General features: G+C 71.2%; 87 protein-coding genes (1 of these 87 running past the window's edge). 41 read left to right on the forward strand and 46 right to left on the reverse strand.

Annotation, left to right across the window (positions count from 1 at the left end):
* The 5 genes from AB0367_RS15940 to AB0367_RS15960 form a co-directional block, all read right to left on the reverse strand.
* Positions 1-851 carry the 5' portion of a sugar efflux transporter gene (locus AB0367_RS15940; RefSeq protein WP_366227030.1) on the reverse strand. Its footprint begins 385 nt before the window's first position, so 851 of the gene's 1,236 nt are visible here — the first part of the coding sequence; it begins with the start codon at positions 849-851; the stop codon falls past the left edge of the window.
* A gap of 78 nt (positions 852-929) precedes the next feature.
* Positions 930-1,478, reverse strand: coding sequence for a GrpB family protein (locus AB0367_RS15945; RefSeq protein ID WP_366227031.1), 549 nt, complete (start codon positions 1,476-1,478; stop codon positions 930-932).
* A gap of 33 nt (positions 1,479-1,511) precedes the next feature.
* A complete protein-coding gene (locus AB0367_RS15950) occupies positions 1,512-2,471 on the reverse strand; it encodes an ATP-dependent DNA ligase (protein WP_366227032.1) in 960 nt (319 codons plus the stop codon).
* A gap of 23 nt (positions 2,472-2,494) precedes the next feature.
* On the reverse strand, positions 2,495-3,373 hold the full coding sequence (locus AB0367_RS15955; protein ID WP_366227033.1) for an NAD(P)/FAD-dependent oxidoreductase: 879 nt from the start codon (positions 3,371-3,373) through the stop codon (positions 2,495-2,497).
* 171 nt (positions 3,374-3,544) lie between these two features.
* The gene (locus tag AB0367_RS15960) at positions 3,545-5,143 is read right to left on the reverse strand and encodes a hypothetical protein (protein WP_366227034.1); all 1,599 of its coding nucleotides are present in this window, start codon (positions 5,141-5,143) and stop codon (positions 3,545-3,547) included.
* Between the two features lie 463 nt (positions 5,144-5,606).
* Between AB0367_RS15960 and AB0367_RS15965 the strand changes: the two genes are divergently transcribed.
* Genes AB0367_RS15965 through AB0367_RS15975 form a run of 3 tightly spaced genes read left to right on the forward strand, consistent with a single transcriptional unit; the run spans position 5,607 to position 9,937 of the window.
* Positions 5,607-6,239, forward strand: coding sequence for a helix-turn-helix domain-containing protein (locus AB0367_RS15965; RefSeq protein ID WP_366227035.1), 633 nt, complete (start codon positions 5,607-5,609; stop codon positions 6,237-6,239).
* A 3-nt stretch (positions 6,240-6,242) separates the two neighbouring features.
* A complete protein-coding gene (locus tag AB0367_RS15970; protein ID WP_366227036.1) occupies positions 6,243-7,979 on the forward strand; it encodes an ABC transporter ATP-binding protein in 1,737 nt (578 codons plus the stop codon).
* Positions 7,976-9,937 (forward strand): ABC transporter ATP-binding protein, encoded by a 1,962-nt coding sequence (locus AB0367_RS15975; RefSeq protein ID WP_366227037.1) that lies wholly within the window; start codon positions 7,976-7,978, stop codon positions 9,935-9,937. Before AB0367_RS15970 ends, AB0367_RS15975 begins: the two co-directional genes overlap by 4 nt.
* Positions 9,938-10,105: 168 nt before the next feature.
* Here AB0367_RS15975 and AB0367_RS15980 read toward each other — a convergent pair whose 3' ends face one another.
* The 3 genes from AB0367_RS15980 to AB0367_RS15990 all read right to left on the reverse strand — a co-directional run bounded on the left by AB0367_RS15980 (position 10,106) and on the right by AB0367_RS15990 (position 13,443).
* Entirely contained in the window at positions 10,106-10,762 is a 657-nt protein-coding gene (locus tag AB0367_RS15980) for a hypothetical protein (RefSeq protein ID WP_366227038.1), read from the reverse strand.
* Positions 10,763-10,863: 101 nt separating this feature from the next.
* The gene (pgi, locus tag AB0367_RS15985; protein ID WP_366227039.1) at positions 10,864-12,498 is read right to left on the reverse strand and encodes a glucose-6-phosphate isomerase; all 1,635 of its coding nucleotides are present in this window, start codon (positions 12,496-12,498) and stop codon (positions 10,864-10,866) included.
* Between the two features lie 18 nt (positions 12,499-12,516).
* Complete coding sequence (locus AB0367_RS15990; RefSeq protein WP_366227040.1) at positions 12,517-13,443, reverse strand: sulfite exporter TauE/SafE family protein; 927 nt, start codon at positions 13,441-13,443, stop codon at positions 12,517-12,519.
* A gap of 139 nt (positions 13,444-13,582) precedes the next feature.
* Here AB0367_RS15990 and AB0367_RS15995 point away from each other — a divergent pair, with 139 nt between their 5' ends.
* Genes AB0367_RS15995 through AB0367_RS16005 form a run of 3 tightly spaced genes read left to right on the forward strand, consistent with a single transcriptional unit; the run spans position 13,583 to position 16,340 of the window.
* Positions 13,583-14,125 carry a PadR family transcriptional regulator gene (locus AB0367_RS15995; protein WP_366227041.1) on the forward strand — a complete coding sequence of 181 codons (543 nt, stop codon included), beginning with the start codon at positions 13,583-13,585 and terminating at the stop codon, positions 14,123-14,125.
* A complete protein-coding gene (locus tag AB0367_RS16000; RefSeq protein WP_366227042.1) occupies positions 14,122-14,820 on the forward strand; it encodes an ABC transporter ATP-binding protein in 699 nt (232 codons plus the stop codon). Before AB0367_RS15995 ends, AB0367_RS16000 begins: the two co-directional genes overlap by 4 nt.
* Positions 14,817-16,340 (forward strand): FtsX-like permease family protein, encoded by a 1,524-nt coding sequence (locus AB0367_RS16005; protein ID WP_366227043.1) that lies wholly within the window; start codon positions 14,817-14,819, stop codon positions 16,338-16,340. Before AB0367_RS16000 ends, AB0367_RS16005 begins: the two co-directional genes overlap by 4 nt.
* A 237-nt stretch (positions 16,341-16,577) precedes the next feature.
* Here AB0367_RS16005 and AB0367_RS16010 read toward each other — a convergent pair whose 3' ends face one another.
* From AB0367_RS16010 to AB0367_RS16050, 9 genes are all read right to left on the reverse strand, one after another.
* Positions 16,578-17,462, reverse strand: a complete 885-nt coding sequence (locus tag AB0367_RS16010) for a methyltransferase domain-containing protein (RefSeq protein ID WP_366227044.1) — start codon at positions 17,460-17,462, stop codon at positions 16,578-16,580.
* 191 nt (positions 17,463-17,653) lie between these two features.
* Positions 17,654-20,140 carry a DNA topoisomerase IV subunit A gene (locus AB0367_RS16015; RefSeq protein WP_366227045.1) on the reverse strand — a complete coding sequence of 829 codons (2,487 nt, stop codon included), beginning with the start codon at positions 20,138-20,140 and terminating at the stop codon, positions 17,654-17,656.
* A gap of 40 nt (positions 20,141-20,180) precedes the next feature.
* A complete protein-coding gene (locus tag AB0367_RS16020) occupies positions 20,181-22,238 on the reverse strand; it encodes a DNA topoisomerase IV subunit B (RefSeq protein WP_366227046.1) in 2,058 nt (685 codons plus the stop codon).
* A 281-nt stretch (positions 22,239-22,519) separates the two neighbouring features.
* Positions 22,520-23,113, reverse strand: a complete 594-nt coding sequence (locus tag AB0367_RS16025) for a hypothetical protein (RefSeq protein ID WP_366227047.1) — start codon at positions 23,111-23,113, stop codon at positions 22,520-22,522.
* Positions 23,114-23,279: 166 nt separating this feature from the next.
* Positions 23,280-23,834: a hypothetical protein gene (locus AB0367_RS16030; RefSeq protein WP_366227048.1), complete on the reverse strand. Its 555-nt coding sequence runs from the start codon at positions 23,832-23,834 to the stop codon at positions 23,280-23,282.
* 84 nt (positions 23,835-23,918) lie between these two features.
* Positions 23,919-25,040, reverse strand: coding sequence for a magnesium and cobalt transport protein CorA (locus AB0367_RS16035; RefSeq protein ID WP_366227049.1), 1,122 nt, complete (start codon positions 25,038-25,040; stop codon positions 23,919-23,921).
* Positions 25,041-25,230: 190 nt separating this feature from the next.
* Positions 25,231-26,217 (reverse strand): hypothetical protein, encoded by a 987-nt coding sequence (locus AB0367_RS16040; RefSeq protein WP_366227051.1) that lies wholly within the window; start codon positions 26,215-26,217, stop codon positions 25,231-25,233.
* Entirely contained in the window at positions 26,210-27,745 is a 1,536-nt protein-coding gene (locus AB0367_RS16045) for an MFS transporter (protein ID WP_366227052.1), read from the reverse strand. The genes AB0367_RS16040 and AB0367_RS16045 overlap by 8 nt, the downstream gene beginning before the upstream one ends.
* A 98-nt stretch (positions 27,746-27,843) precedes the next feature.
* Positions 27,844-28,695, reverse strand: a complete 852-nt coding sequence (locus tag AB0367_RS16050; RefSeq protein ID WP_366227053.1) for an alkaline phosphatase family protein — start codon at positions 28,693-28,695, stop codon at positions 27,844-27,846.
* A 216-nt stretch (positions 28,696-28,911) separates the two neighbouring features.
* Between AB0367_RS16050 and AB0367_RS16055 the strand changes: the two genes are divergently transcribed.
* A complete protein-coding gene (locus AB0367_RS16055) occupies positions 28,912-29,379 on the forward strand; it encodes a GNAT family N-acetyltransferase (protein ID WP_366227054.1) in 468 nt (155 codons plus the stop codon).
* A gap of 292 nt (positions 29,380-29,671) precedes the next feature.
* A complete protein-coding gene (locus AB0367_RS16060) occupies positions 29,672-30,331 on the forward strand; it encodes a GntR family transcriptional regulator (RefSeq protein ID WP_366227055.1) in 660 nt (219 codons plus the stop codon).
* Positions 30,332-30,445: 114 nt separating this feature from the next.
* Here AB0367_RS16060 and AB0367_RS16065 read toward each other — a convergent pair whose 3' ends face one another.
* Entirely contained in the window at positions 30,446-31,249 is an 804-nt protein-coding gene (locus AB0367_RS16065) for a DUF2127 domain-containing protein (protein WP_366227056.1), read from the reverse strand.
* A 48-nt stretch (positions 31,250-31,297) separates the two neighbouring features.
* Positions 31,298-32,074 carry a phosphatase PAP2 family protein gene (locus tag AB0367_RS16070; RefSeq protein ID WP_366227057.1) on the reverse strand — a complete coding sequence of 259 codons (777 nt, stop codon included), beginning with the start codon at positions 32,072-32,074 and terminating at the stop codon, positions 31,298-31,300.
* Positions 32,075-32,261: 187 nt separating this feature from the next.
* Between AB0367_RS16070 and AB0367_RS16075 the strand changes: the two genes are divergently transcribed.
* A complete protein-coding gene (locus AB0367_RS16075) occupies positions 32,262-33,056 on the forward strand; it encodes a maleylpyruvate isomerase family mycothiol-dependent enzyme (protein ID WP_366227058.1) in 795 nt (264 codons plus the stop codon).
* Positions 33,057-33,123: 67 nt separating this feature from the next.
* On the opposite strand, the gene AB0367_RS16080 is transcribed toward AB0367_RS16075, so the two are convergent.
* Positions 33,124-33,399 carry a hypothetical protein gene (locus AB0367_RS16080; RefSeq protein ID WP_366227059.1) on the reverse strand — a complete coding sequence of 92 codons (276 nt, stop codon included), beginning with the start codon at positions 33,397-33,399 and terminating at the stop codon, positions 33,124-33,126.
* Between the two features lie 66 nt (positions 33,400-33,465).
* Between AB0367_RS16080 and AB0367_RS16085 the strand changes: the two genes are divergently transcribed.
* A complete protein-coding gene (locus AB0367_RS16085) occupies positions 33,466-33,906 on the forward strand; it encodes a DUF309 domain-containing protein (RefSeq protein WP_366227060.1) in 441 nt (146 codons plus the stop codon).
* On the opposite strand, the gene AB0367_RS16090 is transcribed toward AB0367_RS16085, so the two are convergent.
* The 3 genes from AB0367_RS16090 to AB0367_RS16100 all read right to left on the reverse strand — a co-directional run bounded on the left by AB0367_RS16090 (position 33,896) and on the right by AB0367_RS16100 (position 34,615).
* Complete coding sequence (locus AB0367_RS16090) at positions 33,896-34,018, reverse strand: zinc-binding dehydrogenase (RefSeq protein WP_366227061.1); 123 nt, start codon at positions 34,016-34,018, stop codon at positions 33,896-33,898. The genes AB0367_RS16085 and AB0367_RS16090 overlap by 11 nt on opposite strands.
* Positions 34,019-34,058: 40 nt before the next feature.
* A complete protein-coding gene (locus AB0367_RS16095) occupies positions 34,059-34,280 on the reverse strand; it encodes a hypothetical protein (protein WP_366227062.1) in 222 nt (73 codons plus the stop codon).
* Positions 34,281-34,396: 116 nt separating this feature from the next.
* Entirely contained in the window at positions 34,397-34,615 is a 219-nt protein-coding gene (locus tag AB0367_RS16100) for a hypothetical protein (protein ID WP_366227063.1), read from the reverse strand.
* Positions 34,616-34,738: 123 nt separating this feature from the next.
* On the opposite strand from AB0367_RS16100, the gene AB0367_RS16105 reads away from it, so the two are divergent.
* Positions 34,739-35,005 carry a hypothetical protein gene (locus AB0367_RS16105; protein ID WP_366227064.1) on the forward strand — a complete coding sequence of 89 codons (267 nt, stop codon included), beginning with the start codon at positions 34,739-34,741 and terminating at the stop codon, positions 35,003-35,005.
* Here AB0367_RS16105 and AB0367_RS16110 read toward each other — a convergent pair.
* Positions 34,915-36,324 (reverse strand): GH1 family beta-glucosidase, encoded by a 1,410-nt coding sequence (locus tag AB0367_RS16110; protein WP_366227065.1) that lies wholly within the window; start codon positions 36,322-36,324, stop codon positions 34,915-34,917. The genes AB0367_RS16105 and AB0367_RS16110 overlap by 91 nt on opposite strands.
* A gap of 327 nt (positions 36,325-36,651) precedes the next feature.
* On the opposite strand from AB0367_RS16110, the gene AB0367_RS16115 reads away from it, so the two are divergent.
* The 4 genes from AB0367_RS16115 to AB0367_RS16130 all read left to right on the forward strand — a co-directional run bounded on the left by AB0367_RS16115 (position 36,652) and on the right by AB0367_RS16130 (position 43,307).
* Positions 36,652-40,128, forward strand: a complete 3,477-nt coding sequence (locus tag AB0367_RS16115) for a discoidin domain-containing protein (protein WP_366227066.1) — start codon at positions 36,652-36,654, stop codon at positions 40,126-40,128.
* A 76-nt stretch (positions 40,129-40,204) separates the two neighbouring features.
* Entirely contained in the window at positions 40,205-41,239 is a 1,035-nt protein-coding gene (locus AB0367_RS16120) for a LacI family DNA-binding transcriptional regulator (protein ID WP_366227067.1), read from the forward strand.
* A 74-nt stretch (positions 41,240-41,313) separates the two neighbouring features.
* Positions 41,314-42,180, forward strand: coding sequence for an aminoglycoside phosphotransferase family protein (locus AB0367_RS16125; protein ID WP_366227068.1), 867 nt, complete (start codon positions 41,314-41,316; stop codon positions 42,178-42,180).
* Positions 42,181-42,704: 524 nt separating this feature from the next.
* The gene (locus AB0367_RS16130; protein WP_366227069.1) at positions 42,705-43,307 is read left to right on the forward strand and encodes a DUF305 domain-containing protein; all 603 of its coding nucleotides are present in this window, start codon (positions 42,705-42,707) and stop codon (positions 43,305-43,307) included.
* Positions 43,308-43,337: 30 nt separating this feature from the next.
* On the opposite strand, the gene AB0367_RS16135 is transcribed toward AB0367_RS16130, so the two are convergent.
* Positions 43,338-43,787, reverse strand: coding sequence for an SCP2 sterol-binding domain-containing protein (locus AB0367_RS16135; protein ID WP_366227070.1), 450 nt, complete (start codon positions 43,785-43,787; stop codon positions 43,338-43,340).
* 169 nt (positions 43,788-43,956) lie between these two features.
* Between AB0367_RS16135 and AB0367_RS16140 the strand changes: the two genes are divergently transcribed.
* Complete coding sequence (locus AB0367_RS16140; RefSeq protein WP_366227072.1) at positions 43,957-45,288, forward strand: FAD-binding protein; 1,332 nt, start codon at positions 43,957-43,959, stop codon at positions 45,286-45,288.
* Between the two features lie 61 nt (positions 45,289-45,349).
* Here the strand turns inward: AB0367_RS16140 and AB0367_RS16145 are convergent, their stop codons facing one another.
* The 4 genes from AB0367_RS16145 to AB0367_RS16160 all read right to left on the reverse strand — a co-directional run bounded on the left by AB0367_RS16145 (position 45,350) and on the right by AB0367_RS16160 (position 50,651).
* Complete coding sequence (locus AB0367_RS16145; RefSeq protein ID WP_366227073.1) at positions 45,350-46,339, reverse strand: DUF1702 family protein; 990 nt, start codon at positions 46,337-46,339, stop codon at positions 45,350-45,352.
* 236 nt (positions 46,340-46,575) lie between these two features.
* On the reverse strand, positions 46,576-47,373 hold the full coding sequence (locus AB0367_RS16150) for a TIGR03084 family metal-binding protein (RefSeq protein ID WP_366227074.1): 798 nt from the start codon (positions 47,371-47,373) through the stop codon (positions 46,576-46,578).
* 375 nt (positions 47,374-47,748) lie between these two features.
* A complete protein-coding gene (locus tag AB0367_RS16155) occupies positions 47,749-49,218 on the reverse strand; it encodes an MFS transporter (RefSeq protein ID WP_366227075.1) in 1,470 nt (489 codons plus the stop codon).
* Between the two features lie 113 nt (positions 49,219-49,331).
* A complete protein-coding gene (locus AB0367_RS16160; protein WP_366227076.1) occupies positions 49,332-50,651 on the reverse strand; it encodes an FAD-dependent oxidoreductase in 1,320 nt (439 codons plus the stop codon).
* A gap of 258 nt (positions 50,652-50,909) precedes the next feature.
* On the opposite strand from AB0367_RS16160, the gene AB0367_RS16165 reads away from it, so the two are divergent.
* Positions 50,910-52,070 carry an epoxide hydrolase family protein gene (locus AB0367_RS16165; RefSeq protein WP_366227077.1) on the forward strand — a complete coding sequence of 387 codons (1,161 nt, stop codon included), beginning with the start codon at positions 50,910-50,912 and terminating at the stop codon, positions 52,068-52,070.
* A 103-nt stretch (positions 52,071-52,173) separates the two neighbouring features.
* On the opposite strand, the gene AB0367_RS16170 is transcribed toward AB0367_RS16165, so the two are convergent.
* From AB0367_RS16170 to AB0367_RS16185, 4 genes are read right to left on the reverse strand one after another with little or no spacing between them, the layout of a single operon-like run.
* Positions 52,174-53,181, reverse strand: a complete 1,008-nt coding sequence (locus AB0367_RS16170; protein ID WP_366227078.1) for a methyltransferase — start codon at positions 53,179-53,181, stop codon at positions 52,174-52,176.
* 49 nt (positions 53,182-53,230) lie between these two features.
* Positions 53,231-54,886 (reverse strand): AMP-binding protein, encoded by a 1,656-nt coding sequence (locus AB0367_RS16175; protein WP_366227079.1) that lies wholly within the window; start codon positions 54,884-54,886, stop codon positions 53,231-53,233.
* A gap of 49 nt (positions 54,887-54,935) precedes the next feature.
* Entirely contained in the window at positions 54,936-55,967 is a 1,032-nt protein-coding gene (locus AB0367_RS16180; RefSeq protein WP_366227080.1) for a methyltransferase, read from the reverse strand.
* Between the two features lie 5 nt (positions 55,968-55,972).
* Positions 55,973-57,178, reverse strand: a complete 1,206-nt coding sequence (locus AB0367_RS16185; protein WP_366227081.1) for a cytochrome P450 — start codon at positions 57,176-57,178, stop codon at positions 55,973-55,975.
* A gap of 292 nt (positions 57,179-57,470) precedes the next feature.
* On the opposite strand from AB0367_RS16185, the gene AB0367_RS16190 reads away from it, so the two are divergent.
* The 4 genes from AB0367_RS16190 (at position 57,471) to AB0367_RS16205 (ending at position 65,268) form a co-directional block, all read left to right on the forward strand.
* Complete coding sequence (locus AB0367_RS16190) at positions 57,471-62,741, forward strand: beta-ketoacyl synthase N-terminal-like domain-containing protein (protein WP_366227082.1); 5,271 nt, start codon at positions 57,471-57,473, stop codon at positions 62,739-62,741.
* Between the two features lie 61 nt (positions 62,742-62,802).
* A complete protein-coding gene (locus AB0367_RS16195; protein ID WP_366227083.1) occupies positions 62,803-63,219 on the forward strand; it encodes an SgcJ/EcaC family oxidoreductase in 417 nt (138 codons plus the stop codon).
* 211 nt (positions 63,220-63,430) lie between these two features.
* Complete coding sequence (locus tag AB0367_RS16200) at positions 63,431-64,933, forward strand: MFS transporter (protein WP_366227084.1); 1,503 nt, start codon at positions 63,431-63,433, stop codon at positions 64,931-64,933.
* A 32-nt stretch (positions 64,934-64,965) separates the two neighbouring features.
* On the forward strand, positions 64,966-65,268 hold the full coding sequence (locus AB0367_RS16205) for a hypothetical protein (protein ID WP_366227085.1): 303 nt from the start codon (positions 64,966-64,968) through the stop codon (positions 65,266-65,268).
* 158 nt (positions 65,269-65,426) lie between these two features.
* Here the strand turns inward: AB0367_RS16205 and AB0367_RS16210 are convergent, their stop codons facing one another.
* Positions 65,427-66,302 carry an alpha/beta hydrolase gene (locus AB0367_RS16210; RefSeq protein ID WP_366227086.1) on the reverse strand — a complete coding sequence of 292 codons (876 nt, stop codon included), beginning with the start codon at positions 66,300-66,302 and terminating at the stop codon, positions 65,427-65,429.
* Positions 66,303-66,486: 184 nt separating this feature from the next.
* Between AB0367_RS16210 and AB0367_RS16215 the strand changes: the two genes are divergently transcribed.
* Positions 66,487-66,687, forward strand: coding sequence for a DUF4287 domain-containing protein (locus AB0367_RS16215; protein ID WP_366227087.1), 201 nt, complete (start codon positions 66,487-66,489; stop codon positions 66,685-66,687).
* Positions 66,688-66,713: 26 nt separating this feature from the next.
* Here the strand turns inward: AB0367_RS16215 and AB0367_RS16220 are convergent, their stop codons facing one another.
* The 6 genes from AB0367_RS16220 to AB0367_RS16245 all read right to left on the reverse strand — a co-directional run bounded on the left by AB0367_RS16220 (position 66,714) and on the right by AB0367_RS16245 (position 73,501).
* Entirely contained in the window at positions 66,714-67,451 is a 738-nt protein-coding gene (locus AB0367_RS16220; RefSeq protein ID WP_366227088.1) for a DUF899 domain-containing protein, read from the reverse strand.
* A 156-nt stretch (positions 67,452-67,607) separates the two neighbouring features.
* A complete protein-coding gene (locus AB0367_RS16225; RefSeq protein WP_366227089.1) occupies positions 67,608-68,789 on the reverse strand; it encodes an acyl-CoA dehydrogenase family protein in 1,182 nt (393 codons plus the stop codon).
* A gap of 83 nt (positions 68,790-68,872) precedes the next feature.
* Positions 68,873-70,105, reverse strand: a complete 1,233-nt coding sequence (locus tag AB0367_RS16230; RefSeq protein WP_366227090.1) for a sigma-70 family RNA polymerase sigma factor — start codon at positions 70,103-70,105, stop codon at positions 68,873-68,875.
* 3 nt (positions 70,106-70,108) lie between these two features.
* The gene (locus tag AB0367_RS16235) at positions 70,109-70,504 is read right to left on the reverse strand and encodes a YciI family protein (RefSeq protein ID WP_366227091.1); all 396 of its coding nucleotides are present in this window, start codon (positions 70,502-70,504) and stop codon (positions 70,109-70,111) included.
* A 118-nt stretch (positions 70,505-70,622) separates the two neighbouring features.
* Entirely contained in the window at positions 70,623-72,899 is a 2,277-nt protein-coding gene (locus AB0367_RS16240) for a glycoside hydrolase family 3 C-terminal domain-containing protein (RefSeq protein ID WP_366227092.1), read from the reverse strand.
* A 212-nt stretch (positions 72,900-73,111) separates the two neighbouring features.
* Positions 73,112-73,501, reverse strand: coding sequence for a YciI family protein (locus AB0367_RS16245; protein WP_366227093.1), 390 nt, complete (start codon positions 73,499-73,501; stop codon positions 73,112-73,114).
* 181 nt (positions 73,502-73,682) lie between these two features.
* On the opposite strand from AB0367_RS16245, the gene AB0367_RS16250 reads away from it, so the two are divergent.
* From AB0367_RS16250 to AB0367_RS16260, 3 genes are all read left to right on the forward strand, one after another.
* Positions 73,683-74,933 carry a glycosyltransferase gene (locus tag AB0367_RS16250; protein WP_366227094.1) on the forward strand — a complete coding sequence of 417 codons (1,251 nt, stop codon included), beginning with the start codon at positions 73,683-73,685 and terminating at the stop codon, positions 74,931-74,933.
* A gap of 41 nt (positions 74,934-74,974) precedes the next feature.
* Complete coding sequence (locus tag AB0367_RS16255) at positions 74,975-75,859, forward strand: NAD-dependent epimerase/dehydratase family protein (protein WP_366227095.1); 885 nt, start codon at positions 74,975-74,977, stop codon at positions 75,857-75,859.
* Between the two features lie 124 nt (positions 75,860-75,983).
* Positions 75,984-77,159 (forward strand): cytochrome P450, encoded by a 1,176-nt coding sequence (locus tag AB0367_RS16260; protein ID WP_366227126.1) that lies wholly within the window; start codon positions 75,984-75,986, stop codon positions 77,157-77,159.
* A 73-nt stretch (positions 77,160-77,232) separates the two neighbouring features.
* Here the strand turns inward: AB0367_RS16260 and AB0367_RS16265 are convergent, their stop codons facing one another.
* Positions 77,233-78,324, reverse strand: coding sequence for a carboxymuconolactone decarboxylase (locus AB0367_RS16265; RefSeq protein WP_366227096.1), 1,092 nt, complete (start codon positions 78,322-78,324; stop codon positions 77,233-77,235).
* A gap of 364 nt (positions 78,325-78,688) precedes the next feature.
* On the opposite strand from AB0367_RS16265, the gene AB0367_RS16270 reads away from it, so the two are divergent.
* The 5 genes from AB0367_RS16270 (at position 78,689) to AB0367_RS16290 (ending at position 84,048) form a co-directional block, all read left to right on the forward strand.
* Positions 78,689-80,701: a CRTAC1 family protein gene (locus tag AB0367_RS16270; RefSeq protein ID WP_366227097.1), complete on the forward strand. Its 2,013-nt coding sequence runs from the start codon at positions 78,689-78,691 to the stop codon at positions 80,699-80,701.
* Positions 80,698-81,729, forward strand: a complete 1,032-nt coding sequence (locus AB0367_RS16275; protein ID WP_366227098.1) for an enediyne biosynthesis protein — start codon at positions 80,698-80,700, stop codon at positions 81,727-81,729. The genes AB0367_RS16270 and AB0367_RS16275 overlap by 4 nt, the downstream gene beginning before the upstream one ends.
* 105 nt (positions 81,730-81,834) lie before the next feature.
* Positions 81,835-82,782, forward strand: a complete 948-nt coding sequence (locus tag AB0367_RS16280) for a hypothetical protein (RefSeq protein WP_366227099.1) — start codon at positions 81,835-81,837, stop codon at positions 82,780-82,782.
* Between the two features lie 175 nt (positions 82,783-82,957).
* Positions 82,958-83,455 (forward strand): hypothetical protein, encoded by a 498-nt coding sequence (locus AB0367_RS16285; protein WP_366227127.1) that lies wholly within the window; start codon positions 82,958-82,960, stop codon positions 83,453-83,455.
* 8 nt (positions 83,456-83,463) lie between these two features.
* On the forward strand, positions 83,464-84,048 hold the full coding sequence (locus tag AB0367_RS16290) for a copper resistance CopC family protein (protein WP_366227100.1): 585 nt from the start codon (positions 83,464-83,466) through the stop codon (positions 84,046-84,048).
* A gap of 109 nt (positions 84,049-84,157) precedes the next feature.
* Here AB0367_RS16290 and AB0367_RS16295 read toward each other — a convergent pair whose 3' ends face one another.
* Positions 84,158-84,598 (reverse strand): acyl-CoA thioesterase, encoded by a 441-nt coding sequence (locus AB0367_RS16295; protein WP_366227101.1) that lies wholly within the window; start codon positions 84,596-84,598, stop codon positions 84,158-84,160.
* Between the two features lie 807 nt (positions 84,599-85,405).
* Here AB0367_RS16295 and AB0367_RS16300 point away from each other — a divergent pair.
* The 3 genes from AB0367_RS16300 to AB0367_RS16310 all read left to right on the forward strand — a co-directional run bounded on the left by AB0367_RS16300 (position 85,406) and on the right by AB0367_RS16310 (position 88,326).
* A complete protein-coding gene (locus AB0367_RS16300) occupies positions 85,406-86,239 on the forward strand; it encodes an AraC family transcriptional regulator (RefSeq protein ID WP_366227102.1) in 834 nt (277 codons plus the stop codon).
* Positions 86,240-86,248: 9 nt separating this feature from the next.
* Positions 86,249-87,325 carry a carboxymuconolactone decarboxylase family protein gene (locus AB0367_RS16305; RefSeq protein ID WP_366227103.1) on the forward strand — a complete coding sequence of 359 codons (1,077 nt, stop codon included), beginning with the start codon at positions 86,249-86,251 and terminating at the stop codon, positions 87,323-87,325.
* A gap of 353 nt (positions 87,326-87,678) precedes the next feature.
* Positions 87,679-88,326, forward strand: coding sequence for a MerR family transcriptional regulator (locus tag AB0367_RS16310; protein WP_366227104.1), 648 nt, complete (start codon positions 87,679-87,681; stop codon positions 88,324-88,326).
* 671 nt (positions 88,327-88,997) lie between these two features.
* On the opposite strand, the gene AB0367_RS16315 is transcribed toward AB0367_RS16310, so the two are convergent.
* Together AB0367_RS16315 and AB0367_RS16320 are read right to left on the reverse strand one after the other, a co-directional pair.
* Positions 88,998-90,635: a GMC family oxidoreductase gene (locus AB0367_RS16315; protein WP_366227105.1), complete on the reverse strand. Its 1,638-nt coding sequence runs from the start codon at positions 90,633-90,635 to the stop codon at positions 88,998-89,000.
* Positions 90,632-91,162, reverse strand: a complete 531-nt coding sequence (locus tag AB0367_RS16320; protein WP_366227128.1) for a DUF5987 family protein — start codon at positions 91,160-91,162, stop codon at positions 90,632-90,634. The genes AB0367_RS16315 and AB0367_RS16320 overlap by 4 nt, the downstream gene beginning before the upstream one ends.
* Before the next feature lie 291 nt (positions 91,163-91,453).
* Here AB0367_RS16320 and AB0367_RS16325 point away from each other — a divergent pair, with 291 nt between their 5' ends.
* The 4 genes from AB0367_RS16325 (at position 91,454) to AB0367_RS16340 (ending at position 100,237) form a co-directional block, all read left to right on the forward strand.
* On the forward strand, positions 91,454-92,440 hold the full coding sequence (locus AB0367_RS16325) for a DUF1702 family protein (protein ID WP_366227106.1): 987 nt from the start codon (positions 91,454-91,456) through the stop codon (positions 92,438-92,440).
* On the forward strand, positions 92,437-98,241 hold the full coding sequence (locus AB0367_RS16330; protein WP_366227107.1) for a type I polyketide synthase: 5,805 nt from the start codon (positions 92,437-92,439) through the stop codon (positions 98,239-98,241). The genes AB0367_RS16325 and AB0367_RS16330 overlap by 4 nt, the downstream gene beginning before the upstream one ends.
* A gap of 98 nt (positions 98,242-98,339) precedes the next feature.
* Complete coding sequence (locus AB0367_RS16335; protein ID WP_366227108.1) at positions 98,340-98,870, forward strand: flavin reductase family protein; 531 nt, start codon at positions 98,340-98,342, stop codon at positions 98,868-98,870.
* A 2-nt stretch (positions 98,871-98,872) separates the two neighbouring features.
* Positions 98,873-100,237, forward strand: coding sequence for a cytochrome P450 (locus AB0367_RS16340; protein WP_366227130.1), 1,365 nt, complete (start codon positions 98,873-98,875; stop codon positions 100,235-100,237).
* 116 nt (positions 100,238-100,353) lie between these two features.
* Here AB0367_RS16340 and AB0367_RS16345 read toward each other — a convergent pair whose 3' ends face one another.
* Entirely contained in the window at positions 100,354-100,659 is a 306-nt protein-coding gene (locus AB0367_RS16345; RefSeq protein ID WP_366227109.1) for a hypothetical protein, read from the reverse strand.
* Positions 100,660-100,936: 277 nt separating this feature from the next.
* On the opposite strand from AB0367_RS16345, the gene AB0367_RS16350 reads away from it, so the two are divergent.
* On the forward strand, positions 100,937-101,482 hold the full coding sequence (locus AB0367_RS16350; protein ID WP_366227110.1) for a carboxymuconolactone decarboxylase family protein: 546 nt from the start codon (positions 100,937-100,939) through the stop codon (positions 101,480-101,482).
* Positions 101,483-101,906: 424 nt separating this feature from the next.
* On the opposite strand, the gene AB0367_RS16355 is transcribed toward AB0367_RS16350, so the two are convergent.
* Entirely contained in the window at positions 101,907-103,127 is a 1,221-nt protein-coding gene (locus AB0367_RS16355; protein ID WP_366227111.1) for an MFS transporter, read from the reverse strand.
* An 83-nt stretch (positions 103,128-103,210) separates the two neighbouring features.
* On the opposite strand from AB0367_RS16355, the gene AB0367_RS16360 reads away from it, so the two are divergent.
* The 3 genes from AB0367_RS16360 to AB0367_RS16370 form a co-directional block, all read left to right on the forward strand.
* Positions 103,211-104,092 carry a LysR family transcriptional regulator gene (locus tag AB0367_RS16360; protein ID WP_366227112.1) on the forward strand — a complete coding sequence of 294 codons (882 nt, stop codon included), beginning with the start codon at positions 103,211-103,213 and terminating at the stop codon, positions 104,090-104,092.
* A gap of 490 nt (positions 104,093-104,582) precedes the next feature.
* Complete coding sequence (locus tag AB0367_RS16365; RefSeq protein WP_366227113.1) at positions 104,583-104,951, forward strand: group 1 truncated hemoglobin; 369 nt, start codon at positions 104,583-104,585, stop codon at positions 104,949-104,951.
* 414 nt (positions 104,952-105,365) lie between these two features.
* The coding region (locus AB0367_RS16370) for a transposase domain-containing protein (protein ID WP_366227114.1) at positions 105,366-105,665 on the forward strand (300 nt) is incomplete at its 3' end.

The raw sequence follows: 105,665 nt of genomic DNA on the forward strand, positions 1-105,665 counted from the left end.
CGCAGCGGGAAGCGGGCCGACAGCGCGCCGAAGCCCAGCATGAGCGGGATCTCCAGGGCCGCGCACAGGCCGAGCACGAGGCCGGTGTCGCGGACCTGGGCGTGCAGGACGTGGCCGAGGTACAGCGACATCGCCTGCACGCCGAGCACCCCCGCGGCCTGCATGAGCGCGAACGCGGTGACCACGAGCAGCACCGACACCCTTGCCTTGCGGGCCGGCGGCCGCTCGACGTGCGCCGGCGGCGAGACCTCATCGAGGCGCAGCAGCACGACCGCGGCGGCGACGACGTACATGACGGCCGCGGTGAGGTACAGCACCCGGAAACCCCCGGCCTGCACCAGGAACGCGGCCACGGGCGGCCCGGCCACCCAGGCGACCGAGAACAGCGTCCGCAGCGTGCTGATCGCCATCGCGGCCCGGGCCGAGCCGCGCTGCTGCAGCACCTCGCGGGCGTAGGCGAAGGCCTGCGGGAACAGCGCGCCGCTGATCGCGGTCAGCGAGATGGTCAGCGCGAACAGCACCCAGTACTCGCGCACGAACGCGGTCGCGATCGAGCCCGCGCAGCCGGCGAGGGCGGCGGACAGCATCAGCCGGCGCCGGATCGGGCGGCGGTCGGACAGCCGCCCGAGCACCGACGACGACGCCACCATGGCCAGCGGCCCGGCGACGAGGAACGCGCCGACCCGGGCCGGCCCGGCGTGCACCTCGGAGCTCAGGAACAGCGCGATGAACGGCCCGACGAGCGCGGTCGACAGCCCGACGAAGAAGAACATGATGCCGAGCGGCACCAGCGTGCGCCCGGTCCGCCCGGCGGCGCCGGCCGGCGCCTCGACGCTAATGCCCGAAACCACGGCCGCACCTTACGCGATTCAGGGCAGGCACTCTGCCTAATAACGGCCGGAAGTCTCGTACGTCACTGCGTGCACCGCTCAAGGGCGCCAGCCGGTCGCCGCCGCCCAGTCCTCGGCCGCGGCGACGACGAGGTCCACGACCGGGTCCTTGACGTCGGTGTAGGCGCCCAGGTCGTCGAGGTGCCCGGCGAGGGTGGTCTTGAACGCGGCGTACGCGGCCACCGCGGCCGGGTGCGCGCGCAGCCAGTCGCGGAACAGCAGGGCCAGGCGCTCGTTGGGTGAGCCGGCCAGGCGCACGTGGAGGTTGACCGGCTCCGGGGAGTCACGGGTGTAGAAGCGCTTGCGCCACAGGTCCGGGGCGTCTCCGCGGCCCGCGGGGACGTGGTCGTGCTCGTACGGGCCGCGGGCGAAGCCGGCCGCGGCGAGCGGCGTGTCCAGGGCGGGGGAGAACGCGGCGACGCTCAGCTGCAGGTCATACACCGGCTTGGCGGCCATGCCCGGGATCGCGGTGCTGCCGATGTGCTCCACGCGCAGCGACAGCGGCGCCGCGGCGGCGTGGACCTCGGCGGCCAGCTCCAGGCCGCGCGCCCGCCAGCCCGCGGCGGAGGGGTCGATGTGGATCGGCACGCGTGGACCGTACCGGATCCGGGGTTTCCGGGGTTATGACGCGGACTCGCGGCGGGCCCGGGCGCGCCGCTTGCCCTCGTGCATGGCCTGCACGCGGGGCACGGGGATGGTGTCGCCTTCCGCGATGAGGTCGGCGGGCACGTCCTGCGGCGCCGGCATCCGCTCGGCCCACGGGTCGGCGGCGCCGAGCAGGCCGGGCACGGTGTGGACGGTGAAGTCACGCGGGGAGACGCCGTCGAGGTCGGCCCAGTCCAGCGGATACGACACCGGGCAGCCCGGCCGCAGCCGCGGGCTGTAGGCGCACACGACCGTCGCACCGCCGACCCGGGTGGGGTCGAGGAACACCTTGCCGTGCCGGTCCTCGCGGATGAACGCGGTGGTGGCGAGGCCGGGGTCGAGCCGCTCCGCGCGCGCCGCGATCGCCCGGGTGGCCGCGGCCACGTCCTGCATCGGCGTGGGCCGGATCGGCACGAAGACGTGCAGGCCCTTCGCGCCGCTGGTCTTCACCGCGCCGGTGAGGCCGGCCTCCCGCAGCGTCTCGCGGACCAGCCGGGCCGCCCGCACCACGATCCCGAAGTCCGTCGTGCCCTCCGGCGGGTCGAGGTCCAGGACCAGGTGCGTGGTGTGCGCCCAGTCGTCGGCGCGCACGAGCGTCGGGTGGTACTCCACGGCCCTCTGGTTGGCGAACCACAGCAGCGTGCGCCGGTCGTCGCACAGCGCGTAGGCGACGTCCCGCTTCGACGTCTCGGCCCACATGTTGACCGTCCGGACCCATTCCGGGGTGTACTTCGGGACGTTCTTCTGCATGAACGACTCCTGGCCGCGCATGATGCGCACCACCGACAGCGGCCGGTCGGCCAGCACCGGGATGATCCGGTCGCGCACGGCGTCGAGGTAGTCGACGAGGTCGCGCTTGCTGGCGCCGGCCCCCTCGAAGAGCGGCTGGTCCAGGTTGGTCAGCGCGACCCCGTCGCGTTCCTCCGCGGTGCCCACCGTCACACCGTATCGGGTGAGCGCTATTCCAGCAGGTCCATGTTGATCGCGGCGGCCGCCTTCAGTCCCGCGCCGGCCGCCACGATGGCGTGCGCCATGGGGTCGGCGACGTTGCCGGCCACCCACACGCCTTCCACGGCGGTCTTGCCCATGGGATCGGCGGGCACGTAGGTGGCGATCACCTCGCCGTGCATCTCGAGGCCGGCGGTTTCGAGGCCGAGCCCGTCGAGGAACCCGGCCCGTGCGGCCATCCTGGTCTGCACGGCGACCACCTCCCGCGCCACGACGGTTCCGTCCCGCAGGTGTACGCCCACGTCGTCGACGCCCACGACCTCGCCCTCGACCACTCGCACCTTGGGCGAGATGTCCTGCGTTTCGCGATGGTTCGTGAACAGCACGACGTCGTCGGTCCACTGCGTCCACAGCAGCGCCTGGTGCGCGGCGAGGACGCCGGTGGCGATGACGCCGAGGGGCCGGTCGCGGACCTCCCAGCCGTGGCAGTACGGGCAGTGCAGCACGCGCCGCCCCCAGCCCTCGGCCAGCCCGGGGATGTCCGGCAGCTCGTCGGTGAGCCCGGTGGTGACCAGCAGCCGCCGCGCCGTGCGGCTCGTGCCGCCGGCGAGCTCCACTTGGAAGCCGTCGCCCTCGCGCCGCGTGTTCGTGACGACACCGTCGGCGAACTGCGCGCCGTACCCGCGCGCCTCGGCCCGCCCGATCTCCAGCAGCTGTCCCGGCGGGGTGTTCTCCCGCCCGAGGTAGCTGTGCACTGCCGCGGCCGGCGCGTTGCGGGGCTGCCCGCTGTCGACGACCAGGACCCGGCGCCGCGCCCGGGCCAGGGCCAGCGCACCGCTCAGCCCAGCCGCGCCGCCGCCGATGACGATCACGTCGTACTGCTCGGTCATACCGATACCTCCGCTGCGCTCCGGCGGCGGTCCGAGCCAGACCCGAATCGCTGCATACCGCTCATGTCTTCGACCATGCCCCGGTCAGGCCGTTTTGGCAAAGAACTTTGCCAAATTGGCAAGATGGAGCTGGAGCGCGCGCAAGCGCACCGGGGACTACGGCCGCTGGTCTCAGGGCGTGTCGTAGCGGCCGGGCTGGACGACGGTGGTGAAGCCGCCGGCCGGGACCAGCACCCGGATCCGGCCCGCCGTCGTCGTGTAGTGCTCCAGCTCCTCGCCGCCCGGGTCGTTGACGCTCACCGTCGCCGGGGCGTCGCCGGGCACCACCACGTCGGCGGCGCGGGTGCTGGTGGCCATGCTGCGCAGCAGGGTCAGGTGCGCGCCGGTCAGCGGGTGGGACAAGGCCATCGAGTGCATCTGCGATCCTTCGATGCGCACGGTCGGCTCGGCGATCCGGGCGACCGCCGCCGCGTGCGGCTCGGAGTCCAGGGCCAGCATCGCCAGCAGCCCGTGGATCGTGGACTCGGCCCCGGAGTCGCGGTGCACCACCCCGGCCCCGCCACCGGCGGCGTCCTCGACGTCGATGCCGTCGTAGGTGATCCCGGTCGCCGGGTCGTACATCGGGGCACCCGCCGGGTTGTTGCCGAAGAACCACGACCCGGCGACGCCGGCCAGGGTGCTCAGCGCCGGTCGCCCGGTCGCCCGGCCCGTGGCCAGCAGCGACTCGACCCGCGAGTGCGCGCCGTAGGCCAGCTGCACCCCGTCGAGCGTCAGCGCCTCCCGCGCGCCCGGCATCGCCACCCGCAGGTTGTCCGGTCCGCGGCCCACGAGCAGGTGCGGGGTGAACGACGCCGCGTCCGCCAGCGCCGCGTCGCGGGCCGCCAGGTCGCCGCACACCTCGTACACGCGCGCCAGCGCCGCCGGTGCCAGCCCGGCCCAGGCGTGCCATTCGGTGCGCGAGAGCCCGGACGGCAGCACCGCCCCGAACGGCCATGTCCACGGCGTGCCGGTGCGCATCGCGGTGACTCCCTCGGCGAGTTGCTCCAGGACCTTGCGGGCGTCCTCGTCGTCGCTGATCCGGGTGTACTCGCACAGCCCCAGCATCGCCTCGCCGGTCAGGTCGGCACCGTTGGCGATGAGCCACGCGGGCGTGGACATGTCGTCGACGAGGCGCCACTGGCCGTACCGGCACAGCACCTGCCGCCGCACCGCCCCGGCGGCCAGCCGCAGCCGCACCCGCAGGAACGCCGCGAACGCCGGATCGTCGCCGTGGAAGGCGGCGTAGCCCTCGCCCAGCGCCCAGATCGTGCGGGCCAGCCAGGCCGACTCGCCGCTGTCGGACGGGTCGGGCGGCTCGGGCGGCTCGGCGCTGGCGTTGAGCCGCCCGTCGGGCTGCTGCCACAGCACCACGTTGCCGGCCCGCGGATCGGTGTCGTCCTGCGGCGCGGTCTGCAGGAAGCACAGCCCGCGCAGCAGTTGCCGCGCCGCCGCGCGGCTGGTCGCCGCGCCGGTCGCCCGCCAGTGCCTGGTGTACACCACGGCCGCCCGGGCGATGTCGTCGGCGTTGAACGCGCCCTGGGTGTAGTCGCCGTCCGTGGCTCGCTCGCCGCCCCCGCAGGGCAGGTAGCTGTCGTCGGGCAGCCGCCCCGCGTAGGTCCACACGACCTCGACCTGCGGCTCCTCGGAGAGGCGGTAGGTGGTGTGCCCGGCGATGGCGGGCGGCGCGATGCGGACCCGCAGCGAGTCCAGGTGGGCGAGGTTCGTCAGCACGGGCGGCGCTCTACCCGGGCCCCGACCGGCAAACGCCCACCCCCGGGCGATTGCGGGCGGCGGACCCGCGAGGGTCGATCGCGACGGGCACCACGAGCGGCCGGCGGGCGGGTATGGTGTGCGCGCGGAAGGAGACGTTACGGGGCGTCTGGTCCTCGGCGATGCCGGTCTTGCCGGCGAACCACTGCCGGTCACGATCGATGCCGCCAGCCGGGTCCGGTCGTCGAGCTCGGTGAGGCGGGGCGCGTCAAGCGCGCCGTAGCTGTGCGGGGCCGACAGCCTGGCTTCCTCGTCGGCGTCGCGCATTCCGGGCACCTCTACGGCTCGTTGCGGCCATCCTGGAGACATCCGGGAGCCGCGCCCCGTCACGAAGCGTTGCGGCAAGGTCGCGGAGGTGTCCCCCTGGTTCGCCCTCGGAGAAACCCGGTTGTCTGAGTGAGTGCTCGCTCATTAGAGTGTCGCCGTGAATGCGAACCGGCAGCAGGGTCGACGGCGACGGGTGCCCGCACTGGCGCCCGACGATCGGCGAGCGGCGCTCATCGCCGCGACGCTGCCGCTGCTGCGCACCCACGGCGTGGCGGTGACGACCCGGCAGATCGCCGAGGCCGCCGGCGTCGCGGAAGGCACCATCTTCGGCGTCTTCCCGGACAAGGCGTCCCTGCTGTCCGCCGCACTGTGCCGCGCCTTCGAGCCCGGCCCGGTGCTGCGGGAGCTGTCGGCGATCGATCCGCGGGCGCCGCTGCGGGAGCGGCTCAACGACGCGGCGGCGATCCTGATTCGCCGGGTCGAGGGTTCGGTACAGCTGATGATGCTCGCCCGGACCATGCCGTGCCCGGCCGAAGAGTCGCCGATGGCGGTGCTGATGGAGGGCCGCCGCCGGCTCACCGAGGCCGTCGCCGCGCTGGTCGAGCCCGACCGGGCGCTGCTGCGGCGCAGCCCCGACACCACCGCCCGGCTGCTGTTCGCCCTGGTCGTGAACACGGTGCGGGGTGAGCTGCCCAACGAGGAGCTGTTCACGCCCGACGAGATCGTCACCATCCTGCTCGACGGCCTGCTCAAACATCCCGGCGCACCAAGCGACCCTGGAGAAGCCTGACCGATGCTGATCCGTCTGCTGAGAACGTACCTACGGCCCTATCGCGGGCCGATCACCCTGGTGGTGGTGCTGCAACTGGTGCAGACGCTCGCCACCCTCTACCTGCCGACCCTCAACGCCGACATCATCGACCGCGGAGTCATCACCGGCGACACCGGCTACATCCTGCGCATCGGCGGCTTCATGCTCGCCGTGACGCTCGTGCAGATCGTGTGCTCGGCCGCTGCGGTCTACTTCGGCGCGCGGACGGCGATGGCGCTCGGGCGCGACGTGCGGGCCGGCCTGTTCGCCCAGGTGCAGCGGCTCAGCGCCCGGGAGGTCGGCGAGCTCGGCGCCCCGTCGCTGATCACGCGCACCACCAACGACATCCAGCAGGTCCAGATGCTGGTCCTGATGACGTTCACGCTCATGGTGTCGGCCCCGATCATGTGCCTCGGCGGCATCATCCTGGCGCTCAAGCAGGACGTGCCGCTGTCCGGGCTGCTGCTCGTGGTCACGCCGGTGCTCATCGGCCTGATCGCGCTCATCGTGGTGCGGATGCGGCCGCTGTTCCGGCTCATGCAGGTGCGCATCGACGTGGTCAACCGGGTCATCCGCGAGCAGATCACCGGCATCCGGGTCATCCGCGCGTTCGTCCGTGACGAGCGGGAGCGGGTCCGCTTCGCCGAGACCAACGCCGACCTGCGTGATGTGTCGCTGGCCGTGGGCCGGCTGATGGCGCTGATGTTCCCGACCGTCATGCTCGTCGTCAACGCCTCCAGCATCCTCGTGCTGTGGTTCGGCGCGCAGCGCATCGACAGCGGCGGCATGGAGGTCGGCGCGCTGACGGCGTTCCTGAGCTACCTCATGCAGATTCTCATGTCGGTGATGATGGCGACGTTCATGTTCGTCATGATCCCGCGGGCCGAGGTGTGCGCCGAGCGCATCCAGGAGGTCCTCGGCGCCGAGTCCAGCGTCCAACCGCCGCGGGAGCCGGTCACGAGCCTCGACGTCCACGGCGAGCTCGAGCTGCGCGGCGTGTCGTTCCACTACCCGGGCGCGGAGTCGGCCGTGCTCGCCGGCGTCGACCTCGTCGCGCACCCGGGGCAGACGACCGCGATCATCGGCAGTACGGGCGCCGGGAAGACGACGCTGCTCAACCTCGTGCCGCGGCTGTTCGACGCCACCGGCGGCACCGTGCTCGTCGACGGTGTCGACGTGCGCCGGCTCGACCCCGCGCTGCTGGCGCGGACCGTGAGCATGGTGCCGCAGAAGCCGTACCTGTTCTCCGGCACCGTCGCGTCCAACCTGCGCTACGGCCGGCCCGACGCCACCGACGAGGAGCTCTGGCAGGCCCTGGAGGTCGCCCAGGCGGCCGGCTTCGTCCGCGCCATGCCCGAGGGGCTCGCCGCGCCGATCGCGCAGGGCGGCACCAACGTCTCCGGCGGGCAGCGCCAGCGCCTGGCGATCGCCCGGACCCTGGTCGCCCGCCCCGAGATCTACCTGTTCGACGACTCGTTCTCCGCGCTGGACTACGCCACGGACGCGGCCCTGCGCGAGGCGCTGCGCGCCGAGATCGCCGACGCGACGGTGGTCATCGTCGCCCAGCGGGTCAGCACCATCCGCGACGCCGACCGCATCGTCGTGCTCGACGAGGGCCGCGTGGTCGGCACCGGCACCCACCAGGAACTCATGGACGACAACGAGACCTACCGCGAGATCGTCCTGTCCCAGCTCACCGAGCAGGAGGCGGCGGCATGACGGCACCAGCCAGACCCGGCGGCGGCGGCCCGGGGTTCGGCCCCGGCCGGATGATGATGGGCGGCGGACCGCCGGTGAAGCTCGACGACTTCAAGGGCTCCACCAAGCGGCTGCTGAAGATGCTCGCCCCCGACCGGTTCATCGTCTGCGTGGTGCTGGTGTTCGGCATCGCCAGCGTCGTGCTGTCGGTGCTCGGCCCGCGGCTGCTCGGCCACGCCACCGACGTCATCTTCGAGGGCATCGTCAGCAAGCGGATCCCCGCCGGCACGACGAAGGAGCAGGCGATCGAGGCCCTGCGCGCGCAGGGCAACGGCCGCTTCGCCGACCTGCTGTCGGGCATGACCAACCTGGTGCCGGGCCGGGGCATCGACTTCGACCGGCTCGAGCGGGTCCTGTTGTGGGTCGCGGTGGTGTACCTCTTCGCCTGGATCTTCGGTCTGCTGCAGGCCCGGCTCACCACGGTCGTCGTGCAGCGCACCGTCTTCCGGCTGCGTGAGCAGGTCCAGCTCAAGCTCGCCCGGCTGCCGCTGAGCTACTTCGACCAGCAGCCCCGCGGGGAGGTGCTCAGCCGCGCCACCAACGACACCGACAACATCGCGATGACGCTGCAGCAGTCGCTGAGCATGCTGCTCACGTCGCTGCTGACCATCATCGCGGTCCTCGGCATGATGTTCTGGATCTCCCCGCTGCTGGCCGTCATCGCGCTGGTCACCGTGCCGGTGTCGGTGTTCATCACCGCCCGCATCGGCAAGAAGTCCCAGCCGGAGTTCGTCAAGCAGTGGGCGAGCACCGGCCGGCTCAACGGCCACATCGAGGAGATGTTCACCGGGCACTCGGTCGTGAAGATCTTCGGCCGGCAGGAGGAGGCCGCCCGCACGTTCGAGGAGCACAACGAGACCCTGTTCGCCTCGTCGTTCCGCGCCCAGTTCATCTCCGGCCTGATTCAGCCCGCGATGATGTTCATCGGCAACCTCAACTACGTGCTCGTCGCCGTCGTCGGCGGCCTGCGCGTGGCCTCCGGCACGATGTCGCTGGGCGACGTGCAGGCGTTCATCCAGTACTCCCGGCAGTTCTCCCAGCCGCTGACGCAGGTGGCCAGCATGGCCAACCTCGTGCAGTCCGGCATCGCCTCGGCCGAGCGGGTGTTCGGTCTGCTCGACGCGGCCGAGCAGACCCCGGAGCCGGCCGCGCCGGTCCACCCGGAGCAGATCCGCGGCAAGGTCACGTTCGAGCACGTCTCGTTCCGGTACAAGACCGAGGAGCCGCTCATCGAGGACCTGTCGCTGAGCGTCGAGCCGGGCCAGACCGTCGCGATCGTCGGCCCGACCGGCGCCGGCAAGACCACGCTGGTCAACCTCATCATGCGGTTCTACGACCTGACCGGCGGCCGGATCCTGCTCGACGACGTCGACATCGCCACGATGTCGCGCGACGAGCTGCGCGAACAGATCGGCATGGTGCTGCAGGACACCTGGTTGTTCCAGGGCACGATCGCGGAGAACCTGGCGTACGGCGCCGACCACCCCACCCCGGAGAAGATCGTCGCGGCCGCCGAGGCCGCGCACGCCGACCGGTTCGTGCGCACTCTCCCCGAGGGCTACGAGACGGTCATCGACGAGGAGGGCGCCGGCGTCAGCGCGGGGGAGAAGCAGCTCATCACGATCGCCCGCGCGTTCCTGGCCGAGCCGACGATCCTCATCCTGGACGAGGCGACGAGCTCCGTCGACACCCGCACGGAGGTCCTCATCCAGCGCGCGATGAGCACCCTGCGCGCGGGCCGGACGAGCTTCGTCATCGCCCACCGCCTGTCCACCATCCGCGACGCCGACCTGATCCTGGTCATGGAGCACGGCAGCATCGTCGAGCAGGGCACGCACGACTCCCTGCTCGCCGCGGACGGTGTCTACGCCCGCCTGTACTCCGCCCAGTTCGCCGCCGCCGCGGTCGAGGTCGACTGACCGCTCGCCTGGACGAGCACCGCACCGCCCGTGACGCGTCATGGGCGGTGCGGTGGTCAACCGGCAGCGCGTCCGTTTTTGATCGTGATCAGCCGTCCCTGTGGCGCGGCTGCATGCCGAGCAGTGGCAGCCGCCATAGCGTCACGCCGGGTGTCTGACCGGAAAGGATCAGCATCCGTCGCATGCTTCCGCGTGGGCGGGGACCTCTGGGGTGTCCGCGGCGGTGCGGATGAGCCGAGCCACCTGCAACAGACCCGCCGTCCGAAAGTAGGCGGGCCTGTCGTCACGCCATAGGCCGGTCTGAAGCCGCCACTGGAGCACGTCGACCGCGTCCGCCAGATGTCGCCGTTCGGCGGGTGTGAGAGGTCCTCCGGTCGCGAGGCAGGCGGTGACACACGAATCAATCTGTGCGGCGATCGGGTCGGACCAGGCCAGCAGGGCGGGCAGGCGGTCGCGACGCCAGAACGTCAAGGCATGCACGGCGGCCTGGCGCGGCGCACCGTACCAGAACCGAGGGGCATGATTCGGGTTCGGATCGTCCGGGTGCGGGCTTCGCTGCCCCCGACGTTTGGCGGCGCGGCGCTGCGCCGCGTACTCGCCCAGCGCGGCGTGCCAGGCGGCCCGGCTCGCGCACAGGATGTCGAGCGCGCGCAGCAATGCCGCCTCGTCGCGCTCGAACGGCCCAGCCAGCGCTTCCAGGTAGCTCAGGGTCGCGTGGAAGCCGATCGGCTGGTACATCTGCACGCAGGACCGAAACGCCACCAGCCGGTATCGATAGAGCGGCGTCGGGCAGCGAACGAGGCTGGCGTAGGCGCTGAAACTCACCCGGCGAGGCTAACCCGGACGGACCTGCATTCCATCCCGATATCCACACCGCCTCGCCGCCGTGCGCGGGGCGATCGGCGATCGCCCCGCGCGGGAAGGGGTCAGCGGCCGCGCAGCTCGCGGTAGCGGCCCACGAGCGCCGCGGTCGACGAGTCCAGGGCCGACAGGTCCGGGGACGGCGACGTCAGCGCCGGCTCGATGCGCTTGGCCAGGACCTTGCCCAGCTCGACGCCCCACTGGTCGAACGAGTCGATGTCCCAGATGGCGCCCTGGACGAAGACCTTGTGCTCGTACAGGGCGATCAGCTGGCCCAGCACCGACGGCGTGAGCTCGTCGGCCAGGATCGTCGTCGTGGGCCGGTTGCCGTGGAACATGCGGTGCGGGACCTCGGCATCCGCCACGCCCTCCGCGGCGACCTGCTCCGACGACTTGCCGAAGGCCAGGGCCTGGCCCTGCGCGAACAGGTTGGCCATCAGCAGGTCGTGCTGGCCGCCGAGGTCGCCGAGCTCGGCCACCGGGCGCGCGAAGCCCAGCAGGTCGGCGGGGATGAGCGCGGTGCCCTGGTGGATCAGCTGGTAGTAGGCGTGCTGGCCGTTGGTGCCGGGGGTGCCCCACACGATCGGGCCCGTCGCCCACTGGACCGGCCTGCCGTCGCGGTCGACGGACTTGCCGTTGGACTCCATGTCGAGCTGCTGCAGGTAGGCCGTGAACCGCGACAGATAGTGGCTGTACGGCAGCACGGCGTGGGTCTGGGCGTCGTGGAAGTCGCGGTACCAGATCCCGAGGAGGCCGAGCAGCAGCGGCGCGTTCGATTCGGGCGGCGCCGTGCGGAAGTGCTCGTCCATGAGGTGGAACCCGTCGAGCATGGCGCGGAACCCGTCCGGTCCCAGCGCGATCATGAGCGACAGGCCGATGGCGGAGTCGTAGGAGTAGCGGCCGCCGACCCAGTCCCAGAACTCGAACATGTTCGTCGTGTCGATGCCGAACTTGGCGACCTCGCCGGCGTTGGTCGACACCGCGACGAAGTGCTTGGCCACCGCGGCCTCGTCGCCGAGCGCCTCGACCAGCCATGTGCGCGCGGCCGTCGCGTTGGTGATCGTCTCGATCGTCGTGAACGTCTTGGACGACACGATGAACAGCGTGCGGGCCGGGTCGGCGTCGCGGAGGGCCTCATGCAGATCGGCGCCGTCGACGTTGGACACGAACCGGAACGCCAGTGAGCGGTCCGTGTACGCGCGCAGGGCCTCGTAGGCCATCGCGGGGCCCAGGTCGGAGCCGCCGATGCCGATGTTGACGATCGTGGTGATCCGTTCGCCGGTGTGCCCGACCCACTCGCCCGAGCGGACGCGGTCGGCGAACGCCGCCATCCGGTCGAGCACCGCGTGCACCTTCGGCACCACGTTCTCGCCGTCGACGAAGATCTCGGCGTCCCGAGGCGCCCGCAGCGCGGTGTGCAGCACGGCCCGGTGCTCGGTGAAGTTGATCTTTTCGCCGCGGAACATCGCGTCGCGCAGCTCGAACACGCCGCGGGCCGCCGCGAGCTCCCGCAGCAGTTGCAGGGTCTCGTCGGTGACCAGCTGCTTGCCGTAGTCGAGGTACAGGTCACCGGCCCGCAGCGAGTAGCGGCTGCCCCGGTCGGGGTCTTCGGCGAACAGGTCGCGCAGGTGCACCTCTGCGAGTTCCGCGCGGTGCTTGGCCAGCGCGAACCACTCGGGCAGATGGTTGAGCCGAGGCATCAGGAAACTCCTAGCGAGTCAGCGTGGTACCACTCCACTCGCTGATTCTGCCCCGTTCGCGATCCGCTCGTCGCCGGTGTCCAGATCCTGCCGCGCCGTCCGCGCCCGCCGGCGCACCCCGGCGGCGACAGCGACCGCCGTCGCCGCGGTGACGATCAGAAGAACAATTCCCGTCGGTACCTCGAACAGCTTCAACGCGCTCGCGATGAGCACGATGATCAGGGCTGCCCGCACGACCCCGGCCGGCGCCCGGGACGACAGCCGCGCCCCGATGAGCACGCCCGGCACCGACCCGATGAGCACCCCCGCGGCGAGGTCGAGCTTGAGGTCGCCGAACAGCGCGTGCCCGAGCGCGGCGGAGAACACCAGCGGGATCGCCTGCACCAGGTCGGTGCCGACCAGGTCGCCGGGGCGCAGCGCCGGGTACAGCGCGAGCAGGATCACGATGATCAGCGACCCCGACCCGACCGAGGTCATGCCGACCACGAGGCCGCCGAGCGCCCCCAGCAGCACCGTCGGGACCGGCCGGACCCGGATCGGCGCCGGGCGGTCGCCGGTGGCGGGCTCGTTGCGGCGGTACGCCTTGAGTAGCAGGCCCACGACGGCCAGCAACAGGGCGACGCCCAGCGCGACGCGCACCACGTCCTGGACCTGCTCACCCCCGCCGATCGCCCGCATCAGCAGCACGCCGACGAACGCGCTGGGCACGCTGCCCAGGCACAGCCATCGCACGAGCGCCCAGTTGACCGTCCCGCGCCGCGCGTGCACGAACCCGCCGAAAGGCTTCATCACCGCGCTGGCCGCCAGGTCGCTGGAGACGGCCGCGAGGGGCGGCACGCCGAAGAACAGCACGAGGATCGGCGTCATGAGCGCGCCGCCCCCCATGCCGGTCAGCCCGACGATGATGCCGACACCGAGCCCGGCGAAGGCCAGCAGTGGGTCCATCCCGAGAAGTTTGCCGACTCGAGTCAATTTTGTCCACCAATTAAGTCGACAATGCTGGGAATCCCGGCGAGCGTCACACCGCGCCGGCCGCATCCGAGTCGCTTGACGGCAGCTATTCCTACGGGGAATAGTGGCCCACATGTCAACGACGCATGCCCTGCTCGGCATCCTCGCTTCGCAGGGGATCCGCCATGGGTACGAGCTCAAGCGCGAGCACGACCGCAGGCTGCTGGGGGTCAAGCCCCTCGCTTTCGGGCAGATGTACACGACCTTGGCCCGGATGCTGCGCGACGGATACATCGCGGAGGCGGCGCATCAACGGGTCAGCGGGCCGGACCGGGTCGCCTACCGGCTCACCACCGAGGGCCGCGTCGAGCTGGACAACTGGCTCGGCCAGGCGGTTCCGCCCGCGACGCACGTCTCGGCGCAACTGTTCGTCAAGGTCATCGTCGCGCTCCTCGTCGCACCGGACGAGGAGACCGCCCGGTCGTTCCTCGCCACGCAGCGCACCGTCCACCTGGAGCGGATGCGTGAGCTGACCAAGGTCAAGACTGCTGGCGGTGCCTCGGTGACCGAACTGGCCGCCGCGGACTACCTGCTCAACCACCTCGACGCGGACCTGCGGTGGATGGCGACCACCCTGGAGCGAATCAGCCAGCTCCGTTCGGAGGTGCTCGCATGAGCGCCGCCATCCTCGAAGCGAAGAACATCGAGAAGTGCTACGGGCAGACCGCGGCACTGCGGGACGTGTCGCTGACCATCGGCCGGGGCGAGACCGTGGCCGTCACCGGTCCGAGCGGCTGCGGCAAGTCGACGTTGCTGCACTGCCTCTCCGGGATCCTGCGCCCCGACCAGGGCAGCGTGCACTTCCAGCAGCGCGACCTCACCACCCAGAGCGAGGGGGCCCGCTCGCGGCTGCGCCGGACCGCGTTCGGGGTGCTGTTCCAGTTCGGTCAGATCGTCCCGGAACTGACCTCGATCGAGAACGTGACGCTGCCGCTGCAACTCGGCGGAATGCGGTACCGGGACGCGGCCGTGCGAGCCCAGCGGCTGCTCGACCGGCTCGGCATCGGAGGCCTGGGCGGCAAGCGGCCCGGCGAGATGTCAGGCGGACAGCAACAGCGGGTGGCGCTGGCCCGCGCGCTGGTCACCGAGCCGGAGGTGCTCTTCGCCGACGAGCCCACCGGGGCCTTGGACAGTCTCGCCGGCGAGCAGGTGATGGTCGAACTCGTGCGACTGGCCCGCGAGCACGGCACCACCGTGCTGGTGGTGACCCACAGCGCGCAGGTGGCCGCCTACGCGGATCGCGAGATCACCATGCGTGACGGCCGGGTGGAGACCGGCGGCCGGGTCACGATCTCCGGTGAGGCCCGATGAGACCCACCGGCGTCCTCAGATTCGCGTTCGCCGGCACCCGCGCCGACCGGGTCCGCGTGCCGATCACCGCGGCCGGCGCGGCCGTCGCCGTGCTGGTGCTGCTGTGCTGCGCCACCGTCATGACGATCGAGCCCGAGTCCGGCCGCTATCAGAGCAGGATGTTCACCGCCAGCACCATCCTTCCCAACGTGGTGCTGGCGATGCTGCTGTTCAGCGTCCCGGTCATGTTCCTGGTCGCGCAAAGCGCCCGGATCGGCGCGCCCGCGCGCGACCGCAGGCTGGCGGCCTTCCGGATGGCCGGCGCCTCGCCGGCTCAGATCGGGTGGATCGCCGCGGTGGAGACCGGCCTGGCCGCGACGATCGGGGCAGCGCTGGGTGCGGCCGCCTACTTCGCCGGGCGGGTGCTGCTGGACGACCCGGGACCGGGCGGGAGACGTCCCCTGCCGACCGACGTGCTGCCATCCCGCCCGGCCGTCATCGGCATCGTGATCGGTGTGCCGCTGCTGGCGACGCTCCTCACCGTCGTGCTGCTGCGCCGGGTGGCGATCACACCGTTCGGCGTCGTGCGGCGGAGCCGCCAGCAACGGGTCCGCGCGTGGCCCATGCTGCTGTTGGTGATCGGCCTGGCCGGCATGACCGGGATGGGCGCAGCCATGCACAGCGAGTACTTCCAGCAGAGGCAGCTCGACCAGGCGTACAACCTGTTGATTTTTGTGCTGCTGGCATGCACGATCCTGGTGCTGCTCGGGCTGATGTTCACGGTCGCCTGGATCGGATACACCAGTGCCCGCCTTCTGCTGCGCGTGACCAGGCGCCCCAGCGCGCTGATCGCCGCCCGTCAGGTCCTCGCCGATCCCTACGACTGCAGCCGCAGCTATACCGTCATCCTGGTCACCACGGCCTTCGGCGCCGCCGGGATGATGCTGCACTCCTGGCTGGTCACCGATGTGGCGGTGCGGGCCGCCGCGATGCGGGATGCCGCCGTCGCTTTCGGCACGCCATCGATGGATCTGAGCGGCACCGCCGCCTTCCGCTCGGACGTCCACGACATCGTCAACGCGGTACTGCTCGGCATCATCGGCGTCGCGGCCCTCACCCTGCTGATCGCGCTCGTCGAGTCCGGCGTCGCGCGCCGCCGCGCCATCGCCGCGCTGGTGGCCGGTGGCACCCCGCGCGCCGTCCTGGCCCGCGCCATGTATTGGCGGGTACTCCTGCCTGCCTTACCCGGCATCGCCATCGCGGGCCTGGCCGGGATGCTCGCGATGCGGTCGTTCACCGCCACCGCCACCGCCGGTTGGGGCGGAGACATCTGCGTCGGAACGCCTACCCAGTGCATCGGGGACGAGACTGGGACCTACATGGTGTACCGCAGCGTCACGCACACCTTCCAGACCCCGGTGCCGTGGGGCGAGATCGGGGCGATCGCGTCGGCCTCCCTGCTGGCCGTTCTCCTGGTGATCGCGGCGAGCGTGCTCCTGCAGCGCTCCAGCACCAACCCGTCCGAACTGCGCGCTGACTGACGGCAGCGGCCCGCAGTTGATCGAGGGTTGTCGGCGGCACGCGGGAAAATCTCGTCGCGGGCGAAGCCCGCCGAGCAGATGATGATCGGACGACGGGCGACGCTGGCGCGGGCGGTCCGCCGACTGTGCCCTGGTGGGTGGATGGAGCGGCCATGCGCACGGAGTCCTGGACACCATCGGGGATACGCCTGCGGGCAGCCGGCAGGGGAGCGGCAACCCTTCGGTGGCAGCCACGTTCTACGGCGCTGGATCGACTCCGCCGCCCACTTCTCGTGGATCGAACAGCCCACCGCGGTCCGGCGGGCGTTCCACGACTTCATCACCGCCTTCGATCTGTAGCACCGCCCCGCCGTGAGCGACGTCGTCGCGTCGCCGGGCGAGATGCACGATGATGTCGGCGGCGAGCTCGACCGTTGCCGGCAGGACCTGCTCGATGCGGCTGAATACCTGCTTCTGCTGCGCGGTCGGCAATTCCAGGTACGCCGAAATGGTCGAGAGATGGCTTACGTAGTCGGCGGCACTCATCGTCACGCGCCGCTTGATGACAGACTGCTGGACGTCGGCGAACCAAACAGACCGTTGGAGCTCCGTGCCCGGCCACTGCATCCGATGTCCCGGAGGTGTTCCGTCGGGAGACGGAACCTCGTCGCTTTCCAGAAAGGGTGCTCGGGCAGCACGAACAGCCTCATCCACGGCCGGGTCGGCCAGCTGGATCGGTCCAGCGAACGAAGCGAACACCCCGCCCGGCTCCAGCAGCGAAGCCATGCGCGGCCACCGGCCCTCCGGTTTCGTCCAGTGCAATGCCGCTGCCGCATAGACCAGTCCGTAGCGTTCGCCCGGTCGCAGGTCCTCGAACGCGGCTCGGCGCGTCGCGACGTTCGCCGGGACGCGGTTGCGTAACTCGGCGAGCATGGCCTGGTCGGGGTCGGTCGCGGTAACGGTGATTCCCGCCCGGGCGAACACACGAGTCGCTTTTCCTGTCCCGGCGCCGATCTCCAGCGCGGTACGAACCGGCCGACCCGCGTACGCCATCACCAGGTCGAAAAGTCGCGCGGGATACCCGGGCCGGAACCGTTCGTACGCCTCCGCCACCGCTCCAAAACGCAACGCGCGATCAGACATGCCGGACATCCTGACAGATCTCGGCTGTCGGTACTCGGCCTTTCTCGCGCGATGCAATCCGCCGGCCGTGGGCAGCGGCCACGAGGCTACAACGACCGATCGTCGGCATGCGCGCACGCCACCCGGCCGTGCCGGGCTTGGTAGCCACGGCGCGGCCGGGTGACGTGCGCTCAGGTGCGGCGGGGTGGGGATCAGCCGCGCTCGACCTGGTGGCCGACCAGGTCCGGGGCGCGCAGCTGGGCACCGGAGCCGTCGCGGCGTTCGTCGACGGAGGGCAGGTCGCGTGGGTCGCCCTTCGTGTTGACGGCCACCGGGCGGGGGCCGATCCAGGCCAGGACCAGGTGGGACTCGCCCTTCAGGAAGCGCTGGGCGCGCACGCCGCCCGTGGCGCGGCCCTTGGCTGGGTAGAGCCGCAGCGGCGTGACCTTCGCGTTGCCAATCGTCGCGGTGACGACCATGGGCTCGCCGTGCTGCGGGTCCTGGGTCGTCACGGCGCCGAAGAAGATCGCCTGGGTGTCGGCCGCCAGGCTGATGCCGGCCATGCCGCCGCCCTTCAGGCCCTGCGGGCGCACCAGCGACGCCGGGAAGCGCAGCAGCGAGGCGTCGGAGCTCATGAACGCCAGGGTCTCGTTGCCGTCGGCGAGCCATGTGGCACCGATGACCTCGTCGCCCTCGCGCAGGCCGATGACCTCGAACTCGTCGGCGCGGACCGGCCACTCGGGAGCGCAGATCTTCACCATGCCGGCGCGGGTGCCCAGGGCCAGGCCGGGGGAGCCGGAGTCGCGCTCGGCGAGCGGCGCCAGGCCGACGACGGTCTCACCGGACTCCAGCGGGACCAGCTCGGCGGTGGACATGCCCCCGCGCAGCGACACCGTGCCGGGCTGCTCGGGCAGGACCGGCAGGGGCAGGACGTCGACCTTGAACGCGCGGCCGCGGCTGGTGACGAGCACCACCTGGCCGCGGGCCGTGGTGTGCGCGACGGCGCGGACCGCGTCGTGCTTGTCGCGGCCGGCCTTGCGGCTGCCCTCCGGCGCCTCCTCGGACTCGGCCGCGGTGCGCGCCACGAGCCCGGTCGCGGACAGCAGCACCTGGCACGGGTCGTCGCTGACCTCCAGCGGGCCCGCCGGCACCGACGCGGCCAGCACCTCCTTGAGGTCGCCGTCGATGAGCGTGGTGCGCCGGGGCTGGCCGTGCTCCTTGACCACGGCGGCCAGCTCGTCGGAGACGACCTTCTTGAGCACCTTCTCGTCGTCGAGGATCTGGCTCAGCGCGGCGATCTCCTCGTTGAGCCGCTGCTGCTCGGCCTCGAGCTCGATGCGGTCGTAGCGGGTGAGCCGGCGTAGCGGGGTGTCGAGGATGTAGGTGGCCTGGGTGTCGGTGAGGCCGAACTCGCTCATCAGGCCCGCCTTGGCCGCGGCCGCGTTGTCGCTGTCGCGGATGAGCGCGATCACCCGATCGATGTCGAGCAGCGCGATGAGCAGGCCGTCGACGAGGTGCAGCCGGTCCTGGCGCTTCTTGCGGCGAAACTCGGTGCGCCGCGTGACCACCTCGTAGCGATGCTGGAGGAAGACCTCGAGCAGCGCCTTGAGCCCCAGCGTCCGCGGCTGCCCGTCGACCAGCACCAGGTTGTTGACGCCGAAGGACTGCTCCAGCGGGGTGAGCCGGTAGAGGTCGGCGAGCAGGGCCTGCGGGTTGACGCCGACCTTGCATTCGATGACCAGGCGGGTGCCGTTCTCCCGGTCGGTGAGGTCCTTGACGTCGGCGATGCCCTGCAGCCGTTTGGTCTTGTTGACCTCGTCGGTGATCTTCTCGATGACCTTCTCGGTGCCGACACCGTACGGCAGTTCGGTCACCGTGATCGCCTGCCGCCCCCGGCTGCCCTCCAGCAGCCCGACCTCCACCCGGCCGCGCATGCGCACCACGCCGCGACCGGTCTCGTAGGCCTTGCGCACCTCGTCGAGGCCGAGCAGCAGCCCGCCGGTGGGCAGGTCGGGCCCGGGGACGAACTCCATGAGCTTGTCCAGCGTGGCGGTCGGGTGGTTGATCAGCCAGCGGGTCGCGGCGACGATCTCGGCGAGGTTGTGCGGGATCATGTTGGTGGCCATGCCGACCGCGATCCCGGACGAGCCGTTGACGAGCAGGTTGGGGAACGCGGCGGGCAGGACCGCCGGCTCCTCCAGCGAGCCGTCGTAGTTGGGCCGGAAGTCGACGGTGCCCTCGTCGAGCTCGCCGACGAGCAGCATCGCCTCGCGGGACATCCGGGCCTCGGTGTACCGCGAGGCCGCCGGCCCGTCGTCCGGCGAGCCGAAGTTGCCGTGCCCGTCGATGAGCGGGACGTTGAGCGAGAAGTCCTGCGCCATGCGGACCATGGCGTCGTAGATCGCGCTGTCGCCGTGCGGGTGGTACTTACCCATGACGTCACCGACGACGCGCGAGGACTTCACGTGCCCGCGATCGGGGCGATGCCCCTGCTCGCTCATCGAGAAGAGGATCCGCCGGTGCACGGGCTTGAGCCCGTCGCGCGCGTCGGGCAGCGCCCGGGAGTGGATGACCGAGTACGCGTACTCCAGATACGAGTCCTCGACCTCGGTGGTGAGCGGGTTGTTCAGCACCCGTGCGCCCGCCTGATCGAACGCGGAGAGATCGGCCTTGACAGGCTTGGTGCTCTTGCGTGCCATGGTGAAGTGTCGGCCTTCCAGTTATCTCAGGCGTGTTGTCTCAGGCGTCGATGGTCTCTTGGTCGACCCGCGCCGCGGAGTCGATCAGCCAGTTGCGCCGGGGCTCGACCCGCTCGCCCATGAGCAGCTCGAGGACATCCTCAGCGGCCTCGACGTCGTCCATCGTGATGCGCCGCACCGCCCGGGTCGCCGGGTTCATCGTGGTCTCCCACAGCTCCTCGGCGTCCATCTCGCCCAGACCCTTGAACCGCGGGATCGGGGTCACGACCTGGTTGCCGGCCTTCTCCAGCCGGGCCACGGTGCCGATCATCTCCTGCTGCGTGTACGTGTAGATCGTCTCCGGGTTGCGCCCCTTCGTGACGATCTTGTGCAGCGGCGGGACGGCGGCGTAGAGCCGGCCGTCGGCGATCGCCGGCCGCATGTACTTGGCGAACAGCGTGATCAGCAGCGTGCGGATGTGCGAGCCGTCGACGTCGGCGTCGGCCATGAGCAGAATCCGGCCGTAGCGCATCGAGTCGAGGTCGAACGTGCGCCCGGAGCCGGCCCCGAGCACCTGCACGATCGCCGAGCACTCCGCGTTGTCGAGGACCTGCTGGATGTTGGCCTTCTGCACGTTGAGGATCTTGCCGCGGATCGGCAGCAGCGCCTGATACTCCGAGGAGCGCGCCATCCGGGCGGTGCCCAGCGCGCTGTCGCCCTCGACGATGAACAGCTCGCTGCGGTGCACGCCGGTGGAGCGGCAGTCGACGAGCTTCGCCGGCATCGACGCGCCCTCCAGGGCCGTCTTGCGCCGGGCCGCGTCCTTCTGCTGCTTCTGCGTGAGCCGCACCCGCGCCGCGTCGACGATCTTCTGCAGCACGGTGCGCGCCTCGACCTTGGTCTTGCGCGCCTCGACCCAGGCCTTGATGTGCTGCTCGACAACCTGCTGCACGACCCGCGTCACCGGGGCGGTGGACAGCTCGTCCTTGGTCTGCGAGGTGAACTGCGGCTCCGGGATGCGCACGTGGATGACCGCGGTCATGCCCTCGAGCACGTCGTCGAGGGTCGGCAGGTCCTCCTTGGGGCGCAGCAGGCCGCGGGTGTTGCGGATCGCCTCGGTCAGCGCCCGCAGCGCGCCGCGCTCGAAGCCGCGCCGGTGGGTGCCGCCGTGCATGTTGCGGATGGTGTTGCTGAACGACTCGACGACCCGGTCGTAGCCGGTGCCCCAGCGCAACGCGATCTCGACCTCGGCGCGCCGCTCGACGTTGGCCTTCATCACGCCGTGCTCATCGGCGGCGTTCTCCTTGTAGCGCCCCTCGCCGTTGATCAGCAGCGTGCCGCACACCGGCTTGTCGCCGCTGGGGGCCAGGAACTCCACCATGTCGGACAGGCCGTTGGGGTAGTGGAAGGTCTCGGTCGTGATCGAGCCCTGGGTCGCGTCCTTGAGCACGTAGGTCACGCCCGGCACCAGGAACGCGGTGTTGCGCAGCTTCGCCCGCACCGCCTCGGTGTCCAGCGCCGCCCCGGCCTCGAAATACCGGGGGTCGTGCCAGTAGCGGGTCGAGGTGCCCGTCGACGCGCCGCGCTTCATCCGGCCCTGCACGCTCAGCCCGCCGCGGCGGGTGAACCTCGCCGAGGCACCCGCCCCGTCGAACTCGCCCGGCACGCCGTGCTGGAACGCCATGTGGTGGACCTTGCCTTCGCGGCGCACGGTCACGTCGTAGCGGGTGGACAGGGCGTTGACCGCGGAGGCGCCGACGCCGTGCAGGCCGCCCGAGGTCTTGTACCCCGAGCCGCCGAACTTCCCGCCCGCGTGCAGCCGGGTCAGCACCAGCTCGACGCCGGACATGCCGGACTTCGCGTGCACGTCGACCGGGATGCCGCGCCCGTCGTCGTCGACCTGGACCGAGCCGTCGGCGTGCAGCGTCACTTCGACCTGGGTGGCGTGCCCGGCGATGCCCTCGTCGGTCGAGTTGTCCACGATCTCGTTGAACAGGTGGGCGACGCCCCGGCTGTCGGTCGAGCCGATGTACATGCCCGGGCGCTTGCGGACAGCGTCCAGCCCTTCGAGGAGCGTGAGGTCGTCAGCCCCGTAGAGGGTCTCGGGTTGTGCGGTCAACTCGGCTCGTCTCCCATTGGTCCTGTTCCCTGTGCTGCCCGCGAGCGTAACCGGAGGGTCTGACATTTTCGCGTCGCCCTCGCCCGGTTTCGGGCCGCGAGTCCCCGAACGCCGTGACCGCGCCCACAGTCCCGCCCGGCGCGAACGGGGTCCGCGCGTCGCCTCGCCGAGGTGCACCGTGGCATCGAACACGTGTACAACGACCTCGCATACTACTTCGCCCGCATCCGGAACCGGCCGACCGCCACGCAGGCCGGCCTGGAACGACCCCGGCTCCCGGTTCAGATGGTGAACGGCGTCCGGCCCGCGCTGAGTTCCCGCAGCGCCGCCAGGATCTCGTCCTCGGAGCGGTCGGCGAAGCTCAGCGTCGCGGTGAAGCCCGAGCCGTAGAACAGCTTCAGCATCGCCGAGTCCAGGGTGGTGAACGCGCCGAGACCGCCCTCGACGCGGGGGTCGCGCGGCTTCACCACGACCATCTTGTCCAGCCCCCAGCGCCGGCGCCGGATGTGCTCGATGCCCTCCCACGGCAGCCAGATCGCCTGCCCGCGGGTCGGCCGGGTCCTGATCCACAACCCGGCGGGACCGGCGGCCAGCAGCGGGCCGCCCGAGGAGATCAGGAAGATCTGCACGCCGATGGTGCTGCCGAACACGACCACCAGGCAGGACATCAGCGCGACGAGCGCGACGAGGTCGCCGCTGGTGTGGTTCGGCCCGGCGGCGGTGAGCACCAGCGCCGCCGGACAGCCCACGACCAGCAGGGCGGCCACGGCGATCGGAACCATGATCAGGGCGCGTTTGAGCGCGCTGGGCCGGGCGACGAACGGCAGGTTCTCGGGGATGCGCCCGGCGATCGGTGCCTGCGGCCCGGGGGGCATGCCGTATCCGCCGGCGGGCACCGACCGCGGCGGCGCCAGTGGCGGGACGGGGGGAGCGGGCGGCTGGGGCGGCCGGTTCCAGGCCGGCGGCCGCGGTCCCTGCGCGGGACCGGACGGGGGCGAGGCATCGCTCACCGCGACACCTTACGTCGTGCCGTGACCCGCGTCACGGGCCGCCGGTGCGTTCGACCCAGGACTTGTATCGCCGGGAGGCGTCGTAGCCCCCGTCCATGTAGTACTCGCGCAGGTCGGCGCGGAGCAGGAACACCGCGACGAAGATCAGCAGGGCGACGGCGGCCAGCCCGGCGACGCCGTGCGGCCACGTGTACCAGAACGGGACCGCCAGCTCATACTCCGCCCGCAGCGGCGCCGGCTCCTCACCGGTCGGCGCCACCGCCCACTCGGGCCCGCCGACCAGGAAGCACAGCGTCGTCAGCGCGATGAGCGGTGCGGCAACCCACACCGCGACCCGGACCTTGTTGGACGGGCGGCGCATGAGCACGGCGATCGCCGCGAGCACCACGACCGACACCGCCGTCACCACGAGGCTGCTGACCAGGTCGGAATGCACCTGGTCGAGCTGCGCCACGGAGATCATCCGCAAGTGCTGGCGGCCGAGGTGCACCAGCGCCGCCGCGGACAGCGCCGCGTCGGCCGCGAGCAGCACCGTCGCCGCCGCGACGGACCAGTGGACCAGCCGGACCTGTGTGGACACCCGCATGCTGAGCCTCCCCCGAGTCGCATACACCGTAGTACGACCGGCCGCCATCCCGCGCGCCCGTTTCGAATCCGGTGGATGCAGCGCCTACAGCCAGCCGGACTTGCGCAACAGCCGGTGCAGGGTCACCATCGCGCTCGCCATGAGTGTGACCACCAGGCCGTAGCCGTATCGCCAGTGCAGCTCGGGCATGTGATCGAAGTTCATGCCGTAGATCCCGGCGATCGCGGTCGGCACGGCGACGATGGCGGCCCACGCGGCGATCTTGCGCATGTCGTTGTTCTGGTCCAGCCCGACCTGGGCCAGCCGCGCCTGCAGGATCGAGTCGAGCAGCTCGTTGTACGACCCGACGCGCTCCACCACCTGGTTGAGCCGGCCGTGCACGTCCTGGAAGTACTGCCGCAGGCCCGGCGGCACGTCGAACGAGGGATCGGTCATGCGCCGCAGCGGCTGCTGCAGCGGCAGCACCGCCCGCTTGAACTCCAGCAGCTCGCGCTTGAGCTGGTAGATCTGCTGCACGTCGCAGCCGCCGTTGCGCAGGAACGCGGTCTCCTCGAGTTTCTCCACGTCCTGCTCCACGTGCGTGGCCACGTCGTGGTACACCTCGACCATCCGCTCGATCACCGCGTAGCCGACCGCCCACGGCCCGAGCCCGAGCAGGGCGGGGCGCTGCTGCAGGTGCGCGCGCACGTCGGCCAGGGCGCCGGCCCCGCCGTGGCGCACCGACACGACGAAGTGCTGGCCGATGAGCAGCGTCACCGCGCCGGTGTCGACGACCTCGGAGGTCTCGGTCAGCTCGGCGTGCTCGACGTACCGCGCGGTGCGCAGCGTGAGCGCCGTCACGTCCCCGCGCCGCTCGATCGCCGGGCGCCGGTCCACCGCCAGGGTCTCGCCGGCGGTCGCCTCGTCCACGCCCACGAGCTCGGCGATCGCGGTGAACTGCGCCGAGGTCGGCTCGAACAACCCGAGCCACACGAACCCGTTGCGCCGGCGGCGGGCCGCGGCGTAGGCGTCCGCGAACGACTGGTGGCCCGGTTGGCGGCTGCCGCGCACGTACAGCGCGCAGTCCATCACCGCCGCCTCGTCCTCGGGGCGCGGGAGCAGGTGCGGTAGGTGCTGCGGCGGCTGCATGCGCTGCAGCACGCGGCCGATCAGCCGCCCGACCCGCCGGCCGAGCTTCGCGCCGGCGCTCACCTCGGGGTTGTTCATGAGCCGTCACGGTACCGGCGCCGCGCGTGTCCGGGCCGTGCCGGGTAGCCGCCAGGCCGCATCCGGCGGCCCGATTCGCCCAGCACGGCACCCGGCAGAGGAGGTGTGTCCTGTGCCACATTTCGCCGGCGAGGGAGCCGGTCCGGCCCGTCGTCGAGGAGCGGGTGAGGGTTCAAGGTCCTTCGATGGCTCAGCGCAGGTACGCGGGCGACTCCGCGTCCGGCACCAGCAGCGTGGCGGCGCCACCGCCGTCGGCCGGCAGCGACCACACGTCGGCGTGTTCCCCGGCATGGTCGCGGTGCAGCGCGTACATGACGGTGTGCTCGTCCAGCCACGCGATCTGGTCGTCGACCGAGCGTGTCTCGGCCAGCACCGTGGGACGCAGCGTGGCGAGGTCGAGCACGGCCGGCCGCCAGCCCCTGGCCGGGTCGCCGCCGACCGCCTGCTTGAACGCGATCCGGGTGCCGTCAGGCGACACCGAGGGGCACTCGACGTTCTCGGCCAGGGTCCGCACGGTGCGGGCGGCGAAGTCGCCCTGCACGAGGTACCGGTGGCCGGCGCTCGACATGGTGGCGTAGAACGTGCGGTCGCCGGGCGCGAAGGTGACGCCCCAGTAGTTGACGTCGGCGGCCTGGTAGGGCCGGCCGTCGCGGGTGAGCGCGTACGACTCGAGGGTGTCGGCCAGCACGTCGTCCGTGTTCGTGTCGAGCACGCCGACGCGCGTGGAGAACTGCCCGCCGTTGTACGAGTCGCCGGTGACGAACGCGGTCCACGTGACCAGCCGCCCGTCGGCCGAGACGCGCGCCCGGTTCGGCACGCCGACGATTGGGTAGCTGGCGCGCTCCTCGAGGTGCCGCCCGAGCACGACGATCTGGTACGTCGCGAGCGGCCCGTCCGGCCGCAGGCAGATCGCGGTGCCGGCGGCGGCGTACACGCGCTCGCACGTCACGTTCGAGGTCTTGCGCGGCCCGCCCGGGTCTGCGGCGCTGACAACGGCGAGGTGCCCCTTCGCCCCGTCGGCGGTGCTGCGCACGAGCAGCTTCGGCCCGGGCGCGATGTCGACCTCTTCGTTCGCGGCCGCCGCGGCGTCGTCGCGATGCGCGGCGGCGCGGATGTAGAAGCCGGCCCCGCCGGCGAGCACCACCGCGACGATCGACGTCAACAAGATCCTACGCATTTCGGTCGTACTCCTTGAGCGGTTTTCTGTCGTACCCCCTGAGCAGAATGGAGGCCACGAGCGCGAGTGCGGCGAGGGCCGCTGCGGCGGCGGCGAACAGGGCCGGGCCCGGCCCCCACAGCTGCCACGCCACGCCGAAGAGGACTGAGGAGGCCAGATATGCCAGGGACTGCCCGCTCTGCACCAGCGCGATGCCGGTCGTGCGCAGCGCCTCGGGCAGCAGCGGCCCGGCGACGGCCATCAGCACGCCGTCGGTCGCCGCGTAGAACGCCCCGTAGAGCGCCACCGTGACCACGAGCGCCGGCGTCCCGCCCGGCCCGGCGGCGAGGACGAGATACACGGCGACGAGCGCCGCGAACCCGGCGAGGTAGACGCGGGGCCGCCCGATGCGGTCAGCGAGGTTTCCAAGTGGCACGGCCAGGAGGAGATAGACCAGGCTCGTGCCGACGGCGAGCAGCGGAAACCACCCCGCGGCGACGTCGTGCTGGCGCTGCAGCACGAGATACACGAAGCCGTCCCCGATCGTGGCCAGCCCCATGACGGCCGCGGCGAGCACGACCAGCCGAAACTCGCCGCGCCGCAGCAGTGCGAACGTGGCCCGGAACGATACGGGCGTCGCGCGGCGCCCGAGCGGCCCGTTCGCGCTCCCCGCTTCCCCGGCCGTTGCCGGCACGTCCTCTGCTGGCACGTCCTCTGCAGGCGTGTTCTCGGCGGTCGTGGGCGCGTAGCCCGTGTCGGCGGCGTGCGCGTTCGCGGCGTGTGTGTCGGCGGTGACCGCGACTGCGGCGACCGTGGTCGTGGCGGTCGTCGTGGGGCCGTGCGCGGTGGCGCTCGTGGTCCGATCGGCCGTGGAGGAAGCGGGAGGCGTGGAGGGAATGAGGGGCGCGGAGGAAGCGGGGGGACGGGCGGGTTCGGTCGGCCACGCCGGGCCGCGGTGGTCGGGGACGAACGTGGCCAGGACGAACACGCCCAGGGCGGCGATGCAGAAGCTCGCGACGAAGACCGCGTCGAAGGACTGGGCCGACGCGCCCAGGACCGCGACCGCCACGAGCGGGCCCGCGAACGCGCCGACGCTGTCCATCGCCCGGTGCACGCCGAACGCGCGGCCCAGGTGGTCCGGCGGGGTGGACAGCGTGATGAGCGCGTCGCGCGGGGCGGTGCGCAGGCCCTTGCCGGCGCGGTCGGCGACGATGACGGCGCTGAGCAGGGGCACGGACGAGCCGGCGGCCAGGAGTCCGAGCTTGGCCAGGGCGGAGATGCCGTAGCCGGCGGCGGCCACGGCCTTGCGGCGGCGGATGCGGTCGGCGACGAAGCCGCCGACCAGGCGCAGCAGCGCCGTCGCGCCCGTGTACAGACCGTCGACGACGCCGTAGCCCAGCGGGCCGAGGTGCAGGCCCAGCATGAGGTACAGCGGCAGGACGGCGCTGACCATCTCGGCCGAGACGTCGGTGATCAGGCTGACCGTGCCGAGCGCGAGCACCGTCGCGGCGACGCGGGCCTTCGCCCGCGCCGGCGGGGTCGCCGTCACCGGTTTGTCCACTGTGGACAGATACATCGGGCCTCACACGGGTCGGCGGAGCGAAACGAGGGGGTGGGCGCCCCGCGCGGAGGGCGCCCACGGGTTGGTCAGGACCAGACGTCCGTGATGGGGGACAGGCTGGCCGCGCCGTTGATGCCGGGCAGGCCGTACGCGCCCTCGATGGTGCGCAGCACGTTGTAGTGGTTGATCTTCTCCGAGTACGAGCCGGCCTTGACGTTCGCGCCGACGAAGATCGTGAAGATCTGGTTCAGCGCGAGGCGGTTGTCCTCGTCGAAGGTCACGATGAGCAGGCTGTTGTGCGTCTTGGCCCACTGGGCGTAGGCGTCGAGGTTGTTCTTCAGCCAGGTGTCGCCGGTGGAGACCGAGCAGTCGTGCATGTCGTTGCACATGTCCGGCGTGACGAACGCGACCGTCGGCAGGCTGGCGTAGTTCGACGACGACGGGAAGCTCGCGTACGTCAGGTTCGCCGCCGCGGGCACGCTGCTGAAGTCGACCCAGCTGTTGTGCTTGCGCCGGTAGGTGCCGCTCGAGCAGCCCGTGTACCCGTCGGACGGCATCGCCTCCGAGTAGCCCGTGAACGTCAGGCCGGCGCCGGCCAGCTGCGACTGCAGGTTGACGCCGGTGAAGTTCTTCGGGCAGTCGTCGTTGGTCACGCCCTGGGTGGAGCCCGAGAACAGCGCGATGTAGTTCGGCTGGCTCGGGTGCGTGATCGCGTACGACTTGGTGAACTTCGCGCCCTGGGCGGCCAGGGAGTTGAAGTACGGGGCGCTGCTGGAGCTGTTGATCTGGGAGTAGGCGTGGTTCTCGAACATCACGAGAACGATGTGGTCGAAGCGCGGCACGCTGGTCGCGGCCTGCGCCTGCGACGCCGCGGCGGTCACGCCGGTGGCGACGAGGGCGGTGCTCGCGAGCGCGAGCGCCACCCGGCGGATCGACATGAACGTTCCCCCTTCGTGGGCAGGGATGACGCCAGCATCGTGGGCAGCGGCGGATACACGATCATGAGTACGGACTGACGGGGATGTATGCGGCCGATGAACAATTCGGTGTACATCAATACGTCATGGTTTCGGCGAGGCCGCGGCGCACGCGCCGATCCGCTGATCGGACTTTGGACCGCGACGGGCCGGGGCCCGGTGGATAGGCTGTCGCGTGTGGGCGAACGCGTACGTGACGGGTATCTGCTGACCACCGATCCGGCCCGGGTCGACAAGGCCGTCGTGCACCGGTGGCTGTCCGAGGAGTCGTACTGGGCGGCCGGGCGGGACTACGAGGTCGTGGCGAGATCGATCGACGGCTCGGTGCCGTACACGATCCGTTCCGGCCCCGACCAGGTCGCGTTCGCCCGTGCGGTCACCGACGGTGCCACCTTCACGTGGATCAGTGACGTGTATGTCGACCGCGCACACCGGGGCCGAGGTCTGGGCGGCTGGCTCGTCGACGCCATGGTCGAGGACTTCACCGCCGCCGGTGTCCTGCGCCTGATGCTGGCCACTCGCGATGCCCACGAGGTGTATCGCCGCAGCGGCTTCGAGCCCCTCGCCGGCCCGCGGCTCTTCATGGAGATCGACCGCCACCCCAGCCGCGCCGCGCTCCTTGCCCACCTCGCCGACGGCGCATAGCCCGCGGTCGGATCGAGCGCACGCACCTCGACGATTTCCGATGGCCGTGACCGGCGGGATCCGCGAGGTGGAGATGTGGAAGGTGGCAGTGCAGATGCGGGAGATGGCGGCGCGGGAGCCGGGCCTACCATCCGACTCGGCGCGATTCATCAAGCGTGAACCGATCCGTCACTGGTGGTGTGGCCGCCCCCGTTAGCATCTGCCGCACCGCCGGACGAGTCGTCGAGCGCATGTCCTACGAATCGAATATGATTTCGGGCTTGCCTGGCCCCTGCCGAGAGCGGACGTATACGTGTACCCTGAGCCCTCCAAACACGAGCGCGCGTACCGCGAGATCCGTGCACGCATCGTTGACGGGCGATACGAGCCGGGGCGCCGGCTCGTGTTGAGCACCCTCGCTCGCGAGCTGGCCATCAGCCCCGTGCCGGTGCGCGAGGCCATCCGCCGGCTGGAGGCGGAGAACCTGGTCCGCTTCGAGCGCAACGTCGGCGCCCGGGTGGCGACGCTGCAGGACGACGAGTGGGAGCAGCTCGTCGAGATGGTGGCGCTGCTGGACGGCTTCGCGTTCGCGGCGGCCGCGCCGCGGGTCCCGCCCGAGGCCTTGGCGGAGGCGCGCACGCTCAACGCCTCGCTGCGGGAGGCCATGTCGACGGTGCAGATCGACCACGGGGCGGTGATGCTGCTGCACCGCCGGTTCCACCGGGTGCTGTACCGCTGCTGCGGCAACCGCTACGTGATCGAGTCGCTGGACGGGCTCTGGGACCGCATGGACGCGTCCCGGGTGCTCATGTCGCTCTACCCGGTGCTGCACCTGTCGACGGCCGTGGAGGAGCACGACGCGCTGCTGGACCGGCTGGAGCGGGGTGAGGGCGGCACTGCGGCGCTGGAGGCGTGCGCGCGCGAGCACAACCTGAACGCGATCCGCGCGATCCGCACGAACGTCGGCGCCTGAACACGTCGGCGCCGGCAATAAGAAGACCGGCATCCACGGGGGAAGATGCCGGTCTCGCCCTCAACTATACGACGCCGTCACCTCTGCCGCCAGTGGCATTTCATGTCGGTTTCGTCACCGGATGCCGGCCGGCACCTTCGGGTTGCGCAGCCCCCTGGGCAGGGTCGGCTCGCTGGCGGCGATCTCCACCTCCAGGAAGCTCGTCTCGTGGCGCTCGGCCTCGTACGCGGCGTGCCCGCCGCGCAGGCCGAAGAGCCGCTTGGAGAGCAGGATGTACAGCACCGCCGCGATGTTGATCACGAGTGCGCCGATCCGGGTGGCGGTGATCTTCTCCGTGAGCTCGTAGATCTCGATCGGCAGGCCGAGCGAGGTGGCGACGACGGCGAAGTACTCGCCCCAGCGCTTGAGCAGCCACAGGCCGATGCCCTCGACGACCTGCAGAGTGCCGTAGAGCGCCAGGCCGGCGGCGACCCAGAGCAGGGTCTTGGACTCCGCCTCGATGACGGTCCGGATGGTGTGCACCATCGCGGAGTCCTCGAACTTCCAGCCGATCTTGTCCATGAACGGCCTGAGCAGCGGCAGGTCCTCGTTGAAGGCCCGCTCGACGCCGTCGCGGTGGCTGCGGAAGCGGAACACGCCGTAGGCGGCGGCGAGGCAGAGCAGGCCCTTGATGAACCGCTCGACGGACAGCAGCCGCAGGATCAGCGCGTCGCGCAGGGCGCGGCCGCGCAGCACGATCGGCGCCCGTTCGGCGGGGCCGGTTCGGTGCGGCTCGCCGATGACGAAGTCCCCGCACCGCAGGCAGCGCCACGCGGGACCGACCGGGGTGGTGGTGTGAAGCTTCTCGCGGAACATGTCCTCGGTGGGTGCGTAGGTCACGTGCCCGCGGCGCGCGCAGGTGCGTAGGTTCCAATCCACGCGACCTTGATACCGCATCGATGCCATCGATGCGTCGTCACGTCGGCTTTACGGCTTCGCCACTTCCACGCCGGCCTCAGCCGGGTTGAATGCCGGGTTCAACGCAGGGTTGGTGACCGCCTCCCGCGGCCCGTCCGTGCCGGTGCCGGCGCGGCGCACCTGCACCGGCACCGACGGGGACGGGTGCTCCTGCCGGCTGGTGGCCATGAGCAGCACGCCCACCAGGACGGCGGCGACCACCCCGTCGAGCCAGTAGTGGTTGGCGGTGCCGGCGACGACGAGCATGGTGACGACCGGATGGGCCAGCCACAGCCAGCGCCATCGGCTGCGGGTCGCGTGGATGAGCCCGGCCGCGATGACGAGCGCCCAGCCGACGTGCAGCGACGGCATGGCCGCGTACTGGTTGCTCAGCGTGTCGGTCTGCGGCGGGCCGTAGACCGAGGGGCCGTAGACGGCGGCGGTGTCGATCAGGTCGAGGCTGTCGAGCATCCGCGGCGGCGCGAGCGGGAACGCGAAGTGGATCACCAGCCCGATCCCGGTGAGCCAGGCCAGGATCCGCCGGAACCGAATGTAGTGCTCGGGCCGGAACCAGTACATGAAGACCAGGAACGCGATCGAGGCGGGGAAGTGCACGACGGCGTAGAAGACGTTCGCGGCCCGCACGAGGGCCTCGGCGCTGAGCAGCACGTGCTGGACGGATGCCTCGTGGGGCAGGCGCAGCGCCCGCTCGATGTCCCAGATCAGGTCGGCGTCGGCGAAGGCGGCGCTCACGCGGCCGTCGACGACGAGCCGCCCGACCTTGTACGCCAGGAACAGGCCGAGCACCAGCAGTAGTTCAGTCCAGGCGCGGGGTCGTAACCGTGTGGTGCGCTTCCGTTCATCTATCCCTGCCCCCGCGTTCATCAGGCGAAGTTACCCGATATTGCCGTACCGGCAATATTGCTGATTGGGCACCCATTGCGTGTCGTGCGTCACGGGTTTGTTTATGCTTCAAATTTTTAGGGGGAGTTTCATGAGCACTCGGGCCGATCTCGCGATCGCCGCCCTGCGCAAGGGCCACGACAACCTGTCCGCGCTGGTCGCCGGCCTGACCGCGGACCAGCTGACCGGCCCGTCGGCGGCCAGCGAGTGGGACGTGTCGCAGGTGATCAGCCACCTGGGCAGCGGCGCCGAGATCAACCTGGAGGTCGTCCGGGCGTCCCTGGAGGGCGGATCCGCCCCGGAGTTCGAGTTCAACAAGGGCGTCTGGGCCCGCTGGGACGGCATGACACCGCAGGAGCGGCAGGAGGCGTTCCCCGAGGCCAACCGGCGCCTCGTGGAGGCGTACGAGGCGTTCACAGCGCAGCAGCGTGCCTCGCACCGCATCGATGTCGGCTGGATGCCGGAGCCGGTCGACGTGGCGACCTCGGCGCTGCTGCGGCTGACCGAGTTCGCGTATCACGACTGGGACGTCCGGGTCGCGTTCGACCCGTCGGCGGCGCTCGCGCCGGAGGCGGCCACGCTCATCAGCGAGCGGGTCGAGGGCCTGTTCGGCTGGATCGCCAAGCCCGCCAACCTCGACGGGCGCACCGCGGACCTGCTCGTGCGGCTCACCGACACCGGCGAGACCCTCGGGCTGCACCTGGCCGACCCGGTGGCGCTCACCGCCGTGGCGCCGGCGGCGCCGGACGGCGAGCTGTCGCTGACCCTGGAGGCCTGGCTGCGGCTGGCCGCCGGGCGCCTCAAGCCGGAGTACACCCCGGCGGACGTGCGGATCTCGGGGCCGATCACGCTGGACGACCTGCGCGCGGTCTTCCCCGGCTACTGACCGCTCGGATACCGCGGGCCGGCCGGGTCAGTGGCCGGCCCGCACTCGTCCATTGTCGCGCCGGCCGTCAGCGCACCGCTGGGCGCTCCAACGGCCGGCGCAGCGAATAGGTGACGGCGTGCAGCCGGTGTGGCTGGCCGATGAGCATCGCGGCGCGGTCATACGCCTGCCAGCCCTCCGCGCCCGCGCGGTTGAGGTGGCGCAGGTCGTTGAACCGTTCGTCCGTGCCCCAGCGCTGCACGCCGCCGGGGTGGTGGAACACGGCGTCCCAGTCCTCGAACTTGTCCGTGCCCAGCGTGCCGGCCGCACGGTATTCCAGTCGCGCATATTCCCATTGCGTCACGCCGTCCATCATGCCCGACATCGAGCTTCTCCACCGTCTTGGATTCACGTGCAGTACGGTCGGAGGGTGGATCGTGACAGGGACCGGGACGCGGCCGGAAGGGCCCGCAACGCGCGCCCGCGTGACGAGCTCGGGCGGCCGCTGCCCCGCGGCGCCGCCGGCGTGCCGACGATGCCCGACGACCTGTCGGTGACCCCGGACGAGGCCCTCGAACGGGCCCAGCGGCTCCTCGACGAGGGCCGGCCGTTCCACGCGCACGAGGTGCTCGAGGCCGCCTGGAAGGCCGCGCCCGACGCCGAGCGGGAGCTGTGGCGGGGCCTGGCGCAGCTCGCCGTCGGCCTGACGCACGCCAGGCGCGGCAACGCGGCGGGCGCCGCCCGGCTGCTGGGCCGGGCCGCGCTGCGCATCGAGGCGTATCGGGACGACCCGCCGCACGGCATCGACGTGGCCGGGCTGGTCGCGTTCGTGGCGCAGCGCCGGGAGGGGCCGCCGCGGCTCAGATCGTGAGCGCGAGCTTGCCCCGCACGCGCCCGGAACGCAGGCAGGCGATCGCCTCGTTCGCCTGATCGAGCGGGAAGGTGCGCTCGATCGCCGGGGACACGCGGCCGTCGTCCATCATCGTCCGCAGCACCCGCTGCCCGGCGCGCAGCCGCCCCGCGTCACGCAGGCCCCGCAGCGCCGCGACCCCGGACGGACGAGGCGACGGTCGCGGCCTGCTCGAACGAGACGCGGGCCGTCTTGCGGGCCAGCCGCCGCTCGTCCGAGGCGGCGAACTGCGCGAACGCGCTGTCGCACGCGCCGAAGACCTCGTCGCCGGGGCTCAGCCCCGTCACGCCCGGGCCGATCGCGGCCACCACGCCGGCGACGTCGAGGCCGGGCACCGGCAGCTTCGGGCGGCGCAGGCCGAACCCGGCGAGATGGTGTCGAGAATTCTTTACTCGGCTGGCCGGAAACCGCCGCCGATGGGGAAGCGCCCCATCGGCGCGGCGGACCCGCGTTAGGTCAGCTCGAGCGCCCGGGCGTGAGGCTGCGCCCGCAGGATCGCGTCGATCTCGGCGATCTCCTCCTCGGTGTGCCGGCCCAGGATCAGGTCCAGCTCCAGGCGCTCGGCCGGGGTCCGGTAGGCGGCGATCTCGCCGGCCAGCCGGCGGCGTGCGCGGCGGGCCTCGACGCGCTGGGCGACGGCGGCGCGCATGCGGCGGGTTGCGGTCTCCATGTTCGTGAACTCCTTCTTCGTTGGGCTTCCGGTCCTACTGTATCGATTCAGAAAGATCATCTCTGGCCGATGCGCCGTGATGGCGGGCACGCACCGGCTGAGCTGCGGGTGCAGGATGTTCGTGTGCGCGATGTCACCCTCGCCCCGGGCACCCTGGAACCGATCGAGACCGCCTCCCGCGACGAGGCGGCCGCGGCCCTGGAGCACGCCGCGAAGGGCTCGATCGGGGTGACGATCCGGGTCGAGGTGGCGCCGGGCGCGGTGGAGCGCTCGGCGGGCAAGTGCGCTGACCCGGCGGCTCAGGTCAGGGGCGCGTCGATGGCGTTGCGGGCGATGGCGTCGCTGTACCAGCGGCCGCTCGCCTTCACCGTGCGCTCCAGCGTCGCGTAGTCGACGTGGATCAGGCCGAAGCGGCGGCTGAAGCCGAACGCCCACTCGAAGTTGTCCAGCAGCGACCACACGAAGTAGCCGCGCAGGTCGACGCCGGCGGTGCTGGCCTCGTGCACCGCGGCCAGGTGGGCGCGCAGGTAGCCGATGCGCTCCGGGTCGTCGACGCCACCGTCGGGTCCGACCCTGTCGTCGTACGCGGCGCCGTTCTCGGTGACGTAGATCGGCAGGTCGCCGTAGTCGTCGCGGATGCGCAGCAGCAGGTCGCGCAGGCCGGTCGGGTCCACCGACCAGCCCATGTGGGTCACCGGGCCGGGCGTGGGGTGGAACTGCACGGCCTGGGCGGTGGGATACGGCGTGGCGTGGTCGAGCCGGCCCTGCGGCGCGGCGCTGACCAGGTCGGGCTGGTAGTAGTTCACGCACACGGCGTCGATCGGCGCGGCGATCACGGCCAGGTCGGCGGGGCGCACGAAGTGCCAGTCGGTCAGGTCGCGGGTGTCCTCGATGGTGTCGGCCGGATATGCGCCGCGCAGGATCGGGTCGAAGAAGATGCGGTTGAGCAGGCCGTCGATGCGGCGCGCGGCGTCGGTGTCGGCCGGGTCGGGGGTCAGCGGGCGCACAGCGCCGGCGTTGAGCGCCACCGAAACCTGCCCGGCGACGCCCGCGGCGCGTAGCGCGGCGACGCCGAGACCGTGCGCGAGCAGCAGATGGTGGGTCGCGGTGAGCGCGCCGACGTGGCCGCGCCGGCCGGGGGCGTGCCCGCCGGTGCCGTACCCGAGGAATGCCGAGCACCACGGCTCGTTGAGCGTGTTCCACAGCGCGACCCGGTCGCCGAGGCGGGCGGCGACGGCCGCGGCGTAGTCGCCGAAGCGCAGCGCGGTCTCGCGGCTGGTCCAGCCGCCGGCGTCCTCGAGCTCCTGGGGGAGGTCCCAGTGGTACAGGGTGGCGACCGGGCGCACCCCCGCGGCGAGCAGCTCGTCGACGAGCCGGTCGTAGAAGTCCAGGCCGGCCTCGTTCACGCCGGCACCGCCGGCCGGGCGGATCCGCGGCCACGCGACCGAGAACCGGTACGCCGACAGGCCGAGCTCCGCCATGAGCCGCACGTCTTCGCGGTAGCGCAGGTAGTGCCCGGTCGACGTGGCGCCCGTGTCGCCGTTGTCGATCCGGCCCGGCTGCGCGGCGAAGGTGTCCCAGATCGACGGGGTGCGGCCGTCGGCGTCCACCGAGCCCTCGATCTGGTAGGCGGCCGTGGCGGCGCCCCACCAGAAGTTCGAGGGGAAGGTCAGCCGGCCCTGCGTGGCCTGGACCGCCGTCGTGCTCACACGTATCACCCCGTGTCGAAGTCGTCACCCTGAGAAAGTCTTGGAGAGCGCTCTCCAAGTTGGCGTGATCAGACTGCGGCGTGCAGTGCCGAGGTGTCAAGGTGCGCGGGGACGCAGGGGCGCAGGGGCGCGAAGCGGAAGTAGGCAGCGCCCGCGAAACGGGCAGGGGGCCGTGGGGTGGGAACCCCACCGATGCTCGAGCGAAGCGAGAGCCGGGCGGGCTCGCAGACTTGACACAGCCGAAAGCGCGGGGCAACACTGCGACCAATCGGAGAGCGCTCTCCAAACCGCCGCCGCGCCTCCTCACACCCCACCAAGGAGCCCCTCGTGCATCCGGCGCACACGCCCGCCCCCGCCTGGCGGAAACTGCTCAGTTCGCGATGGCGCATCGCCCTTGTGGTCGCCGTCGTCGCCGCCGTCGCCGTCGTGGTCGCGCCGTTCGCGCGCGCCGCCGACGGCCTGATCTCGCAAGGTAAACCGGTCACGGCCTCGTCGGCGCAGTCCGACGACCTGGCGCCCAGCTACGTCAACGACGGCAACGACGGGACCCGCTGGAGCAGCCAGTGGAGCGACCCGCAGTGGATCCGCATCGACCTCGGCGCGACCGCCACGATCAGCCAGGTCACGCTGCAGTGGGAGGGCGCCTACGGCAAGGCCTTCCAGATCCAGACCTCGGCCGACGACCAGAACTGGACCGACATCTACAGCACGACGACCGGCACCGGCGGCACGCAGACGCTGAACGTGTCGGGCAGCGGGCGCTACGTGCGCATGTACGGTACCGCCCGCGGCAGCGGGTACGGCTACTCGCTGTACGAGTTCAAGGTCTACGGCTCCTTCGGCGGCAGCGGCAACCCGTCGGCGGGCGCCTGCGGCACGACGAACGCCGCGCAGGGCAAGCCGGCCAGCGCGTCCTCGTCGGAGGGCGCCGGCACCGCCGCGAGCTACGCCTTCGACGGCGACGCGAACACCCGGTGGAGCAGCCAGTTCAGTGACCCGCAGTGGATCCAGGTCGACCTCGGCTCGACCCAGTCGATCTGCCAGGTGGTCCTGCAGTGGGAGGCGGCCTACGCCAAGGCCTTCCAGATCCAGACGTCGATCAACGGCACCAGCTGGACCGACGTGTACTCCACCACCACCGGCACCGGCGGCACGCAGACCATCCCGGTGACCGGCTCGGGCCGCTACGTGCGCATGTACGGCACGGCCCGCCCGGGCGGGTACGGCTACTCGCTGTACGAGTTCAAGGTCTTCACCAGTAGCGGCCCGACGCAGTCGGCCTCGCCCAGCGCGTCGCCGAGCCCGTCGACCTCGACCCCCCCGACGCAGGAGCCGGGCTGGACGACCGTGTGGACCGACACCTTCGACGGCGCCGCGAACACCTCGCCGTCGGCCGCGAACTGGATCATGCGTACCGGCACCCAGTTCCCCGGCGGCGCCGCCAACTGGGGTACCGGCGAGGTGGAGACCGCCAGCAACAGCACCGCCAACGTGTACCTCGACGGCGCCGGCAAGCTGAACATCAAGGCGATCCGCGACGGCGCGGGCAACTGGACCTCGGGCCGCCTGGAGACCCAGCGCACCGACTTCCAGGCCGGCGCGGGCGAGCAGGTCAAGTTCACCGCGCTGATCAAGCAGCCCGACGTCGCGGGCGGCGCCGGCTACTGGCCGGGCTTCCGGGCCACCGGCGCGGCGTACCGCGGCAACTTCAACAACTGGCCCGGCGTCGGCGAGACCGACATCATGACCGACGTCAACGGCCGCAGCCAGCTGGCGCAGACCCTGCACTGCGGCACCGCGCCCGACGGGCCGTGCGGCGAGTACAACGGCCGCAGCTCCGGCCTGGCCAGCTGCACCGGCTGCCAGACCGGCTACCACGAGTACACCCAGGTCATCGACCGGGCCAAGACGGACGAGGAGATCCGCTTCTACCTCGACGGCAAGCAGACGTGGGTCGTGCGGGAGAGCCAGGTCGGCGTGACCGCGTGGAACGCCGCCGTGCACCACGGTTTCTACCTGCGCTTCGACCTGTCCATCGGCGGCTCGCTGCCCAACGCGATCGCCGGCTTCACCACCCCGACGCCGAACACCACCTCCGGCGGCGTGCTCAGCGTCGACTCGGTCACCGTGGCGAAGGCGACCGGCACCGTCCCGCCGGCGATGACCGACCCGGCGACCCCGGCCGGCCCGAACGTGGTCAAGGTGACCGGCAGCCAGGGCAACTGGCAGCTGCAGGTCGACGGCCAGCCGTGGGAGGTCCGCGGCCTGACCTACGGCCCGCCGCAGGGCGCCGCCGACGGGTACATGCGCGACCTGCGCAACATGGGCGTCAACACGGTGCGCACCTGGGGCGTCGACGACGCGCAGACCCCGGAGTTGCTGGGCCGTGCGGCCCAGCAGGGCATGAAGGTGATCGTCGGGCACTGGCTCAACCAGGGTGCGGACTACGTCAACGACACCGCGTACAAGAACAACACCAAGACCGAGATCGTCAACCGGGTCAACGCCCTGAAGAACAACCCGGGCGTGCTCATGTGGGACGTCGGCAACGAGGTCATCCTCACGATGCAGGACCACGGCCTGTCCGCCGCCGAGGTCGAGGCCCGCCGGGTCGCGTACGCCAAGTACGTGGACGAGCTGGCCGTGGCCATCCACGCCGCCGACCCGAACCACCCGGTCACCTCGACCGACGCCTACACCGGCGCGTGGCCCTACTACAAGGCGAACTCGCCGCACCTGGACCTGCTGGCCGTGAACTCCTACGGCGCGATCGGCAACATCAAGCAGGACTGGATCAACGGCGGGTACACCAAGCCGTACGTGGTCACCGAGGGCGGCCCGGCCGGCGAGTGGGAGGTGCCCAACGACGTCAACGGCGTGCCGACCGAGCCGACCGACCTGCAGAAGCGCGACGGTTACACGGCCAGCTGGAACGCCATCAAGTCGCACCCGGGCGTGGCGCTCGGCGCGACGGAGTTCCACTACGGCCTGGAGAACGACTTCGGTGGCGTGTGGCTCAACACCTACGGCGGCGGCTGGCGGCGGCTCGGATACGGGGCGCTGAAGCAGGCGTACACCGGCTCCCCGCTTTCCAACACCGCGCCGCAGATCACCTCGATGACGCTCAGCAACCAGACCGCGGTGCCGGCCGCCAGCCAGTTCACCGTCAACGTCGCCGCGAGCGACCCCGACGGTGACACCATCCGCTACAACCTCATGGCCAGCGACAAGTACATCACCGGCGGCACCGGCCTGCGCAACCTGAACTTCACGCAGAACGGCAGCACGTTCACGGTGACCGCGCCGGAGACGCTCGGCGTGTGGAAGATCTACGTGTACGCGTTCGACGGCCAGGGCAACGTCGGCATCGAGACCCGCTCGTTCAAGGTCGTCGCGCCGTCGATCCCCGGCACGAACATCGCGCTGAACAAGCCGGTGACCGCGTCGAGCTACCAGCCGACCGGCGCCAACGGCCCGCAGCTGCCCAAGTACGCCACCGACGGCGACTACGGCACCCGCTGGGCCAGCGAGTGGGTCGACACCGCGTGGATCACGGTGGACCTCGGCAGCAAGCAGACCTTCAACAAGGTGTTCCTGGCGTGGGAGGCGGCGTACGCCAAGGGCTACCAGATCCAGACGTCCGACGACAACGTCAACTGGACGACGATCTACTCGACCGCGGCCGGCGACGGCGGGTTCGACGACATCAACGTCAACGGCAACGCGCGGTACGTTCGGATGAACGGACAGGTCCGGGCCACCACGTACGGATATTCTCTCTGGGAGTTCGGCGTGTACCGCTAGGCATCGCGGCCGGGAAGCGCTCTCTGGGACTTTTGCCCGGAGAGCGCTTTCCGTCTTCGTGCTATAAAAGCGCGTGATGAGCGAAAAACGGCGACCGACCCTCGAAGACGTTGCTGAGGCCGCGGGCGTGTCCCGGGCCACCGTCTCCCGGGTCATCAACGGCGTGCGCAACGTCGACCCCAAGCTGCACGAGATCGTGTGGCAGGCCGTCGACGCGACCGGCTACGTGCCGAACCGGGCCGCGCGGTCGCTCGTCACGCGCCGCAGCGGTACCGTGGCGCTGGTCGTCTCCGACGCGGTGTCGCACGACGACGACCCGTTCATGCGCCGGTTCTTCGCCGACCCGTTCTTCGGCCGCATCGTCGGCGGGGTGATGAGCGTTCTGCGGCCGAAGGGCATCCAGCTGGCGTTGCAGATCGTCGGCACCCAGCAGGCCCGCACCCGGCTCGTCGGCGACCTCGGCCAGGGCCAGGCCGACGGGGCCGTGGTCCTGTCGCTGCACCCCGACGACACGTTGCCGCAGCAGCTGTGCGACGCCGGCATCGCCGCCGCGCTCGTCGGGCGCCCCGCACAGCCGGTGCCGATCTCGTACGTCGACCTGGCCAACGACGCCGGCGGTGCCCTGGCCGCCGAGCACCTCCTCGGCCGCGGCTGCACCCGGCTCGGCATGATCACCGGGCCGGCGCACGTGCCCGCCTCGCAGGACCGCCTCACCGGCTTCCGGCAGGCCCTGGCCCGCCACGGGCACGCCTGGTTCCCCACCGTGGAGGGCGGCTTCACCTACGAGTCCGGCGAGTCGGCGATGCTCGCGCTGATCTCGCAGCACCCCGGCCTGGAGGGCGTGTTCGTGGCCAACGACCTCATGGCCCAGGGCGCGCTGATGGCCCTGCGCACGCGCGACGTGCGGGTGCCCGACGACATCGCGGTGATCGGCTTCGACGACAGCAGTGCGGCGCTGGACGCGCGGCCGCAGCTGACCACGGTGCGCCACCCGCTCGAGGACATGGCGGCGGAGACGACGCGGCTGGTCCTGGCCCGTATCGACGACCCGTCGCTGCGCGTGGAGTCGGTCATCTTCGATCCGAAGCTGGTGGTACGGCAGTCCGCGTAGCCCGCGGCCGCGGGGTTTCGGGGCCGCGGAGTTTCGGGGCAGCGCGGGTTCGGGGCCGCTGGCATGCTGTGTTCGTGGAAGCCGACATCGCCGTGGACGCCGCCCTGGTTCGCCGGCTGATCCTGGAGCAGCACCCCGATCTCGACGGCCCGCTGTCGCAGGTCGCGATGGGCTGGGACAACGCGATCTACCGCCTCGGCGCCGACCTGGCCGTGCGCCTGCCGCGCCGCCGGGTCGCCGCCGAGCTGGTGTATCGCGAGCAGCACTGGCTGCCGCGGCTGGCCGTGGCGCTGCCGGTGCCGGTCCCGGTGCCCGTGCGGGTGGGCGTGCCCTCGGGGGGCTTCCCGTTCCCGTGGAGCATCACGCCGTGGCTGACCGGCACCGTCGTCGCCGCCTCCCCGGTCGCGCCGCGCGCCGCGTTCGCCGCGCAGCTGGCCGGGTTTCTCGCGGCCCTGCACGTGCCCGCGCCCGCCGCGGCGCCTGCGAACCCGGTGCGCGGCGTGCCGTTGTCCACCCGCGCGGAGGCGATGGCCGAGCGCTTCGCCACCGGGCGCGTGCCCGCCGGCCTGCGGGGGCTGTGGGACGAGCTCGTGGCGGTACCGTTCTGGGCCGGGCCGCCGCTGTGGGTGCACGGCGACCCGCACCCCGGCAACCTGCTCACCGGCCCCGACGGGCGGCTCGCCGCGGTTCTGGACTTCGGTGACCTCACGTCGGGAGACCCGGCCACCGACCTCGCCGCCGCGTGGCTGGTCTTCGACGCCCCGGCGCGGGCGGTGTTCCGCGCGGCGCTGGGCTGCGGCCCGGGCCGTGACGAGGCGACCTGGCAGCGAGCGCGCGGCTGGGCGCTGAACATCGGCGCCGCTCTCGCCGCCGACGCGACGGGGACCCCCGAGATGGCCGCGGTAGCCGAGCACACCCTGCGCGAGGTGCGTCTGGGCTGAGGCGTGGTCATGAGGCTCGGTCATGCGGGAGAGCGCTCTCCCAAGATCTCGCCCGACGGCCCCGCGGGACGTCCTCTCCGCCGTTGACAGGGCTCCGGCCAGGCGGGAGACTGGCGGTGTGGAGAGCGCTCTCCAAAGGGTCGGGTGCCGGCGGAGGGCGCTGTCCAGGGCGGCCAGCGCCCTGGGTCAGTGGGCTTGACCAGGGCTGACTGGGTCGCCCGGCCAGTGGTGCAGGGCCATGGTCGTTCGGGTCGGTCACCAGGCGGGGGCTACCCGGGCGTTCTGGTGTCTCCGGGCGGGGACACAAGCCGCGCCGGCCGGGCGCGGCGACCGGGCCGACTGCCGGGCGCTTCGCATGCGTTGTGGCGGTGACCGGGTTGGGATCCCCGCCACCGGGCGTGGCCGTGCGAGCGGCCGCACCCGTGCCGACCTTGCGGCTGCGGCGGCCGCACCGGGGCTCTGGGCGCCCGGGACCGCCGCAGCCGCAGGCTCCGCGTCCCGTCACCGGAAGGGCTCACACCGCCATGCGACGCCTGCCGAACCCGCTGCTGTCGCTCGCCGCCGTCCTGGCTCGCGTAGTCCTGGCCCTCGCAGTCGTGACCCTCGCCGCCGGCTGCGGTGCGCCCGCCACCGTGCGACACCCCGTGCCGTCCGCCTCCACCTCCGCCTCCGCCGTGGCCGCCGCCGCGGACTTCGGCGGCACCGATCTCGCCTGGGTCGAGCTGATGATCCCGATGGACGAGCAGTTGCTGCCGGTGCTCGATCTGCTGCGGCAGCGGGCGTCCGACCCGGCGCTGGTAGCGCTCGCCGGGGAGCTGCGCGGGGTGTACGACGGGGAGCTGCCCCGGCTGCGCGCCCTCTCCGACCAGGCCGGGCTGCCCAGGGACAACCCGCACAAGGGTCACAGGATGCCGGGCCTCGTCGACGCCGACCGGCTGGCTTCGCTGCGGGCCGGCTCGGGGGCCGACTTCCAGCGGCAGGCCGTGGACTGCCTGCGGGAGCACCTCGACCAGCTGGGCCGGCTCGCGGCCGCCGAGATCACCAACGGCACCAGCCCGGCCGTGAAGGCCCTGGCCCGGCAGGTCGCCGAGACCCGGGGCGGCGCGAGCGCGCGTCTGCCGAAGTGAACGGCCGGCGACCAGGCCGGGCCGGGCCGGTCAGACCTTCGGCACGTCGAAGAGGCTGGGGAACTTCGCGGTCAGCACCATGTCCCCCTTGGTGTGCAGCTTGCCCTTCATCACCAGGATCACCGGGTGCGCGTTGCCGGTCACCACATGCAGGAAGTCGACCGCGCCGATGGTCAGTGTCAGCCTCGGCTCCCTGGTGGGTGCCGGGGACACCCGGCAGACCCCGTTGGAGATGGTCAGCTCGTAGCGGTCGGTGCCGCCGTCCGGCCGGTCGCCGATGACCCAATGAATGACGGCGTCGAGGGAGCTCGCCCGATCCGCCCGGAAGACGTCCGGCATGCGCCGGAACAGTTCGTCGAGGACGGCGCAGCGCCGCTCGCCGGTCATCAGGTTCCGTAGGTCCTCGACTGGGGTCCGTTTGACCAGCCTCGCGAAATCCCCGGGCTCCGTCGCCGCGGGGTTTGCGTCATGTATGGACATGCTCGGCTCCTTCGGTCACTGCCTGCAACGATTGTCCCGGGATCCCTTACCCGCGCCCACTTCCAGCTTGCGGCCGCCGCACAGTGTCAGCGCACGCTCGGACACGGAGCGGCACTTCCCCGGTGCGACGATGAACGCGATCGCGACGAGTGTCCTTTGCGGAGGCATGATGAGCTTCGTTTCCGTTGCCGGACTGCGGGCCGGTGCCCGCGAATGGACCAGCACCGCAGGGCCTGGCATCGTGGCCGTGCCGAACCTCGACGGAGTCCTCAGCACCCACGACGACGACCTGGCCGGCGCCTCGACCGACTTCGGCAACCGTGTCCGCCGCCGGCCGCTGGCGGTGCTGCGTCCGCGCACCGCGGCGGACGTCGCGGCGATCGTGCGGTTCGGCCGCGAATGCGGGGTCCCCGTCGTCGCCCGCGGGTCGGGCCACTCGGTCGAGGGCCAGGCACAGGTCCGCGACGGGATCGTGGTGGACATGGGCTCGCTCGCCGAGATCCACGACAGCGGGCCGGACCGGATCAGTGCCGACGCCGGCGCCCGCTGGAGCGCGGTCGTCGCGGCCACGCTGCCGAAGGGCCTCGCGCCGCCGGTGCTGCCGGACTACCTCGAGCTGTCGGTCGGCGGCACCCTGTCCGTGGGCGGGGTCGGCGGCGCCAGCCATCGGTACGGCAGCCAGGCCGACAACGTCCTGGACCTTGACGTCGTCACGCCGCTCGGTGAGCTGCTCACCTGCTCACCGACCCGCGACGCCGCCCTGTTCGACGCGGTCAGGGCGACCCAGGGCCGGTACGGCATCATCACCCGCGCCACGATGGCGCTGGCGCCGGCGCAGCGCACCGCCCGGCGGCATCTGCTCAGCTATCACGACCTCGGTGCGTTTCTCGCCGACCAGCGGCGGCTGATCGGCGACCGGCGCTTCGACCACGTGCTCGGCCACGCCCGCCCGGGGCCCACCGGATGGACCTACGTCCTGGAGGTCGTGAGCACCTACACCCCGCCCCGGCGTCCCGACGATCGCGCGCTGCTGGCCGACCTCGCCCACGAGCGGGGCAGCGAGGAGAGCGAGACCAGTGGCTACGGGGACTTCCTCGGCCGGCTCGCCCCGTTCGAGGCGCGACTGCGAGCAGTCGGCGCCTGGCAGCATCATCCCCACCCGCGCTGCAACGTCCTGCTGCCCGGCCGGCACGCCCAGGCGGTCATCGCCGGCGAGCTCGGCGGGACGGGGCCGGGGGACATCGGCGACGGCGGCAGCGTCCTCATCAACGCCATCCCCACCGCTCGGCTGCAGGCACCGTACATGCCGAACGTGAACGATCCGGTGACCGTCCTGTTCGGGATGCAGCGCACCGCGCCGCCCGGCGACACCGGCGTCTTGGAGCGGATGCTGCGGGCCAACGCGGCGCTGCGCGCGAGCGCCGTGATCCTGGGCGGTGCCGACTACGCCGGTGCCACGGCCCACCACGACTCGCGATCCGGCGCGGCGCACACGTGCTGATCGGTGCACATCCCGCACGCCGACGGCGGCGACCCGCTCAGCGGGCCGCCGCCGCAACCGGTCAGTGGCCGACCGGGCTCGACTGGGTGACGTGTTCACGGATCGCCTGCCGCCACCGCTCGTAGTTCGGCAGCAGTTCGTCGCCGGAGTCGACGGCGACGCTGTCGGCCAGCGCGTCCGCGGCGGTCGCGGACATCCCGGTCAGGGCGCGCACGGCAGTCTCGGTGTGTTCGGGGCAGTAGCCCGCGTGCATCCGCGCCTTCGCGGCGAACACCGCACCTTGGGCCAGATGCGCCTGGTGCGTGCCGGCGGCCCGGCGCAGCGCCTCGAAGCCCTCGCCGTCGCACCCCCCGGCGAACGCGGAGGCCAGTCCCACGCCGCTCCACAGATCCGGCTGCCGCTCCTGCGCGAAGCCGCGCACGGTCGCCGCGACGTCGTCGACCGCGGCGGCATGGCGGAACCACAGCATCCGGCCAACTCCCTGGTCGAACGCCCGCGGGAAATAGTCGGCCCGGCCCTGCCATGGGTACGGCTTGGGCCGCCGCTGCCCGGTGACCCAGGTGTCCTGGTCGAAGTAGGCCGCGTCGAAGCCGTAACCGTCGACGGCGAGCCAGCTCATCGTCGGGTGATAGCGGGTGTCGGTGAGGTCCGGCAGAACCTTGCGCCACAACGGCCGCGGCAGGCGCGCCATCGCGAAGCCGATCCCGATGTAGGCGAGGAAGAGGTGCGGGCCGCCCGGCCCTTCCAGCAGCGCCCTGGTCCGCTTCCCGGTGCCGGGGCCCATCGCGTCGAGCACCGTGCAGGCCATCGTGGCGCCCTCGTAGGCGAACCCCCGGCGCTCCTGGTCGACCAGGTCGAGGCGGCGTTCGATCTCCCAGGCCGGCGGCCCCTCGATGGTCCACTCGAAGCCACAGACCACCGCCTGCGGGATCGCCTCGAGCCATCTGGTCGTCGCCGACGGCTTGACCGGGAACTTCAGCTTGGTGAATGAGACGTCTTCAAGCGACGGGGCGAGGGCCATGCGGCGCAGCGATCCGAACACCCTTGACATTGAGTCTCCCAATCATCCGGTGTACTGCCCGGCGCGGGTCGCCGCGACGGTTATATCGTCAATCGGCGGCGGAGTGGACACGTCTCTTCGAGTGCGTAAGTGACCGCTCCGGTCCCCGGGTGCGCAGCGGCCGAGACAGGCCGGTCAGCGTGCTGGATGTGGGCACGGCGATGCGCTCGGTCCGTGCCGATGCGGTTCGCTGGGCACGCGGTGCGCGCCCAGCGAACCGCCTGGTGTCACGCCGCCGAGAACTGCCCGGCCTGACGCCCCGGGCCGGCCGGACCGCGGTAGGCCTGGGCGATGTCGAGCCACTGCTCGGCGAGCTCGCCGGCGGCGACGACCGCGAGGTCGTCGCGGTGCCGGCGGCGGGTGACGAGCAGGCAGAAGTCCTCGGCCGGGCCGGTGATCCGTTCGGGCGAGTCGGCCGGGCCGAACTCCCACACCGCCCCGGACGGCGCGGTGATCTCGAACCGGAACGCGACGTCCGGCGTCTGCAGCCCGCGGCTCTGGTAGCCGAAGTCCCAGGTGCGCACCGCGAAGTGCACGACCTGGCCGATGCGGTCGGTCACCCGGCGCCGCACGCCCAGCGCGTCGGCGATGTCCTGGCCGTGGGCGAAGAGCTCCATCATGCCGGCCATGGCCAGCACCATCGCGGGCAGCGGCCGGACCAGCCACGGCACCAGCTGGTCCATCGGCAGCGCCCCGATCGACTTCTCCGCCGCGGCGCGCTCCGCACGCCACCGCCGCAGCAGTTCCGCGGGCGGCTCGACGACGTATTCGGAGAGCGCGGCGGTCACATTCGCGTTGAAGTCGGAGCCGAGCCGGCCGGTCATCGCGATGAACCGGTCCGGGTCCGCGGCCGCCATCCCCGCCATCCGGAACGTGGCGGCCAGGTGGGCGATCTGATGGGCCACGGTCCAACCGACCGCGGGTGTGGGCAGCGCCCACTGCTCGGCGTCCAGGTCGCTGACGAGCCGGTCGACGTCGTTGCCGTCCGCGGTCAGGTTGGAGATCACCTTCGGCTGTTCTGTCATCGGATACCTCCGTGGATAGTCCGGCCTTCAGGCCGGTGAGGAAACGGATCTCCTGCGGAGCAGGGCAGAGAAGGCCGGTTCGCCGCCAAGGCGAATCCGGCGTCTGCCGCCCGTGGTGCGCAAGCGAACAGGTGTGCTAGGTTCGTGCGGCTCGGGCAGCGATCACCAAGCTGGCCGGGCCTACCGCCGGGCTGGCGGGAAGTGACGTCTGTGGAGACGATGTAAGACCGATGGGCGGTACACCGTCCCTCGCCGGTAGTCCGGGTCGGCTGTTGTCGGTGAAGCAGAAAGCTCAACCCGCGAGGGTTGAATCCCCCTGCTTCAGCTGGGGGAGATGTCAACTCTGTGGATGCTCTGCGGGCCCGGGCCGCCGTGCTACCGCGGCGGCAGGGGCACGTGCGCGCCGGCCAGGCCGGTGATCGCGGTCCGCTGCCGGCGGCCCAGCATCGTCACCGCGATGACCAGGCCGACGGCGGCGAAGATGACGCATGCGGCGAACGTGGCACGGAAACCGGCCGTCGCCGCGGCGATCGGGGTGGCGCCGGCCGAGAAGGACACGAGCACGGTCGAGACGATCGCGATGCCGAAGCCGCCGCCGATCTGCTGAGCGGCGGTGTTGATGCCCGACGCCAGGCCGAGCTCGGACTCGGCGACGCCGGCCAGGGCCGCGGCCGACGCCGCGACGGTGCCCAGGCCGAGACCGCAGCCGAAGACGAACAGCGCGACGAACAGGCTGGCGTACGAGCCCCCGCCGGCCACGCTGTACATCAGCAGGGCGCTGCCGGCGCCGATCAGGACGAGGCAGACCGCGGCGACCGGCCGGAAGCCGAACCGGGTGATGAACGACTGCCCGGCGTACGATCCGACGAACGCCATCAACGGCATGATCGACTGTTTGAGGCCGAACTCCAGCGGCGAGTAGCCCAGGACGCCCTGCGTGTACTGGGCGATCGCCAGCGACATGCCGAAGGCGCACATGCCCATGGTCACCATGGCCAGGTTGCCGCCCACCAGGACCCGGGAACCCAGCAGGCGCAACGGCAGCAGCGGCGCGCTGGAACGCAGCTCGATGACCACGAACAGCGCGGCGAGCACGACCGCGGCGCCCGCCGTGGCGAGGGTCTTGGCGTTGAGCCAGCCGACCTCTGGCGCCTGCGCGAGGGTGTACACGATCAGGGCGAGGACCGCGGTGCTGGTGACGGCGCCGGCGAGGTCGTAGTTGCGGCTCTGCCGCAGGTCCCGGCTCTCCCGCAGCACGAGCGGGATGGCGATCAGCATCAGCACCGCCACCGGGACGTTGACGAAGAAGACCCCTTGCCAGCCGAAGCCGCTGGTGAGTCCGCCGCCGACGAGCAGCCCGACGGTGGCGCCGATGCCCGCGATGCCGGCCCACCCGGCCAGCGCCAGGTGTCGTTCCCGGCCCTCGGGGAACATGGCGGTCAGCAGGGACAGGGCGGTCGGGGTCATCAGCGCCGCCGACACCCCGTGCAGCGCCCGCGCCAGGATGAGCACCTCGCCGTTCCAGGCGAAGCCGGAGGCCAGCGATACCAGCAGGAACAGCAGGGTGCCGAGCAGGAACATCTTGCGGCGCCCGAGCAGGTCGGCGGCTCGCCCGCCGAGCAGCAGCAGCCCTCCGAAGGTGACGAGGTTCGCGGTGAGGACCCATTGGGCGGCGCTCTGCGACAGCTGCAGGCGGGTGCTGATGGTGGGGATCGCCAGGATGACGACCTGCGAGTCCAGGATCACCATGAAGTTGGCGGTGCACAGCAGTACCAGCGCCCACCAACGCCGGGGGTCCGGCTGGGCGCTGTGGGCCGGGGTCACGGCGAGTTGCGCTCTGTCCATGGCACTGTCCTTTGCTCGGGACCGAAGTGGATTGCGCGATCGACGAGCAGGGGCCCTTCCGCGGACGGAAGAACCCCTGCCTGTTTCTTGCGGATTGCTGTTGTTGGGTCTGCCTAGCGCTTGGCGCGCAGCACGCGCCGGATGATGTTCGGGCGCATCAGCGCGTCGGGCGGATCGACCAGGCCCGCCGCGCGCAGGAACGCGGTCGTCAGGACGCCGTCGTTGACGGCGGCGGCCTGCAGGCGCGGGATGAACAGGTTGCCCATCCGCGTCTTGAGGGTGCGGCGGCCCTGCACCTCGGGGAAGCCGAGGTCGGCGCCGGCCGACATGTCCCACGGCGCGTCGATGATCTTGGAAAGGTCCCGGAAGAACGCCGCGGGCACCGGCGGGCCGCTGCGCAGGTGCTCACCGAGCATCCGGGCCGCGATCGCGGCGACCGTCATGCCCTGGCCGTAGACGGGGTTGAAGACGCACGCCGCGTCCCCCATGACCAGCAGCCCGTCCGGGAAACGCGCCAGCCGCTCGTAGTGCTGACGCACGCTGGCCGGGAACCGGAACGACATCGGTTCACCCATCGGCTCGGCGTCGCGGACCGCCTTGTAGATCTCCGGCACCGGCAGCGACTGCACGTACGCCAGGAAGCCCTCGATGTCCGTCGGCGGCCGGTCGCCGAGGATGCCGGTCAGCGACACCGAGTAGCGGTCCGGCATCCGGGCGAAGATCGCCCCCCGCCGCATCGCCGGCGTGGCCACCGGGAGCAGGGCGATGTCCCCGCCGATCGGGTCGAACGGCAGCGGCCCCTTGAAGTCGAGCGTGGTGTAGGTCAGGTCCATCTTGACCCGCTCCTCCGGCACCTGCGGGTAGCCGAATTCCTGCAGCCAGCGCGGCGTCCGCGAGCCCCGGCCGGTCGCGTCGACCACGAGGTCGGCGGTGAGCGTCACCTCGTCCTCGCCGCGCCGCTGCACGCGCACACCGGTGATCCGGCTGCGATCCGGCGACGCCACCAGCCCGACGATGTCGGTGTGCTCGCGGAACTCCACGTTGCCCAGGGCCCTGACCCGGCCCCGGATCCGGGCCTCCAGCAGTGGCCGGCCGGCCGCGACGCAGATCAGCCCGGTCTCCGCCTTCTGGATCATCCGGCCGTTGAAGTACCAGCTCAGGCTGGTGCCGAAGTCGCCGACGGGCACCCCGATCGAGACCAGTTCGTCGGTGAAACCCGGGAACAGTTCCTCGAGGATCTGCTGGCCGCGGGCGAGCAGCGCGTGGATGTGGTGACCCTGCGGGATCGCCTGGCGCGGCCCGGCCGGCCCGGAGAGGTCATCACGGTCGATGACCGTCACCTTCCGGTACGCCTGCGCAAGCATCCGGGCCGCGAGTGACCCCGCAATGCTGCCGCCGAGGACCACCGCGTGCTCGCCGTGATGGTTGCCCATTTAGATAGCCTCCTCGAATGTGGCAGAATCAATGTCCCCGGACAGCGTATCGGCGCGCGGTGTCAGATCTTCTCGTAGAATGCTCAGTGCCGGCTACCGCTTCTGCCTGGTAGGACGATGTGGATAGGATACGGCCGTACGGACGCCGCGATTTCCTGTCGAATGTGCGCCACGAGCCCATTCGCATTCTTGCGAAACAGTCGAAGGAATCGTCGAAATGCGTTTGTCGTCCCCTTTCATCAAAGTGAGGACCGTGGCATGATTCCGTTCCGCATCGACGTCGCTCAGGCTGACCTCGACGACCTGCACCGCCGGCTCGAGACCACCCGCTGGCCCGCCGACGTGGCCGGTGACGACTGGAGCCGCGGCGTCCCCCAGGCATACCTGCGGGACCTGGTGGACTACTGGCGGACCAGCTACGACTGGCGCGCCGCGGAGGCCCGGCTCAACGCCTTCCCGCAGTTCACCACCGAGATCTTCGGGACCAACGTGCACTTCCTGCACGTCCGTTCGCCCGAGCCCGACGCCACCCCGATGATCATCACCCACGGCTGGCCCGGCTCGTTCGCCGAGTTCCTCGACATCATCGAGCCGCTCACCGACCCGCGCTCGCACGGCGGTGACCCGGCGACCGCCTTCCACCTGGTCATCCCGACGATCCCCGGCTTCGGCTTCTCCGGTCCGGCCAGCGAACCGGGCTGGAACATGCCCCGGGTCGCCGCCGCGTGGGTGGAGCTCATGCGGAACCTGGGCTACAGCCGCTACGTCGTGCAGGGCGGCGACCTCGGCGCCTGGATCAGCCTGATCATGGCCGGCATGGATCACGAGCACGTCAGCGGCGCCCACCTGAACTTCCTGCCGACGCCGCCCTCCGGCGACCCGGCGGACATGGCCGGCCTCACCGAGGTCGAGATGCGCCGCCTGGGGCTGCTCATGCACTACGTCGACGACCAGTCCGGCTACATGAAGCTCCAGGCGACCAGGCCGCAGACGCTGTCGTACGGGCTGAACGACTCGCCGGTCGGCCAGCTGGCCTGGATCGTGGAGAAGCTGCACGAGTGGAGCGACTCGGCCAAGGTGCCCGAGGACGCGTTCGACCGGGACCGGATCCTCACCAACGTGATGCTCTACTGGCTGACCGGCACGGGCGCCTCGTCCGCGCACTTCTACTTCGACAACGCCGACCTGCTGCCGACCGCGAAGACGCCCCCGCCCCCGGCCCCGCCGCTGCCGGTGCCGCTGGGCGTGGCCGTCTTCCCCCACGACCCGGGCCAGCCGATCCGGCGCTTCGCTGACCGCGCCTTCCCGAACATCGTGCAATGGAGCGAGTTCGACCGGGGCGGCCACTTCGCCGCGATGGAGGAGCCCGACCTGCTGATCGGCGACCTGCGGTCGTTCAACCGCATCCTGCGCGGCTAGCGCGTCCCGCGACACCCGTCGACCCCGGTCTCCTGCGGGAGACCGGGGTCGATGTATTCGGGGCCGATGTGTTCGGTGCGGATGTGCCGAGGCGCGGTCCGGGTCAGGCCGCGACCAGCTCAGCGATCGAGATGAACGAGCCCTGGCGGACCTGGTGCACGCCGCGGACCGCGAGGCCGGCCCGCCCGGCCAGCTCCCGCAGCTGCGCGAGGCCGCGCTCCTTGCCGCCGTAGTAGGCGAGCATCCGCAGGTCCATCGCGGTGTTCGGCGACTCGCCGTCCGCGCCGATCGCCTCGATGACCAGGACGACGCCCTGCGGCCCGGCGGCCTGCGCGCAGCGGCGCAGGATCCGGGTGGCGTGCTCGTCGTCCCAGTCGTGCAGGATCGCGGAGAGCACGTAAGCGTCCGCTCCGCCCGGCAACGGGTCGAAGAAGCTGCCCGTCACCACCTCCGTGCGGCCTGCCAGTCCCAGCTCCCGGAACCGCTGTCGCGCACCCGCCGCCGGGCCGGCCACGTCGACCAGCGTGCCGCGCAGCGCGTCGTGCCGGGCCAGCAGCACGCTCAGCAGCCCGCCGCTGCCGCCGCCGACGTCGACGACGTGCTTGAGCGCAGCCCAGCCGTACGCGCCGGCGATGTCGCTGTTGTCGAGCTCGACATGGTGCTGCATCACCGTGTCGAAGGACGAGGAGAGCGTGGGATCCGCGGCGAGGTCGGCCCAGAACGAGGTGCCGTACCGCACCGGGTAGGCCGGCTCGCCGGTCAGCACACTGTGCGCCAGTTCGACGAAGCTGAGGTCGCCGCGGCCGGTCGCGCCCTCCATGTCCAGCCACTTGCGTCTGCCGCCGGGGTGGTCCTCGCGGAGCTGGTCGCCGAGTTCGGTGGTGGCGTAGTCGCCGTGCTCGTCGCGCCGGAACAGCCCGATGCTCACCAGGTGACGCATCAGCCGGTCCAGGGCGTCCGGGTGCGCGCCGATCTCGGCGGCCATCGCGGCGGCGCTGCGCCGCCCGGCCGCGACGTGGTCGGCCACCCGCAGCGTGGCCGCCACCCGGATCGCCATCGGCGTCGCGAGGTCGGCCATCGCGCGTAGGCCCGGGGTGTTTCGCTTCGGCATCGCGGTCCCTTCGTCCGATCGTTGCTGGGATGGGAGCGGCAGTGCGGTCTCAGCCCGCGTCGCGCTGCGCCGCGACCCGCTCGTGCGCGATCCGGTCGGCGATGTCGGCGCGCAGTGCCTTCTTGTCGATCTTGCCGATGGCGGTGACCGGCAACGACTCCGCGAGCACCAGCCGCTCGGGCAGCTTGAAGACGGCCACGCCCGCGGCCAGCATCGTCGAGCGCATCATGTTCAGATCGATCCGCCCGCCCACCACGTAGAGGCAGATCCGCTCGCCGAGCTCGGCGTCCGGCATGGCCACCGCCGCGGCGAGGCTGGCACCGGACTGATAGGCGAAGTTCTCGATCTCCTCGGCTGAGATCTTCTCCCCGCCGCGGTTGATCACGTCCTTCTGCCGGCCTTCGACCACCAGGTTCCCGTCGGGCCGCCGCCGCACGATGTCGCCGGTGTTGTACCAGCCGTCGTCGTTGAACGCCAGCGCATTGGCCTGCTCGGCCCGGTAGTAGCCGCGGGGGGTGTACGGGCCCCGGGTGAGCAGAATCCCTGCCTCCCCGTCCGGGACCGGCGCGCCCTGCTCGTCGACCAGCATCAGCTCGTCGTCGGGGCAGATCGGCCGGCCCTGGGTGCCGCACACGACCTCGGCGGGATCGCCGGGCCGGGTCAGGCACATCAGGCCTTCGCCCATCCCGTAGCCGTTCTGCAGGCTGCAGCCCAGCACCGGTTTGATGCGGCGGGCCATCTCGTCGGGGATCCGGGAGCCGGACACCTGCACCAGCGCCAGCGAGGCGATGTCCTGGCCCGGGTGTGCGGCACGGTGATCCAGCCAGCGCTGGGCGATCGCGGGCACGAGCGAGGTCATCGTGACCCGTTCGGCCTCGATCACGGCGAACGCGCGCTGCGGTACCGGCGAACGCGTGATCACCACCCGGCCGCCGCAGAACAGGGCACCGAGCGCACCGGTGAACGGGAAACCGTGTCCCAGCGGCAACGCCGTCAGGTAGACGGTGTCGCGATCGACCCCGCAGATCTGCGCGGCCCGCCGGACCATGTAGGAGAAGTCGTTGTGGGTGCGGCCGATCAGCTTGGGCGCGCCGGTACTGCCCCCGGACAGCACGAAGAGCGCCAGGGCGGTGCCCTCGGGCTCCTCACCCGCTGGTTCGGGGTGCTCCGCCGGCCGGCAGAACGCCGCCAGATCGAGGCTGCGCTCGTCCAGCTGGTCCGCGGCCACCAGCACGTGCTCCAGCGTCCGGGACTCGCCGGCGACCTCGTGCGCCAGCGCCTGGTGGTCGAAGCCCTTGACGATGCCCACCGTGACGATCGCCCTGGCCTCGGCGTGCTCGGCGACCTGGGCGATCTCCTGCTTGCGGTGGCCCTGCAGCGTCAGCACCGGCAGCATGCCGGCGCGCAGGCACCCCAGCACCACGACGAAGAACTCCCAGCAGTTCGGCAGCTGGACCAGGATCCGGTCGTCCGGGCGCAGGCCGAGCCGGTGCAACCGGGCGCCGGCGCCGTCCACCCGCGCCATCAGCTCCTGGTAGGTCATCCGCACGTCGCCGTCGACCAAGCAGACCGCCGCCGGGGTGGCCTCGGCGGCGGCGCGTATGTAGCTGAGCAGCGACCGGCCTTCCCAGTAGCCGCGGGCCACGTACCGGGCGGCGAAGTCGGCGGGCCACGCCGTCGTGCCCGTCGCCGTGCTCTGCGGCATCACGTTCCTCCTTGTCCGGTGGTCCTTGTCCGGTGATGCTCGTGGTTCGTCACGGCTTGCGGGCGAGCACCGCACCGTTGGCGCCCGGTGCGCCGAACCGAACGGTGCTGATCTGCTCGAACCCGGCCTTGCGCAGCCAGTCGCTGTACTCGGCGACGGTGTAGTTGCGTCCCCAGGTGCCGACCAGCATGTTCATGCTCATCAACGCGGCGTCCAGCGGCCCGGTCTTCTCGTCGTCGACCAGCAGCTCGCTGATCACCAGCAGGCCACCGGCCGGCAGGGCCCGGAAACACTTCGCGAGCAGCTCGGCGTTGCGGGGCTCGTCCCAGTCGTGCAGGATCATCGACAGCAGGATGGCGTCGTGGCCGCCGGGCAGTTCCGGGTCCGCGAAGAAGTCGCCCCCGTGCACGCCGATCCGTTCGCTCAGCCCCATCTCGTCGATCTTCTCGGCGGTGTGCTCGCAGACGAACGGGAGGTCGAAGACGGTCGCGCGCAGGCCGGGAAAGTGCCGGCAGAGCTCGACGGCGAAGGCCGCGTTGCCTCCGCCGACGTCCAGCAGCGACGTGGTGCCGCGCAGGTCGATCGCGCCGGCCAGCTCCCGGGCCGTCAGGGCGGACAGCGGGTACAGGCCGTCCCAGAAGATCTTCGGCCGGGTGCCGGCCTCGAAGATGCCCTGCTGTTCCTTCGAGGTCACCCGGGCCGGCGCGTTGGCGCGGATGGCGTCGATGACGCGCATCCAGCCGGGATAGACGTACTCGGTGAGCATCCGCACGTACTCGCCGAAATAGTATTGGCCGCCGCGGACCAGGTAGGTCTCGGCGACCGGGGTGTTGACGAAGCGGGCTCCGTCACGGCCGAGCAGGCCGAGGGCGGCGCACGCGGTGAGCAGGATCTCGGCCGGGCGTTCCTCGATGCCGGTCCCGGTGGCGACCTCGGCGACCGTGGCCCCGTGGCGGGCCGACAGGAACGTGAACAGACCCAGCTGCTCGGCCGCGGCCAGCGTCTGCGAGGCCCACAGGCCGGTGGTCAACTGCATGAGCGCATCGGGCGCCGCGGGCAGCGGCGCGGACTGGCTGTCCACTGGCTTCACTCCTCGGGTCGGTCGCCGGCGAAGCCGACATTGACCTGCTCGAACACGATGTGCCTGCCGTTCTCGAAGTGCCGCCGCGGCTCCTCGATGAGGTGGAAGACGGGATGCCGGGCCAGCTCGCCCAGGACGGTGCGCAGCTCCAGCCGGGCCAGGTTGGCACCCATGCAGGCGTGGATGCCGAAGCCGAAGCTGAGGTGCTGGTGGGAGTTGCCGCGGTCGAGGGAGAACTCGTCCGGCTGCGGGAACTTCTCCGGGTCGCGGTTGCCGGCGTCGATCACGACCACCACTCGCGATCCGGCGGGGATGTCCGTGCCGGCGATCGTCACATCCCTGGTGGTGACGCGGGTGAACCGGTCCGTCGGGCACCAGCGCCGCAGCGTCTCGTCGGCCGCGACCGACATCAGCTCCGGCTCGGCCGCGAGCCGCCGCTGCAGATCAGGGTGGTTGCCGAGGTGCCAGAGCATCCTGCTGATGGTGTTCATCGTGGTCTCGTGACCGGCGATGCAGTACGACACGATGATCGAGTGCAGGGTCTCCTCGGGGATCGGCCGACCGTCGATCTCCATGCGCACCAGCCGCGACAGGTACGTGTCGCTGTGGTCCCGGCGCGCGTTGGCCACCTCGGCGGAGAGCAGTTCCTGGAACGCCGGCCAGAACTTCGCCGGGTCCTTCGCGAAGTGCTTCCACATGGTCGCCGTGAGGTCCCGGACCTGGTGCTGGGCCCGCTCCGACAGCCCGATCGCGATCGCCAGCACGCCGATCGCGAGCGGCTTCGCCACCTCCGCGACGATCTCGCCGTGCCCGCGGGCGATCATCGGCGCGATCAGGTCGGCGGCCAGCCGGCTGACCTGCGGCTCCAGGCCGCGCACCTCCTCCGCCAGCAGGGGAGGGGTCATGAGCTGCCGCAGGACGCGATGCTCGGGCGGGTCGTAGTCGATCGGGGAGTGCTTGGGCATCCCCTTGGCCCGCGGGTAGAACACGCCGCTGGCTGAGCTGAAGGTCTCGTGGTCCTTCAGGACCCCGCGGATCAGCGCATAACGCGACACGACCCACATGCCGCCGTGCGCCTCGGTGTAGGTGACACCCGGACCGTCCCGGAGCCGGCCGTTCACGATCTCCGCGACCTCAGGGGTGAAGTCGGGGTCGTGGTAGTCGTACCTACGGGTGAGCCGGTCGATGATTCCGAGCTGCGTTGTCGTCATCTTTCTCCGCTCAACCTGGGGGCAGGGCTGTCCGCGTAGCCGACACCTGACGAGTCTGTCGACGACGCCTGTCCCCGGCATCTCCTGAAATGCCGTCCCGGGGTGGACATGACACGTCGGGAGATGCAACGGCCGCCCCGCCCTCGGCAGAATTCCCGGTGCGAGGCGACTATCTGTGCGTCCATTCTCGCCGCGCGTCAACCTATCCGCGGAAAGCGCGCACCACAGGCCGGAATCCATTCAGAACGGGTATTCGGGTACGCCGTTTCGTGAATTGAAGAGGAGCGAGGAATTGACCGAGCACACAGAGCCCGAAGACGCGATCGCCATTATCGGCATGAGCTGCCGGTTCGCGCCGGACCTCGATTCGCTGGAAAAGTTCTGGGAGTTTCTCAAGACCGGCCGCAGCACGGTGAGCGCCATGCCGGAGAAACGCTGGCGCCCGTATGCGGAGAGCAGCCCCAGGGCGACCGCGATCATGCGGAACACCACCCTGCTCGGCTCGTTCCTCGACGACATCGAGGGCTTCGACGCGGACTTCTTCGGCATCTCGCCCCGGGAAGCGGACTTCCTGGACCCGCAGCAGCGGTTCATGCTCGAACTCACCTGGGAGGCGCTGGCGGACGCCGGCATGGCACCGTTGTCGCTGCGCGGCACGGACGTGGGCGTGTTCGTCGCCGCGAACTCCAACGACTACGGCCGCCGGCTGCTGGAGGACATCCCGCTCACCGGCGCGTACGCCGTCAACGGCACGACCTACTACGGCATCGCCAACCGGGTCTCGTACTTCCTGGACCTGCACGGCCCCAGCCTGGCCGTGGACACCGCGTGTGCCGGTTCGCTGACCGCGGTGCATCTGGCCGCGCAGAGCCTGCGCGACGGCGAGACGCCGCTGGCCGTCGTCGGCGGCCTCAACATCATGGCGACCCCCGCGCTGAACGTCGCGTTGGAGGGCAGCGGCGCGTTGGCCCCGGACGGCAGGAGCAAGGCGTTCGACGGCGACGCCGACGGTTACGGCCGCGGCGAGGGCGCGGGTGTCCTGGTGCTCAAGCGCCTCGCCGACGCGCGCCGCGACGGTGACCCGGTACAGGCGGTCATCCTCGGCAGCGGCGTGTTCCAGGACGGCCGTTCCGAGGGCATGATGGCGCCCAACGCCGACGCGCAGGAGCACATGCTGCGCCGGGTGTACGAACGGGTCGGCATCGCACCGTCCTCGGTGGACTACGTCGAGGCGCACGGCACCGGCACCCCCACCGGGGACGGCAAGGAGATCGAGGCGCTCGCCAAGGTCTTCGGGCCCGGCCGCAGTGCCTCGAACCCCTGCCTGGTCGGCTCGGTGAAGCCGAACATCGGCCACGTCGAGGGCGGTTCGGGCATCGCCGGCGTGATCAAGACCGTGCTGGCCATGCGGCACCGGCTGCTGCCGCCGAGCCTGCACGCCACACCCACTCCGGAGGTCGACTGGGACCGATCGGGACTGCGCCTCGTCGCGAAGCGCACCCCGTGGAAGGTCGGCGAGCGGCCCCGTCGGGCCGGCGTGTCCAGCTACGGCGTCGGCGGCACCATCGCCCACCTCATCCTCCAGGAGGGCCCGGCGCTGGACGCCCCGGCCACCGAGGCCGGCAGCGCCCGGCCGAAGGTGTACCCGCTGTCGGCCATGTCCGAGGCGGGGCTGCGTGCGCTGAGCGCGTCGGTCACGGACTGGCTGATCGAGAATCCGGACGCTTCGCTGCCGTCGCTCGGCCACACGTTGACCCACCGGCGCTCACACCTGGCCCAGCGCGCGGCCGTGGTGGCGGGCTCCGCCGAGGAACTCACGCAGCGGCTGCGTGACCTGGCCGAGGGCGTGATCGCGCCCGGCACCGGCTGGGCCCGGTGCGCCCCCGGCCAGCAGAACGGTGTGGTCTGGGTCTTCTCCGGCCATGGCGCGCAGTGGTCCGGCATGGGCCGGCAACTGCTCGCCGAGGATCCGGTCTTCGCCGCCGCGATCGACGACCTGGCCGACGTGTTCCGCGCCGAGCTCGGCTGGACACCGCGCGAGGCCCTGGTGGCCGGTGGCCCGTGGAGCGCCGCGCACATCCAGGCCCTGACCGTCGCGATGCAGCTCGGTCTCGTCGCGGTCTGGCGCAGTCGCGGCCTGCGTCCGGGCGCGGCGATCGGCCACTCCGTCGGGGAGATCGCCGCCGCGGTGGCCGCCGGATCGCTGGACCCGCACGACGCGGTGCGCTTCGCCTGCCGTCGCGCGGCCGCGCTGCAGCGCCTGGAGGGCCTCGGCCGGATGGCGATGGCGAGCGTTCCGTTCGAGCAGGCCCGGCAGATGCTGGACGGCCGCGACGACATCGAGGCCGCGATCTCCGCCAGCCCGCACTCCACGGTGATCTCCGGGGACGGCCCGGCGATCGAGGCGCTCCTGCCACAGTGGAATGCGGCCGGTATCCAGACGCGATGGATCAACTCGGACATCGCGTTCCACAGCCGGCACGTGGACACCGTGCTCGAGGAGGTCGAGACCGCCGCCCGGGAGCTGGTCGCCCGGCCGCCCGTGGTGCCGCTGTACAGCACCGCCCTGAGTGACCCCCGCGCCGGCGACACTCGCGACAGCGCGTACTGGGCGACGAACCTGCGCCAGCCGGTCCGCTTCGCCGAGGCGATCGAGGCCGCGCTCGAGGACGGTCACCGGCTCTTCGTCGAGGTGTCCGCCCATCCCGTGGTGACGCACTCGATCAGCGAGACCGTGCACCACCTCGGCATCGAGGACGCCACGGTGACCGGCACGCTGGTCCGCAACGCCGACGAGGTGCGCACCCTGCTGGGTAACCTGGCCAAGTTGCACTGCAACGGCGCGGCGGTCGACTGGTCCTGCGACCACCCCGGCGGCGAGCTGCTCGCGGTGCCGGCCGTCGCCTGGCAGCACCGGCCGTACTGGATCTTCCCGGACGCCGGCTCGGACGCCGGTCTCGGCGGCGGCCACGACCCGTCCCGGCACAGCCTGCTCGGCGGGCGGATGACCGTCAGCGGCGCACCGTCACGGCAGGTCTGGCAGACCTACCTCGACGTGGCCAGCCGGCCGTACCCCCTCTACCACGGGCTGGTCGGCGTCGAGGTGACCCCGGCCGCCTCGATCATCAACACGTTCGCGGAGGCGGCCGCCGACGCCAGTTCGGCATCGCTTTCCGACATCGTGCTGCGCACCCCGCTCGCGGTCGAGCCGCCCCGGGTGGTGCAGATCGTCCGCGAGGGTCTGTCGCTGTCGCTGGCCACCCAGATCGCGAGCGAGTCCACTCCGGACGGTGACGACGAGTGGCTCACACACACCACGGCGACCGTCGATGTGGGGGCGGCGCCGCCGTCCGGGTGGATCGACGCCGACGCGCTGCGCGCCCGGCTGGCAGAGGGATCCCCGGCCCGGGTCGGGGAGATGTTCGAGCGCATGGGCGTCGGCGGGTACGCCTTCCCGTGGGAGATGGTCGAGCTGCGCCGCGATGACCAGGAGCAGTTCGCCGTCCTGGACATCGTCCCGCCGCCCGCGACCGAGGCGACCAGCTGGGCCCACGTCATCGACGGAGCGTTGACCATCAGCGCGGTCGTGGTCGCGCCCGGCGACGCCACCACCCTGTGGATGTCGAAGTCGATCGAACGGGTCGCCTTCCGCGGCAGGCCGCCGGCCCGCGTCATGGTGCACAGCCGGCGTTCGCCACGCTCGCCGCTGGACACCGTGGACGTGTGGGTCTCCGGTATGGACGGCGACGTCCTCTGCGTCTGCGCGGGCCTGCGGTTCGCGGCGGTCGAGCACCTCGGCTCAGCGGTCCTGCCTCGCGAACTCGTCCACGAGATCGCCTGGCGGCCGTTGCCGGCCGGCGAACGCAGCGGCACCGCCGACCTGAGCCAGGTGGTCTTCGTCGGCGACGCGGCGGTGGCCGGTGCGCTGGCGCAGCGCTTCGAGGCCGCCGGGGTCCCCTGCGCCCACGTCGCGGACGAGCCGGACGCCGCGGACGGTCAGATCGGCCTGGGCCTGGATCTGCTCAGGCGGGCCGGGGCGATCGTGGTCGTGCCGTCACTCACCCGGCCGGGTGAGACCGTCGAACGATCCGCGGAGCGGGCGGCGTGGTTGCTCGTGCGGACCGTCCAACGCCTGATCGAGATCCGCGCCGACGCGGCCAGCGAGGTCGCGCCGCAGCGGATCTGGTCGCTGACCCGCGGCGTGCGCGACGCGCGGGACGAACGCTCCGTGGCGCACGGCCCCGTGTGGGGCGCGTCCAGGATCGTCGCGGGGGAGCACCCCGAACTCTGGGGTGGCGCGGTCGACCTGCCCGGCGTCGGCGACGTGGACGACGAGACGAGCGCCCAGCTGCTGAGCGTGCTGCGCGAGGCGGCCGGCAAGGAGGACGTCATCTCACTGGCCCCCGGCGGCGTCGAGGTCGCCCGGCTGACCCAGATCGAGCGCAGCGCCGACGGCAACCCGTTGCAGTGTTCGCCGGCCGGGACCGTGCTGATCACCGGCGGGCTCGGCTCGCTCGGCCTGGAGGTGGCCCGCTGGCTGGTCGATCACGGTGCGCGCCGGCTGCTGCTGACCAGCCGCCGCGGCCTGCCGCCCCGTTCGGAGTGGGGCAGCGTCAGCGAGCCCAGCGTCCTGCGGCAGATCGAGGGTGTCCTGGCCCTGGAGGCGCTGGGCGTGACCGTGGTGGCGCTGGCGCTGGACATCACCGACGCCGCCGAGGTCGCCCGCAAGCTCGCGCCCGGCGCGCTCGGCCTGCCCGCGATCCGGGGCATCGTCCACGCCGCCGGGGTGGTCAACGACGACCTGGTGGACAAGGTGCAGCTGGCCGGGCTGCGCGACGTCATGGCGCCGAAGGCCGCCGGAGCGATGGTGCTGCACCGCCTCTTCCCGCCCGGTGAGCTGGAGTTCTTCGTGATGTTCTCCTCCAGTGGCCAGTTCGCCCGGCTCTCCGGGCAGACCAGCTACGCGGCGGCGAACTCGTTCATGGACGCGCTGGCCGCGCACCGCAACTCCGGTGGCCACGTCGAGACCCGCAGCATGGGCTGGACGGCCTGGCGTGGCCTCGGTCTGGCATCGGGCATCGCCAGCACCATGCTGGAGGCCAACTCCCGCGGGCTGGACGCCGTCTCGGTGGCTGAGGCGTTGCGGGCCTGGTCGTTCGGCGACCGGTTCCAGGCGAGCTACCAGGCGGTCCTGCGGGTCCTGCCGACCCCGCCGAATGCGCCGCGGCTGCCGATGTTCCGGGAACTGACCGCCACCGACGACACGCATACCGCCGCCGGCCCGGGATTCAGCGTCGACTTCGAGGCCCTGTCCGACGAGGACATCCGGCAGCGGGTCAGCGCCGACGTCCGCGAGCAGGTGGCGGCCGAGCTCAATCTCGACCCTGTGGACGTCGAGCCCAAGCGACCGCTGGTCGAGCTCGGTGTCGACTCGGTGATGACGGTCGCGCTGCGGATCCGGCTGCAGCGCCGCTACGGCCTGGACCTGCCGCCCACGATCCTATGGGCGAAGCCGACCGTCGCCGCCCTGTCCGAGCACGTCATCGACAACCTGAGCCCCTGAGCCGCACCGGCTGCCGGCGGACCGAACCAACCGCGTACCGAATAACGAGAGGATGCAGACAATGGCCAGCACCGAACGGACCGACTCCCTGACCGACTCCGACAAAGCCGCCGTCGCCGGGCTCACCCAGCGGATGGTGGCGGCCTGGTCCGGCCACGACGCGGATGCCTTCGCCGACCTGTTCGTCGAGGACGGCACCATGATCCTGCCGGGCGTCTTCCGCGCCGGCCGCGAGGAGATCCGGGCGTTCATGGCCGCCGCCTTCCAGGCCGAGTACAAGGGCAGCCAGGTCACCGGGCAGCCGCTGCACCTGCGGTTCCTGGGTCCGGACGTGGCCGTGCTGCTGACCGAGGGTGGGGTGCTGGCGCCGGGCGACACTGAGGTGACCAGCGCCCGCGCGATCCGGGCGACCTGGCTCGCCACGAAGCGTGACGGGCAGTGGCGCCTGGCCGGTTACCAGAACAGCCCGCGCAACTGACATCTGGCGGGTCACCTGCGGCGTGAACGTCGCCGGTCGACGCCGCCAGGCGGGTCCGCAGTGGCCGCAGCTCCGGTGCACCGCCCGGAGCTGCGGCTTTGCGCGTCCCGCGAGCGGGATGGAACCCGTGCGCTGGTGATGTCGAAATCCATCCGGCGACTCCGACTACCTATTGAGGTATCGCGTCAGCACCTGGACCCGAGGGGAATTCATGAGCACGGTGAATGACAGTGAGAAGTCCTCGCAGAACGGCTCGCCGCGCGAGCCAGCGGGGGCGGATCCACGGCGTTGGCGGGCGCTTGCGCTGCTGGGCGTGCTGCAGTTCATGCTGGTGCTTGACATCACCATCGTGAATGTGGCACTACCGAAGATCGAGACCAGTCTCGGTTTCTCCCAGGCGGGCCTTGCCTGGGTGGTCAGCGGCTACGTATTGATGGCGGGCGGCTTCCTGCTGCTCGGTGGCCGGCTGGCAGACGTGTTCGGCCGCCGCCGGATGCTGCTCATCGGGACGGCCCTGTTCATGGTGGCGTCGGCCGTGTGTGGCGCCGCCCAGAGCCCCGGGATGCTGATCGGCGGCCGCTTCGCGCAGGGCCTGGGCGAGGCGTTCGCCGCGCCGGCGGCACTGGGGCTGATCGCGTTGCTGTTCACCGACGCGAAGGAGCGGACCAAGGCCCTGGGGATCTGGGGTGGCCTGACCGGCATCGGCGGGATCACCGGCTACATCATCTCCGGGCTGTTCACCACGTACCTGTCCTGGCGCGGGATCTTCTACATCAACGTGCCCGTGGCGCTGGTGCTGCTGTTCGTCGTGCCCCGGCTGGTCGCGGAGAACCGGATGGTCCGGGAGACCCGCCGCCTCGACTTCACCGGCGCGCTGGTCGCCACCGCCGGCCTGGTCGGCGTGGTGTACGGGCTGCTGGAGGCCGCCTCGCGGCCCTGGGGCTCCAGCAGCGTGCTGCTGCCCCTGATCGGCGGCGTCGTCCTGCTGGCGGTGACGCTGCTCATCGAGATGCGCTCGTCGGAGCCGCTCATCCCGCTGCAGTTCTTCGCCAACCGGACCCGGACGGTCGCCAACGCCACCGCCGTGTTGTTCATGGCGGCGTTCATCCCGTACTCCTTCCTGCTGACCCTCTTCGAGCAGCAGGTGCTGGGCTACTCCCCGCTGCAGAGCGGCCTGTCGTACCTGCCGCTGGGGATCGCCATCGGCATGGGCATCGGGATGAGCACCGGGCTCACCCCCAAGGTTGGCGTCAAGGCGATCAGCGCCGTCAGCTTCATCATGGGCGGCGTCGGTCTCCTGCTGACCAGCATGATCACGAAGGACAGCTCGTACCTCGGCGGGTTGCTGCCCGGGATGATCATCCTCGGCTTCTTCGCCGGCGCGACCATGCCCGCCATGACCAACGCCGCGCTGCACAACGTCACCGGCCAGGACTCCGGCCTGGCGTCGGGCGTGCAGACCACCGCGCAGCAGATCGGCAGCGCGCTCGGCCTCGCCACCCTGGTCACGCTGGCGGTCCGCGTCGCGGGCGACAAGCTGCAGTCCGGCGCCGCCCCGGCGGCCGCGTTCACCGACGGCTACGTGCTGTCGTTCCGGATCGGCGCGGTGCTGCTCGTGGTCGCGGGTGTCCTGGTGGCCCTGCTGCTCGAGCGGGGCGTCGCCACGTCGCCGCAGCCGGAGGCGGACGTCGCCCCCGTTCCCGTGAACAGTTGAGACGTGAACAGTCCAGAGAGGACGGTGTTGTCGTGAGCAAGGCCTTCGTCGTTCGGTACGAGATGCGACCGGACAGCGCGGACGAGAACCAGCGGCTCATCGAGAACGTCTTCGCCGAGCTCGCGCAGAAGCAGCCGGACGGCATCCGGTACGCGTCCTTCCGGCTTGACGACGGCGTGACCTTCGTCCATGTCGGGATCTCCTCCGACGACAGCAACGCGTTGGGCGAGACGGCCGCCTTCCAGGAGTTCCAGAAGGCCTTCGGCGAGCGGGCCGCCACCAAACCGGTGGCCAGCGGCGCCCAGGTGGTGGGGTCGTACGGCTTCGACCGATAGCCGCGCACCCCGCTCGTGAACGCGTTCCGCACGACGGGCAGGCGCCGCCGACGCTGACTTCAGCAGCGCCGGCGGCGCCTGTTCACCGGCGTTCCCGGCACAAAAGAATGTCCGTGCACCGCCGGTGAGCGATGCACGGACACCCATTTGAGCGGCTTTCAGGAGGTGAAGAAGTCCTTGACCAGGGGAGCGGCCTTGCGTTGGTCGGGCACGTGGCCTTCGCCTTCGAGGAACAGCAGCGAGGCGTCCGGGATCTCCTCGGAAAGGGTCACCATGGCATCGCGGATGGAGACCGCCGTGTCCGCGCCGCAGAGCAGGAAGGTCGGCACCGTGATCTGTGGCAGAAGGTCGAAGGGAATGGCGCTGTGCTGCTCGTCGATGATCGAGTCGTAAAGCATCGACGGCGCGTTGGCCTCGAAGCCCTTCCACGCCGGGTGCCGCTTGAAGTTGTCCAGCGTCTCGGGGGTGAGGAAGCCGACGACCTCCATCCCGAAGAGCGTGACCGCCTCCTCCCGGCGGTCCTCGGCGAGCAGCTGCTTCAACCGCGTCATCTGCTCGGGCGTGATCTTCGGGTAGCAGTACGGCGGCTCGTACATGGCGAGCTTCGCCATCGGCACTCCGCCGGCGGCGGCGTGCACGGCGATGATCCCGCCGGTGCAGTTGGCGAACACGTGCCCCGGCTCGCCGGCCAGTTCGGTCACCGCGGCCAGGTCCTCGACCTCACGCTGGATCGTGTACTGGTCGGGGTCGCCGTAGCCGCTGTCGCCGCGACCGCGGCGGTCGTAGTTGTACACCGTGAAACGGTCGGAGAGCATCTGGGCGAAGGCGCCGAACATGAAGCGGTCGTTGAGGCCTCCGCCGATCACCATGGCGGCCGGGCCGCTGCCGGAGATCTCGACGGCGATCGAGGTGCCGTCCGCCGAGGTGACGAATTCCAAGCGGCCGCCGGCCGGTGCGTCGTAGTCGTCGTCGAGGTAGGTGTCCAGCCCTTCGGGGGCGACCCCGATGTCGGCTTGCCTTGTTGTATCTTCCATGCGTGGCCTCCTGGATGTGGTGAGCCGGATCGCATTGTCACGCTAACTTCGGCATCGCAGTCCGTGCATCTCCGTGATTGCGGAACTGCCGCGTAAAACTCCGGCCGTCATCCATTTCTGACCGGCCCGAGTCGTCTATTCTGACTCTCGTCGAAATCCACTCACATGAAGGAGAACGCGCACCATGACGACCCCGTCGAGCGGACCGCGAATCAGTTTCCCGGCCATCGAGAAGAAGTACGGAAAGTCGATCGATGAATGGATGACGATCATCTCGTCGTCACCGCTGACCAAGCATTCCGAACTCGTCAACTGGCTGAAGACGGAGCACGGCGTCGGGCACGGGCACGCCACGGCGCTGGTCCACAAGCAGAAGGAACAGTAGGCCTGCGGCGCTCCGGCCGCCGGCGATCACGTCGTCGGCGGCCGGCAGGCGGTGACGACCGGCTTGTAGTTGTCGTGATGGCGCAGCCACGGGCGGCCGGGGGAGTCCTGGCGGCCCAGCGGGGTGAGGTCCAGGTAGTTGTAGGTGCCCTGGAGGAGCTCCATGTTGTCCCCGTAGGCGGAGTAGGTGTGCAGCACGTCGTCGCCCTCCCGCAGGAAGACGCTGACCCCGCCCTGCTCGCCCTGGGTGTAGAAGGGCTCGCCGTCGCGTTCGAGCGTGGCCTTGTCGCGGAAGTCGTATTGGACCGGGGCGACGTCCTCGTCGAGCGTGACGTGGAAGTCGTAGTTGAACGAGCTGCCGTAGGAGGAGTACCACGGCAGGATCCAGCCCATCCGCCGCTGGAACGGCTCGATCTTCGCCCGCGGAGCGCGGGAGACGAGCGCGATCGTGGTGTCCCGGGAGTGCAGGTGTGCCGGGTGCCCGATGTTGTCGGTGAGGAACGAGCAGTGCTTGCAGCCCTGGTCCCACGCGGGGTCGAACATGAAGTGGTAGATGATCAGCTGACGGCGTCCCTCGAAGAGGTCCACCAGGCGGGCGCTGCCGCCGGGCCCCTCGAAGACGTAGTCCTTCTCGACCAGGACGGCTGGCAGCGCGCGGCGAGCGGCGGAGACGGCGTCGCGCGCCCGCAGGAGCGCTATCTCCTGGGTTCGCAGTTCCTGGCGAGCGGTCAACCATTGGTCGGACGTGACCACCTGCGGGCTCATCGATACACTCCTCGGGCGCCGGCGCCCCGGTTGGCGCCTCTATCAGGTAGTCGGAGCCGACGCCCGGATTCCGACATCCGCCGGCCAACGCGACGGCCCCGGCCGTGCCGGACAGTGCCGGGACGGCCGGGGCCGGTGGTGTGCTCGGCGGCGCGACTACACGAAGAAGGTGTTGGGCTCCAGGCCGCACAGGACCCGCCCGTACAGCTCGAGGTTGTTGGCGGGCAGGTTCAGCGCGTGCAGGGTGATGGCCTGCACGTCGCGCTGGATCCGCTGGATCGGCACCGAGCTGTGGATGGACGAGCCGCCGCTGGCCATGGCCAGGGTGGTCACGGCCTCGTGGGCCAGCTGGCAGACCCGGCCGACCGAGACCCGGGCGTACGCGCGTTCGCGCATCGTCCACGGCTCGCCGGCGATCCCCTTCCTGTCGACCATCTCGGCGATGCGGCGGGCGTGGTACTCCGCCTCGTCCGTCTTCAGCGCGGCCTCGGCCACCTGCAGGTGGGTGATCGGTGCCTCGAGCTGGCTGGTGTAGTTGGTGTTGGTGATGGCACGCCCGGGCAGCCAGTCGAGGAAGGCCTCCTGGGCGGCCCGGGACAGACCGACGAGCTTGCCGACCGTGGCCGCGGAGATCGGCCCGGCCATCGGGCCACGGTAGATCGGGTTGTCCGCGTTGAGCTTCGACGCGTACTGCTCCTGCATCATCGCGGCGATGGGCAGGTAGCGCTCGGCCGGGACGAACACGTCTTCGGCCACCGCGGAGACGCTGCCGGTGCCGCGCAGCCCGGAGACGTCCCAGTCGTCCAGGAGCGTCAGGTCACCGATCGGCACCACGGCCATGATGGGTTCGGCGCCACCGTCGGCGGTCGGCAGGATCGCCGAGAGCAGCTTCCACTGGCTGTGCGAGGCGCCGCTGTTGAAGGCCCATTTGCCGGAGATGACGACCCCGCCGTCCTTGGGCGTCGCCATGCCGGTCGGGGCCAGGGTGCCGCAGATGCGCACGTCGGGGTTGGCGAAGACCTCGTCCTGCACCTCGTCCGGGAAGTGGGCGACGTTCCAGGACATGATCCACCAGGCGGCCACGTTGAACGCGGCCGAACCGTCGCCGCGGCCGAGCTCGATGCCGACGTCGACGAGGGTGGCCGCGTCGCACTCGTAACCGCCGTAGCGGGCCGGCACCCGCATCCGGAAGATCCCGGCCTCGGTCATCGCCTCCACGCTCTCGTCGGCGAGCCGCCGGTTACGCTCGGACCACAGAGCGTTGCCGCGTAGCACCGGCACCAGCTCGGCTGCGCGCCGCAGCAGGCCGGCCCGGTCCGGTTCCTGGATGGTCTTCACGAACTCCTCCTTCGACGACGGCTCTACGCCCACCGCCCGACGATGTCAGCCGGAGCACCGGCCGTGCATCTCTGGAGTTGCGATCACTGCTCGCGGTCGCCCCGAACCAGCCGCTGGGCCCTGGCCTCCAGGTAGCGCCGCTCGGGCAGACTCGTCGTGCGGCGGCCGGCGACCTCGTACGCCTCGTACGCGGCGGCGACCTCGCCGGCCATCTCCAGCAGGTGGGCGCGCACGGCGTAGAGGCGGTGCCCGTTGGCCATCCGCTCGTCGGCGTCCAGGGTGGCGAGCAGCTCGAGGCCGGCCTGCGGGCCGCGCACCATGGCCAGCGCGATCGACTGGTTGAGGCGCACCACGGGATTGGGCCAGGCCTGGTCCAGCAGCTGGTACAGCACCAGGATCTGGGGCCAGTCGGTGTCCTCGGCGCGTGGCGCCTCGTCGTGCACCGCGGCGATCGCCGCCTGCAGCTGGTACGGCCCGAGGACCGCCCGGGCCAGCGTACGGGTGATCAACGCGCATCCCTCGTCGATCTGCTCCCGGTTCCACCGGGTCCGGTCCTGCTCGGCGAGGGGGATGAGGACGCCGTCGGGCCCGGTCCGTGCCGGTCGGCGCGCCTCGGTGAGCAGCATGAGCGCGAGCAGCCCGGCCACTTCGCCGTCGGTGGGCAGCAGGCGGTGCACCTCCCGGGTGAGCCGGATGGCCTCGCCGGTCAGGCTCGTGCGCTGCAGATCCGGGCCCGACGTGCTCGTGTAGCCCTCGTTGAAGATCAGGTAGAGCACGTGCAGGACGGTCCGCATCCGTTCGGTCGGGTCGGGCGGCATGGCGAAGGTCGCGCCGGTGGCCTTGAGCCGTTGCTTGGCCCGGCTGATCCGCTGGCTCATCGTCGCCTCGCTGACCAGGAACGCGCTGGCGATCTGCTCGGTGGTCAGCCCGCCGACGGCGCGTAGCGTCAGCGCCATCCGCGATGACGGGCTCAGCTCGGGATGGCAGCACAGCAGCAACAGCGTGAGCGTGTCGTCGCCCTCGGGCCGGAGGTCCTCGGGTGCCGGTGAGAGCAGCTCGTCGGTCGGGACGAGCGCGGCGACGACGGCCTCACGCTGGTGGCGGGCCGCCTCGCTGCGGCGGGCGTCGATCAGCCGCCGGGCGCCGACCGTGATCAACCAGGCCGACGGGTTGTCGGGGATGCCCTGCTTCGGCCACTGCATCGCGGCGGCGAGCAGTGCGTCCTGAACGGCGTCCTCGCACGCGTCGATGGATCCGTAGCGACGGACGAGGACGCCCAGCACGCTGGGCGTCAACGACCGCAACAGATCCTCCAATGATCACATCTCCATCTCGGAGCGATCCACCACCGGCCGGATCTCCACCCCGCCGTAGCGCGCGTCCGGGAAGCGGGCCGCGATCTCGGCCGCCCGCTCGGGTGTCGCGCAGTCCACGACGAAGTAGCCGGCCATCTGTTCCTTCGCGTCCGCGAACGGGCCGTCCGTCACCGCGGGTGCCCCGTCGCGGAAGCGGATGGTCCGGCTCTTGACCGGATCGCCCAGGGCCGCCGTGTCGATCAGCTCGCCGGACTGCGCGATCTCCGTCATCAGCACGCGGAACTCATCCAGCTGAGCAGCTCGTTCCGCCGGGGTCAGCTGCGCGTGCTGATGCAGGAACATCGGATGCACCCAGGTCGCCGGATTGCTGTAGATCATGATCACATACTTCAAGGTCACCCTCGGCATTCCGGCGCGAACGCGCCACGTACCACACGATAGCGACGATACGCGGGGGTGTGGACACCGACGCGCAGGTCCTGGGGTGACCGCGGTGCCGGGTGGTGCGGCCGGGTGGCTAGCGCGGCTCGTCCGGTCGGAACCCGGTGTCCCGGGCGGCCCGGATGAACTGTTCGACGTCCTGTTGGGTGAGTCCCGGCAGGAACGAGACCAGCCTGCTGAGCGGGGTCGCGGCCGGCATCGGCGGGAGGTCGGCGCCGTTCAGCCCGAGCGCCCCGGCGAACCCGGCGGCGGTGATGGCGGCGCGCAGCCGCTCCCCGTGCACACTGCCGAACCACTCGCCGAGCGTCGAGTTCGCGGTGAGCTCGTCCCGGTCGAACGTCCCGGCGAGGTGCACCTGCGTGCGCAGCCGGATGTCGCGGGAGGAGGCACCGATCTGGATCTCGACGGCGCCCTCGTCGACCGTCCAGCGGCGCCGGCCGGGAGACCAGTAGGCGAAGTCCCGCTCGTCGAGGGTGAGGGTCACGGTTTCGCGGGCGCCCGATGCGAGCGTGACCTTGGCGAAGGCCTTGAGCTCGTGGACCGGCCGGTCGATGCCGGGTTCGATGGGCCGCAGGTAGAGCTGGGCGATCTCCGCTCCGGCTCGCGGTCCGGTGTTGGTGACCGTGAAGGTGACCTGGAAGCTGTTGGCACCCGTCAGGTGGCACCGCAGCCCGTCGTACGCGAAGCTCGTGTAGCTCAGGCCGTGGCCGAACGGATACGCCACCGGGAGGTCGAGGGTGTCGTAGTAGCGGTATCCCACGTAGATGCCCTCGCCGTAGCGCACATGCCCGTCACCGCCCGGGAAGTGCAGGTAGGACGGGGTGTCGCGCAGGCGCACCGGCAAGGACTCGGCGAGCTTGCCGGACGGGTTCGCCACGCCGAACAGCAGCTGGGCGAGCGCCGTACCGCCCGCCTGGCCGAGGAGCCAGCCCTCGAGGATGGCGGCCGCGCCGTCCTGCCATGGTGCCACCGTGACGGCGGAGCCGTTCGACAGCACCACCACGAGCCGGCTGCTCACCTCGGTGAGCGCGTCGAGCAGGGCCAGCTGGTCCGCGGGCAGGTCGAGGTCCGTCCGGTCAAGGCCCTCGCTTTCGGCGTGCTCGGGCAGTCCGAGGAAGACCAGCACGGTGCCGGCCCGCCCTGCCAGCTCCGTCGCCTCCGCTACCAGGCTCGGGTCCGGGCGGCCGTCGAGGGTGAAGCCGGGTGCGAAGGCGACGCGGCCTGGATCGCTCACCATGGCACGGATCGAGCTCAGGGCGTCGTCCACCCGGGTGGCCAGGACGTGGGAGCTGCCGCCACCCTGGTAGCGCGGGCTGCGCGCGAACTCGCCGATGACGGCGAGCGTGCCGGGAGCGTCGGCGGCCAGCGGCAGGATGGCGTCGTCGTTCTTGAGCAGGACAGCGGACTCAAGTGCCGCCGCGTGCGCCAGCTCGTGCTGGGCGTCGAGGTCGACGGCGGTGTCCGCGGGCTGACGTGCGGCCAGTGCCAGCACCCGGGCGACCGCGGCGTCCAGTGTGGACTCGGGAAGCTCGCCGCGGGCCACGGCGGTGCCGACTTCGACGTCGCCGCCGGTGCGCGGGGGCATTTCCAGGTCCAGGCCGGCGGCCAGCGCCGCGACCCGGTCCACGACCGCCCCCCAGTCGCTGACGACCAGGCCCTCGAAGCCCCACTCGCCGCGGAGCACCTCGGTGAGCAGCCAGTGGTGCTCGCTGCAGTACACGCCGTTGATCTTGTTGTAGGCGGCCATCACGGTCGCCGGCTGCTCAGTCCTGACGATGTACTCGAAGGCCGGCAGGTAGATCTCGCGAAGGGTGCGCTCGTCGACGTCGGCGCTCACCCGCATCCGGTCGGTCTCCTGGTTGTTCACGGCGAAGTGCTTGACCGAGGCGCCGACACCGACGGACTGCAGCCCGCGGACGAACGCCGCACCCAACCTCGCGGCCAGCAGCGGATCCTCGGAAAGATACTCGAAGTTGCGCCCGCCCAGCGGGGACCGCTTGATGTTCACGCCCGGCCCGAGCACGACGGAGACCCCCTCGGCCGCCGCCTCGCGCCCGATCGCCCGGCCGACCTGTTCCACCAGCCGCGTGTTCCAGCACGAGGCCAGACCCGCGGCCGGTGGGAAGCAGGTGGCCGGCGTGCTGACGCTCAGGGCCAGCGCGTCCTCGCCTGTGGCGGTCTGTTTGCGCAGACCGTGCGGGCCGTCGGAGACCATCACCGCGGCGATGCCGGCAGCGGGGATCGCCTGGGTGTGCCAGGCGTCGCCGCCGGAGGTCAGCGACGCCTTCTGGGCCAGGGTCAAGTCCTGCGCGGACCCGGCGCCAGCGCCGGCCGCCTCGGTTGCCATGGTCATCTGATTCCTTCCGTGGATACCCCGGCCTACAAGCCGGGCAGGAAACGTGCGGACGCGGACGCGGCACGCGACATCCTGGCCGCCGGGCTGGCGGTGACAGCCTGTGGAGCTGGGGTCAGACCTCAACGCTGCTCAAGGCCGACGCCGGCGCGCGGGCCGGCCCCGGCCGACGGAGGGCGGCCGGGAGCAGTGACCGCGGCCGCCCTCCAGGGTCACATCTCCATGCCGGACAGGTCCATCACCGGCCGGATCTCCACGCCCCCGTGGCGCGCGTCGGGGAAGCGGGTGGCGATCTCCTCGGCCCGCTCCGGCGTGTCGCACTCGACCAGGAAGAAGCCGGCCATCTGCTCCTTGGCGTCGGCGAAGGGACCGTCGGTGGCCGCCGGCACCCCGTCGCGGAACCGGATGATCCGGCTGGTGAGCGGGTCGGCCAGCGCCGCCGATTCGATGAGCTCGCCCGATTCCGCGATCTCCTTCATCAGCGCCCCGAACTCGTCGAGCTGCGCGGCCCGCTCCTCGGGTGCCAGCGGCTCGTGCTGGTGCAGGAACATCGGGTGCACCCAGGTGGCCGGGTTGCTGTAAATCATGATCACGTATCGCACGACGCATCCTCCGTGTCCGGCGCCGCCACGGCGCCTCTCAAGGAAGTCGGAGCGATGGACCCGGTTTCGACGTACGCGCGCCCGCCGGATCCAAAACGGCAGAGCACTTTCGGCGATGCGACCCGAGCGGCCCATCTCCAACGATGGACTGACCATTCGTCCGTCGCCGGAGGAACACATCATGCAGCAGGACATCGGCCGGCCGGAGGTATCGGTCGTCATCCCCACCTACAACCGCGCGCCGTTGCTGCGCCGGATGCTCGAACAGCTGACCCGGCAGGACGTGCCGCTCGACAGCTTCGAGGTGATCGTGTCCGACGACGGTTCCTCGGACGACACCCGGGACGTCGTCGAGGCGTTCGCCGGCCGGCTGCGGATCGGCTACCACTTCCAGCAGGACCAGGGGATGCGGGTCGGCCTGGCACGCAACGAGGGTGCCCGGCTGGCCACCGCCCCGGTGCTGGTCTTCCTCGACTCGGGATGCATGGTCGGGCCGGACTTCGTGCGTCAGCACCTCGTCGCGCACGCCGACCCGGCGGCTCGTCGCGCGGTCATTGGGTACGCCTGGGGTTACAACCCGATGGAGGACCCGGTGCCCGGCCTGGCCGAGGCGTTGGATCAGATGCCCCCGGAGCAGGTGCTGGCGCGGTTCAAGGACCAGCCGGCCATGCGCGACGTCCGCCACCCGGCCCTGGAGGCGTACGACTTCGAACTCGCCCGCATGCCGCTGGCCTGGCGGGCGTTCTTCACCAACAACTGCTCGGTACGCACCGACGAGTTCTGGGCGGTGGACGGCTTCGACGAGTCCTACGTGCTGTGGGGCGCGGAGGATCTCGACCTCGGCCTGCGTCTGGAGCGCAACGGCCTGACCCCGTACGTCGTCCGGGACGCCTGGATCATCGAGTGGCCGCACGAGCGGGTGATGACCGAGCGGTGGCAGGAGCTGATCGGCAACATGGGCCGCTTCCTGGCCAAGTACCCGGAGCCGGCGATCGAGCTGGGCTGCCTGGTGGCGGAGCGCGCCGAGTACTGGCGCTGGGAGCAGGAGTGGCTGGACCTGCTGGAGTGGACCCGCAAGTCGCATGACATCGACGTCGCCGAGGAGGTCGCGGCCGCACTGCGGCGGACCGGGTCGGGGCAACGCGTCGCGATCATCGGCTGTGGTGCCGTCCTGCCGTCCGGGGCGGAGCAGGCCCACGTCGCCGACTTCGACCGGGAACTGCTCGACCAGGCGACGCGGGGCGCGACGGTCACCGGCCACCACGCGATCGGCATCCGCACCGTGCTGCCCGACCAGAGCGTCGACGTCGTCATCGTCACGTCCCGCCTCGCCGGGCTCTGGGAACGCTGGGGCGACAGCGTGCGGGCCGAAGCGGCGCGCATCGGCCGCAAGGTCGACGTCTTCGCCGATCACCCGGGCGCCCTGGGGTAGTCGACATCACCCGTATCACCCGTTCGTTGTGAGGAGCAACTTTGTCACCGTCAGACGTCCTCATCATCGGTTCCGCGGGCTACGTCGGCACCCGGATGTCGGCCGGCTTCGCCCGCGCCGGCTACCGGGTCGCAGGCCTGCAACGGCCGGGCGGCACGCCGGTCGACCCCGCCTACCGGGCAGTGCCCGGTGACCTCGCCGACCCGCCGTCGCTCGTCGAGGCGGCCCGCGGCTTCGATCTGGTCATCCACCTCGGCGCGATCCTCGACGAGCGGCTCGACCTGGCCGGGGTGGACGCCCTCATCGAGGCCGGCAGTCCGATGATCATCACTTCGGGCAGTGACGTGCTCGGCGCGGGCCACGTGGACGAGGACGACGTCCCGCATCCGCATCCGCTGGTCGGCTGGCGTGACGAGGTGGAACGCCGGGCGCTGGCCGCGGGTCATCGGGTGATCCGGCCCGGTCTCATCTACGGCTCCGGCGGCGGCGTGGTGCAGAACATGATGGTCCCGTTGGCGCAGCGCCTCGGTGCGGGCGTCTACGTCGGCGAGCCCGACGTGCGCTGGGGGGCCGTCCACGTCGACGATCTACCTCCGCTGTACCTCGCCGTGGCCAGGTCCGCCGCTCCCGGCACCGTGTGGAACGCGATCGCTGAGAACGTCCTGGTGGATCGCCTGGCCGCGCTGGTCGGCTGTGGCAGGACGATCTCGTGGCCGGAACACGAGGACGTCCCGCCGGAGTACGCCCCGATCGGGGGCCTGTTCCGGCTGCACCAGGTGGTCTCGTCGCAGAAGACCCGCCGGGAGATGGGCTGGGTCCCCCGGCACACCGACGCGGTGGCGTCACTGGCCCAGGAACTCGCCGCGGCCGGGTTCCCGGTCCGCCCCGAGGACCTCGGCCACAACCCAGCCGCAATCGTGCCCTGACATGGGCCCGGAACCGTCGAAACGTCTGGAAATTCAAGGAACTGCTGGAGGTCCCGTGAACAGCCCGTCCGAACCCATCGTCATCGACGCCACCGGCCGTGACATCCACGCCGAGGGCGCCCGCATGCGTGCCCAGGGTCCGATCGCCCAGGTGGAACTGCCCGGCGGGGTCCGGGCCTGGTCCGTGGTCGGCTACGAGATGGTCCGCAAGGTGCTGACCGATCCGCGCTTCGCCAAGGATGCCCGCAAGCACTGGCCCGCGTTCGTCAACGGGGAGATCGGCCCAGACTTCCCGCTGATCGGCTGGGTGATGATGGAGAACATGACCACCTCCGACGGTGAGGACCACGCCCGCCTGCGCAAGCTGGTCGCCAAGGCCTTCACGCTGCGCCGGGTCGACGCGATGCGGCCGCAGATCGAGCAGATCGTCGCCGACCTGCTGGACAACCTGGCGGCGCTGCCGCCGGGTGAGGTGGTGGACCTCAAGACGACGTTCGCCCAGGCGCTGCCCACCAAGGTGATCTGCGACCTGTTCGGTATCCCGGAGGAGCTCCGCGACGACGTGCTGCGCGGCGGCCAGGTGAACGTCGAGACCACGATCAACCACGAGGAGGCGGTGGCCAACGTCGAGCAGTGGCACGGCGCCATCAACGACGTCATCGCGCTCAAGCGCCGCGAGCCCGGCGAGGACCTGATCAGTGCCATGATCACGACGCAGGAGGAGGACGGCTCCCGGCTCAACGACTCCGAGATGGCCGGCACCGTGCACCTGATGCTGGGCGCCGGGTCGGAGACGACGACGAACCTCATCTCCAACGCGGCCCTGGCGATGCTCACCAACCGGGAGCAGTACGAGATGGTCCGCACCGGACAGCTCTCCTGGCGCGACGTCATCGAGGAGACGTTGCGGGTCGAGTCGCCGATCGCCCAGCTGCCGTTCCGCTTCACCACCGAGGAGGTCGACATCGCCGGGGTGACGATCCCGAAGGGGGACCCGGTGCTGATCGGCTTCGCCGCCTCCGGCCGCGATCCGCAGCTGCACGGCGAGAGCGCCGACACCTTCGACATCACCAGAGCCGACAAGGAACACCTGGCGTTCGGGCACGGCATCCACTTCTGCATCGGCGCTCCGCTGGGCCGGCTGGAGGCGGCGGTCGCGCTGCCCGCTCTGTTCGAGCGTTTCCCGGATCTCGCGCTCGCCATCCCCCGTGAAGAGCTCGCGCCTCAGGGCACGTTCCTGCTCAATGGCCGGGCCGAGCTGCCGGTCACGCTGCACGCGCACGCCTCGGTGAGCGGGTAGTCCGCGGCCGGCACTGCGACGAACGAGCCGCCGGTTCTCCGGCGGCTCGTTCGTCATGCTGTCCAGCTGCGCTTCACACCACGCCGGAGACCCTTGGCAACGGCTCGCCGGCCCGCGACTGCCTGCGCCCGACCTCGCGCGCCATCACGAAGCTCGCCCAGGCCGCGGTCTCGAGCAGCTTGACGTCGCCGGGGTGGTACCGGCGGAACTCGTCGATCACCTTCGCGTCCATCTGGAACGACGCGAAAGCGGTGAGCAGGGCCAGCCGCGCGGAGGCCTGCTGCGCGGGGGCCAGGTCCGCGATCAGCTCCTCGCACCAGGCACGGCTCGGTCCGGCGTCCTCGCCACGCCATGCCTCGAGACGCTCCAGCACCAGCCGCTGTACGGCCGGCGGCACCGTACGTCTGCCCGCGTCCTCGAAGGCCGCGTACGAGCGGCTGACCGCGGCGGCGATGTTGGCATGATCGCGCGCCCACGCCGCCGACTCCGGCAATGGGTCACCGGCCGGCAGGAACCGTAACGAGGTGCCGGAGTCGAAGCGGCCGCGCAGCACCGGCGCGAGCACGTAGCTCAGTCCCTGCTTGAAGCGGCGCCTTCCGCCCGGTCCGAGGCGGGGCGGCAGCAGGTAGCCGGGCTGGAAGACGTTCACCATGCGGGCGATGTAGTGGAAGCTCACCAGCACGCCGACGAGCTCGGCACGCTGCTCTTCCGGGAAGGGCACACCCGTCTGCGGGCCACGCGGCAGGTGCGCGTGCCGGGCCCAGGTGGCGATGGCCCGGATCCGGCGGTCCTGGACGTCGCTGATGCGGTCACCGGCGATCGCCTCCGCGTCGCCTTCGGTGGACAGGTCGTACAGCCCGGTCGAGTGCATGTCGACGCAGAAGGGGCAGGTGTTGGCCAGCGACACCGCCGACGCGACGGCCTCCTTCGCCAGCCGGTCCGCGGCCCCGGCGGCAACCAGCGGCTCGCGCATCAGCATCCACTCCGCCGCGAGCAGCTGCGGCACCGGCGAGTGCGCGAGCACCGGCGGTAGCACGATCTTGAACTCCCGCCGGACCTGCTCGTAGATCAAGGCGACGTCGCCGCTCGCCGCGCTCGGCGGGACCGGTGTGACGTGCACGACCTGACGTGCGGCAACTGACGCGGTGATCCGCCTGACGACCATGTCGCCCTCCCAATGTCGTGGTGATCGTCAGTACAGTCCGCCGCCTTTCGTCAAGTCAACGAATACGGCGGCACCACGACGAAAGTAAGCACGTTGGAGAACGTCGCCGGATAGACGTCATCGGCACGTCTCACTATCCATGCATCTGCGCCCTGAACAGCACGAACAAACAAGCCGATCCGCACTCCTTGAGAAGTATTCGAACGACGATGACGACAGGATGGCGGATGTCGGCTCGCGACGGCCCGTTGTTCCTCGACGTCACCCCGGTGGGACGTCAACTGACCGTCCCGGCGAGTCGGCATGCCCATTCGCGTTCGGCCCGTGCGCCGATTCCTGCTCCGGATTCGAGAAGGGGGAACCGTTGCCCTCGCAACCTGTCGGCGCCCTGCGCCGACTCATCCCAGCGTTCGTCGTACTCGCCCTGATCGCCCTTCTGTACGGCGCGGCGAGGTTGCCCCAGGCGTCGGCAGCGACCCGGGCGAGCATGGCCGAGCGGTACCAGTTCAAGCAGATGCCGATCGCACTGCCGGCTGGGCTGGCCCAGCACACCGTGCGCCAGGTGAACCCGGCCTACGAGCACATCAAGTCCTGGATCTCCTCGGTCGGCGCCGCGATCGCGGTCAACGACCTCGACGGCAGCGGGATCGCCGACGACCTGTGCCTCGTCGACACCCGTAGCGACTCGGTCATCGTCACCCCGGCCCCGGGCGGCCGCGGCACCTACAAGCCGTTCGTGCTCGAGCCGGCGCCGCTGCCGACCGGCCCCGCCGTCGCCCCCATGGGCTGTGTGCCGGCCGACCTCAACGGCGACGGGTGGGTCGACCTGCTCGTCTACTACTGGGGTCGCACGCCCGTGCTGTTCCTGAAGAAGCCGCAGCAGGAGCCCCTCTCGCCGGCGGCCTACGTGCCGACCGAGCTGGTGCCACAGGCCGCCCCCGCCGACGGGGTGTACCGCGGTCCACTGTGGAACACCAACGCGGTCGCGGTGGCCGACTTCGACGGTGACGGGCATGCCGACGTCGGGGTGTTCAACTACTTCCCCGACACGCAGGTCCTCGACACGCACGGTGCGCCCAACGTGCAGATGAATCACTCCATGTCGCACGCCCGCAACGCCGGCGGCGCGCACATACTGCGCTGGGTCGGCGCCACCGGCGGGGCCAAGCCCAGTGTGCAGTTCCAGGAGCAGCCCGCCATCGATCCGGCGGCCGGCAGCGGCTGGACGCTCGCCGCGGCGTCCGCCGACCTCGACGGCGACCTGCTGCCCGAGCTGTACCTCGCCAACGATTTCGGCAATGACCGGTTCTTCCACAACGTGTCCACGGCCGGCCACATCAAGTTCGACCTCGTCGAGGGCCGCCGCGGAGCGTTCGACCCGAAGTCGATGGTGATGGGGCACGATTCCTTCAAGGGCATGTCGGTCGACTTCGCAGACCTGCGCGGCAGCGGCCGGTTCGACGCGTTCGTCAGCAACATCACCGAGTCGTGGGGCCTCGAGGAGAGCAATCTCGTCTGGTTCAACACGGCGGCGAGTCCGCAGGACGCCCGGGCGTCGATGGCGAAGGGCCTCGCGCCGTTCGAGAACCGGGCGTCGGAGACCAACCTCGCCTGGGTCGGCTGGGGCTGGGACGCCAAGATGGCCGACTTCAGCAACAGCGGGCATCTCGCGATCGTGCAGGCGTGCGGCTTCGTCAAGGGCGACATCAACCGGTTCAACTGGTTGCAGGAACTGGCGATGAGCAACGACCTGCTGCTGCAGGACCCGAAAATGTGGCCGAAGGCGGAGCCCGGTGACGACATCGCCGGCAAGAACACGCTGGCCTTCTGGGCGCCGGAGGGCAACGGCCGCTACAGCAACCTCAGCGCCGAGCTCGGCCTGAACGTGCCGATCCCGACCCGTGGCATCGGCGTCGCCGACGTCGACGGCGACGGCGGCCAGGACCTCCTGGTCGCCCGGCAGTGGGGCGAGCCCGCCTTCTACCGCAACACCAGCCCCAACCGCGGCGCATTCGTCGGGCTGCGGCTCTACCGGCCGGCGCTGACCGACACCGCGCCGGGCGACACCGTGGCCGCCCCGCCGGGGCAGCAGACGGACGTCGCGCCGCACGGCTCGCCCGCCTACGGCGCCGTCGTCCGCCTGACCACCGCCGACGGACGGACCCAGATCGCCCAGCTCGACGGCGGTGGCGGGCACTCCGGCAAGCGCAGCTTCGACGTCTTCTTCGGCCTGGGCAACCAGGGCAGCCAGCCGGTCCGCGCCGACATCAGCTGGCGCGACGTCAACGGCGCCGTACACCAGCAGACGGTGACGCTGACATCCGGCTGGCACAACCTGATGCTCACCGACCAGGCCCGTGAGGTGACCACGTCATGACCGACGTCCGTATCAACCCCGCTGATACCGGCGACCGCGGCAGCACCACCGTCCGCAGTACCCCTTCGGGCTCCGCGCCCACGTCGCCCGGCCGGGGCCCGGCGGTGCCCCGCATCGACCGGCGGGACCCGCGCTACCTGGCGCTGCGCAACTTCGCCATCTCGATGAGCATCTTCAACATCCTCGGCTACACCGTGCTCGGCTTCGAGCAGCCGTGGGCATGGCCGTTCTTCGCGCTCCTCGTCGGCTACTCCGTCGAGTTCGGCGCCGAGACGATCGCCGCCTGGGCGAACCGGCGCCCCGCCGCATACAGCGGCAACGGCGTCTGGGGCGTCTACACGTTCATGCTGCCGACCCACATCACGGCGCTGGCGGCGAACATGCTGCTGTACGCCAACGACATGTTCTGGCCGATCGCCTTCGGCGTGGCCGTCGCGGTGGGGCAGAAGTACGTGCTCCAGGCGCCGATCAAGGGCCGGATGCGGCACTTCATGAACCCGTCCAACTTCGGCATCACCGCCACGCTGCTGGCCTTCTCCTGGGTGAACATCGCGCCGCCGTATCAGTTCACCGAGCGCGTACCCGACGTCATCAGCATCGTCATCCCGCTGATCATCGTCACGGCCGGCACCGTGCTCAACGCGATGCTGACGAAGAAGGTGCTGCTCATCATGGGCTGGGTCGGATCGTTCGTGATCCAGGCCTTGGTGCGCCACTGGGTCTGGGACGTGGCGCTGTGGGCGGCGCTGGCGCCGATAACGGGTGTCGCGTTCGTCCTGTTCACCAACTACATGGTCACCGACCCCGGCACCAGCCCGTCGGCCGGGCGCCACCAGTTCATGTTCGGCGCGAGCGTCGGCACCGTCTACGGCGTGCTGATGTTCTTCAACGTCGTCTACACGTTGTTCTTCGCCGTCACCATCGTGTGCCTCATCCGGGGCGCGTACTGGTGGATCAGGTGGCTGGCGCAGGGGCGCCAGCACGTCGCACCGGACGCGCGGCCACAGGCCGTGGCGAGCGCCGGCTGAGCGCGCGCCGAACCAGCACCTCCGCGCGGGCGGCGGCACGCGCCGCCGCCCGCGCGGTCCGACGGGGCCCGCAATCGGGCGGGTCAGCGCATCCAGGGAGCCCACATGACCTCGCACCTCGATGTCCTTCGGCGCGATGAAGCGCTTCGCGCCGCCTCTCGCCCCCGCAACGTCCTGCTCACCGTCGTGCTCAGCGTCGCCGCGGGCATCGCGCTCGCGGTGCTGTGGTCGTTCGAGCTGGTCGACAAGGAGATCGGCGACAACGTCGCCAACACATTGCTCGGCCACGATGCCAAGCAGTCCGCCATCGCCGGCACCTTCGCCGGGCTCCTCTTCGCGTTCGTGTCCGGCCTGGCCGGCACGTTCACCGCCTGCAACATCGCCATGGCGGCCGCCGTCGGGCCGCTGACCTCCGCCGGGGCCGAGCGGTCCGGTCGCGCCTCCGGCGTGCTGCGGACCCTGCTGCGCCCGACCGCGTACCTCCTGGCGGGCATGGTGGCCGTCTCGGCCACGTACGGCTTCGTCGGTGTGCTGCTCGGCGAGCGACTGCCGCAACTGTCCACCGGGACGGTCGGCGGCATGCCGGTGCGGCTCATCCAGTCGTCGGTGGTCTTCGGCCTCATCGGCCTCGCGCTGGTGTACCTTGGCCTCGCCTCCCTCGGCGTGGTGCGCGACGTGTTCGCGCACCGTCCGACCGCCCGGGTCGTCGTGCTCGGCGCGCTCATCGGCGGGTTCCTCATCGGCCGGCCGTACCCGCTGTTCAACAAGCTGTTCCACTACGCGGCCGACACGGACAACCCGCTGTTCGGCGCCGCCGCGTTCGTGTTGCAGTCACTGGGCAACGTCACCCTCGTGCTGGTGGTCTTCGCGCTGGCGACCCTGCTGACCCGCGGCCGGTACATCACCTGGCTGGCCGGGAGCCCGCGCCGGGCCGCGCTCGTCTCCGGCGTGCTGCTGCTCGCCCTGGGTGTCTTCACCGTCGTGTACTGGGACGTGCGGTTGCCCTCGATGTTCGGCTTCGGCTGGTTCCCCACCATGCCGTACAACTCCTGATCCGCACAGCATTCTCGAAGTCGTTCGACTGATGACGCTCAATTACCGTCGTTCGCAGGCTGTGTCCAAGTTTCGTCTGGAGGTCATCGTGTCGAGCACCGTGGCGCATTCCGGGTCTCCCGGAGCTCTCTCCGTTCTCAACAGCGCACGTCACCGTTTCGCGCTCAACACCTTCATGGCGATCGTGCTCGCACACTGGGCGGAGCACATCGCCCAGGCATACCAGATCTGGGTGCTGGGCTGGCCGCGCCCGAAGGCCCGCGGCGTGCTGGGGGAGTTCTTCCCGTGGCTGGTCTCGTCGGAGTGGATGCATTACGGCTACGCCCTCATCATGCTGGTCGGGCTGTTCCTGCTGCGCCCGGGTTTCGTCGGCCGGGGCCGCGTCTGGTGGACGGTCGCCCTGGCCATCCAGTTCTGGCACCACATCGAGCACCTGCTGCTGCTGCTGCAGGCCCAGACCGGCCACTTCCTGTGGGGCAAGGCGGTGCCGACGAGCGTGCTGCAGCTCGTCTACCCCCGGGTGGAACTGCATCTGTTCTACAACTCGATCGTGTTCATCCCGATGGTCATCGCCGTGTACCTGCACCTGCGCCCCAACCGGGTCGAGCTCGACCAGACGGCCTGCAGCTGCGTCAGCGGGCCACGGCGGGCACTGCTCGTCCCGGCCCAGTGACGGACGCGATGCCACGGCCCAGGCGTGGCGCGGCGGTGTGGGGCGCCTTCGTGGCGCTCGCCGGCGCGCTCGCGCTGTGGCCGGCGTCCGCGCAGGCACGTGACATCGTGGTGGTGTCGGTCGATCCGGCCGACGCCACCGCGCTGTCGGCCACACCGACCGAGATCGTGCTCACCTGCACCGGGCCGCCCGACGCCGACGCGTCGCACGTCACGGTGCGCGACGGCACGGGAAAGGCCCTCACCGCCGGCGTCGAGGCACGGGCCGTCGGTAGCACGCTGCACCTGCCGGTCACGTTCACCACCAACGGTGACTTCACCGTCGTGTACCACGTGGTGCTCGCCAACGGCGACGACGCGGTGGGGGTGGCCCGGTTCAGTATCGGCACCGGCGTCGCGCCGTCGGTCCCGCCACGCAGCGTGCAGGACGACGAGCTCGCGTCGGCCACGGCACACCAGCACGGGGGCGTGGACCCGCTGGGTGGCACGCTGCTGCTGATCGACGTGCTCGTCGTGTTCGGCGCGGGGCTGCTGCTGATCAGCCGGCCCGGCCCGGTGCGGCGCCTGCGTCCCGGCCCGGCTCCGGAGGTCTGATCGACCAGGATACAAGAGAAGCCCGGCCTCCCGGCTGGGCTTCTCTTCGTGTCACCGCCGATCCGATCGGCGCCCGGCCGACCGTCCACACTGGATCCGGCAGTCGCGCTCAGGCGCGCCGGTCGGTGGTGAACGGCTGCAGCGCGCGCAGCAGAGCCTCAGGGATCCGGCTCGGCTGGGTCTGCGTGTTCGGGCCGCGCATGCACGCGACCCGCTGTCCGCCGCGCGCCACCAGGGTTTCCCCGCCGCCGGGGTCGAGGCGGACGTAGTCGAACCTGAACTCTATCTGGGTCTGTGCCAGGTCCGTCAGGTACATGCGGATCGCGAGCTCGTCGAACGCGGTGATCTCGGCGAAGAACTCGCAATGCACCTTGAGCGTGAACAGTTTCAGGTCCTGGCGCAGGTCGTCGAGCACGTCCGGTGCGTGCAGTTTCAGGAACATCTCACGGCACCGGCCCTGCCAGCGCAGGTAGTTCACGTAGTACACGTTGCCCACGATGTTGGTCTCTTCGAAGCCAACCGTGTGCGGGTGCTCGAAATACTTGTCCATGCCTAGGCACGCCCTTCACTCAGGACGGCGAACACCACTGGGTCCGACTGCCCACGCGCGGATGAATGACGAGGTCCTCGAATCACGGGACCACCGGATATCGCCTTCTCCTTGGAGGATGTGCCCGGTGAGAATGCGTTGCCGGAATGCATTGAATGGGTCGGCGGCACAATTCGCCTTTCGTCACACGGGAATTGACGATCCTTCGCCCAATCTACGCAGCGAGCGGATGTCTGTCACCTTCAAACTTGCCGACGGCCATCACGGTGAGTGTTGATAGGGCCTTCCGCGACGTGCTGACCAGCAGGCCGGCGGCAACGGTACCAAGCGGAGGGGTATGGCGAAAGAGCGTGTCACCGGGCTCGGTGATCGGCGATTCGCGATGAGTACTATCGGTACCGGATCGTGCCGATATCCATGTCATGGTAATCCGCACGCACCCCCTCTGAAGAGGGAAAAGGCTGGCCGGGAGGGGTCGGGAGCGCGGGCTCGTGCCCGGCGTATCCGGGCCCGGCTGCGAGTGTTGTCTTCCGATCATCGCTCGGGTAGCCTCGGCGCCAGGCAATCAAGCAATTTACGAGGTTGACTGCATGTGATCCATGCAGCAGCCTTTAGCGGGATGGCTCGCTGCTTCTGCAAATAGGTTGTCGGTCCTCTGTGGGGCCGAACGAGCGGATTCTGGCAATTCTCTTCACAGCGGTCAAGTGTCCCGCCGGTCGTGTTTCCGACCCGACTCGGGCGTTGCATTCACCTGAATCCCATCACGCCGGACACATTGCAAGTATTCGGAGCCTATCAGGGGGCGTCATGGAACTCTCGGTCGACAAAATCTCGGACAGCCCGATTGAACAAGCCGTGGAACGCGCCATCGTCACCATGAACCAGAACCTCGGGGAGCGGTTGACGGTGGACGACTTAGCCCGCGCAGCGATGTTCAGCAAGTTCCACTTCACCAGGATCTTCCAGCGGACCACCGGAGTCTCGCCGGGGCGGTTCCTCTCGGCCCTGCGCCTGCAGCAGGCGAAGCGGCTGCTCGTGTCGACCTCGCTCAGCGTCGCTGACATCAGCATGAGCGTCGGCTACAACAGCGTCGGCACCTTCAGCTCGCGGTTCAGCCGGAGCGTCGGCATGCCGCCGACGGTGTACCGGCAGCGCGCGGGCTTCGCCGAGCAGATCCGCACCGGTCCCGCGCTCGCCGCCGGGCAGTCCTCGACCGCGCAGGTCCACGGATGGGTCTGGCCACCGCACAGCGACCGCGACGGGCTTACCTTCGTCGGGCTGTTTCCTGACCGTATCCCGGAAGGCCAGCCGATTCGCTGCGCCGTGCTCACCCGGCCCGGGCGCTACCAGTTCGACGCGATCCCCCCGGGCACGTGGTACGTCCTGGCCCAGTCGATCGCCGACGACGACGCCAACGCGAACCTCGACCCACTGAACCCCCGGGTCTGTGTGGCGACGTTCGGTCCGCTCGTGGTCGGCAGGGACACGACGATCCGTGCGGACCTGGCGCTCAAACCGGTCCGGTTCCTCGACCCGCCGGTGCTGCTCGCGCTGCTGGACGCCCGCAAGCTGGCCATGGCGCGGGTGAAGTCCGAGATGGCCCGGCTGCCCGTGATGGCCGCCGGCCAGACCGCGGCGTAGACGTCCGCCATGGGCGCGTTGCTCAGCCGTGCCACGAGGCGTGGCACGCTGGCGCAGGTCCGGCACGTCACGCCCGTCCACCCGGCGGCCGCACGCGGGCTGGTGGCCGAGGTCTACCGGCAGGTCGAACGGGACTTCGGCATGCTGGCCCCGCCGATCAGCCTGCATTCGCCGGCGCCCGACGTCATGGCGGCGGCCTGGCTGATCCTGCGGGAGTCCCTGCTGGCCACCCGGCGCGCGCCGCGCGCCGCCAAGGAGGCGGTCGCGGCGGCGGTGTCCGTGGCCAACGCCTGCCCGTACTGCGCCGACGTGCACAGCGCCACGCTCAGCGGGTTGGTCCGCTCGCGCGACGCGATGGCCATCGGCGCCGGACGCGCCGCGTCGGTCGGCGATCCGGTCCTGCGTTCCGTCGCCTCCTGGGCCGCCGGCAGCGCCGGTGCCGACGGGTCGGCACGGCACCCGCTCGCGGTGCCGGACGACGTCATGGCCGAGCTCGCGGCGGTCGCGGTGACGTTTCACTACCTGAACCGTATGGTGAGCGTCTTCCTCCCCGAGTCGCCGATCCCGGCGCGGGTGCCGGCCGGGCTCCGCGGCGGTGTCCGGCGGCTGGTGGGCTGGACGATGGCGCCGACGGTCAGGCGCACCCGCCCGGCGGACGCCGCGGCGAAGCTGCTGCCGGACGCGCCGGTGCTGCCGGACCTGCCGTGGATGGCATCCTCGCCCGGTCTGGCCACGGCCTTCGCCCGTGCCGGCCGGACGATCGAGGCGGCCGGTGAACGCTCGGCCCCGCCCGCCGTGCGGGCCCTCGTGTCGGCCCGGCTGGCGCGATGGGACGGTGTGCCGCCCGGGATCAGCGCCGCCTGGGCGGACGAGTCCGTGGCACAGTTGCGCCCGCAGGATCGTCCGTCAGGCCGGCTGGCGCTGTTGACCGCGTTCGCCGCGTACCAGGTCGGTCCGACGGTGGTGGCGGATTTCCGCCGCGCGCACCCTGAGGATCGGGCGCTCGTCGAGCTGACGTCGTGGGCCTCGATGGCGGCCGCACGACGCATCGGCAGCTGGATGGTGACGCACCAGCGCGTGGAGTGACCCGATGCCAAGTGACCTGATGCCGCTGACCCGATGCCGTAGCGGGCCTGCCGGTGTGAGACGTCGTGGCTGGTCAGCCGCACGCGAGTTCGGGTCGCAACCTCGAAGACGGCGAATTCCCATCTTCCGTAGGAAAATAGTGCTGAGGGTGGGAATCCAGGCCGAATGCCGATGCATCAGTCGATATTCGGGCGAGGTTAACTTATAGATGCATACCAATTTTGTGTTTTACGGCAGTCAGCGTGCTGATAGTTCAGCGCGTCGTCGGTGATGTCGATCTCCGTCTAGGTCTCGCCGGTCGCCTGCTCTAAGATCGGCGCCATGCGAGTCGTGGTCGCGGATGAGGGAGCTCAATGCGCATATCGGACCTTAGTAGGCAGGGTGGCCTCTCCGTTGCTACGATCAAGTTTTACCTGCGTGAGGGGCTGTTGCCTCCAGGAACGCCGACAGCCCGTAACCAGACCAGATATGACGAGACCCATGTGCGGCGTCTCGCGCTGATCCGGGCGTTCACCCAAATCGGCGGCCTCGAGCTGACCTTGGTCCGGGCACTGCTGAGTGCCATCGACAACCAGCGGCTGCCGCTGCCGGACCTCTACGAACTCGTTGACCGGACGCTGTCGCCGCAGGAGCGGTCGGCGAACGGTGACGGCGATGTGGCGCTCGCCCGGTCGGACGTGGACGCGTTCCTCGACGAACGTCATTGGAAGGTCAAGCCCGACGCTCCCGGCCGGGACCGGCTGGCCCTGGTGCTGTCGACCCTTCGACGTCTGGGATGTGAGTGCGACATCGGGTTCTTCACCGAGTATGCCGAGGCTGCTGAACGCATGGCCGTCCAGGAGCTCGACCTGCTGCGTTGCGACGGCGAAGCCGACGACCGGGCGGCCGCCGTGGTGCGCACGGTCCTGCTGGAGGCGGCCATGTCCGCCATCCGGCGGATGGCCCAGGAACACCACGTCGTCACCCGGTTCGGCCACACCGCCGGAATCGAGCCCGCGTAGCCCGCCGTCCGGGCCGGTCGAGCATCGTCCGCCATGCCGCTCGAGCTCCCGCAGCCCAGTGCCGGCGGGGCTGCCGTCGTCGGCCACATGGAGCTCCCTTGTCGTCATCTCGCGATGGAATGCAACATCAGCCTGCGCGTTGAGTGTCGGGCAACGAAGGCCAGATGGCCACTTCGAAAATGCGGTGTTGGGTCGTGCAGGCGGGCCGCTCCCGGCCCGCGGCAGGACCGGACGGCGTGGCCGAGGGCGCGGGGTGCGGGACCGGCCCGGAAACGGGGTGGGTGGCTGCGCCGAGCACGGCGCCACAGGCCGGGAACACGGCCGGGAACACGGGCGGGAACACGGGCCGGGAAGCGGGGTGTGCGCTCGGGCGTGTGCCGAGGGACGCGGGCCCAGGCGCCTGGCCCAGGCCGGCCCGGCGCGCTGTGCCGGCCCGACCCATGCGCTGGAACCATGCGCTGGAACCATGCCGGTCACACCCGCAGACGACATCGACACCGATGTCCGGGCCACCGATGCCCGGGCCCGCCCGGCGCCTGCACCTCGCCTCGCTGCGGCACCACCTCGACACGAGTCCGAACGCTCGTCGCCGCGCCGCTGACGGGTGGACATCCGTCTGCGGCACCCGTGCCCGGCTGGCCGGCGAGCCAGCGGCCCGCCGGCACGGCACGTCAGAGGTGGCGGGCGACCGCTCGCCGGCCCGCGGTCTCGCCGTCCGGCGACGGCGCGCCGTAGCTGACCTCGACGCCACGCTCCCGGGCCGCCTGGACGATGCCTGGCATGGCGCGTTCGGCGAGCGCCGCGATCGTCGAGGCGGGGTTGACCGTCAGGGCGCCCGGCACCGCCGAGCCGTCGGTGACGAAGATGCCGGGATGCCCGCGCAGCTCGTGCCGGTCGTCCAGCGCCGAGGTCGCCGGGTCGTCGCCGATCCGGCACGATGCGAGCGGGTGCACCGTGTAGGCGCCGACAAGGTCGTTGGTCCAGGGCATCACCCGGGACAGCCCGTCGCGTTCCAGGATGTCCTTGATGTCGGCGTCGGCGAGCGACCAGCCGCGCTGGGTGTTCGCGGTCGGCCGGTACCGCAGCGACCCGTGACCGAGCATCTGCTGCGAGAAGCGGTGGGCGTTGCCGGTCTCGGGCGGCGGACCGAAGACCCCCTCGTTGTCGTCCTCGGACATGATGAAGATCGTCAACCAGGACTGCCAGCGGCGCAGCATCTCCTTCTTGCCCATGCCGAACCATGCCGGACCGTCCGTGTCGGGCACCTGCGCCAGGATCGTCCCGAGCGCGGGCGGGAAGTAGAGCTGCTCCAGCGAGTACCTCTCGAATTCCGGCAGCGAGGCATCCAGGCGGTCCCAGCTCGCCACGGTAGGCCCGCGGCCGATCTGGTACGCCTCGTAGGCCCGGCCGTCGCGACGCGACAGCCCCAGCACGTCGCGGACGCGGTCCTCGTCGAACACGGCGGTGTTCAGGCGCTCGCCGTTGCCCGAGAAGTACCGGCCGACGGCGTGCGGCATCGGGCCCAGCGCGCTCTCGGAACGCTGCAGGATCACCGGCGTAGCTCCGGCGCCCGCCGCCAGCACCACGATCTTGGCATCGATCGTTCCCGTGTCGTGCAGGATGCGATAGTCCTCCGCGTCGACGATGCGGTAGCGCACGCGATAGCTGCCGTCGTCGTTGCGGGAGATGTCCTGCACCTCGTGCAACGGCCGGATCTCAGCCCCGTGCGCCACGGCCGCCGGCAGGTAGTTCAGCAGCAGCGACCGCTTGGCGTCGAACCGGCAGCCGGCCATCATCCAGTTGCAGTTGGTGCACTCGTCCACGTCGATCGCCGAGGGTGCCGGGTTCGCGGTGCGCCCGGCGTGGCGGCAGGCGGCGGCGAACAGGCCTCCGCCGTACGGCACCTTGTCCCAGGTCTGCTGGGTGATCGGCAGCGCCTCGGCGATCTTGTCGTACCAGGGGTCCAGCGTGTCGCGGGAGATCGACGCCGGCCACATCCGCCGTCCGATGCTGCCGTGGCGCTCGAAGACGAAACGCGGTGCCCGCGGCATCGTGGCGAAGTAGACGACGCTGCCGCCGCCCACGCAGTTGCCACCGAGCACGCTCATGCCGTCGCCGATGACGAAGTCGAACGCGCGGGTGTATGACGAGCCCAGCTTGAAGTCGTGGTCGAACTCGTCGGCCCGCAGCCAGGGCCCACGTTCGAGGACGGTGACCCGCGCCCCGCCGGCGGCCAGGTGGTAGGCGGCGATCGCGCCGCCGAAACCGCTGCCGATGACCAGGACGTCGGTCGATTCGATGCTCGTCATGAGGGGCTACCCGTCGTTGTGGTGTTCGGGTGGAGGTCGGCCAGTTGCCGGCCGTAGGAGAAGTCGGGGAAACGCCAGAGACCGTCGGCGCCCGGTGTGGCGTAGCGCATCGCCAGCAGCCCGGGATGCCCGGCGGCGATCGCTTCGGCCGTATGCAGGTGCGGCGCGCTGTCGTAGGCCATGTTGCAGAACAGGGCCAGGCCCACCCACAGTTGCTTCTCCGGATGATCCGGCTGGGTGAGCTGCTGGACGAGTGCCGTGCGGTCCGTGAACGGCAGCGCCACGAACGGCGGGACGTCCGTGTCCAGCGATAGCCCGCGGTCTCGGGCGTAGTCCTCGGCGTGGATGTTGAGCGAAACCGCGATCGACTCCAGCGCGGGGGCGAGCCCGCCCGCAGGCAGCTCCAGCAGTTCGACGGCGCCGGCGGCCACCGAGCCACCATCGCTGTCCACGCCCGCGATCGCCCGATCGTCGGGCGTGCGCTTCTCGCCGGGAATAATGGTGTCGGCGAATGCCTCGATCACCATGGTTCGATCCCGATACTGCGCCGAATCATCGGATTGCACGACTTTCCTCCTGTTCTTCGGCGGGCCGGTTCTCCCATTTGAACCGATGGCAGTCATCGTGTCCGTGCGCACGGCACCGGCTCACCTCCTGCGTTGCGCCCCTTGTCCGCAGGCGGTCGCGGCAGATCGTGGATCTCCGCACTTGCCACTATCCAGTTCGGGGCAACGGCCGCTCACCGCCGCATTGGAGGAGAAGTGTCTGGCCGCGACAAGGCGTAAAAATGGTCCAAGCAGCGTTGTCAGAGGAGCCCAATGAGAGCCTGGCAGAGACTTCGACGCCGTGTTTTGACGCCTGATGTCGCACAGACGAAAATCGAGGTGCGGGGATTTCATCTCAAGGACGAGCCGTCGCGTGAGCGGCTGGAGACGGTAGGCAGCTCCTTCCTGGGAGGGTTCGCGGCCGCGGCCGAGGCGACCGGCCCGCCGCAGGCCGCGCCGGTTGTCGAGGCCACCCCGGCGGCGTACCGGGGATTCGCGTACGAGGGCGCCGCGATGGCGTTCGCGATCCGCGACGCCCTGCCCGGGCGGCGGTACGCCCACGTCAGCCGGTTCCTGGCTGACCACGACGAACACGTCTACATGGCATACGTCGGGGTCGGCTGGGCGATGGCCCGGCTGCCCCGCCCGCTGTGGGCCCGGCTGTACGCCCCCGACCCCCTGCTGCGCTGGCTCGTCCTGGACGGCTACGGGTTCCACCAGGCGTACTTCAAGACGACCCGGTACGTGCACCAGCGCTTCCGCGAGGCGAGCTTTCCCTGGCCCGCCGGTGCCGCTAACGGCTACGCGGTCCGCGCCATCGACCAGGGGATCGGCCGGGCCACCTGGTTCGTGGCCGGCACCGATCCCGAGCACCTGGTGCGCCTGTTCGACACGTTCCCCGAGCACCGCCGCCCCGACCTCTACGCGGGCGCCGGGCTGGCCGTGGCCTACGCCGGTGGAGGCAGCGCCGAGGAAATGCGGTGGCTGTGCGCCGCCGCCGGCGAATACCGGGCGGACCTGGCGCAGGGGGCCGCGTTCGCGGCCGCGGCGCGTGAGCGGGCCGGGCTGGTGATGCCACACAACGAGCTCGCCGCCCAGGTGCTGTGCGGGTTGTCGGTCAGCGCCGCCACCCGGCTGACCGACGAGGCGCGGGTCGGTCTTCCGGCCGACGGGGTGGTGCCGGCGTATGAGATCTGGCGGCAGCGCTGCAGGTCCGCCCTGGCGGCGGTAGTCAGCGAGACGAGAGCGGAGACAGCATGACCAGGATCGCCGTGGTGGGAATGGCCTGCCAGTATCCCGATGCCACCTCACCGAACGAACTGTGGGAGAACGCCGTCGCCGGCAGGCGGGCCTTCCGGCGGTTGCCCGACGTCCGGATGAACCTGGACGACTACTGGGACGCCGACCCCGCCGCACCCGACCGCTTCACCGCCCGCAACGCCGCGGTCATCGAGGGATATCAGTTCGACCGGATCGCCTACAAGGTGGCCGGCAGCACCTTCCGGTCCACGGACCTGTCGCACTGGCTGGCGCTGGACACCGCCGCGTCCGCGCTGGCCGACGCCGGCTTCCCGATGGGGCACGGGCTGCCGCAGGAACGCACCGGCGTCGTGGTCGGCAACACCCTCACCGGTGAGTTCTCCCGAGCCAACCAGCTGCGGCTGCGCTGGCCGTATGTGCGCCGGACCGTCGCCGCGGTTCTGCGGCAGCAGAACTGGGACGACGACAAGCTCGCCGGCTTCCTCGAGGACTTCGAGGCCACCTTCAAGCGCCCGTTCCCCGCCGTGGACGAGGACACCCTCGCCGGGGCGCTGTCCAACACCATCGCCGGGCGGATCTGCAACTACTTCGACCTCAAGGGCGGCGGCTACACCGTCGACGGTGCCTGCTCCTCCTCGCTGCTGTCCGTGATCACCGCCGCCAAGGCGCTGCTGGATGGCGACCTGGACGTCGCGGTCGCCGGCGGGGTCGACCTGTCCGTCGACCCGTTCGAGGTCATCGGGTTCGCGAAGACGGGTGCGCTCGCCGCCAACGAGATGCGCGTCTACGATCGGGCCTCCAACGGGTTCTGGCCCGGTGAGGGCTGCGGCATGGTCGTGCTGATGCGCGAGAGCGAAGCCGTCGAGGCGGGTCACCGCATCTACGCGACCATCGCGGGCTGGGGAGTCTCCTCGGACGGCCGCGGCGGCATCACCCGGCCGGAGGTCAGCGGCTACCAGCTCGCGCTGCGGCGCGCGTACGCACGGACCGGCTTCGGCATCGACACCGTCGGGTTCTTCGAGGGCCACGGGACCGGTACGAAGGTCGGCGACGCCACGGAGCTCACGGCGCTGTCCGGTGCCCGCGAGGCTGCCAATCCCGATGCGCCGCCGGCGGTCATCGGCTCGGTCAAGGGCATGATCGGGCACACCAAGGCGGCCGCCGGGGTGGCCGGGCTGATCAAGGCGGCGATGGCCGTGCACCACGAGGTCCTGCCGCCGAGCATCGGCACGATGGACCCGCACGAACTGCTCACCAGCGCGACGGCCCGACTGCGGACGCTGCGCAAGGCCGAGGCGTGGCCGGACGACGTGCCGGTCCGGGCCGGGATCACCGCGATGGGCTTCGGCGGGATCAACACCCACATCGTCCTGGAGCGTCCCGGACCTCGTCGCGGCGTACCAGACCGTCGTGTCGGCATGCTGGCCGCCTCCGCGCAGGACGCGGAGCTCCTGGCGGTCGACGCCGCCTCCTCCGCCGAGCTCGCCGCCCGGCTCACCGAGTTGATCGACTTCGTCCCGACGATCTCCTACGCGCAGCTCGGCGATCTCGCCGCGAAACTGCAGCAGGAGCTGCGCGACCGGGCCTTCCGTGCCGCGGTCGTCGTGTCGTCCCCGGAGGAGGCGACGCGGCTGCTGACCCAGGCGCGCGACGCCGCCACAGCCGGTGAGACCACGATGATCCGCCCGGACGGGCGCTGCATGCTCGGCCACGTCAGCGGTCCTGGCCGTGTCAGCTTCCTGTTCCCCGGACAGGGTTCCGGTCGCGGCGTCAGCGGCGGTGCACTGCGGCGCAGGTTCACCGAGGTCGACGAGGTCTACCTGCGAGCCGCGCTGCCGGTCGACGGCGACATCGTCGCGACGGAGGTCGCGCAGCCGCGCATCGTCACAGGCGCGGTCGCCGGCTGCCAGGCGCTGTCCGCGCTCGGCATCGAGGCGTCCAGCGCCGTGGGGCACAGCCTCGGCGAGATCGTCGCGCTGCAGTGGGCGGGCGCGATCGACGAGGCGGGGCTGCTACGGATCGCCTACCTGCGGGGCCGCACGATGGCTGCCCACAGCCGGGCCGGGACGATGGCGGACATCGGCATCGCCCCCGAGGCGCTGGGGGAGCTGGTCGCCGGTCAGCCCGTCGTGGTGTCGGCCTACAACGGCCCGCGCCACACCGTGATCTCCGGGCCCGTCGACGCCGTCGACGCCGTGTGCCGCAACGCCCGCAACGCGGGCGTGAACGCGACGGTGCTGTCGGTCTCGCACGCCTTCCACTCCCAGCTCGTGGCGCCGGCCGCCGACGCGTTCGCCGTTGCCCTGGGGGAGGAGACCTTCCGGCCGGTCGGCCGGCGGGTCGTGTCCACGGTCACCGGCGACGTGCTGGCGGGCGACACCGACGTGCGGACACTGCTGCACCGCCAGATCACCGACCCGGTGCTGTTCAGCCAGGCCGTCGCGCTGGCGGCCAAGAACACCGACCTGTTCGTCGAGGTCGGGCCCGGCCGGGTCCTCACCGGGCTGGCGCGCGCCGCGACCGACGTGCCCGCAGTGGCGCTGGACACCGACAGCGAGTCGCTGGCGGGTCTGCTGACGGTCGTCGGCGCGGCGTTCGTCGTCGGCGCGGCACCGGTCAGCGCCTCCCTGTTCCACGGGCGCCTCGTGCGGCCGCTGGAGGTCGGCGCCGAGTTCTCGTTCTTCACCAGCCCGTGCGAGGACGCGCCCGAGCTGGACCCGGCCGTCGCCCGCGCGTCGGGCGCCACCACAGCGCCGTCCGGAACGATCGAGGACGGCACCGGGTCGAGCGCCAGCACCGAAGCGAGCGCCGGCGCCGCGGAGTCGGCGGAGGAGCTCATGCGCCGGCTCACCGCCGAACGCGCCGAGCTGCCGCTGGAACTCGTGCTCCCGGACAGCCGGCTGCTGGACGACCTGCACCTGAGCTCGATCACGGTCGGCCAGGTCGTCAACCAGCTGGCGCAGCAGCTGGGCGTGCCACCGGCGCAGATCCCGATCAACTTCGCGACGGCGACCGTGCGGGAACTGGCCGCGACCCTTGAGACGCTGGCGCAGACCGCGCAGAACAGCGACGCGACGGCCGCGCCGTCCGTCGCCGGGGTCGCGTCCTGGGCCCGGCCGTGGCGCCTGGACCTCGACGAGGTGGCCGTGCCGCCCCGCGCCGGTACCGAGCCCGGTGGTGTGTGGCGCGTGCACGCCGCACCGGACTGCCCGTTCGCCGCCGGACTGGCCGAGGCCCTCGAGGGCGCTCAGCTCGGCGCCGGGGTGCTCGTCTGCATGCCGCCGGACTGCACGCAGGACACGCTGCAACTGGCGCTGGACGGTGCCAAGCAGGCGCTGGCCGCGGGCAGCACCCGCTTCGTGCTCGTCGGGCACGGCCGCGGCGCCGCCGGCATCGCCAAGACCCTGCGCCTGGAGGCACCCGGCGTCCGGGTCACGATCGTGCACCTGCCCGCCGACGACGACACCATCGACCGGGTGGTGCGGGAGGTCGCCGCCACCGACTCCTTCTCGGAGGCGTTCTACGACCTCGACGGGGTCCGGCGGGTGCCCACCCTGCGCGCCATGCCGGTGCGCGCCCAGGCCTCGGTCCCGCCCCTCGGCGGCGACGACGTCCTGCTGGTCACCGGCGGTGGCAAGGGCATCACGGCCGAGTGCGCCCTCGCGATGGCGACCGACAGCGGCGCGAAACTGGCGCTGCTGGGCCGGTCCGACCCGGCACACGACCCCGAGCTGGCCGCGAACCTGACACGGATCGCCGCGGCAGGTGTCACCGTGCGCTACGCCCGCGCCGACGTCACCGATGCCGCGGACACCCGCCGGGCGGTCCGGGAGCTCACCGACGAGCTCGGCGCGATCACCGCCGTACTGCACGGCGCCGGCCGCAACGAGCCGACTGGTCTCGCCGGCCTCGACCTGGACACGGTACGGCGCACCATCGCGCCGAAGGTCGGCGGCCTGCGAGCCGTGCTCGACGCCATCGAACCGGCGCGACTGCGCCTGCTTGTGACCCTCGGCAGCATCATCGGCCGGGCCGGCCTGCGAGGAGAGGCGCACTACGCCACGGCGAACGACTGGATGGCCGAGGAGACCGTCGCCTTCGGGCGGCGGTTCCCCGGCTGCCGCAGCCTCTGCCTCGAATGGTCGGTCTGGTCCGGGGTCGGCATGGGTGAGCGACTGTCGGTGGTCGAGTCGCTGACCCGCGACGGCGTCACCCCCATCACCCCCGATCAGGGCATCGCCATCCTGCGGCGGCTGATCTCCGATCCCGACGCGCCGCAGGTCGTGGTGATCAGCGGCCGGACCGAAGGTGTGCACACGGTCCGGTACCACCTGCCCCACCTGCCGCTGCTGCGGTTCCTGGAACGGGACCTCGTCCGCTACCACCAGGTCGAGCTGGTCGTGGAGGCCGAGCTCAGCGAGGCCACCGACCTGTACCTCGCCGACCACCACCTCGACGGCAACCTGCTGTTCCCGGCGGTGTTCGGCATGGAGGCGATGGCCCAGGCGGCGGTGGCCGTCACCGGGACGGACGTCGTGCCCGTCATCGAGCGGGCCGAATTCCTGCGGCCGATCATCGTGGCACCCAGCGGACGGACCCGGATCCGGGTGGCGGCGCTCGTCAGCGACGAGGACACCGTCGACGTCGCGATCCGCAGCGAGGAGACGGGGTTCGTCGCCGACCACTTCACCGCGCGGCTGCGTCTCGGGGGCAGCACCGTGCCGGCCGCGGGGCCGCCGGAGCAGGTCCAGGACGGTCTGCCGCTGGTCTCGATCAGCCCGGCGACCGACCTGTACGGCAGCATCCTCTTCCAGGGCAGCCGGTTCCAGCGGGTGAAGCAGTACCACCGGGCCGCGGCCCGCCACGTCGACGCGGTCCTCGAGGCCGACGACACCACCAACTGGTTCGCCGCCTACCTGCCCGGCCACCTGGTCCTCGGCGACCCCGGCGTGCGCGACGCGCTCATGCACGGCAACCAGGTGTGCGTGCCGCACGGCACGCTGCTGCCGGCCGGTGTGGAACGCATCCATCCCGGCGGCGACAAACTGTCCGCGGCCCGGCAGCTTCGCTACTGCGCAACCGAACGCTCGCGCGACGGCGACACCTACGTGTACGACATCGCCCTTCGCACGGAAGCCGGCGTGATCGTCGAACGGTGGGAGGGTCTGCGCCTGCGCGCCGTCCGCAAGCGCGACGGTGCCGGTCCCTGGGCCGCGCCGCTGCTCGCTCCCTACCTGGAGCGGGTCCTCGGTGAGGCCGTGGGTGCTCGCGTCGCGGTGGCCATCGAGCCGGCCGGGTCGCGGGACGAGCCGCTCGCCGCGCGGCGGGCCAGGAGCCGGGTCACCGCCGGTCACGCGTTCGGCCGCCCGGTCGACGTCACCTACCGCCCGGACGGCCGCCCAACGGTGGCCGGCGACGAGACGCTCTCAATCTCGCACGGGGCCGGCGTGACCACGGCCGTCGTCGCCCGAGGCCTGCTCGGCTGCGACGTCGAGGAGGTGGTCCACCGCCCGGCCGACGTCTGGGACGGCTTGCTCGGCCCGAACGCCGAGCTCGCCCGGCTCACCGCCGCGGAGACCGGTGAGGACGCCGACACGGCCGCCACCCGGGTGTGGACCGCGGTCGAGTGCGTGCAGAAGGCCGGCATGCAGACCCGGGGGCCGTTGGTCCTGGTGCCCAGCCCGCGTGCTGGCTGGGTGCTGTTCAAGGCCGGCGATTCCCGGGTCGCGTCATTCGTCACCCGTCTTCGCGGTGTCGCGGGCGCAGTGGTGTTCACGGTCCTTACCGAAGCGGAGGGGTGATCCATGAAGACCGACGACGAGCTGCGGCGAACCGGACCGGCCCGGGTGCCGGCGGCGCTGGAACGCGCGATGGAGTCCTGCGCCGTGGATGCCCGGCGATGAGCGCGGAGCCGATCGGCGAGGTGAGCGACCCGGCGCTGCTACGGCAGGTGTACGGCGCGTTCGCCACCGGCGTCACCGTGGTCACGGTCGGGGGCGACACCCCGCACGCGATGACGGCGAACTCCTTCAGCACCGTGTCGCTGGACCCGCCCCTCATCCTGGTGTGCGTCGGCCGCGACGCGCTCATGCACGACGTGCTCGCCGGCTCCGGCCGCTTCGCCGTGTCCGTGCTCGCCGCACACCAGGAGCCGGTGGCACGGTACTACGCCGACCGCAGCCGCCCGCTCGGCAGACAGCAGTTCGACTTCACCGACTGGCTGCCGGGGCGATGCACCGACGCGTTCCTGCTCGCCGGGGCCACCGCCCACTTCGAGTGCGAGCTCTGGCGCTCCTACGACGGCGGTGACCATACCGTCTTCGTCGGCCGGCTGCTCGCCACGCGACGCTTCAGCGAGGACGCGCTGCTGTTCCTGTGCGGCAAGTTCCGCCGGCCGGCCCTGGAACCCAGCGCGGCGGTGGCGTCGTGACCATGGTGGACCGGCGCCGGCAGTATCCTCCCGGCCCGTCGAAGGCCTCCGCGGTGAGCCTGCTCATCACCATGGGCCGCGACCGGCTCGGGATGATGACGTCCGCCGCGGCACGCTACGGCGACGCCGCGCGGCTACCGGTCGGGCCGAAGGAGCTGTACTTCTTCAACCACCCCGATCACGCCAAGCACGTCCTCGCGGACAACGCGGCCAACTACCACAAGGGCATCGGCCTGGTACACGCTCGCCGGGCCCTGGGTGACGGGCTGCTCACCAGCGAAGGCGCGTCCTGGCGAAAGCAGCGCAAGGTCGTGCAGCCGGCGTTCCAGAGCCGGCGCATCGCCGAACAGGCCGGTGCGGTGGCGGCGGAGGCCGCGAAGCTCGTCGACCGGCTCCGCGACCTCGGCCGGCAGGGACCCGTCGACGTCCTGCACGAGATGACCGGGCTGACCCTCGGGGTCCTCGGGCGCACCCTGCTGGACACCGACCTCAGTCGATTCCCGACGGTGGGCCAGGATTTCGCGGTGGTGCAGGACCAGGCGATGTTCGAGCTGGCGTCGCTCAACGCCGTGCCGCCGTGGGTTCCGTTGCCCCGGCAGCTGCGGTTCCGGCGTGCGCGCCGCCGCCTGCAGAACATCGTCGACCTGCTCGTCGCCGAGCGTGGCGACAGAACCGGCGAACGGGACGACGTGCTGTCCCGGCTGATCGTCTCCGCCCGCGGCGAGGACGATCCGCAGGTCGGGCGCGAGCGACTGCGCGACGAACTCGTCACCCTCCTGCTCGCCGGTCATGAGACGACGGCCAGCACACTGAGCTGGACGTTGTATCTCATCGACCGCCACCCCGAGGTCCGGCAACGGCTGCGCGACGAGGCGGTCGCCGTCCTGGGCGACCGCCTGCCGACCTTCGCCGACCTGCTGAACCTGCGCTACACCTCGATGGTGATCGACGAGGTCGTGCGGCTGTTCCCGCCCGTGTGGATTCTGCCGCGCAAGGCCCTCGCCGCCGACGTCGTCGGGGGGTACGAGATCGACGGCGGCGCGGACGTGCTGATCTGCCCGTACACGCTGCACCGGCACCGAGACTTCTGGGACGACCCCGAACGCTTCGATCCCGACCGGTTCGACCCGGCGCGGGAGAGCGGCCGCCCCCGCTACGCCTACATCCCGTTCGGTGCCGGACCGCGCTTCTGCGTCGGCAACCACCTGGGCCTCATGGAGGCAGTCTTCGTGATCTCCATGCTGGCCCGCGAGCTGACGCTCACCAAGGTGGCCGGATACGAGGTCGTGCCGGAGCCCATGTTGTCGCTGCGGATCAGGGGCGGCCTGCCCATGACGGTACGTAGCGCGGACGCCCCGCCGCGGTGATCGCCGTCAGCGCCAGGGTGGTCCTGCGGGCGGGAGACGGTTTCAGCGGGCGGCCATGCGGCGCAAGCGAATCCGGGTCGATGGCGTCGCGGGCGCGGCAGGCGGCCGGCTGATCGTCACAGCGGCAGACCCAGGAACTGATCGGCGGCCACGACGATGCTGCCGGCACCGGAACCGAACCCGGCCGGTGCCGGCGGATCGCGACCGGCGAGCGCGAGGCCCTCCAGCGGCGCGTCGTCACCTTGACCGTCGGACGCTGGGCCGACGAGAGCGCCGCCGCCGTGGCCGGACAGCGCGAGTCGCCCACCCCCGGTCGGCAAGGCGGCCAACGCCGCGCGCCGCCACGCATACCGCGCTGCACGCCACCGCGTGACGGCGGTGCCGCCGCCGGGCAGTGCCCTGGAGACACGAAACGCTGACACGAAACGCCTGCGGAGGACCGCACGACCCCGGCCGCCGGGCACGACGGCGTTGACACGGCGCAATCTGGAAGAACCCTCGCCGCCGTCGCTCTGGGATGGTGGTGGGCGTGACGAGCGAGCTGCCTCCGAGCGGTGGAGGCTCGCGCGGCCGCGCCGTCGTCGACGGCGGCCCCGGCCGTGTCGGCTGTCAGCGATCCTGCGGGTCGTGCGCATGCCCAGCGGACGGCTCGCCCCCCCCGTACCACCGCCGCGACATCCCCGACGTGAGGAGATCCCGATGGCCCACATCGACCTAGGCGTCGACGAGCAGGAGTTCCCCGGCATCACGGGGCCCATGAAGTACCGGCCGGAGACGGCCAAGCCGCTCAACGAGCTGGCCGAGGTACTGCTGCGCGGGCCGCATTCGCTGACCCGGGGCGAACGGGAGCTCATCGCCGCCTACGTGTCGGGCCGCAACGAGTGCACGTTCTGCTGCTCCTCGCACTCCGCGTTCGCCGCGGCCCAGCTCGACGGCGGCTACGAGCTGGTGGACCGGGTGGTGCACGCCCACGACGAGACCGCGCCGATCACCCCGAAGCTGCGCACCCTGCTCGCGATCGCCGGCGCCGTGCAGGCCGGCGGCCGCAACGTGACCGACGAACTCGTCGCCGCCGCCCGCGAGGAGGGCGCGACCGACCTGGAGATCCACGACACGGTGCTGATCGCGGCCGCGTTCTGCATGTTCAACCGCTACGTCGACGGCCTGGCCACGTTCGCGCCGCAGGACCGCGAGGCCTACGCGGTGCAGGCCAAGCGGATCGTGGAGGTCGGCTACGGCGTCTGACAGCGCCGCCGGTCCGGCCGCCCGCAAATACCGGCTGCGGGCCGCGACCCGGGCGCGGCGACGCTGGAGCGCGGCTGTGGCGCTGTGCCGAGTGCCGCGGTGCTGGGCGGTCGCACACCCGGCCCAGTTCGGTCTGGCCTTTGCCGTAACGCCGGAAGCGACGCCCCACCGGTGTTCTCCGGCCTGCTCGAGGTCCTCGGCGCGGTGCTGCCGGCGTCCGTTGTCACACCGTCATGCGACGTCTGCCGAACCTGCTGCTATCGCTCGCCGTCGGCTTGGTCCTCGCCGCCGGCTGCGCCGCGCCCTCACCGCGCAACACTGCACGCCGCCGGCCTTCGCCGTGGCGGCCGTCGCCGGGGACTTCAGTGGTAAATAGCGGACATGTCCGTCACGCGGTGGCGGACATATCCGGAAATCCTGTGCACTACGCGCGGAGCAGGGGCCGGCTCACCGCGGCGGCCAGGGTCACGATCGCGGCGGCGAAGCCCAGCAGCGCCACCGGCGCGCTGACCAGCTGGGTCAGCATGCCCAGGCCGAGGACCGGGATGGCCAGGCCGAGGTACCCACCGAGGAACAGGCCGGCGAGGGCCTCGCCGCGGATCGCGGGCGGTGCCAGGTCGACCACGGTGGAGATCGCACCCTTGAGCAGCGCGCCCGCGCCGGCGCCGGCCAGCACGCCGCCCGCCAGGAACGCGGGCAGGGACTCGGCCCACACCGCGGCGGTGAGGGTCGCCAGGCCGAGCGTGACCAGGGCCAGGCCCGCGGCCAGCTGGTCGCGTGTGGCACGGCGGCGCAGCAGCACCTGGGCGAGCGCGCCGCTGCCGAAGACCAGCGATGCCACCGCGCCGGCCAGGGCGCGCGACGGGTGGTGCAGCGTGCCGGCGACGAACGCGGGTGCCAGGGAGGTGAACAGGCCCAGGACCGACAGCGACGTGAAGGCGCCGGCGGCCGCGGCGAAGTACCGCGGGCGCGCCTCGGCCGGGATGTTCACGCGCTGCGGGCGGTAGCGGCGCGAGCGCACCGTGACCGTCTCCGGCACGAGCGACACGGCCAGCGCGGCGGCGAGCAACAGTCCCAGGAAGACCAGGTACGGCGTGCGCAGCGGCGCGGACACGTACTGCGCCAGCAGGCCCGACGTGATGGGTCCCAACGCGAAGCCGCCCAGGTTGGCCACGGTCGCGACCAGGTCGCCGCGGGCGCGGCCGGCGGCGGGGCGGGCGGCGGCGTGCAGCTCGGACAGGTGCGCGGTCGCCGTCGCGGTGATCATGCCGATGCCGAGGCCGGACAGTACGCGGGCGACGATCACCACGCCGAGCGACGTCGAGGTCAGGAACAGCGTCGCCGAGACCGCCTCCAGCAGGACCGCCGGGAGCAGCACGCGGCGGCGGCCCAGCCAGTCCGACACATGGCCGGCGAGGAACAGACTGACGATCACGCCGAACGCGTATGCGGCGAACGCGACCGTCACGGCGATCGTCGAGTACCCGTCGTGGCGCTGGTACAGCGCCCAGAGCGGGGTCGGCACGACGCTGAACGCCAGGGTCGCGGCGAACGCGAGCGCGATCGCCCAGAAACCCTGCTCGTGGCTGAACCCGCGGACGCGGGCGGCCCGCGCAGGTGCCGGGCGGGACAGGACGGTAGTCATGTACCCCAATGTCCTCCGCCGACATCAGCACCGACAACGAATCTTTGTGCTAGAGAGCATCACAGAGTGCGATGATGCTGGCCGTGGAGCTGCGGCATCTGGTGTACTTCGTGACCGTCGCCGAGGAGCGGAACTTCACGAGGGCGGCGCACCGGCTGCGCGTGGTGCAGTCGGGGGTCTCCGCCGCCGTCCGCGCCCTGGAGCGCGAGCTCGGCGCGCAGCTGTTCGAGCGCAGCTCGCAGCGGGTCGTCCTCACCGACGCGGGCGCCGCCCTGCTGCCGGCCGCCCGCGCCACCATCGACGCCGCTCAGGCCGCCCGCGACGCCGTCGCCGAGGTCCGCGGCGGCCTGCGCGGCGAGTTGCGCATCGGCACGCTGATCTCGGTGGGCTTCGTCGACCTGCCCGGCCTGCTGGGCCGCTTCCGCGCCGAGCACCCGGCCGTCGACCTGCGCCTGCGCGCGGCACCGACCGGCTCCGCGGGCCTGGCCGCCGACCTGCTCGGCGGCGAGCTCGACGTCGCGTTCCTGTCGCTGTCCGGCCGCGCGCCTGTCGGCCTGTCGGTGCGCACCCTGGCCGCCGAGGCGATCGTCGCGGTGCTGCCGGCGGCCCACCCGCTCGCCGGCCGTCCCCGGCTGACCCTCGCCGACCTCGCCGACGAGCCGTTCGTCGACTCGCCGCCCGGGTACGGCAACCGCACCGCGGTGGACCGGGGCTTCGCCGCCGCCGGCCTGAGCCGCCGTGTGGCCCTGGAGGTCGCCGACATCGCCACCGTTCGGCTCTACGTCCGGGAGGGCCTCGGCGTGGCGCTCATCCCGCGCTTCTCGGTCGGCGACGAGCCGGGCCTTCGGGTCGTGCCGGTCGATGCCCGGCTGAGCTGGAACTTCGCCATCGCCACGGCCTCGGCCCGCCGCCCCAGCGCCGCCCTGCGCGCCCTGCTGGACCTCGTCGACGACCACCGCCGCTGACCGGCGGCAACCGCCACGACGAAGGGCAGCACCGCGTCGCACGGGTCAGCGGTACGAGAGGCGCATGTCAGGCCGGAACGAAGCGTGACGGGTGGTGATCGACGTCCGGGCGTCGGCGGCGCAACCGCTAGCGGACGTGCCCGCCGTCTTGGCCCGCGGCACGGCACGATCGTCAACGTCGCGCTGGCTGGCGTGTTCGTTGCCGCGGCGGTCGGTTCCTGCTGGTCGTGATCGGCCACCGTGCCGGCTTGATGCCTGGCCTGCACCTGGCACTGGTCCTTGCCGCGGTCTCGTTCTGGGCCGACGCCGCGCTCATCCTGGTCACTGTCCACGGCCCCGCCGGCAGCTCAGCTCCCCGGGCGGAGGCGAAGTGCGGGGTTTGTAGCACGGATGTTGCGTAGCACCAATACCGGGGTAACGGGCCGGCGCTACGGTCGCCGTACGACCGCCGGCGGCGCGCGTCCGCGTCGCCGTGCAGGCAGGAGGCGACATGAGCATCTATGACGGGATCGGCGGTGCGGAGTCCGTCCGGGCCGCCGTCGAGAGCTTCTACACCCGGGTCCTCGGCGACTCCCGGCTCGCGGGATTCTTCGCCGACGTGGACATCAGCCGTCTGAAGGCCCACCAGCGCGCCTTCATCGCCGCGGCCCTCGGCGGTCCGGAAGTCTACGCCGGGCGCGACATGGCCGCGGCCCACGCCGGACTGGGGCTCACCGACGCCCACTTCGACGCCGTGGTGGCCCACCTTGCGGACACCCTGACCGAGCTGAGCGTGCCGGGCGACCGGATCGCCGAGATCGCAGCGGCTCTCGCCCCGCTGCGGGAACAGATCGTCTCGGCGCCTGGGCTGTCCGGCTGACCGCCGCCCTGCGCCGTATGGCGTGAGGCCGGACACAAACCGTGGTGACGGAATAGCGGAACGCCGCGCCCATGTTTTTAGACTCCTGGTCAGTACAAACATGGGAGGCTGCCGTGGCGGACGAGGTGCTCGTCGCCGAGGGGCTGGGGGCGCGTACGCGGCGCGGGTGGGTGTTCCGCGGCGTCGACCTGGCCGTGGGGCGGGGGAGTTCGTGACCGTCGCCGGCCCGCCGGGCAGCGGGCGCACGTCGCTGCTGCTCGGGCTCGCCGGACACTTCAAGATCACCGAGGGCACTCTGCGGCAACGCCGTTGCGTTTGGTGATTGGCGGCGGTGTCAAGGGGGCCTGCAGATGCGAACGGGACTTCTGGTAGATCAACTTGTGTCGAGCAACTTGATCGGTTCCAGGAGTCCCGTTGCAGGAAAAGTCTGTCATCACCCGCACGATCGAGGTAGCCGGGGGTGTGTACGCCCCAGGCCATCTGGGCGAACTGACCCAGATCGTCGACTTCGACCTGGTCGACGCGGTACTGGACGAGACCGGGACCCGGCAGCGGCGGCTGCGGCTGCTGCCCTCCCGGGTCGTGGTGTACTTCGTCCTGGCCCTGGCCCTGTTCGAGGACTGCTCCTACCGAGCGACCTGGAACAAGCTGACCACAGCCCTGACGAGCCTGTCCCTGACCCGGCCGGCCATCTCCTCCCTGACCCGCGCGCGG

Origin of the sequence: Dactylosporangium sp. NPDC051484 (genome assembly GCF_040689395.1) — a bacterium.
Classification (GTDB): domain Bacteria; phylum Actinomycetota; class Actinomycetes; order Mycobacteriales; family Micromonosporaceae; genus Dactylosporangium.

Coding starts and splice junctions, on each gene's coding strand:
- AB0367_RS16135 (WP_366227070.1), bottom strand. CDS start 43,787: ATGTCCATACATGACGCAAACCCCGCGGCGACGGAGCCCGGGGATTTC.
- AB0367_RS16030 (WP_366227048.1), bottom strand. CDS start 23,834: ATGCGGGTGTCCACACAGGTCCGGCTGGTCCACTGGTCCGTCGCGGCG.
- AB0367_RS16160 (WP_366227076.1), bottom strand. CDS start 50,651: ATGGGCAACCATCACGGCGAGCACGCGGTGGTCCTCGGCGGCAGCATT.
- AB0367_RS16285 (WP_366227127.1), top strand. CDS start 82,958: ATGGCGATCGTGCTCGCACACTGGGCGGAGCACATCGCCCAGGCATAC.
- AB0367_RS16165 (WP_366227077.1), top strand. CDS start 50,910: ATGATTCCGTTCCGCATCGACGTCGCTCAGGCTGACCTCGACGACCTG.
- AB0367_RS16015 (WP_366227045.1), bottom strand. CDS start 20,140: ATGGCACGCAAGAGCACCAAGCCTGTCAAGGCCGATCTCTCCGCGTTC.
- AB0367_RS16145 (WP_366227073.1), bottom strand. CDS start 46,339: ATGTCAAGGGTGTTCGGATCGCTGCGCCGCATGGCCCTCGCCCCGTCG.
- AB0367_RS16155 (WP_366227075.1), bottom strand. CDS start 49,218: ATGGACAGAGCGCAACTCGCCGTGACCCCGGCCCACAGCGCCCAGCCG.
- AB0367_RS16005 (WP_366227043.1), top strand. CDS start 14,817: ATGAGACCCACCGGCGTCCTCAGATTCGCGTTCGCCGGCACCCGCGCC.
- AB0367_RS16220 (WP_366227088.1), bottom strand. CDS start 67,451: ATGAGCCCGCAGGTGGTCACGTCCGACCAATGGTTGACCGCTCGCCAG.
- AB0367_RS15970 (WP_366227036.1), top strand. CDS start 6,243: ATGCTGATCCGTCTGCTGAGAACGTACCTACGGCCCTATCGCGGGCCG.
- AB0367_RS16355 (WP_366227111.1), bottom strand. CDS start 103,127: ATGACTACCGTCCTGTCCCGCCCGGCACCTGCGCGGGCCGCCCGCGTC.
- AB0367_RS16200 (WP_366227084.1), top strand. CDS start 63,431: ATGAGCACGGTGAATGACAGTGAGAAGTCCTCGCAGAACGGCTCGCCG.
- AB0367_RS16075 (WP_366227058.1), top strand. CDS start 32,262: ATGAGCACTCGGGCCGATCTCGCGATCGCCGCCCTGCGCAAGGGCCAC.
- AB0367_RS15955 (WP_366227033.1), bottom strand. CDS start 3,373: ATGACCGAGCAGTACGACGTGATCGTCATCGGCGGCGGCGCGGCTGGG.
- AB0367_RS16185 (WP_366227081.1), bottom strand. CDS start 57,178: ATGACGACAACGCAGCTCGGAATCATCGACCGGCTCACCCGTAGGTAC.
- AB0367_RS16035 (WP_366227049.1), bottom strand. CDS start 25,040: ATGAACAACCCCGAGGTGAGCGCCGGCGCGAAGCTCGGCCGGCGGGTC.
- AB0367_RS16050 (WP_366227053.1), bottom strand. CDS start 28,695: ATGTCGATCCGCCGGGTGGCGCTCGCGCTCGCGAGCACCGCCCTCGTC.
- pgi (WP_366227039.1), bottom strand. CDS start 12,498: ATGCCTCGGCTCAACCATCTGCCCGAGTGGTTCGCGCTGGCCAAGCAC.
- AB0367_RS16000 (WP_366227042.1), top strand. CDS start 14,122: ATGAGCGCCGCCATCCTCGAAGCGAAGAACATCGAGAAGTGCTACGGG.
- AB0367_RS16290 (WP_366227100.1), top strand. CDS start 83,464: ATGCCACGGCCCAGGCGTGGCGCGGCGGTGTGGGGCGCCTTCGTGGCG.
- AB0367_RS16320 (WP_366227128.1), bottom strand. CDS start 91,162: ATGGTGATCGAGGCATTCGCCGACACCATTATTCCCGGCGAGAAGCGC.
- AB0367_RS16315 (WP_366227105.1), bottom strand. CDS start 90,635: ATGACGAGCATCGAATCGACCGACGTCCTGGTCATCGGCAGCGGTTTC.
- AB0367_RS16240 (WP_366227092.1), bottom strand. CDS start 72,899: ATGACCATGGCAACCGAGGCGGCCGGCGCTGGCGCCGGGTCCGCGCAG.
- AB0367_RS16130 (WP_366227069.1), top strand. CDS start 42,705: ATGCGACGCCTGCCGAACCCGCTGCTGTCGCTCGCCGCCGTCCTGGCT.
- AB0367_RS16295 (WP_366227101.1), bottom strand. CDS start 84,598: ATGGACAAGTATTTCGAGCACCCGCACACGGTTGGCTTCGAAGAGACC.
- AB0367_RS15990 (WP_366227040.1), bottom strand. CDS start 13,443: ATGGACCCACTGCTGGCCTTCGCCGGGCTCGGTGTCGGCATCATCGTC.
- AB0367_RS16335 (WP_366227108.1), top strand. CDS start 98,340: ATGAGCGCGGAGCCGATCGGCGAGGTGAGCGACCCGGCGCTGCTACGG.
- AB0367_RS16140 (WP_366227072.1), top strand. CDS start 43,957: ATGAGCTTCGTTTCCGTTGCCGGACTGCGGGCCGGTGCCCGCGAATGG.
- AB0367_RS16300 (WP_366227102.1), top strand. CDS start 85,406: ATGGAACTCTCGGTCGACAAAATCTCGGACAGCCCGATTGAACAAGCC.
- AB0367_RS16195 (WP_366227083.1), top strand. CDS start 62,803: ATGGCCAGCACCGAACGGACCGACTCCCTGACCGACTCCGACAAAGCC.
- AB0367_RS16340 (WP_366227130.1), top strand. CDS start 98,873: ATGGTGGACCGGCGCCGGCAGTATCCTCCCGGCCCGTCGAAGGCCTCC.
- AB0367_RS16010 (WP_366227044.1), bottom strand. CDS start 17,462: ATGTCTGATCGCGCGTTGCGTTTTGGAGCGGTGGCGGAGGCGTACGAA.
- AB0367_RS16305 (WP_366227103.1), top strand. CDS start 86,249: ATGGGCGCGTTGCTCAGCCGTGCCACGAGGCGTGGCACGCTGGCGCAG.
- AB0367_RS16330 (WP_366227107.1), top strand. CDS start 92,437: ATGACCAGGATCGCCGTGGTGGGAATGGCCTGCCAGTATCCCGATGCC.
- AB0367_RS16325 (WP_366227106.1), top strand. CDS start 91,454: ATGAGAGCCTGGCAGAGACTTCGACGCCGTGTTTTGACGCCTGATGTC.
- AB0367_RS16090 (WP_366227061.1), bottom strand. CDS start 34,018: ATGATGGACGACGGCCGCGTGTCCCCGGCGATCGAGCGCACCTTCCCG.
- AB0367_RS16215 (WP_366227087.1), top strand. CDS start 66,487: ATGACGACCCCGTCGAGCGGACCGCGAATCAGTTTCCCGGCCATCGAG.
- AB0367_RS16150 (WP_366227074.1), bottom strand. CDS start 47,373: ATGACAGAACAGCCGAAGGTGATCTCCAACCTGACCGCGGACGGCAAC.
- AB0367_RS16120 (WP_366227067.1), top strand. CDS start 40,205: ATGAGCGAAAAACGGCGACCGACCCTCGAAGACGTTGCTGAGGCCGCG.
- AB0367_RS16310 (WP_366227104.1), top strand. CDS start 87,679: ATGCGCATATCGGACCTTAGTAGGCAGGGTGGCCTCTCCGTTGCTACG.
- AB0367_RS16210 (WP_366227086.1), bottom strand. CDS start 66,302: ATGGAAGATACAACAAGGCAAGCCGACATCGGGGTCGCCCCCGAAGGG.
- AB0367_RS15995 (WP_366227041.1), top strand. CDS start 13,583: ATGTCAACGACGCATGCCCTGCTCGGCATCCTCGCTTCGCAGGGGATC.
- AB0367_RS16170 (WP_366227078.1), bottom strand. CDS start 53,181: ATGCCGAAGCGAAACACCCCGGGCCTACGCGCGATGGCCGACCTCGCG.
- AB0367_RS16365 (WP_366227113.1), top strand. CDS start 104,583: ATGAGCATCTATGACGGGATCGGCGGTGCGGAGTCCGTCCGGGCCGCC.
- AB0367_RS16260 (WP_366227126.1), top strand. CDS start 75,984: ATGCGTGCCCAGGGTCCGATCGCCCAGGTGGAACTGCCCGGCGGGGTC.
- AB0367_RS16175 (WP_366227079.1), bottom strand. CDS start 54,886: ATGCCGCAGAGCACGGCGACGGGCACGACGGCGTGGCCCGCCGACTTC.
- AB0367_RS16250 (WP_366227094.1), top strand. CDS start 73,683: ATGCAGCAGGACATCGGCCGGCCGGAGGTATCGGTCGTCATCCCCACC.
- AB0367_RS16280 (WP_366227099.1), top strand. CDS start 81,835: ATGACCTCGCACCTCGATGTCCTTCGGCGCGATGAAGCGCTTCGCGCC.
- AB0367_RS16040 (WP_366227051.1), bottom strand. CDS start 26,217: ATGCGTAGGATCTTGTTGACGTCGATCGTCGCGGTGGTGCTCGCCGGC.
- AB0367_RS16350 (WP_366227110.1), top strand. CDS start 100,937: ATGGCCCACATCGACCTAGGCGTCGACGAGCAGGAGTTCCCCGGCATC.
- AB0367_RS16025 (WP_366227047.1), bottom strand. CDS start 23,113: ATGCCCCCCGGGCCGCAGGCACCGATCGCCGGGCGCATCCCCGAGAAC.
- AB0367_RS16275 (WP_366227098.1), top strand. CDS start 80,698: ATGACCGACGTCCGTATCAACCCCGCTGATACCGGCGACCGCGGCAGC.
- AB0367_RS16265 (WP_366227096.1), bottom strand. CDS start 78,324: ATGGTCGTCAGGCGGATCACCGCGTCAGTTGCCGCACGTCAGGTCGTG.
- AB0367_RS16100 (WP_366227063.1), bottom strand. CDS start 34,615: ATGGAGACCGCAACCCGCCGCATGCGCGCCGCCGTCGCCCAGCGCGTC.
- AB0367_RS15975 (WP_366227037.1), top strand. CDS start 7,976: ATGACGGCACCAGCCAGACCCGGCGGCGGCGGCCCGGGGTTCGGCCCC.